Raw genomic sequence first — 115,343 nt, forward strand, 5'->3', positions numbered from 1 at the left:
GCGTGTTCGCCCCGCTGGTGTCGCTGCAGCCGCAGCAGCGGCGCGATCTGATGAAGATGGGCGACAAGTCCGAAGTCTTCTGCCGCCAGACCCTCACCGTGCTCACCGCCAATCCGCAGATCGTCCCGCCCAACCTGGGGCTGGCCGAGGCGCAGGCGGACCTGGCCGCACTGGACCAGCTGCGCCCGCGCCTGATCGTGCTGCGCCAGCTGCTGGAAAAAGCCGACGACACCGAGATGGCCCTGGGCAGCGACATCATCGGCGTGGCCCTGGAGGGCTACGGCCTGCTCAAGGTCTCCGGCAAGGACGAAGGCCTGAAGTCGGCCCGCCGCGAGCTGTCGGCCCGCTGGGCCAAGGCCGCCCGCAGCGCGGCGCAGGCCCCGGCCGACTGATCCGGGTCCACCGCCCCTCGCCCCGGCGCCAACGCCCGGGCGAGGTTCCGAGCCTGACGGGAGAGGTTCCCAGCCTCGCCCGTCAGGTTTTTTGCTTCGTGGACGAGGCAAAAAGCTTGACGCGTGAGGCTGATTGACCTCATGGATAAGGCAAAAAGCCTCATCGGTGAGGCAAAAAGCCTCACGCGCGAGGCATTTCGCTCCGGCGGCAAGGCTCCCGAGCCTCACGCGCAAGGCTCCGGGGCTTATGGATGAGGCGTTTTGGGCTGGCGTTGAGGCGCGGAGCCTGGTCGGAAAGGCGGCTTGCCTTAGCGCAAAGGCTCCGAGGCATATAGCTGGAGCAGCCCCTGCAACCGCGACCCGACGGCACGAGCCGCGAACCGTACACATGGTCGGAGAGCGGACCGCGAATTGCCTCGCTCCCCTGCCCTGGCTAACCTGGCTGCAGGGGAGGAGTCCGTGGCGCAAGAAGGTCTCGCAGTGTCCGTCGTCGGCCTACCGGGCACACCCCTGCCCTTCGAGGTCGGCGCGCTCTACAGCCGCAAAGCCCAGATCCATGCATTGCTGGGAGGCCAGCAGCAAGGCGGCATTTCCACGCCCAGAGACCAGCCGTTCGTGATCATCTTCACCGGCGAGGCCGGCAAGTCGCACGGCTACGCCGACTTCTGGGACGACGACGGCATCTTTCACTACTTCGGCGAAGGTCAGAGCGGTGACATGCAGATGAGCGGAGGGAACCTCGCCATTGACCGTCACCAGCAGGAAGGCAAGCGCCTGCTGCTGTTCAAATCCATGGGCAAAGGCAAGCCCTATCGATACGACGGCGAATTTCTCAAAGTGTCGGCGTACTCGCGCCCGGATACACCTGCCACGCGCGGGCCCAATCGCACCGCGTTCGTCTTTCGCCTGCAACCGCTAGACCAAAACGCCTTTCTCCCCGCGGCAAAGATCGCCGATGCATCCAAGGCAGAGCTAGGGCTTGGAAGTACGGCGGTCCTCAAACTCACCGAAGTTCGCACCAAGCAGGAGCTGTTCAAGCGACGACTCATCGGCATCGAGAAGCAATGCCGCCTCACGCAGGTCATGGACCTGCGCTTTCTCCGCGCCAGCCACATCAAGCCGTGGTCCGCTTGCACCAAGGGCGACGAGCGTGTCGATGGCAACAATGGCTTGTTACTGACTCCGCAAGCCGATCTGCTGTTTGATCGCGGCTGGATCACGTTTGAGGATCGCGGAAAGCTCTGCGTCGCCAACGAGCTTCCAGCAGACGTCAAAAAGCGCCTTGGGCTCAACCTAAAGCCAGGACGCAGCTGCGGCGAGTTCAACGCCCACCAGCGTGCCTATCTGGACTATCACCGCAATAAGGTCTTCGAGAAGCGCTTCCATGGCTTGACTAACCCCATCAGCGAGCTGATCTCGACCGTGGATTAGACAAGGAGCCGCAAATAGATGGCACGTCAACGCGCACCCAAGGAAGACATTGCAGCTCCGACTTCAAAGGCGCCGCGCGCTCGCCTAGTTCTCGATCTGCTTCCACTTATCGCGGGGCTGCTCGCCGCGGGTGGAGTTTGCCTACACGCCATAGGGGCCATCACTCATCGGACCTTCTTAAGGGAGATGGGAGTGCCGCCCGATCTCTTCCCAAAAGACGTTGCGTGGATGCTGATCAACGGCTTCTATACCTTGTTCGATCGCTGGTACCTACTCTTCAAGGTATATACCGACCGCCCTTGGGAGTTTGTTCTCTACTGTCTTACGCTCTCGATCATCCTAACGGCTTACCTATATCTCTACCGATGGAGCCCTAAGAAAGCTGAGTGGGTGGAGACCTTACCGCCATGGGGCAGGGCTCTTCTTCGCTTCTCCGTTGTCACCATCTCCATCGCAGGAACGCTGCCGGGGGCTGTGTGCATCGTAATGCTACTGATGATCGCCATTGGCGCCCCTGGCGAGTACGCAGGAAAAGCGTATGCGGAGAAGCTGCGCGAGCGCTACGCAAATGGTTGCTCGGTCAAAGCGCCGTGCACGGATGTTCTTAAAGACAAAAACGTCGTCATCTCTGGCGCGGACCTTGATACATCACCCAGCTATCTCGCCATTTATGACCCGAAGACCAGGCTCACTCACGTGGTCGAGCTAGAGGGCCTGGAATTGCGCCGCGTAGCGCGCAGTTCGAAGACAAATCCAGACCCTAAAAAATAGGTAAGGTCTGCTTACGACCTAAGGCGCTGTGTTTAACCTTCAACCCAGCTGATGGCTATACGGGCAGGCTTTCGTCAACGTTCGTTTCCGCAAAAAAGCACACCGACCCCTGTTCCGTCGTGATCGATCGGTGCTCGCAGCGCTATCCCGCGTGGGATGGCCTTGTTGCAAGCCGGTCTGTCGCTGCACGTCCCCAAGACGGTGGGCCAGAGTCCACCCTATGGCCCTCGGACAAGCATGTTGGACGGATCAGGAATAACCACCTCGATGGTCGGGAATTCCGCCCACTCTGCAAGCTGCTGGAAGTGCGCAAACAGATCCCCCTCCAGTCCATTGTCTTGCCACTGCATACTGAGCGTGACAACGGACTGAAGACCGCCAGGCGCGATGTAACGCACACGCTCAAGTGTGCGCGCCGAGAACAGCCAGGCCTTCCTGGGGGACATTTCTGACGAATAGACATCGACTCCGTTCACCGTGGCAAGGTACTGCCGTCCTTTTTCGCCGGCCGGCTTCTGTTCAATCGTCGGCTCCGACGAGTCCATCGTCCGCCCGGCAATCAGCTCGCGCAGTGTCTTGGTCTCATCATCCGATACGATCAGTATCGGGTCTGGACCGATGTAGTGCGCCAGATCTCCGATTTCCCACCAGAACAGAGCGTCATTCGGCAGTTTCGATACTGTATATGTAAAGCGCTTTCGTGCCGCAAAATCACGCCAGAGATATCCATCGGATTGCCTCTTTACGAATCTGCTTGTCACATCACCTAGATTCGACAACATCGAGGGGGACGGGTCGATGAGCCTCGCCTTCTCCAGACGGATGAGTTTCACGTCGCGACGAGGTCCGTGACCATCCGTCACGACATCCACGCTCACGCCACGAAACAACGTACCTTTGAAGGGAAGAGTCAGCAGCTTTTCCGTGATCGCGGCACGGATCGGATTCAATCGCTCGACGTCGATCTCTGCCGCTCGTAGGTGGTCGTCCCTGGCGGCCTGGACTGCCGCAATGGCCGCTTCGAGCTTGGCCCGCAGCCTATCCACAACCTTCTCGACGCGTTCGTCGGTAGCCACGATCCGGAGGGCGTTGTGCAATCGATTCGACGTACTGTCTAGACCACGGAGCAGATGGCCTAGCTCTTCAAGGATACCGACGAGGGATTCTTGTCCGTTCGGCAGCTCACTGTCGTCCCTTGCGAGCTCCGAGAAGCGCCGGCCAATTGCTTCATCGGCAGGGCGCACGTCCATGGCGAGCAAAGCCAGGAACGACACGACGAGTTCGTCCCGGCCATGCAAGGTCGAAGGCGTGAAGGACCGGCCGGGCACGACGGGACGCTCGGTCATGCCGTCCATCCTGCGCACAAAACTGTCCAGCTCCGTGCCATAGGATTCGTTATCGTACGCGCTGCCGGCCAGCTTCAGCCTGAGCAATGCTAGGCAGAGCGGAATGAACTCTAGATTGGCGGGCTCGCGTGAGATCTCCCCAGAATCCGTGTCGACCACGCCAAGCAACGACATCGCTGTCCGGGCAGCGATGTCGGTTTGTTGTCGGCCAGATACCGTCCAGTGCAGCAGCAGCGCGGCGGTGACAAGCCGCACGTCACCATAGACAGACTGAAGCGTATTTGCGAACAGCTCGCGAGGTGGCGGCGCACGATCGAACCCGTGTTGCAGCGATGCGACCGCTTTGCGCGCCGCGTCCCAGTCCAGCGCGATGATCGGCGGATACAGCATGCGCCGGTAGAACAAGCTCGTTCCATCTCCCAACTCGTACTCCAGTACGCCAGGCCATCTGACGAAGGCCTCACCGAACATGGCCGCCCCCTTTTCGTCCTCGTTCCAAGCCGCGATGGCGACCATACGGGCTGTGTTCTTGAGGTGGTGGAACAGGTACAACCACGTATCACGCAGTCGATCCCACTCCCGCGCGGCAGGCGTCATCGTGCCCCGGCGCCATCCGACCATCTCGGGCACGAACTGGTGCAGCGACTCCCATCCCCCTACGACGTCCGTCAGCGCGTCGGCGTAAGCGCGCTCATCGGAGCCAGCCAGCAACATCCGTTTGGCGCCACCCTCACCGTTGTCGGCGACCACCGTCCTGCGGGTGAACCATGCTTCAAGTCGATAGACCAGATTCGGACCAAGATCCAGAATGCCCGCCGACACGCCAGGCGAGAGGCGCGGATCCTGCTTGCGCGGCAGCAAGCCCAACGGGCTGTAGGCGAGCTTTCTGATGTAGTGGGTATTGTCGGGGATGCGCTCCGATGCCCGTTCGTATAGACGCGCGTACTGTTGCGCCCATTCCACGTGCGGGGACCACGGCCCGCCCACTTCCGCCAGGCTGAACGCGGAGCCGGATTTTGCATCCGGTGCGTTCAGCGCCAACAGGAAGCGATGATAGTCCGTCATTTCCTCCAGGGCGCGATCGAACGCAACCGCCGCATTTCGATCAATCGTGGCGGCTGCGCGATCCGCGAGCTCTTCCAGCATGTCTTCCGGCGTCGGCAGGTCAGTCTTCATCTTTCACCGCTCCGAAGCGGAATGCACAACGCAGCACGAAACGTTCGATAGGGCGCAACGGATCACCGCCAGATCGGACGCACCAATGGGCGGATCCCAGCAGGGGGCGATCAAGCTCGAGTGCGAACGTCAGCCGTGGATAGTGCCAACGTGTCGCCGGGGGCTCAGCACCTTGCGCCTGCTGCAGCCCTTCCCATCGCTTGGCCCAGCGCCGAGCGACCCAAAGCACCCACGCCATCCGGACATCGTGGAGTGCGGTTTTGCGGCGGAATCGGGAATTAATCTCGGTGACGCCGGATCCATCAAAAAATCCGATACCGAATGCGACGTAGTGTGGCGATTCCCCCTCGCGGGGTCGATGCATGCTCTCGGATAGGATCAATCCGCCGGCCTCGTAGACCTGCTGTCGGATCCGTTGATGCATCTCTCGCGGCGCACTCACGCTCGCCGTGTATTGCTTGCGCATCATTTGCCGGGAAGACTGCTGGACGAACCGCAGCGTTGTGCGCGCAAAATGCGCCAACGCAGCGAGGTTGAAGATCAGCCAGAAGGTATGGACCCCGAGCAGAATCAACTTGAACAGCAGGGCATCCCTACTGTCGACGAAGTAGTGCAAGAGGTACTGCAGCGGCCACAACAACTGCAAGCAAAAAACGACCAATAGCGCCAGGCAGCTTGCCACCACCTCGAAAGCCATCGATTCGTGGTAATAGACCTGCACGTCGGTTGAGAAACTGTCCCGCTGCGCGATGATGGTCACCAGCGCCAAGGCGATGGAGATCACGCCTAGTGCACCGACTTGGGCGGCGATCATGAATCCGGAGACGTTCAGAACGATGGACTTCGCGTCCGGGGGAAACCGGGACACGGGCACCCAGTCTGGAATTGCGCCAGCCGGAACGTGCGCGACGCCGTACTCGACTGTGATGAGCACCAGGGTCAGAACAAAATAGACACCTAGGAACCTCCAGAATGTCCTTGCGGTAAAGGCGCCTCTAAGCCAACGATGAAGCGCCGAGCGTTTGACGGCATTTGCCGCGGCATTGGCCCGTAAGTGGCCCCGCACGATGCCGTGCGCGCACCGGTTGAGGCTGCCGATCCAGCGTCCGAACTTCGGCTCGGTCATAGCGCGCCCCCTTCCTTCTGCGCAGACACCAGCTTCAACCATTCGATCGGCACGGCCTTATCGAACCCGGTTTCCAGTTCCCGGAGTCTCGGATGCCCGGGGTAGTTCTCCACCGCGAACCTGATCCACTCCGCTGCTCTGGCGTGGTCTTTTATGACTCTGAATCGCTCAGCCAGAACCAATGAAACACCCGCTTCCAAAGGCTTGGGCATCCGAAGTCCATCCTTCCAGTTTCGGGCTCGGAAGTACTCTCTGTGCACGTGCTCGTGCTCGGGCAGCGGCCATGCCGGCTCTGAGAACGAAAGCAGGTGGAAGAACATCGCTTCGACGGTCGGGCCTACAAGGTCCGTCGCGTACTTTGATCGAACGACATCGAATCCCGGCATCTTGAATGCCTCGGGCGCATAGCTGTTGAACAGGATGTGGAGTGCCACAAACGGACGACGCTGGGCAACACCCATGCCAGACAGCAGCGTTTCGACCTTAGCGAGCAACTCGCGCAGATCAGTCACGCTGGCGTTAGGCTCTCCGACCAGGTGGCTTGCGAGCTGTTCAGCAAAGCCTTCCAATCGACGGCGGCCGCAGTCGTACGTCAAACCATTCAACGCAGCGACCCAGTACTGCGGCGCCATCTGCACCCGGACTACACCCGTTTGCTCCAGCGAATAGTCGTATGGCTCTGCTTCCACCTTCGGCTGTTTGCGGACGAACTCGGTGATGACGCATCGGGCGAGGCGCGCCAATCCTTGAAAGGTAAGCATGGTCTTCCTCTCAAGCCGCACCGTTTCCCTGTAGGAATCTCCTAGCGTCATGATGCGCGGCAGCTCTTCCAGGTTATGGATGTACTTGGACCGCATCCGGTAGGCCTCCCGCAACGCAGCCGGCAACTCCGCCCGCCCGATCGGGCCGTCTTCGAAGTTCGCTTCATCGCGGAAGTACGCGTCGGTGACATGATCCAACGTGAAATCACGGAATCTGCGCGCCAATGACACGTGCTCGATCTCCAGCAAAGCCGATCTCACGTTGGCTGCGGTGGCCGCGTCTGCATCGGCGAGCGCCTTGTCGATCCGCGTACGCTTTTCGCTGTCGTAGTCCTCCCAGCTGCCTTGGTTGCCGTCGAACCCCTGCGCCAACGACTCGATCGAGGCGACGAGCAGCGTGTAGGCGAGTTCAAGATCGTCGGCCAGTCGATGAAGGCCCGTGACATAGGTTCTTATAGCCCGGATTGCCGCCCGGTAACTCCGTCGTTGCAACCCGATCAGGTCAGCGACCAATCCTTGGAGCCGCGCCTCGTCGCCACCCTGGCACCACACGTCGTCGTCGAAGAACCGTCGAACGGCCTTGCTTGGCCGGCCGCGGACACCCACCAGGCGTTGGTTGCTCAGCAGGCGCGCAGCCAGATTCGCGTTCGGCGTGCAAACGACATTCAAGGCAAAGGATGAGATGGCAGCAAACTCTTCGAGGTAGGGGTCCATTCCCCGGGATACCAAGGCACCAGGCCCGGTTGGCGTCTCTTCGATCAACTCCACGGCCTCATAGACGACCGCCCGCGAGTCATCCAGCGTGGTTGCGGGCAACAACCGGCCAGCGACCGTCTCAAGCGGATCGTCCCGGCCTAGGCGCAGGTTTGTGTAGAGGATGCCCCGGTGTTCGTTCCGGCGCCCTACTGGCCGGGAAAATAGCTTTCCGGAAGCAATCTGAAGCATGGTCGAGCCGTCAGCTGGCAGGGAAAGCAATGATGATGTTGAATGGCCTTGAGACTGTCCAGTTCGCAGCAAGGAGTGCAGCGTCCATCGCCTTCCTATGCACGTGCAGGTTTCAGAGGTTCACGTAGATACCTCGTAGTACGCGACGATGGCGGCTGGCAAAATTGCTTTGTCCTGGGCGTGCGTCCATCGCCGCACCTCCGGCCCACCGCCGCCTCGAACATCGTTCCAGCTCTGAGTAACCGCGTTCGCCAACTCCCCCTGCAGCCACTGGCTTACATCCTGCCAGGGAATGGCCAACTCCAACATGATTGGCCGACCGACGGCGCCTAGTTGCTGCAGGTAGTCCCGCCCATTCAAGTCACCTAGACGCTTCAGGATCAGGTATACGCGCTCGCTTCCATAACGGAAGAAATGCACGTGACCCTGCAACTCACGGCGATCGACACTGGCGTACACGTTCCCTTCGATAGAGAACGGCACTTCGGCTATGGCTCGATCGAGGTCGCTATCGAGCACCGTCGCATCAAACTCATGCGCGATATAACGCGCGGCCTCATTGAGTTCGGCAATCATCCTGGGACGAAGGCCTTCCAGCAAGTATGTGTTCACGTCAACCGTTCGACAGGCGTGAAACACCTTTAGGCCGGCATAGGACTCCAAAAGCACGGCGAGCGCAGTTTCGGGTGTCTGCAGCGCAGACTCTGGCTTATTCAACAGCGGCGCCCACGTTGCCTGATCGTTCCAACAAAACAAGATATCGCCCATCGTGCCACCCACTCTTTATCGATAGAGAACAACTCTCCTGACCTAACGAGCTCTCTGCAAGCCGGCTCTCTCCCTGGCAAGAAACTTCCCTGGACTCAAAGGGGACGGAGGCAATTAATCAGGACCGTACCCGGGATGGCTCCGTCAGCAATGTCTCTTGCAGATCCTCCGTGATACTGGATTAGGTGGAGCCAACCCAGTCTTTGATCGTGCGAGTATCAAGCGACCACGCGTGGTCGATCGCGGCAAACGACGCAATGACCACTTTCGACCCGAGGTGACGCCGCCCTGACCGGGAAACGGCCGTCTCGGCGTTGAACCGCATGGCTTCTCTCGCGAGGGTACGCATATGGCTTTCCGCATGACGATGCATCTGAGCCTGCTTGCAGCAGCGATGCTGTCCTCCATTGCCCATGCGCGGCCGGCCGGCAGCGAGGTTGCCGATGCGCGTCCGGCGCCGGCGGGTACGTACGCCAGGGTCGATTGCAGGTCCATCGACGTGCCGGACGCGGTGGGCGTGGAGTGCGGGCGCCTGCAGGTGCCCGAGCGTCATGGAGCCAACGGAGCGGTGACGCTGTCGCTGCCGGTGGTGGTGCTGCGCAGGAGCGGTGCCGAGCCGACCGGCGATCCGATCCTTTACCTGCACGGTGGGCCGGGTATCGCCACGCTGGAGGTGGTGCCTGGGTGGCTGGAGGCGCCGTCGGTCAAAGCCCTGCGCGCAGGACGCGACCTGGTGTTGTTCGACCAGCGCGGCTCCGGCAAGTCGACGCCGGCGATCTGTCCCGAGTTCGATGCGGCGCTCGACAAGCTGGCGGCGGAAGCGCCCGGCGCCGCGGTCGAGCTGCGCCGCAAGCGCGAAGCCGCCAGCGCGTGCCGCAAGAGCATGGTCGAGCGCGGCAGGGATCCGGCAGCCTACAGTTCCACCGCCATCGCGGACGACGCCGAGGCGCTGCGCCAGGCGCTGGGTTACCGGCAATGGAACGTGCTGGCCACGTCCTTCGGTTCGCTGCCGGCCTTCGAGCTGGCACGCCGGCATCCGGCGCAGGTGCGATCGATCATCTTCAACTCGGTCTTTGCGCCCAATTCGCCCAACCGCGCCGAGCAGGTCAGTGCGCTGGCCGAGGGGCTCGCGGCGCTGCAGGCCCGCTGCAATCTTGATGAGACCTGCCGCGCCCGCTATCCGGACATGCGCAAGGATGCGGCCAGCGCCATCGCCCGCTACGACCGCAGCCCGCTGAAAACCGCCGATGGCCAGGTGAGCGGATCGACCTTCCTGGGCACCGCCTGGAACCTGCTGGTGCGCGGCAGGACCGCTGCGGTAGTGCCGGAGCTGCTGAGGCGGGCGGCGGCGGGCGACGACGCGATGGTGCTGAAGGTGGCGGGGCCTTTTTCCGGCCCGCACACGTTTGGCACCACCTCGTATGCGCAGAAATGGCTGGTGGAGTGTCATGACATCTACCCGCGGCCGTCGGCCCCGGCGATCCGCAAGGCCGTGGTGGCGCATCCGGATCTGGCGCAGGACATGGAGCCGGACGAGCCGGACCAGGTCTGCGCAGCACTGCAGCCCCAGCAGGCGCCGGCCGCTTTCTTCGACGCCACGCCGGTTTCGGTTCCGGCGCTGGTCTATGCCGGCGAATACGACCCGGCCACCCCGACCAGCGATGCGACCGCGGCGATGCGGATGTTGGCCAAGGCCACGCTGGTCAGCGTGGCGGGTGCGAGCCATTCGGCCATGGGCACCGACGACTGCACCCGCGGCATCGCGCTGCGTTTTCTCGACGAGCCAACCGGCAAACCAGACATCTCCTGCGTCGCCAGCATGCCGGCGCCGGTCGTGCCAGGACCGGCCGTGTTCGACGAGTTCTTCAAGGCGCTGCCGTGAACTGAAGGCAAGCGTCCGCGCACTCGCGATTGGGCGCTAAACCCAATCCTCCACCGGCGCCGGCCTGCCGAGCAGATAGCCCTGCCCCAGGCGGCAGCCCATGGCGAGCAGGGCGTCGTGCTGGGCCTGGGTTTCGATGCCTTCGGCCAGGGCTTCCAGGCCGAGCGCCTGGGCCAGGGCCAGGATCGATGCGACCACCGCCTCGCTGTTGTCGCTGCCCGGTTCGCCCAGGCGCGCGACGAAGCTGCGGTCGATCTTGACGATGCGCAGCGGGAAGGTGTGCAGGTAGCTCAGCGAGGAGTAGCCGGTGCCGAAATCGTCCAGCGCCGCGGCCACGCCCTGGTCGCGTAGCCGGCCCAGCAGTTCGCGCACGCCTTCCGGGTCGTCGAGCAGCGAGCCCTCGGTGACCTCGATCACCAGCCGCGACGGCGCCAGGCCGGTGCGGGCGAGCATGCCGAGCAGGCGTTCGGAGAAGTCGCCATGGCGGAAATGCAATGGCGAGACGTTGAGGGTGAGATACCAGTCGCCGGGGCCGAGCCGGGTGGCGGCCAGCGCGCAGCTGTGCTCGAACATCCACCAATCGATCGCCTCGATGTTGCCGCTGTCCTCGGCGATGCGCAGGAACTCGCCCGGCCCGATCAGGCCGCGGCTGGGGTGGTTCCAGCGGATCAGCGCTTCGTAGCCCTGCACCCGGCCGCTTTCCAGGTCCAGGATCGGTTGGAAGTACGGCACGAACTGGTCGCGCAGCAGGGCCACCCGCAGTTCGCCCTCCATCGCCAGCACGTCGATCGCATGTTTCTGCAGCGACGCGTCGAACAGCGCGAAGCGCTTGCGGCCCAGCGCCTTGGCCCGGTACAGCGCGACGTCGGCATCGCGCAGCACTTCGTCGGCATGCCGGTAACGGCTGTCGGCGATGGCGATGCCGATGCTGGCCGAGGGTTCCAGCTCCTTGCCGGCCACCTGCAACGGCGCGCCGATGTCCTGCAGCACGCGCTGGGCCACGTGCACGGCGGCGCCCACGTCGGGCAGGTCCTCCAGCAGGATCGCGAACTCGTCGCCGGACAGCCGCGCCACCAGGTCGGGCTCGCGCACGCACGCGGCCATGCGCAGCGCGATCTGCTTGAGGAAGTCGTCGCCGGCCAGATGCCCCAGGCTGTCGTTGATCACCTTGAAGCGGTCCACGTCGAGGTATAGCAGCGCGAACTGTCGCTCCGGTTCGCGCCGCTGCAGCGCCAGCACGCGTTCCATGCGCTCGCGCAGGTAGCCGCGATTGGGCAGATCGGTCAGCGCGTCGTGCAGGACCTGGTGTTCGAGCTGATGCTGGACGCGTTCGCGCTCCAGGATCTCCCGGCGCAGCGCCTGGGTGCGCTCCTGCACGCGCTGTTCGAGCTGGGCGAAGGCCCGCTGCTGGATCTGCGCGGTGCGCCTGCGGTTGAGGCTGTTGGCGATCTGTGAGGCGACGAACTGCAGCAGTTCCTGGTCTGCCGGCCCGTAGGACACCGTGCGGTCGTAGCTCTGCACCGCCACCACCCCGATCACCTCGTCGCCAACCAGCAGCGGCACCCCGAGCCAGCACACCGACGGCGTGCCCGCATCCTCCAGGGCCACCTCGCCCTGGCGCGCCAGCTCCATGATGTCCTCGATGTTGCCCAGCATCGCCTGCCCGTGGCGCAGCACGTATTCGCTCAGGCCCCGACCCAGCGGGCGCGCGGTGCGGCCCGTCCGCATGTCGTCGACGTAGTAGGGGAATTCCAGCATGGTGCGCTCTTCGGAGAGCAGCGCGATAAAGAAATTGCGGGCATTGATCAGCCCGCCGACCACGCGGTGGATGCTGCGGTAGAACTGCTCCTCGTCGATGTCGGCGGTGGCCAGCTGCGCGATCTCGAACAACGCCGCCTGCAGGCGCTCGGCGCGTTCGCGCTCGACGATCTCGGCCTGCAGGCCGATGTTGGCCTCGGCCAGTTCGGCGGTGCGCTGGCGCACGCTGCTCTCGAGCACGTCCTGGTGCTGCTTGCGCTCCAGCGCGGTGAGGATGTGGCTGCCGACGAATTCCAGCAGCGCCTGGTCCTCGGCCGAGTAAACGATGCCAGGCTCGTAGCTCTGCAGCACGATCGCGCCCTGGACCACCCCATCGCGCAGCATCGGCACGCCGAGCCAGTCGTAGCTGTCGGTGCCCAGGTAGTGCAGCGGCCCGGACACCTGCTGGCGCAGCTGCTCGGTGGGGCCACGCAGCGGCCTGCCGTCGCGCAGCAGGTACCAGGTCAGGGTGCCTTCGCGCTCGCTCAGCGGCACGTCGTCCGGCGGCTGGGGATCTTCCAGATCCACGTAATAGAGGAAGCGGAAGCTCTGGCGCTCGTGGTCGAGGCGGACGATGTAGCAGTTCTCCGCGTACATGAGCGAGCCGACGATGGCGTGGATGCCGCGCAGCATCTCCGGCATGTCGTGGTCGGAGCCGGCCAGGTCGGCGATCGCGAACAGCGCGCGCTGCAGCTGCTCGGAGCGCGCGAGCCCGGCGACCGACGCGCGCAGGGCTTCGGTCGCCAGCGCGCGCTGCAGCAGCTGGTCGGCCAGGTGCAGCAGCGATGGCCAGTGATCGGGCAGGTGCTGCGCCGGCGGCGGCGGGGCGAAGTCGAGCAGCAGCACGGCCGGGTCGCTCTGCGCGGACAACGGCAGGGCGAGCTGGCTGCCGTCGGCCGACCATTGCGCCGTCTTGCGCGCGGCCGCCGCCCGGGCCCGTTGAACATCGGCGGCCGACGCGTCGGCAGGTTCGCTTTCGGGCTGTTCCAGGCCTAGCGCCCACAGCAGCCGGGCATGGGTGCAGTCGGGATGGGTGCGGGCGAACCGCAGGACCTGCGCGGCGAGCGCGTGCGGCGCCTCCGCTTCGGCGAACGCGCACGGCCAGTCCGGCTGCGCGAGCAGTTCGGTCAGGGTGGCGCCGGCGCTGGACGGGGTCATGCGCATGCGGTTTACCACATGGCGCGGCAGCAGGTCGTCAGACGGGCAAAATGACAGGCCAGCCGCGCGCCCGGTCACAGATTCGCCGCCTTCGATCAGTTCTCCGGAATGCCGGGCAGCACCTGCTCCATCAACAGCTTCGCCGTGAGCCGGTGCGGCTGCTGCACGTCGTAGTTGGTGGTGGTGACCACCACCACCACGCGCTCGGCGGGGAACACCTGCACCGAGTTGCCGCCCGCGCCGTTCATGGCGAACGACTTCCAGACCTTGTCGCCCACCGGGAACTGCATCAGCCACCACAGGTAGCCGTATTCCACGCCATCGTCGACGCGGGCGTGGGCGGCGGTCGACGCGCGCACCCAGGCTTCGGGGACCAGGGCTTTGCCGTCGTGCCTGCCGCCGTCGAGGTAGAGCTGGCCCAGGGCCAGCAGGTCGCGGCTGCGCAGGCCCAGGCCGCCGCCGGCCTGCGGCAGGCCCAGCGGGGAGAATTGCCATTGCGGCTGGTCGATGCCCAGTGGCGCGAACAGGCGGCGCTGCGCATAGGCATCCAGTCGTTCGCCGACGGCCCCCTGGATCGCCGCGCCCAACGCGGTCACGCCGGCGGTGCAGTAACGGAAGTTGCGCCCGTACGGCGACTGCGCCGGTGTCGGCATCCACGCCGGAAAGCCCTGGATCGGCAGGTCGAGATAGAACTTCACCCAGTCCTCGACCAGGTACATGCGTTCCTCGTTGCCGCGCGAGTACTGGTTCTCGTCATGGCATTCCAGCAGCGAGGACATGGTCATGACGTCCTCGAAGGTGATCTTGGCCTTGCGCGGATCGTCGTTCTCGATGGGCCTGGCGTAATCCAGGTACGGCAGCAACGGCGCCTGCGCATCCGGCAGCTTGCCGTCGGCGATGGCCAGGCCCACCAGCATCCCGGCCACGGTCTTGGTCGCCGAGCGGGTGTTGCGGCGGGCTTCGGCGCCGCCGTCGTCGAAGTAGTGCTCGTAGAGGAGCTTGCCGTCGCGGGCGACCAGCACGCTGGTGATCTGTTTGAAGTCGCCGGCTTCCACTGCGCGGGTCAGCCCGTCGAAGCCTGCGGCTGCCTCGGCGGCGTGGGCGATCGGGCTCAGTGCAAGGAGGCAGGCGGGCAGCAGGGTGCGGAGCAGTTGCATGGGCGGTCCATCGTGAAGGCGCGCGTACCCTAGCAGCCGCGGCGGTACCCGGCTTGTACGTTCTGAACCTGCCGCTCAGGCCAGCGCGCGGTACTGCGCCGGGGTGCAGCGGTAACGGCGGCGGAAGGCGTGGGTGAAGTGGCTCTGGTCGACGAAGCCGCAGGCGGCGGCGACTTCGGCCAGGCTCGTGTGCCGGTCGTGCAGCAGGCCGATCGCCCGCTCCATCCGGCAGTGGCGCAGGTACTCGCCGGGCGAGCACCCGTAGCGGCGGCGGAAAGCGCGCGCGAAGTAGACGGGATGCACATCCGCGGTGCGCGCCAGCGCGGATAGCCGCGGGGTGTGGATGCAATCGTCGTGCAGCTGTTCGCGCGCGCGTTCGAGCCAGGCCGGGCCGTCGCGATGCTGCACGCGCTGCGCCAGTGCGGCGGCGTCGAACAGCGCTTCGACCCCGGCTTCGATCACCAGCGGCGACGCGCTGTCCCAGCCGCGCAGTTCGCGCCACAGCCCGGTGGCCTGCACCAGGCCGGACAGTGACAGTTGCAGCGCATGTCCCGGCAACGCGCGCTGCTCGGTCGCCGATCGCCAGAGCGCGGCCGGAATGGACAGGGTGAAGAAACGGCCGTCGAGCCCGCGAAAGCAGTCGCGGTGGGTCGTGCCCGGCGGATTCAGCACCAGCGCGCGGGTATTGCAGACGGCGGGCATGCCTCGTGCGCTGCTGAGGTAGTTGCCGTCGAGCAGCAGCAGGAAGTGCGCGTCGTCGTGGGTGTGGGTTTCGACCTCGTGCTCCGGCACCGTCGGCCGCAGCTCGGCGAGCGCCAGGTCGCCGACCTGGCGCCGCTCGCGATAGTCGCCGTAGAAGCTGCCGTGTCCGAACTGGAGGCCGGCCGGTGCCATGCCCGCGCCGTCGATCAATTCGCCTTGCGGTACAGGTGCACGAAGCGGTCGGTCTTGCCGCGGATCGCCGGATCGAACACGTTCTTGCTGCGATCGTCGGCGGCATTGCGCAGCACCGGAAGTTCCGCTTCCAGGGCGAGCCCGTGCTGCTTGAAATCGGCGATCGCGAACTGCTCGTCGATGCGGTGCAGCGTCTGCGCGGCGCTGCTGCCGGTGCCTTGCTTGGCGCTGTGGTCGACCACCAGCAGCACGCCTCCTGGCTTGAGCGCGCGCGCGATCTGGTCGAGGAACTGGCCGGCATCGATCTTCGGCGGGTCCGGCTTCTTCTCGTCCACCCAGTACAGGTCGTGGTACGACATCACGATCACCGCACCGTCCAGCACGTTCTCGCCCATGCCCAGCGCCTCGCTCGGCCCGACCACGTGCCGCACGTTCGGCAGGCGTCCGTCCGCCAACCGCTTGGCGAGGCCTTCCTTGCCGAACGCGTCATAGCGCTCATCGTTCACCAGCAGCACCTGGCCCTGCGGGCCGACGATGCCCGACAGGATCTCGCTGTAGTAGCCGCTGCCGGCCAGGATGTCGGCCACGGTGTCGCCCGCCTCTAACTTCGCCAGCGCCAGCACTTCGGCCGGCTTGTCGCGCGCATCGCGCTCCCGGTCCTCGGCCGAACGCGAGGAGCTGGCCAGCACCGCGGCGATGTCGGGCGATGGCGACACCCCGCCGCCGCTGGCGCAACCGGACACGGTGGCAAGGGCGATGCAGGAGGCGAGCAGCAGCTGGCGCATGGCGGACTCCGGACGGCGGGGGTCCGCGGATCATGCGCCTCCGGTGGCGCTGGGCACGGGCCGGAGGTCATGGATCGGGTGCGATCACGGCATCGCCGGTGACCTCGGCGTGCGGGGCGGTGGCCCGCACGGCGCGCACCGCTCGACGTCATCCTCCGAGGACAGGGTCAAAGGCGTGGTGCAGCGGATCCCAGGCCGTCGTGCACCGGCCTGCCCTTGGGCAGCGGCAGGATCATCGGCACACGGCGCTGGTAGTCGCGGTAGGTGTCGCCGTATTGCGCGATGAGGTCGCGTTCCTCCAGGAACTTCACTGCCACCAGGATGTAGCCGGTAGTCATCAGCGCGAACAGCAGGTGGCCCAGGCTCATCGTCGGTGTGGCCCAGAATGCGATCAGGAAGCCGAGCATGATCGGATGGCGGACGATCCGGTACAGCGCGCGCACCACGAACGGCGCGTGCGGCGCCGGACCCTGCCCCCGCGCGTGGCGCCAGACCTGGCGCAGGCCGAACAGGTCGAAGTGGTTGATCAGGAAGGTGCTGGTGAGCACCAGCAGCCAGCCGATCGCGGACAGCGCCAGCAGCGCGATCCGCGCAGACGGCTCCTCGACCTGCCAGAGCGCCGGCGTCAACGGCCGCCACTGCCAGAACAGGAGCGCGAGCACCAGGCTGCTAGCCAGCACATAGGTGCTGCGCTCCACCGGCGCGGGCACGATGCGCGTCCACCAGCGCTTGAACGCGGGCCGCGCCATGCCGCTGTGCTGGACCGCGAACAGTCCCAGCAGGGCCAGGTCGATGGCCAGCGCCAGCGGCAGCGCGGTCGGCACGCCGTTGTCGATGTGCTTGGGCACGCCGATGCCGGCGACAAAGGGGATGGCATACAGGAAGGTGGCCAGGAACACCGCGTAGCACGCGGCGCCATACAGCAGGGCAAGCAGGCGGGACATGGGGGATCTCCGGGGACGCGACGGCGCGACAGATGCACCGTCGCCAGATGCCCGCAGTCTGTGCAGCCGGCGCGTTGCGGCCAATGGGAACCTTGTCCCGGTTGCTGACGCCTGCAGGCTGCACACCGGGACAAATGTCCCGGTTTCGGGGCTTCAACCGGACGATTCGGGTGGGTGCTGGCGATGGGCCAGCACGATGGCCTCGGCGCGGCTGCGCACGCCCAGCTTCCGGTACAGGCTGGAGACGTGGTTGCGCACGGTCTTCTCGGCGATGCCCAGCTGCCAGCCGATCTGCGCGTTGCTGCGGCCTTCGCACAGCAGGCGCAGGGCCATGCGTTCGCGTGCGGTCAACGCGGCGATCAGGCCGGCCTCCGCTGCGGCTTCCGCGTCGGCCAGGCCGGTGAACTCCAGCACCGCCTCGCGGAATTCGTTCCAGGCCGGCTCGTGTTCGAGCAGCACATGGTTGTGCGAATCCAGCTGCACGAAGCGGGCGCCCGGGATATGGCTGGCCAGCCAGCGGCCCTGCGACAGCGGCGCGATCTGGTCGTTGCACGAGTGCAGCACGAGGGTCGGCACGCGCACCTGGCCGAGCAGCTCGCGCACGTCCACGTTGCCGCGCGCCTGCAGCAGCGCCCGCGCATTGGCGGCCGAGGTGGTGTTGCGGCACAGATCGTTGAACCAGTCCAGCTGCGGCTGGGTGCCCTGCGGCACGAAGCGCGCGGTGAACAGCTGGCGAAAGGCCGGGTTGTTGCTGCCCCAGCCGATGCCGACCACTTCCATCACTGCCTGGTAGAGCGCGCGCCGCTGCGCATCGTCGGTCTTCAGGCCGCCCACCGCGTAGCCGCCGTACAGGATCAGGTGCGAAACGCGTTGCGGGTGGCGCACCGCGTAGCGGATCGCGGTGGCCGCGCCCTGGCTGATGCCCAGCAGCGCGGCAGGGCGGTCGATGGCGGCCGCGTCGATGACGGTTTCCAGGTCTTCCAGCCAGTGCTCCTGCGCCAGGTCGCCAGCATTGCGATCGGACATGCCGCAACCGCGCTCGTCGTAGCGGATATAGCGGAAGTGCTCGGCGAAGAAGCGGATCCAATGCGCCCAGACCGGGCTTTCCAGGTCGTACTGCAGATGGGTCAGCCAGGTGGCTGCCTTCACCAGCGGCGGCCCGCGCCCGGCCTCGGCCCAGGCCAGCTGGACCTGGTCGTCGGTAAGCACGTAGCGGATGCACTGCTTCATCGCGCGCCCGGGGCGGAGAAGGCGGTCGCAGGATAGCGCGGGTAGGCATGCGCCGACGGAGTTCGGCTATTTCAGCCCCATCGCCTACAGGTCGAGCCTCCGCGCGCCGTCCTTCGCGCTCCCTCCGGCGGTGTCAGGTTCGCCGTAGCCAACCGTTGGGGTTGTAGGTCACGTTGTGTCCGAACTGGTCGCACAACGCCGTGTCGATGGCGTAGGCCCCCTCGTGCCGGGCGAGGAAGTCGGCAACGCCCCGGTTGGGGCCATCCTGGTACTGGCGGTAATGCGCCCCCGATAGCTGCGACACGATGCCGTCCTCGACCACGATGTAGTCGCCTTGCTGCAGGTGCGCGTGGAAATATTCCAGGACCGCCATGGTCTCGGGGTAATGATGGCTGCTGTCCTCGATCACCAGAAGGGGTCGAGCACAGCGCTGCAACAGGTCCGGTGGCAATACCTTGTCGAGGCGCTTTGCGTCGCCTTGCAGGAACGTGATTCGTGGGTCGGTAAAGCGGGCCAATGGCTCGATGTCCACCGACAGGACGGCAGGGTCCGCCACGCCGTGCGCGGTCAGCATGTCGGCAAACCAGAGCGCGCTACCGCCGAACTTCGTGCCGATCTCGATCACCGTGCGCGGCATCAGCCGCGACAGCAACTGCAGGTACAGCGAGATGTCGAACGGGCTCTTGAAGAAGGGCACGTTGCGATACACCGTGCGCATGGTGCCGGCCTGGATGCGGTCGAGGGCATCGGCGCCGATCGCTGAAGCAAAGGCGCGCCCCATCGTGGCTTCTGGTGCGTGTTCGCTCATGCCTTCTTTCCTTGTGCATCGAGTTGCAGGTGGTGCTGCAGGGACACCTGGAGGCTGGGCATGACCGCCGGATGCAGGCGGCCGAACAGGAACGGTAGGCCAGTAGGCCGCGCGTACGCGACGCCGCGCACGCGAACATACTCGTCGTGAAACACGGACCACTTCGATTCTGCGGAGTTGGTCGCGATGCCGCCGTGTACCTGATGGAAGGTCGCCTCGCCCAGCAACAGCGTCACGCAAGCGGCCGGGTCGGCGCATGCGCGCGCCCAGGTATCGAGGTTGACCAAGCCGCCGCCGGGCGCAGCGAATGCCGGGTCGTAACCACCCAGGTCACGCCAGTGGTCGCGACCCAGGAACAGGGCGTTGGTTTCCGATGGGATCGTGAACCATCCATGCGCCGATGAACCGGCAAGAACCGAAATCAAGAACAGCTGGTAGCCATCGGCAATCCAGTCGATGGAATCCAGCAATGCGTCCTCGACCTGCTGGTTGTAGCCCTTGGCCACGCTGCGCATCTGCACGTCGGGACCGAGGTGGAAGGCGAGCGTGCCGATCACCGGGCGTGGGTGCAGCCTGGATGCCTCGAGCGCCGTCGCAACCAGCCGCGGCGATGCCATCCGTGCGCCGTCGATGAGCACGCCCACCAGATCGCCGCGGGCCAACGCCAGGCCATGGTTGATCGCGGACACCGGAGAAGGCGGTGCGTTCGTCATGGTGTGGATGGTTGCGTTCGGACACAGCGCCGTGAGCTGTGATGCGTCCAACGGCTCCGCCGAACCGTTGTCGACGACGATGACTTCGTAATCTTCGGCGCCGATATCCCGCTGGTATGCCGGAGACAGGCTCCGCAGCGTGCGCGGCAACTCGCGCGCCATGTTGTAGGCAATCACCACCAGCGACACGCGCGGCAAGCTCATTCGGCGGCCGTGCCTTTCGCAAGCGCTGCACGCAGCCGGGCTGCGACTGCAGCGCGCGTGGAGCCGTCGCTCCTGCATTGGCGCAATGTCGCCAGCACGGCCGCGACCCGGGCATCGGCTGGATCCATTGCGTCCGTCCGCTCCAGCACTTCGCGCGGCGGTGGCAGCTCCGCCCGGTACTCACGCACGATCGGGTTGTAACGATCCCACAGCACGCGGTTGGCCGGGTCGAGACCGGCGATGAGCAACAAGCCGGTGGGCGATGTATCCAGGGCGATCAGGGTCAGGTCGGGACGCAGTTCCGCCAGGCAGCGTTGCAGCTTCCAGATGTCGCCCGTCCACACGCGGCTGCGCCGGTTGCGCTCGGCCTGCGTCGGATGCGACGGAAGGATGTCGTCGATCACCACTAGCGTACCCGGCCTGGACATCCGCTCGACGTGCATGAAATCCCGAAGCGCGTACTCGAACAGGTGCATGCCATCGATGAACACCAGGTCCGGAGCGTCCGGCATCTCCGTCGCGGCGACATCGCGGAAGAAGTCGTCGCTTGCCAGGCTGATCAGGCGGGTCGTCGGCGGCAACAGTCCATCGGCGACCTCCGGGTCTGGATCCACGCCGATCGCAATGCCTTTTGCCAGCGCAAGGCTGCGACCGTGTCGCACGCCGATCTCCAGGTAGAGCGCCGGTTCCAGCACATCATGCAGACGCTCGAGCACCTGCAGGTAGGACGTACTGCCCTGCACCGCCTCTTCCTCTGGCGTGCCCGGGGGCACATCGACCGGCGCGGTTGCGCGAATCGGTGGCGTATAACCCACCGGTTGCGCCATCTGCTGCCAGGAGAACACGCCCACCAGATCGCGCCATGGCCCGCGTTCGTCGAGCCAGACCTCCAGCAAGTGGCAGCCGGCGTACTTGGACAGGGCCCGGTAGGCATCGGGATAAAAACGGTAGCAGTCGACCGGATAGCGATGGATCGGACCCGCGGACGGCGCGATCAGGAACAGGAAACCATCGGGCTTCAGCACCCGCATCATCTCGGCGAAGCTCAGCCAGAAGAACTCGCAGTGCTCGAGCATCTGCCCGGAAAGCACGATATCGACAGAATGGTCTTCGACCGGGAATCTGTACGGATCTTCCAGCACGATGTCGACGCCACGGCCTTCGGCCAGGTCCACGGTTTTGTAGTGGAACTGTGGATCTGCAAATACCTCGCGGTAGCCGCCATTGACATCCGCACCGCCGACGTCCAGCACTGTCATTTCGCCGCGCGCCCGGAGCACCTTGGGTGGCAGGTAGCGCGCATGGCACCGATACATATTTTCGAGTGAGGACGCGTGCATCAGCAGTTCCGTAGCCAAGGGTCGAGACGCCCATCGGGCGTCTGCAACAAGGAGATAGACCCAGACCTCCTCGATATCGCCGAAGGGCTACACCCCGATCGGGTTGGGCTTCTCCGCGTCGATCTTGTACTGCTTGATCGCGCGCGCGACATCCTTGGCCGTCATCTTGCCTTCGGTCGCAAGTGCGGCGATGGCGGCGTGCGCGATGTAGTAGCGGTCCACCTCGAAGTGGCGGCGCAGGTTGGCGCGGGTGTCGCTGCGGCCGAAACCGTCGGTGCCGAGAACCGTGTACGTCGACGACGGCACGAAGGCGCGGATCTGGTCGGCATAGGCGCGCACGTAGTCGGTGGCGGCGATGACCGGCCCTTGGCGGCCTTCCAGCAGTTCGGTGACGTAGGCCTTGCGCGGTTTCTTCGCCTCGGGGTTGAAGCGGTTGAAGCGTTCGGCGTCGTAACCATCGCGACGCAGCTCGGTGAAGCTGGGGCAGCTCCAGATGTCGGCGGTGACGCCGAAGTCCTTGTCCAGCAGTTCGGCCGCGGCGATGGCTTCGCGCAGGATGGTGCCGGAGCCGAGCAGCTGCACATGCGGCGTGGTGGGTTTCTTCTTCGTGTTACTGCCCTCGCCTGCCGCGGCGGCGGCGCTGCGCGCTTTGCCACCGTTCGCGGGGGAGGCGCTGCCGTTGGCGGAAGTCGAGCTGAGCAGGTACATGCCCTTGATGATCCCCTCGGCCGCGCCTTCGGGCATGTCGGGGTGGGCGTAGTTCTCGTTCATGAGGGTCAGGTAGTAGTACTCGTCCACCTGGTCCTTGAGCATGCGCTGCATGCCGTGCTGCACGATCACCGCGACCTCGAAACCGAAGGTGGGATCGTAGCTGCGGCAGTTGGGAATGGCGCCGGACAGCAGGTGGCTATGGCCGTCCTCGTGCTGCAACCCTTCCCCGTTCAGGGTGGTACGACCGGCGGTAGCGCCCAGCAGGAAGCCGCGCGCGCGCATGTCGGCAGCCTGCCACGCGGAATCGCCGATGCGCTGGAAGCCGAACATCGAGTAGTAGATGTAGAACGGCAGCAGCGGCAGGTCGTTGGTGCTGTAGCTGGTGGCCGCGGCCATCCAGCTTGAGAACGCACCGGCCTCGGTGATGCCCTCTTCGAGCACCTGCCCGGCGGCGTCCTCGCGGTAGAACATGAGCTGGTCGGCATCGACCGGCTTGTACTTCTGGCCCTGCGGCGCGTAGATGCCCAGCTGCCGGAACAGGCCTTCCATGCCGAAGGTACGCGCTTCGTCGGCCACGATCGGCACCACGCGCGGGCCCACCTGCTTGTCGCGCAGGATGATATTGAGCGCCTGCACGAAGGCCATGGTGGTGCTGATCTCGCGCTCGCCGGTGGACTTGAGCAAACGATCGAAGGTTTCGAGCTTCGGCGCCTCGAACACCTGCGTGCTCTTGGGCCGGCGTTTTGGCAGGAAGCCGCCGAGCGCATGCCGGCGTTCCATCAGGTACTCGACCTCCGGCGACTTTTCGCCCGGGTGGTAGAACGGGACCTGGTGGTCGTTGAGCTGGGCGTCGGCCACCGGGATCTTGAAGCGGTCGCGGAAGGCGCGCACCGCGTCGTCGTCGAGCTTCTTGGTCTGGTGGGTCGGGTTGAGCGCCTCGCCCGAGGCGCCCATGCCGTAACCCTTGACCGTCTTGGCCAGGATCACGGTCGGCTGGCCCTTGGTCTTCATGGCGTTGTCGTAGGCGGCGTAGACCTTGTGCGGATCGTGGCCGCCGCGGTTGAGGCGCCAGATGTCGTCGTCGGACATGTTGGCGACCATCGCCAGGGTTTCGGGCGTCTTGCCGAAGAAATGCTCGCGTGTGTACGCACCGCCGAAGGCCTTGCAGTTCTGGTATTCGCCGTCGACGGTTTCCATCATCACCCGCTTGAGCGCCCCGCTGGTGTCCTTGGCCAGCAGCGGATCCCAGTAGCTTCCCCAGACCGTCTTCACCACGTTCCAGCCGGCGCCGCGGAACGCGCCTTCCAGCTCCTGGATGATCTTGCCGTTGCCGCGCACCGGTCCGTCGAGCCGCTGCAGGTTGCAGTTGATGACGAACACCAGGTTGTCCAGGCCTTCGCGCCCGGCCACGGAAATCGCGCCGAGCGATTCGGGCTCGTCGCATTCGCCATCGCCCATGAAGCACCACACCTTGCGGTCGCTCTTGGGCATCAGGCCGCGCGCTTCCAGGTATTTCCAGTTGCGCGCCTGGTAGATGGCGGCGATGGGACCCAAGCCCATGGACACGGTCGGCGTCTGCCAGAACTCGGGCATCAACCACGGATGCGGATAGCTGGACACGCCGCGACCATCGACCTCCATGCGGAAGTGGTCGAGCTGGGATTCGCTGATGCGGCCTTCGAGGAAGGCGCGCGCGTAGATGCCCGGCGAGCTGTGACCCTGCACGTAGAGCAAATCACCCGGGTGATCGTCGGACGGCGCCCGCCAGAAGTGGTTGAAGCCCACGTCGTACAGCGTGGCCGAGCTGGCGAAGCTGGCGATATGGCCGCCCAGGTCGCCCGGCTTGCGGTTGGCGCGCACCACCATGGCCATGGCGTTCCAGCGGATGATCGAGCGGATCCGCCATTCCATGGTCGCGTCGCCCGGCATCTTCGGCTCGAGATGGGTCGGGATGGTGTTGATGTATTCAGTGGTGGGCGCGAAGGGCAGGTGCGCGCCGGCGCGGCGGGTCAGCTCGACCATGCCTTCGAGCAGCTGGTGCGCGCGCTCGGCCCCGTCGTGATCGATCACGGCCTTGATCGATTCGATCCACTCGCGCGACTCGACCGGGTCGGGGTCGTTCTGCAGCAGGTCGCTCAGCCAGTCGTTCATGCGCGCTCCGGGGCCGGGGTTCTACCGGGATCTGGGTCGATGGAGAGCGAGTCTAGCAGCGGCAGGCCGAGGTCCGAATGCTGCAGCGCGATTAATCCGGGTGAAATCCAAAACGTAGAGGCGGCGGCGCTTCCGAGCGCTGCCGGGCCTGGCCGACGCCTCGCCAGACGCTGGCCATCGGGCCAGCCGTGGCGGACGACGCGCGAGGGGAAACGGAGATGCGTCGGCGGCAAAGCGTGACGCCCTGCGTGAACCGGCGTACGCGCCGCCGGTTCGCTTGACACTGCCGGGGGTCGCTTCGATGCTCGGGACGGCGAATTGCATCGGGCGGGCCATGGCGCAGGCGACGGGCTTCGCGGCAACGGCGGTCGTGCCCGAGCGCGATGTCCGGGCCGTGCCCTGGTATCGCAGCCTGCGGTCACGGCTGCTGCTGGGGATGGCCCTGGGCAGCGTCGCGGTGCTGGTCGCGGCGACTCTGATCGTCCAGGCGAGCGCACGCGAACTGCTGCTGTCCCAGAGCCAACGCGAGATCCGTGCGCTGGCCGAACAGACCGCACTGGGCCTGGGCGCGAAGCTGGGCTCAGTGGAGGTGGGCGCGGCCACCCTGGCCGAAGCGGTGCACGGCGTCGGCCATGATCCACGCACGTTCGCCGCGCTGCTGCATGCGGCGGTGAAGGGCGACGTGGATGTCGCTGGAGCAATGCTGATCCTGGAACCGGCCGCGCTCGCGCCGGGCGATCCCGGCTACCACTGGTACGTGCGTCGCGACGGCGAGCGCTTTCATACCCAATCGATGCTCTCGCCCGGTTACGACTACCACGACCAGCCGTGGTGGCGGCGCACCGTCGGACGGGGCGAAGCCTGGTGGTCGGAACCGTATCGCAACGCCGCCACCGGTAACGAAATGTTCGTCACCTACAACCTGCCGCTGCGGCGCGACGATGCGCAGCCCGTTGGCATGGTCAGCCTGGACGTGCCGGTGCGAAGGTTGGCCGCACTGGTCGGCGCGCAGACGCTGCATTCGCCGGTACAACGCCTGGTACTGAGCCCGGAGCGCCTGTACGTCGTGCATCCTTCGCCGGCGCTGGAACTGCGCGTCAGCCTGGATGCGCGCGCCAGGGAAGTCGACAACGGCGCGCTGCGACCGCTGCTGGAAGCCGTGCGCGAACGCCGTCCCGCCAACGTGACTTACTCCGATCCGGTCACCCGCATGCGCCGTATCGCCATGGTCCAGCCGGTGCCGCACAGCGCCTGGACCGTATTGGTCACCGTGTCCGAGCGCTATGCGCTGGACGAACTCTCGCGCAGCACCCGCGCGGTCATCGGCGGCGGTCTGCTGGCCGTGCTGTTGCTCGTGCTGGTGCTGTCGCTGATCGCGCGCCCGATCACCGGGCCGCTGCTCGCGTTGAGCGATTCGGCAGGTCATTTCGTCAGGGGCGACTTCGACTGGCCGCTGCCGCATACCGAACGCAGCGATGAAGTCGGCCTGCTGGCGCGTGCGTTCGATCGCGCGCGCGCGTCGATCCGCGCCCAGCTGGGTGAGATCGAGCGGCTGGCGCGCAGCCGGCAGAAGCTGGAAAGCGAGCTGTCGATCGCACGCGACATCCAATTGGCGATGCTGCATCCCGCACCGGTGCTGCGGCAGGGCGGCCACGTCCTGCGCGCGCATGCGCTGCTGGAACCGGCCAAGGCGGTGGGTGGCGACTTCTACACGTTCTTCGCCCGCGACGGCCGGCAGTTGTGGTTCGCGATCGGCGATGTCTCCGACAAGGGTGTCCCGGCGGCGCTGTTCATGGCCCGCACGATCACCGTGATGGAAGTCGCGGCCGGGCTCGGCGGTACGCCCGAGCAGGCATTGCGCGCGGCCGCATCGCGGTTGGTCGAAGGCAACGACACCTGCATGTTCGCCACCGTGCTGTGCGGGCTTATGGACGTGGCCAGCGGCGAACTGCAGCTGGCGAGCGCCGGACACGAGTCTCCGGTCCGGGTGCATGCCGACGGCCGCCGCGAATTCCTGCCGGTGCAGGCGGGCCCGCCGCTGGGACTCGAGATCGCGGATCACTATCCGGTCTGGCGAGGCCGGCTACAGCCGGGCGACGCCCTGCTGGCCTACACCGACGGCATCAGCGAGGCCTTCGACACTCGCCAGCAGGCGTTCGGGGAGGAGCGCCTGCTGGACGCGTTGCTCCCGGACGCAAATCCGCAGCAACTCTGTACCGCGCTGGCCGGAGCGGTGCGCGGCTTCGTCGGCGGCGCTGGGCAATCCGACGACATCACCTTGCTCGCACTATGCTGGTCCATCGACGTCGAAGGGAGTCGGTGATGCGACTGAAGATCTCGGTGCCGAACCGGCGCGAGCACCTGGGCGAACTGCTCGATGCAATCGACCGCGCGCTGGCCGAGCACGCGATCGCCGCGAACGCCCGCGGCGATCTGCGCCTGATCGTAGAGGAAGTGGCGAGCAACGCGATGGACCACGGCCTGGACGCTGGCGAGCGCGGGCCACAGCAACAGATCCTGGTCGACATCGCACGCTCCGGTGCACGCCTGCTGGTCGAGTTCCGCGATACCGGCCGGCCCTTCGATCCGTTGTCGGCGCCAAAGCCGGACCTGGACGCCGGCACCCTCGACCGACGGATCGGCGGCCTGGGAGTGCACCTGGTCCGCAGCCTGGCGGAAAGCGTCAGTTACACCCGTGAAGAACCGTACAACATCCTGCGCGTGGTGTTGCCCGCGCACTGACTGGAAGGAGCGTCGCCATGAATCTCCGGATCCGCATCGAGCCTGCCCGCGCGGGCAGTTCGCGCGTCGCCCTGGATGGTCGCCTCGATACCCATACCTTCGGCGAGTTCGACCAGCGGTTGGCACCGCTGCTGGCTTCCGACATCCACTCGCTGGTGCTCGACCTTGCCGGCCTGGAATACATCAGCTCGGCCGGCATCCGCTCGATCTTCAAGGCGCGCAAGGCACTAGCGGCACGCGACGGCAAGGTATTGGTGGTCAACCCGCAGCCGCAGATCCAGAAGGTCTTCGACCTGGTCAAGGCGGTGCCGATGGGCGAGATCTTCGCTTCGACGGCAGAAGCGGACGCCTACCTCGACGCGATGCAACGCAAGGTCCTGCGTGGCGACGACGAGGACGGCAACGACAGCTATTAGCGCTGTCCTGCGAGCGTGCGCGGCGTCCGAGCCAACCCGCCTCCGCATGAAGTCCTCGGGGTCGAGCCTTCAATGCTTGCCATTTGTTGCAGGCGGTGTCACTGGCATGAGCAACCGCCCAGCATCTGCTACACGCTCGTGGAAAAAAACGACCGGAACAAACGACCGGGGCATTGCGCGCCACGCACATCGCGAACATCGATGGGTATCAATCATGCCGCGCAACCACCGCACGCGCAGTTCTAGATGAGCAAGCATGCGACGCGGTGTAACCGTTTCCAACTTGTAACGACTTGTGCTGCGACGCAACACAAAACACAGCAAAAATTAATAAAAATAATGACTTAGGCTTGTTCTGGCTCATGTTGACAACGCTGTCAATCGACGCTCCAATGCGACCACGACGCGACGGCCGTGCGCGTCGCGTTACGGCAACAACAAAAAAACTTTCGCGCGATTCGGGGAGAACGATCGATGAAGCCACGCCAGGTGATGCCCAGGCAGCGACTGCTCGTGTCTGCACTGCTGCTTGCATTAGGGCAGCCTGCTTACGCACAGGTCGCCGAAGAACCGCAGACGGATCCTTCCGCGACTGCGAGCGATAGCGCTTCGCCGCAAACCGCGACGGCGACCGACGATCCGACCGAGCTCGACGCGGTCGTGGTCACCGGCATCCGCGGAAGCCTGACCTCGTCGATGAACCTCAAGCGCAACTCGCAAGGCGTGGTCGACGGGATCGTCGCCGAGGACATCGGCAAGTTCCCCGACACCAACCTGGCCGAATCGCTGCAGCGCATCAGCGGCGTGTCGATCGACCGCTCGCTCGGCGAAGGTTCCAAGGTCACGGTGCGCGGCGTCGGCCCCGACTTCAACCTGGTGCTGTTGAACGGGCGGCAGATGCCGGCCTCCAGCCTGGGCGGTGGCGGCGCCGGCGTGTCCAACTCGCGCGCATTCGATTTCGCCAACCTGGCTTCGGAAGCGATCTCCGAAGTCGAGGTCTACAAGACCAGCCGCGCCAGCACCCCGACCGGCGGCATCGGCGCGACCATCAACATCAAGACCGCGCGCCCGCTGGACAACCCGGGCTTCGTCGGCAACGTGGGCCTGAAGGCGGTTCACGACACCTCCAACGAAAACCTGCCGGACACGCTGCAGGGCAACACGCTCACGCCGGAAATGTCGGCGATCTTCAGCAACACCTTCGCCGACGGCAAGTTCGGTATCGGCGTAAGCGCGAGCTACCAGGAACGCGACTTCGGCTTCAGCCAGGTCGCGGTCGGCAACGGCTGGCGCGGCCCGTTCCGTGGCGACGAGAACAACTGGGGCACGATCCCGCAACCGGGCGCGCCGGGTTCTGAGAACATCACCAACCGACCCGATCCCACCGACATCTACTCGGTGCCGCAGAACCTCAACTACAACGTCAACGGCGTGCAGCGTCAGCGCACCAACGGCCAGCTGGTCATGCAGTGGGCGCCGACCGACCGCATCACCACCACGCTGGACTACACCTACTCCGAGAACAAGATCCAGCAGCAGCGCAACGAGCTGTCGGTGTGGTTCAACTTCGGCCCGTCCGAGAGCGCTTGGACCGACGGTCCGGTGGCGGCTCCGGATTTCTACTCGGAAATCATCGATCCGAACGGCGCCCCGTCCGACCTGTCCATGGGCGGTGCGCGTTTCGCCACCCGAAACGAGAACGAGTCGGTGGGCTTCAATGTCGAATGGGAAGTGACCGATTCGCTGGATCTGAACTTCGACTATCACGATTCCACCGCCGAATCCCGCCCCGATAGCCCCTATGGTTCGGCCGGCGTACTCGGCGTGGCGGCCTTCGTGCGCGGCACCACGTCGGTCGATTTCAGTGGCGACTTCCCGGTGCTGAACGTGCAGCTGCCGACCGGCCTGACCGCGGTGCAGCCCTCGCAGGCGCTGGTGACCGGCTCGGTGTTCCACAACGCCTATACCAAGTCCGAGGTCGAACAGGGCCAGGTGCGCGGCAAATGGGAGTTCGGCGACTACTCCGCGCTGGACTTCGGCATCTCGAGCACCGAGGTCAACAACCGCACGGCCTACGGCTTCATGCAGCGCGACACCTGGGGCGGCGTAGGCACGCCTGCGGACTACGAGGACAACATCTGGTCGGTCGACACGATCGGCCAGTACTTCGACCAGTTCTCCGGCCACAACGATCCGGGCTTCACGGACACTTTCCTGCTGTTCGATTTCGAGCGCCTGCGCGATCGCGCCGCCGAGCTGACCGGACGAGAGGACTGGTACCGCGCGCCCGACGCGTACAGCCGCGACCTGCGCACCAACGAGAAGTCGCAGAGCGCCTATGTGCAGTGGTCGACCCGCTGGGAAACCGCGATGCCGATCAATGCCGCGGTCGGCGTGCGCTACGAGAAGACCGAGGTGGAATCCTCAGCGCTGGTGCCGATCGCGACCGCCATTTCCTGGGGCGCCGCGAACGAGCTCAACGTGATCTTCGGCGAACCCGGCTTCACCACGCTCAAGGGCGAATACGACTACGTGCTGCCCAGCGTGGACCTGAGCATGGAGCTCACCGACAGCATGGTGCTGCGCGGCAGCTACGGCGAGACCATCGGCAGGCCGGGCTGGGCCGACATCCAGGGCGGGCAGACCCTGGACCAGATCGTGCGCGTGGACGGAGGCACCGGCAACCAGGGCAATCCCGCGCTCGAGCCGCTGCTGTCGAAGAACTTCGACCTGTCGTTCGAATGGTATTACGCCGAATCGAGCTACCTGTCGGTCGGCTATTTCCGCAAGGACATCGACAACTACATCGGCGTCACCCAGGTCCAGGACACGCCGTTCGACCTCCACACCCCGGTGGGCGGCGCGTACTGGAACGAGGCGATCGCCAGCGGCTGCCCGACCTCCGATGTGGTCTGCATCCGCAACTTCATCTTCGAAAACCACGACGGCGACCCGGGCGTGGATGCGACCGGCGTGGACAGCACGGGCAACTTCACCGGCACCATCGTCGGCCAGCCGGGCGACCCGATCGCGAACTTCCGCATCACCTCGCCCGCCAACCAGCGTTCGGCCGAACTCGACGGCTGGGAATTCAACGTCCAGCACGTGTTCGGCGAAACCGGCTTCGGCTTGGCCGCCAACTACACCATCGTCGATTCCGACCTGACCTACGACAACTACGTGGTCGGAGAGCAGTTCGCGCTGGAGGGCCTGAGCGATTCGGCGAATCTGGTGGCGTTCTACGACAAGGGTCCGTGGCAGGTGCGTGCGGCCTACAACTGGCGCGACGAGTTCCTGTCGGGCCGTTTCGACGGCGCGGGTCCGAACCCGAACTACACCGAGGCCTACGGCCAACTCGACCTCAGCGTGGGCTATGCGGTAACCGACCAGTTCTCGATCCAGTTCGAGGGCATCAACCTGACCGATGAGACCCAGCGTATCCACGGACGTCACCAGAACCAGGTGCTGTTCGCCACCCAGACCGGCCCGCGCTACGCGTTGGGTTTCCGTTACAAATTCTGATGGTGGGCGCGGCACGCGCCGCGCAGCAGGAGAAGCCGCTGGAACCCAGCGGCTTCTTCGTTTGCGCCTATGCTTGCCGTGCGACCGTCCTGCGCTGGAGTTCCCCGGTTGGCTGATGCAGTGCGCCACATCGTGATCCTGGGCGGCGGCTCGGCCGGCTGGCTGACCGCCGCGATAATTGCGGCCGACCATGACACCGCCTCCGCAACGGGATTGCAGGTCACCCTGATCGAATCGCCGGACGTGCCTACCATCGGCGTGGGCGAGGGCACCTGGCCGACGATGCGCGACACCCTGCGCCGGATCGGCGTGTCCGAGACCGACTTCATCCGCGAATGCGACGCAGCATTCAAGCAGGGCTCGAAGTTCGTGCGCTGGACCACGGACCGCGACGACGACAGCTACTACCACCCGTTCGTGCTGCCGCAAGGCTATCTCGACACCAATCTGGTTGCCGGCTGGCTGGCGCACCGCGACGTGCCGTTCGGCGAGCTGGTGAGCGTGCAACCGCACCTGTGCGAGGCGGGCAAGGCGCCCAAGCAGTTCTCCACGCCCGAATTCGCCGCGGTCGCCAACTACGCCTACCACCTGGACGCGGGCAAGCTCGGCGTGTTCCTGCGTAACCACTGCACCCAGCGCCTGGGCGTGCGCCATGTCGCCGACCATGTCAGCGAGATCGACGTGCACGAGAGCGGCGACATCGCCGCGCTGCGCACCCGCGACCACGGCGCGATTGCCGGCGACCTGTTCGTCGACTGCAGCGGCATGCGCGCCCTGTTGCTGGACGGGCATTACGGCATCGGCCCGGTGGCGGTGCGCGATGTGCTGTTCAACGACCGCGCGCTGGCGCTGCAGGTGCCCTACCCCACGGCGGAGGCGCCGATCGCCTGCCAGACCGTGTCCACCGCGCAGCGCAACGGATGGATCTGGGACATCGGCCTGCAATCGCGGCGCGGCATCGGCCACGTGTATTCGAGCGCGCACAGCAGCGACGAGGACGCGGAAGCCGAGCTGCGCCGCTACGTGCGCGATGCCGGTTTAGCCGAGCAGGACCTGGTGCCGGTGCGGCTGGGCTTCGAACCGGGCTATCGCTCGCAGACCTGGCATCGCAATTGCGTGGCGGCGGGACTGGCGAGTGGATTCGTGGAGCCGCTGGAAGCCTCCTCGCTGGTGCTGGTGGAGCTGGCCGCGACCATGCTCAGCGAGCAGATGCCGGCCACCCGCGACACCATGGACAGCATTGCCCGGCGCTTCAACGACGCCTTCGCCTACCGCTTCGAACGCGTGGTCGATTTCCTCAAGCTGCACTACGTGCTCAGCCAGCGCGACGATAGCGACTACTGGCGCGACAACCGGCGCGCCGAGTCGGTTCCGGAGCGGCTGCAGGAGCTGCTGGCGCTGTGGCGGCATCAGCCGCCCTCGCGCTACGACCTGGACCGGGTCGACGAAGTGTTCCCTTCGGCCAGCTGGCAGTACATCCTGTATGGCATGGGTTTCGTTCCCGAGCAGCGCGCAACCACCCGGCGCAGCGACGAGGTGCAGCGCGCCGAGGGTCATTTCGGCGAGGTGGCAGGGCTGACCCGCAAGATGCTGGCGGCACTGCCCGGGCATCGCCAGATGCTCGACCACGTCCGCCAGCGCGGCATGCCCCGCATCTGATCGTCGTCCTACCGTTTCGGAAACCGCACATGGCGCAGCACGTCCCGCTCAACAATATCGACCACGCCCGATTGCGCGTCATCGCCGCGCGCGGCGCCGCTTACGGGGACGCGGTGATGTATGCGGTGACCTTTCCAGCCGAGCTGCGCAATGTGCAGGCCTGTTACCCGATCGTGTTCCAGAAGACCGCCGATGGCGGCTTCCAGCCGCTGGCGCTGTTCGGCTTCACCCCGGGACAGAACCTGTTCCTGGACGGCGAGCGCTGGGACGCGCCCTACATCCCGCTCGCGATCGAGCGCCAGCCGTTCCTGATCGGGCGCGAGGGCGAGGAGCTGGCGATGCACGTCGACCTGGAGAGCCCGCGGATCGGCACCGATTGCGGCGAAGCGCTGTTCCTGCCCCATGGGGGCACCAGCGCGTTCCTGGAGCGGATGAATTCCGTGCTGCGCGCGCTGCACGAGGGCCTGCAGGCCACGCCCGCCTTCATCGATGCCCTGCTGGCGCACGACCTGCTCGAGTCCTTCGTGCTCGACATCCAGCTCGACGACGGATCCGAGCACCGGCTCGCCGGCTTCTACACCATCAACGAGGAGCGCCTGCGCGCGCTGGACGGCGCGGCGCTGGAACGGCTGCACCGGCAAGGGCACCTGGAGCCGGTGTACATGGCGGTGGCGTCGCTGGCGCACCTGCGCGACCTGATCGACCGGGTCAACCGACGCCATGGCCGCGACGCCTAGTCCGGTCGCCGAACGCGCGGACATCGATCCGCGCGCCCTGCCCGACGCGTTGCTGCATTCGGGGCAGCCGGTGGTGCTGCGCGGGCTGGTGGCGGACTGGCCGGTGGTGCGCGCCGCGCGCGATTCGCCGCATGCGGCCTGCGCCTATCTCGCGCGCTTCGATCCGGCGCGGATGCCGGTGGTCGCCACGGTGGGTCCGCCCGAAATCGGCGGCCGCTTCTTCTACAACGCCGACATGAGCGGCTTCAATTTCAGGCAACAGCAGGTACCGCTGCGAGTGGCACTGGACACGTTGCTGAAATACCTCGAGCAGGACGCGCCGCCGGCGATTTACATCGCGTCCACCTCGCTGGAGAGTTTCCTGCCCGGCTTCCGCGCCGAGAACGACCTAGACCTGGGCGATCGCAATCCTCTGGCCAGCATCTGGATCGGCAACCGCACCCGGATCGCCGCGCATCAGGACGTGCCGGACAATCTGGCCTGCGTGGTGGCTGGCCGCCGCCGCATCACCCTGTTCCCGCCGCAGCAGCTGCGCAATCTCTACATCGGCCCGCTGGATCTCACTCCGGCCGGACAGCCGGTCAGCCTGGTCGATTTCGCGGCGCCGGATTTCAACCGTTTTCCCCGGTTCGCGCAGGCGCTGGAACACGCGCAGGTGGCGGAACTGGATGCGGGCGATGCGCTGCTGATTCCGAGCATGTGGTGGCACCACATCGAGGCGCTGGAAGGCTTCAACGCGCTCGTCAACTACTGGTGGCGGCAGACGCCGGAATGGATGGACACGCCGATGAATGCGCTGATGCTGGCGCTGATGACCGTGCGCGACCTGCCGGCGGACCAGCGCGCGGTGTGGCGCGACGTGTTCGAGCACTACGTGTTCGAGGCCGACGATGCCACCGCCAACCACATTCCGGAATCTGCGCGCGGCGCGCTCGCGCCGCTGGACGCCGACGCCGTGCGCCGCCTGCGCGCACGCCTGCTCAAACGCTTGAACCGCTGAAGGAATCCAACGTGAGTGAACCCGCAGTCGACGACACCGTGCACGCGCCGATCCGGCGGGTGGTCATCGCCGGCGGCGGCACGGCCGGATGGATGGTGGCCGCCGCGCTGTCGAAGACATTGGGCAAGGTGCTCGACATCACCCTGGTCGAATCCGACGAGATCGGCACCGTCGGCGTCGGCGAAGCCACAATCCCCACGTTGGTGACCTTCCACCGGATCCTGGAGATCAACGAACAGGAATTCATGGCCGCCACCCAGGCCACGTTCAAGCTCGGCATCAGCTTCGAGAACTGGCGCGACCTGGGCCGGCATTACATCCATTCCTTCGGCATCACCGGCAAGGACCACTGGACCGCAGGCTTCCAGCACTTCTGGCTCAAGGGTCGCGAGCGCGGCCTGGCGGGCGACTACGGCGACTACTGCCTGGAACTGAAGGCCGCGCTCGAGAACCGCTTCGCGCACCTGCCGCGCGGCGGCATGAACTACGCCTTCCACATGGATGCCGGGCTCTACGCCAAATTCCTGCGCAGGTTCAGCGAAGGCTATGGCGTGCGCCGGATCGAGGGCAGGATCGCGGAAGTCGTCGCCGATCGCGAGTCGCAGCGCATCCAGGCGCTGCGACTCGACTCGGGCGACACGATCGACGGCGACCTGTTCATCGACTGCACCGGCTTCCGCGGGCTGCTGATCGACAAGACCCTGGGCGCGCAGTGGGAAGATTGGTCGCAATGGCTGCATTGCGACAGCGCGATCGCACTGCAGACCTCGTCGGTGGGCGATGCGGTGCCGTATACCCGCTCGATCGCACGCGATGCCGGCTGGCAGTGGCGCATTCCGCTGCAACACCGCGTCGGCAACGGCATCGTCTACGGCAGCCGCTTCATCGACGACGAGCATGCCCGGCAGACCCTGCTCGGCAATGTGCAGGGCGAGCTACTGACCGAACCGCGCGTGATCCGCTTCCGTCCTGGTCAGCGCCGCCGCACATGGACCGGCAACTGCGTGGCGATCGGCCTGGCCAGCGGCTTCCTCGAGCCGATCGAATCCACCAGCATCCACCTGATCCAGCGCGGCGTGCTGCGGCTGCTGCAGCTGTTTCCGTCCGCAGGCATCAGCCAAGCCGACGTGGACGAGTACAACAGGCAGACCACCTGGGAAATCGAACACATCCGCGATTTCATCATCCTGCATTACCACGTCACCGATCGCCAGGACACGCCGTTCTGGCGTACCTGCCGCGAAATGGATGTTCCGTCGTCGCTGCGCCATCGGATCGAGCTGTTCCGCGACAGCGGGCGCGTGTTCCGCATCCCCGATGAGTTGTTCGCGGAGAACTCGTGGATCCAGGTGATGCTCGGCCAAGGCATCGTGCCGCGCACGCGGCATCCGGTGACCGAACTGATGGGGGATGCCGAACTGTCGAAGTTCCTCGGCGACATCCGCGCGCATGTCGACCGCACGGTGCGGCAGCTGCCCTCTCACCAGGCGTATGTCGGGACCTATTGCCCGGCCGCCGCAACGCCCTAGGCCACCGCGCCCGGGGCCGGTGTTCACGCTACTCGTCGCGCATCAGCCTGCCGGTGGCGTCGAGCCGCTGCGCCTTGCGGATCTGCGCCTCGACCGCGGCGATCGCGGTCATGTTGATCACCCGGCGCACGGTGCTGGCCGGCGTGAGGATGTGCGCCGGCTGGTCCAGGCCCATCAGGATCGGGCCCAAGGCGACGCCATCGGTCATGACCCGGACCATGTTGTAGGCGATGTTGGCCGCATCCAGGTTGGGCATCACGAACAGGTTGGCGCGGCCGGTGAGCGTGGTGTGCGGGAACATGCGCGTGCGCAGGCCCTCGTCCCAGGCGGTGTCGGCCATCATCTCGCCATCCACTTCCAGCCGTGGCACACGCTTGCGCAGGATCTTGTAGACCTGGGCCATCTTCTGCGCGCTGGCATCGGTATGGCTGCCGAAGTTGGAGTGCGACAGCAGCGCGACCTTCGGCTCGATCCCGAACAGCTTGAGCCGGTAGGTCGCCTGCAGGGTGGCCTCGGCGATCTGTTCGGCGCTGGGATCGAGCTGCACATGGGTGTCGAGGAAGAACCAGATGCCGCGATCGTTGATCACCCCGGTCATCGCCGCGGTGCCGGTGATGCCCTTGTCGAAGTCGAACACGCTGCGCAGGTAGCCGAGCTTCTTGTGGTAGCGGCCGACGATGCCGGTGATCAGCGCATCGGCTTCGCCGCGTTCGACCATCAGCGCCGCGATCAGGGTGGGCCGGGAGCGCAGCAGGTTCTTGGCCGCCGCCGGGGTCACGCCGCGGCGTTCGGTGAGGGCGTGGTATTGCTGCCAGTATTCGTCGAAGCGCGGGTCCGAGTTGATATTGGTCAGCTCGAAGTCCACGCCCGGACGCATGCGCAGGCCAAGGCGCTCGATGCGCTGCTCGATCACGTCCGGCCGCCCGATCAGGATCGGCGAGGCCAGCTGCTCGTCGATGATCGTCTGCACCGCGCGCAGCACCACTTCCTCCTCGCCTTCGGCATACACGATGCGCTGGCGTTCGGCGCGCGCGCGCTCGTACACCGGCTTCATCACCAGGCCGCTGCGATGGATGAACTGGCCCAGCTTCTCGCGGTAGGCAGCCACGCTGTCCAGCGGCCGCAGGGCGATGCCCGAATCCATCGCTGCCTCCGCCACCGCCGGCGCGAGGATGGTCAGCAAGCGCGGATCGAACGGGCGCGGGATCAGGTATTCCGGGCCGAAGCACGGCACGTCGCCGCCGTAGGCGCTGCCCAGGTCGGACGATTCCATCCGCGCCAGCTGCGCGATCGCGCGCACGCAGGCCAGCTTCATCGCTTCGTTGATCTCGGTGGCGCCCACGTCCAGCGCGCCACGGAAGATGTAGGGAAAGCACAGCGCGTTATTGACCTGGTTCGGGTAGTCCGAACGGCCGGTGGCGATGATGCAGTCCGGGCGGACGCGCTTCGCGTCCTCGGGCAGGATTTCCGGATAAGGATTGGCGAGCGCGAGGATGATCGGTCGCTCGGCCATCGTCGCGACCATCTCCGGCTTGAGCACGCCGCCGGCGGCCAGGCCCAGGAAGATGTCGGCGCCCTCCACGATCTCGGCCAACGTGCGCTTGTCGGTGTCGCGCGCGTAGCGCGCCTTGTCCGGGTCCAGGTGCGGGCGACCGGTGTAGAGCACACCCTCGCGGTCCACCGCCAGGATGTGCTCGGGCTTCATTCCCAGCGCCACCAGCATGTCCAGGCAGGCGATGCCCGCCGCGCCGGCGCCAGCGGTGGCCAGGGTCACTTCTTCGATCTTCTTGCCGACCACTTCCAGCGCGTTGAGCACCGCGGCGCCGACGATGATCGCGGTGCCGTGCTGGTCGTCGTGGAACACCGGGATCTTCATCCGCTCGCGCAGTTTGCGCTCGACGATGAAGCATTCCGGCGCCTTGATGTCCTCCAGGTTGATGCCGCCGAAGGTCGGTTCCAGGCTGGCGATGATGTCGACCAGCTTGTCCGGATCGTGCTCGTCGATCTCGATGTCGAACACGTCGATCCCAGCGAACTTCTGGAACAGCACGCCCTTGCCTTCCATCACCGGCTTGCCGGCCAGCGGGCCGATATTGCCCAGGCCGAGCACCGCGGTGCCGTTGGATACCACCGCTACCAGGTTGCCGCGTGCGGTGTATTCGCTGGCACAGTTGGGATCGGCGACGATCGCCTCGCAGGCGTAGGCCACACCCGGGGAATAGGCCAGCGCCAGGTCGCGCTGGGTCAGCATCGGTTTGGTCGCCGTGACCCGGATCTTGCCCTTGGGCGCGGTGCGGTGGTACTCGAGCGCCGCCTGCTTCAGGTCGTCCTGCCTGGATGGGTCTTGCGGGGGCTGGTCGGACATCGGGCCGGATCGCGATGAAGGGCCGTTGATTCTAGCGGCTCGGCCGTTTACGCCTGCCGCGATGCGGTAATCCTGCAGGAGCGCCACTTTGGCGCGAGGCATCCGCCTTGTGGCGGGGCGTGTCTGTCCCAGCCCGCTGCGGCGGCTCGGGAGCAGCCGCAGCGGGCGGCTGATCGCGGCGCCCTACACGTCGAAGTCGGGCGCCTCGGCCGAGACCTGGTCCAGCCGGATCCGGTTGGCGAACAGCGAGAACGCCAGCATCCCGGCCAGTCCGTTCGCACGCGCGACCCATTCGGGCAGCCAGCGCGGCGGCGCGATCACGCCCGCGTCGGCCAGCGGCTGCAGGCGACGTACGTCGCCGAGGGTCATCTTGCCGGCGAACAGCTGCCGGCACAGCTTGAGCTTCTGCTCGCGCAACGCCCAGCGGAAGAAGGTATGGACGCCGATCAGCCCGCGCAGGTAAACGGTGTCCTTGGTGAAAGCGGACCCTCCAGTGAGCGGGACGCCGCGAAACACCCGCTGGGCCGACGAGAAGCTTTCGGTCTCGTTCTGTCCGGCGTCGAGGAAATAGCGGAACACCTGGATGAAATCGGCGCCGTCCAGCGCCATCGCGATCGCCTCGATGCGCAGGCTCACGCGCTTCATGCGCTCGATGTCGATGCTGCCGGTGATCTGCTCGGCAAACGTGGCCAGACCTTCCTGGGTCGCGGTCGTGCGCGGCGAGGCCAGCGACATGCTCGCCAGCACCGGCTGCTCGCGGCCGTTGAGCGCGGTGAGCGAATGCACGAAGGCCTCGTGGTGCAATAGCTGGTGGCGGTCGTAGTCGGAGAACGCGGCGCCCGCGCGCAGGCGGATGCGGGTGGCGCCCGCGGCGGCCTTGGCGATCATGCCCGGGTCGATCACCACTTCGATCAGGCGCGCGTTGAAGAAGCTGTCCAGCGCGGCCTGCAGCTGCAACTGCAGCGACGTGGCCGAGACCGCCACCTGCTCCGACGGCGCCAGCAGCTCGCGATCCAGTTCGTTGGCCAGGGCGATGAAGTGGCGTGCGGCTTCGCGGGTGCTCGGGCCGTTGCCGGGCAAGGCTTCGTCGGGGCGCCCGAACAGGGCCTCGGAATGGCTGCGTACCTGCGTGGTGCCCAGCACTTCCAGCAGCGCGGCGGCGGTGGACCAGCTGCGCGCCGATTCGATCAGGTAGATCCCGAGCGGGTGCTGCGGATCGGCCGCGGCGCTGACCGCGTCCAGTTCGCGCCGGGCCTCGGTGAAATCCAGCTTCGGATAGTCCACCACCGGCAGCCGCGGCCGGCCGGCATTCCAGCTGTCCAGGAATGGCGCCTGCAGCGAGACCGGCCAGCTCGCCAATTCCAGCAGGCGGATGCTGCGCGCGACCTTGACCATGCGCGCGTCCAGCGCGGCGTGGTGGGCGATCTCGGGTGCGAGCTCGGCCATCAACCCCGCTCCTTCCCCCGCTCATGGGGAAGGGAGTCAATCTCAGTGCCGTCCATACTTGTCGTCGAGGCGCTTGTTGAGCGCCTTGCCCTGCACCCGCGCGTCGGCCTTCTGCGCCAGCCGCGTCGCCAGCTGGTTGGCGGCGCCGGCGACCTCGTCGCGCAGCTTGAGGTAGTTGGCGAAGCGATCCGGGTCGAGCGTGCCGGCCTGGATCGCCGCGCGCACCGCGCAACCGGGTTCGCCGGCGTGCCGGCAATCGCGGAACCTGCACTGCTCCGCCAGTGCTTCGACGTCGGCGAAGCTCTCCGCCACGTTCTCCTCGCCGGTCGGCTTGAGCTCGCGCATGCCGGGCGTGTCGATCAGGCAGGCGCCGGACGGCAACGGGATCAGCGCGCGATAGGTGGTGGTGTGGCGCCCGCGCGCGTCGCTTTCACGCACCGTGCTGGTCTTCATCTTCTCGATGCCGAGCAGGGTGTTGGTCAGCGTGGATTTGCCCGCGCCTGAAGAGCCGACCAGCACCACGGTGCGGCCCGGCTGCAGCCATGGCGCCAGCGCATCCACGCTCGCCAGATCCTTGGCGTTGAGCGCGATGACCGCCACGCCCTGGGCCGCGATGTCGGCCAACGCTTCGCGCGCGGCCTCCGCATCGCTGCCCTCGCGATCGGCCTTGGTCAGCACTACGACCGGAGTGGTGCCGCTCCCGGCGATCAGCAGCAGATAGCGCTCGATCCGGCGCGGGTTGAAGTCCGCATCCAGGCCACACACGACGAACACGGTGTCGATGTTGGCCGCGATCAGCTGCTGCTTGTAATGCTCGCCCGCCGCGCCGCGCTTGATCGCGCTGTGCCGCGGCAGCAGCGCCACGATCCGTGGTTTTCCCGACGGTTCGCCTTCCACCAGCACCCAGTCCCCGACGGCAGGGCGCTGGTCCGGTGGCGTCTTTGGACGCTGCCACTCGGGCAGTGATTCGGCCGGATAGCCCGCATCGGGCGCCTCGGTGACGATGTAACCCGAGCGATGCTGTTCCATCACCCGCGCGACGCGCGCGGTGGGATGCGCCGCAATCATCGCCCGCCACTGCGCATCCTCGGCCTGGTCGGCGTAGGGCCAACCGATGGCGCGCAGCGATGTCACGGGATGTTGCGCATATGGACGTTCCCAGGGCGGGCGTGGCGGCCAACGCCGCTCGCAGGCGCGTTCGTTTCGATGGCCTGGCCACATCTTAGCCCTTGTGGCGGGCCGTCCCCGTCATCGCAGCCAATCGGATCGGAACACGTCCACCCATCCCATGTTCGCGGACCCCGGCAACAACCCGAACCGGCGATCGCCTTCGCGATGCCGGTCGGGATGCCTGCGGGCCATCATGGCCCGCAGGGTTTCAGCCGCTACGCGTGGATCACTTCGCCGTCAGGATCTGCACGCCCGCCGCCTGGGTGGTGGCGAACAGGCTGCCGTCGGGCGCGTTGCGCATCTGGACCGGCTCGTAGCCCGCGATCGAGGTGCGCTTGAGCAGGCGCGGCGCGGAGGGCACGCTCACATCGTATTCCTCGATGCCGTTGCCGCTGCCGTACCAGGCCCGATTGCCGCGCACCGCCACCGCGGAAAAGGTGGTGGCGTCAGGATCGGCCGGGGTGGCGGCGACCAGCCGCGGGGCCTTGGCATTGGACACGTCGAGGATGCGCAGGCCGCGGCGGCAGGCGACGTAAAGCAGCGAGCGCGCCGCGTCCAGGGACAGCCCGGTCGCCGAATCGCAATCGGCGTCCCAGCGCGCCAGTTCCACCAGGTTATGCGGATCCGAGGCATCGATGATGCGCACACCGCCGTAGATGATCTCCGAACTTCCCGCTTCGGCCGAGTACAGGATGCCGCCCTGCGCGGCCATCGCCCAGGGTGCGTCGGGCATCCACCAGTTGGACACCAGCACGGGGTTGGATGGGTCGGTGATGTCGACCACGCCCATGCTCGGGCCATTGGTGTTCTTGCCCACGTACAGGCGGTTGCCGATGACCGCGACGCTCGATGCATACGGGTATTCCAGGCGCGCGATTTCCCTCGGCTTGAGCGGCGCGGACAGGTCGACCACGATCAGGCCATAGCCCCATACCGCCAGGTAAGCAGTCTTGCCGTGCACGGTCATCGCGGTGTAGCCGCGCGCTTCCATGTCGTCGGGCAGCGGCGGTTCCAGGCGTGCCAGCGGCACGAGCGTGTTCGGATTGGCCACGGTGATGCCGTAGTCGTACTGCAACAGCACGGCATAGCCATCGACGAAGCCCACATCCATCGGATTGACGCCACCGGGCTGGACGCGTTCGCTGGCGAACTGCGGCTTGTCCGGGTTGCGTCCGTCGATCGCCAGCAGGCGGTCGTCGCTGCCCAGCATCAGGCCCAGGTCGTCGCGCAGCGGCAGCGCATGGCGCGCGGCGAAGGTGCGCAGATCATGGTTGGCCATGAACATCGGCTGCGCCGGATCGGCCACCGACCACACGTCCAGGCCGTGGAAGCCGCCGGTGTAGACGTGCTGGCCGAGCCGCATCCCGGTCAGTGCGCCGTAGGGCATCTCGGTGCTGCCGACCAGCTGGACCTGGGCGGGATCGGACATGTCCAGCACGCTGAGCGAGTGGCCGAAGCCGTACGCGTACGGCGCCTGGAAGCCCACGTTGACGATCTCGGTGCCTGGCGAAGAGTAGAACGCCGCTTCCCTGGGCGCATCCGGCACGGAAATGTCGATGGTGCGCAGCAGGTAGCCGAACAGGAAGCTCTTGCCGCCGGCATACAGCAGATTGCCGCTGGCCGCGACCAGGGTTCCGGCCCCCGGGCCGATGCCCGCGGCGCGCAGCCGCGGCCGGCGCGGATCGGCCAGGCTGCCGACGTAGAGATCGTTTTCGGTATCGAACAGGTACAAACGGTTGTGTGCAACCGCGATGCCCGCGGCGCAGGTCCGCTCGGCATCGCCGGCATACCCGGCCACTTCGCCAACCCGGCGCGGCCGCTGCGGATTGGCGAGCGAATACACCACCACGCCGCCGCGACGACAGCTGCCTTCGCGCCAGCTCGCGTACAGATATTTACCGTGCCGGGCCAGTCCCTGGATCACGCCCGGGGCCATGTCCGCGCTACCGGCCAGCACCGGCATGGCCGGGTTGGCGTAATTCCAGACGGACACCCTGCGGCCGGTCGGCACGTAGACCAGATCGCCGTAGGCGAGCGGTTGGCTGAGGTCTCCGCCCACCGAGGTTTTCAGGCTGAGCGGTTTGCGCGCGGTCTGCTGGCCGGCTGCGGCGGCGGCGCCGGTGCGATCGCCTTCGGCAAGCAGGGGCTTTGCCGTGCCGGTGCGCGCGGCCTGCGGCGCGCTGCCTTGCAGGGCGATGTTACCGGCGGCGAATGCCGTCGCCATCAACGCAGCCCAGGCGGCGGCAATGGCGAGGTGTCTACGGATCTTCATGGAACAACTCCGATGGGGGATGTGGGAACGGCCGTGCGATCCGTCGCGGGGGGTCCTGGGTCAACAGGGTCGATGCGGCCGGCGTAGCCGCACCACGATGAAGCTTGTTCGATGTGCGTTGGCGGCCTCGCGATCAGTAACGCGGCTGCAGGACCTGTGCGTACGCCTTGCGCCAAGCAGGGCATCGGATTCCGCCCACGCTACCGCCGGGCCCGGCCGTGTCATTCCAACGGCATGATCGTTTGCCTACAACCACATGATCCGCGCGCCGGAAGCCCGCACGAGTGTCGCTACAGGGCCGGCGGCGACTCCGTCATCCCATTTGGCAGCGGCCGCTCACCCGCGAGCGCGCGGGCGTGCACCAGTGCCCGGCCGGCCAAGGCGTCCTGGTCCAGGGCCTGATAGAGCTGCCACTGCAGCACGGCGGCGTCGAAGTCCTGCTCGGCCCAGGGCGCCACCCGACCTACAAGCGCGCTGGCTTCGGCCAGGCGACCCCGCTCGATCAGCCAGGGCGCGTAGTCGGCGACCGTTTCCAGCACGTCTTCCGGCACCCCCGCCGACTCCACCACTCGCAACGCCTCCTGGTAGGCGGCGTCGGCGGCGGCTTCGCGCCCTGCCTGCCGCTCCGCAACCGCTCGGGCCAGCGTGGCCATCCATGCCGGTGCCCGCAGGTCCGGCGGCCAGGGCAAGGGCGGCGCATCCGCGCGCAGGCCGATCTGGCGCTGGCGCAGCCGCAGCCATGCCTGTAGCCGCGGACCGGCGCCCGGCGCGGAGGTCTGCAGAATTCCGTTCACCATGTGCAATGCCGTCGGCGTCTCGCCCCCGCGCCAGGCCGCTTCCATCAACAGGAAACCGCGACGCTGGATGTCGCCCGGCGGCACGTTGCGGGCCGAAGGGGCATCCAGCAACGCGCGCGCGGCGCCCAGTTTGCCGAGCCGCAGCAGGACCTCGGCGCGATCCAGGGTCAGCGTGCCGAGCTGTGCCGGGTCGCGGATCCGTTCGCGCAGGGCCCATGCCCGCTCGCTCTGCTCCCAGGCCGCCTGTGGTCGGAGCAGGCGCAGGTTGACACCGACCAGGGACGAGCGCGCCGTCACCAGTTCGTTGACGGCCCCGTAGCGTTCGAAGTCCCTGGCCGCCTGCGCGAGGTATTGCAGAGCCTGGGCCGGGCGGTCGCGGTCCATCTCCAGCTGGCCGAGATTAGCGTCGATGCGCGAGGCCGCCAGCGGGTCGCCGGCGCGCAGGGCCTGCACCCGGGCCTGCCCCAGATCGGCCAGCGCAGCGTCGAAGCGGCCCTGCATCGCCCGGGCAACGCCGCGGCCGGTCAGCGCCTGCGCCAGCTCGGCGTGGTGGCGGGCAGGATCGACCACGGCGATGGCCGCGGCGAAATCGCGTTCGGCGTCGGTGCTTTTCTCCAGGCGCACGTGCATCGCGCCGCGTGCATTCAACAGCCGCGCGCGAAACAGCGGCTCGTGGCCGGCAGGCGTGGCCAGGGCGCGGTTCAGCCCCGCCAGTCCCTGTTCGAAACGGCCTTCGCGAAATTCGATCCGCGCCAGTTGATACAGCAGTTCGGGCGTGTTGCGCTGCAGTTCCGGGGCGGCGGCGAGAATCCTGCGGGCCGTCTCGAGCTCGTTGCTCAGCATGGCGGCGCGTGCGCGCTGCAGACGCTCCTGCAGGCCGAGATCCTGCTGGCCCGCCTGCGCCGGCCGACCCAGCGCGGAGAGCAACCGATCGCTGGCATGCCTGGCGGCAGTCAGCAGATCCGCATCCTCGCCGACGGCGCTGTTGCGGGTGCCGTCGTCGTTGCTGCCCTGCAGGCTCACGCGCCAGATGCCGTTGCGGTGCTCGGCCGTGCTGCGCACGGTGCGCCGACCGCTGGTGACTGCCCCGGCCCCACCCGACCCATCCCCGATCATCACCAGCGTGTTCTCGCTCGGCGGCACCGCAAGGCCCGCCCTGCGCATGCGGTCGGCGATGAAATCCATCAGGCCGAGGCGGATCCAGGCCGCATCGCGCGCACCGCGCACTTCGGTCGGCAGCACCAGGGTCACGGACGGCGCGCCGGTTTGTACATCCTGGACCTTCGCCCCGCGCCACCACCACGCCGCGCCCACAGCCGCGGTCAACAGAAGCGCCAGGCCAGCAGTCGTCCACCACGCGCGCCGTCCGCGCGAGCGGGCAGCATTTGCGATTGGGGGCGTCTGCGCCGCTGCCAGATCGGGTGCGGAGCCTTCGATGCCTGCGTGCGTCTGGATGCCCAGGGGGTCTGCCTGTTCCGGGACGACCGCCGCCTGCGACAGGCGCGCCGCTTCTCCGGAGTCGACCTGGGTTTCGGCGACCCAGCGAAAGCCGAACCGCGGCACGGTGCGGATTGCGTTCTGGGCATGCCCGTCGTCGCTGACCGCCCTACGCGCACGCAGCACGATCTGGCCGATCTGCGCATCGGACACGTTGCTGCGGCCGAACACCGCAAGAGCAAGTTCGTCCCTGCCGACGGCGCGATCGCGATGTTCGATCAGGTAACGCAGACAATGGAATGCACGCACGGGAAGCGCGATCGGCGCCCCATCGCGGGTGAGCTCACGGACGGCCGGATCAAGGACGAACGCGCCGAATTTGAACCGCGCCGGTGTCATGCGCCGATATTCTGGCACGCGGAACGTGGCCCCTCCCGACTCCCCGGCGCCTGACCGCCGGATCCCCGAGCGGGCCGTGCCTGGATCCCATTCACGCCGATTCGACAGCAGCCTGCATGGCGCTGGCAGCTACATGCTGCTGACCCATCGGCCGCACGCCAGCGCCTTCCCCGACCGCACCTCAGGTCAGGGCATGCGATCCCATTCCCGGTTTCAAGGCGGGCTTGCTACGCCATCACCCGTGGCGAAGTTGACTCAGGTCAAGGCTCGCAGCGAGGGATCTGCGATGTTGCGCTCGAAGCGCACAAGCCACCTCGAGGAGGATCGGACATGTTCAAGCACATCCTGCTACCTACCGACGGCTCGGAGCTGTCGCTGCTCGCGATCGAGCATGGTGTCGCACTGGCCAAGGCCATGGGCGCCCGGGTCACCGGTTTCCACGCCGCGCCCCCGTTCCATACCTTCACGCACGAATGGATGCAGCTGGAATTCACGCGCGAGGAATACCTGCGGGTAAGCGCGGAACAGACGGCGAACATGCTCGGGGTGATCGAGAGCGCGGCCCGGACTGCCGGCGTGGCGTGCGACACGGTGTCGACGACCAGCGACCACCCTTACGCGGACATCCTCAAGACCGCTACCGAGCGTGACTGCGACCTGATCGTGATGGCCTCGCACGGACGTCGCGGCGTCAAGGGCCTGCTGCTGGGCAGCGAGACGCAGAAGGTGCTCACCCACGGCAACGTGCCGGTGCTGGTCTATCGCTAATGCCGGGCGGCAATTGCGTGCGAAGCCGCGACGGAGCGGCTGCGGAGTGCAGGCAAGCCCCACGGTGCGGGGAATGCAGGCGGCCTACGGGTTTGCGCAGTGGTGGGCCCACCAGGACTCGAACCTGGAACCAAAGGATTATGAGTCCTCTGCTCTAACCATTGAGCTATAGGCCCGCACAGCGCAGAAATTCTAGGCCATCGGCGATCGCCGTGTTCCCGGCGGGGAACTCACCGCATCGACATGGAATACGGATGCTCGGCGCCCGCCCCGGGCCAGTCGCGGTTCGGCTCGGCCTGCATGGTGAAGCGCAGTTCGCCGCCGGCCATCAGTTCCTCGTGGCGCAGGAAGGCGCGCGCGAGTGGCTTGCCGTTGAGGCTGACGCTGCCGACATAGGTGTGCGCATCGTCGAGCCTGTCGGCGATCACCGTGAAGCGCTTGCCGTTGGGCAGGCGCAGGGTGGCGCTTGGCAGGAACGGGCGGCCCAGGATGTATTCGTTGCTGCCCGGCGCCACCGGATAGAAGCCGAGCGCGGTGAACACGTACCAGGCCGACATCTGGCCCAGGTCGTCGTTGCCGGCCAGGCCCTCTGGCGTGGGCTTGTACTGGGTGTCCATGATCTGCTTCAGCCGCGCCTGGGTGCGCCACGGCTGTCCGGCATGCGCATACAGATAGGCCACGTGATGGCTGGGTTCGTTGCCGTGCGCGTACCAGCCGATCAGCCCGGTGATGTCCTCCATGTGCTCGAACACCTTCGGGTCGACCTTCGCGTCGAAGACCTCATCGAGCCTGGCCAGCAGCGGGTCGGCGCCGCCGTGCGCCTGCGCCAGCCCGGCCACATCCTGCGGCACGTACCACGAGTACTGCCAGGCGTTGCCCTCGGTGTAATCGGTGCCGTAGCCGCTGGCATCCGGATCGAACGGCGTGCGGAACGCGCCATCGCGCTTGCGCGCGCGCATGAAGCCGGTCTCGGGGTCGAAGGCGTGCTTCCAGTTGGCAGCGCGCTTGGCGAACGCAGAAGCGACATCATCGCGGCCCATCGCCTCGGCCATGCGGTGGATGGTCCAGTCATCGAAGGCGTATTCGAGCGTCTTGGAGGCCGCTTCGCCTTCCTCGTCGATCGGCACGTACCCCAGCTCCATGTACTGGCGGATGCCGTCGTAGGGACCGTAGCTGGCGCTGGCGACCATGGCCGCGAGCGCCGCGTCGGCATCAAATCCGCGGATACCCTTCAGGTATGCGTCCGCAATCACCGGTACCGCGTGATAGCCGATCATGCACCACGTCTCCAGGCCGTGGAACGACCAGATCGGCAACACGCCATAGGGGCTGTGGCGCTGCGCGGCGAGCAGCGAGTTGACGAAGTCGGCATTGCGCCGCTCCGGCTGCACGATGGTCAGCAGCGGATGCAGGGCACGGTACGTGTCCCACAGCGAAAAGGTCGAGTAGTGGGTGAATCCTTTGGCTTCATGCACGGCGTTGTCCGGGCCGCGGTAGCGGCCGTCGACGTCCATGAACAGGCTCGGCCCCATGAACGCGTGATAGAGGGCCGTATAGAAACTCCTGCGCTGGTCCTCGCTGCCCTGCGCATCGACCACGCCGAGCGCCTCGGCCCAGGCCTGTTTCGCGGCAAGGCGTACGCCGTCGAAATCCCACTCCGGCACTTCGGCATCGAGGTTGGCGATCGCGCCGGCTTCGCTCACCGGGGAGATCGCGAGCTTGGCCAGCAGCGGCTTGCCGCGCAGGTCGCCGAAGTCGAAGCGCGCGACCAGCTGGCGTCCTTCGATCTGCGCGCGCTGGCTGGGATCCTTGTCGCCCGGCGGCGGAAAGCCCTTGTACGGAACGTCCTGCTCGGTGTCGTGCAGCGCATGAGCGTTGAGCGGCTGCGAAAAGCGCAGGGCGAAGTGCAGCTGCCGCCCCGGCGCCCAGCCGCGGGTTTCGCGAAAACCCGTGATGGTGCCATCGGCATGCACGCGCAGGCGCGACCACAGGACCTTGCCCGGGTAGTCGTACATCGAGGTGCGCAGATCCACGATCACGTGTGCGGGTTCGCCCTGCGGGAACGCGTAGCGATGCACGCCGACGCGCGCGGTCGCGGTGAGCTCGGCGCGCACTGCGTGATCGGCCAGGGTGACCGCGTAGTACCCGGGTTCGGCCTGCTCGGTGTCGTGCGCGTAGCGCGAGGTGTAACCACTACCCGGCTGGGCCGGGTCACCGCGCTCGAGCTTGGACTCGCCCGACACCGGCATCAGCAGGATGTCGCCCAGGTCGGAATGCCCGGTGCCGGAGAAATGCGTATGCGAGAAGCCAACGATGGTGTCGTCGCTGTGGCGGTAGCCCGCGGCCCAGCCGTAGGCGTCCTTGCGCGGCTGGATGCGGGTATCGGGGCTCAGCTGCACCATGCCGAACGGCACCACTGCGCCGGGAAAGGTGTGGCCTTCGCCCCCGGTGCCGATGAACGGATCGACCGCGGCGTAGGCGCGTTCCCCCGCTGCGGTCGTCACATCGGCCGCATCGGCGGTTGCCATGCCAACCATCATCGCCAGCATGCCCAGCGCGACCGTGCCGCCGTTTGCCTTGCGCATTCCATTCTCCGTTCCCGTCAGCTGCGGTCCGCGGGAAACTACCATGCGACACGCGCTCCGGGCAGTACGCCGCCGTGCGCCAGTCGGGCATGCGCAACGATCGCGGGCTGCTGACACCAGGATGTCAGCAGCGCGGACGCATGCTGCGCCTCCCACCGAGGAGCATGCGCATGAGCACACGACAGATCGCCGACCGCCTGGTCGAACTTTGCCGTGAAGGCAAGTACGAACAGGTCTACGACGAGTTGTTCGCCGCCGACGCCGAGAACATCGAGATGCCGGCGATGGCCGAAGGCCCGCTCGGCAACGTGAGGGGCCTGGACGCGATCAGGGCGAAGAGCCAAGCCTGGTCGGAAGGGCTCGAACAGGTGCACGATGGCAGCGTCGGCGAGCCGATCGTGGCCGGTAACTGGTTCGCGTTGCCGCTGACGATGGATGCGACCTTCAAGGGGCGCGGCCGGATGCAGATGGAGGAAATCTGCGTCTACCAAGTGCGCGACGGCAAGATCGTGCGCGAGCAGTTCTTCTACGACGCCTGACGCGTTCGGATCGCAGCTCAGCTCCCGGTGCCGGCCCGCAGCGTGGAGGCGCGGGCCAGCACCTGCGGCGGCGTCACTTCCTCGGGAATCTGGAACAGGCCCAGGCGGCGGAGTACGCGGCCCGGCCCACGCGCCGAGGTCAGCGCCACGATCGGTATCGACAGCGCTAGACCGGCGATCACCGGTGCCATCCAGGCCGCGAGCGCCGGCGAAACCGCATACGCGATCGCAGCCATCAGCACGCCCAGCAGGGTCGTGCCGCCGTAGCTGCGCAGCAATCCCGACAGCGGCAGGCTGCCGTCGTCGCGGCGCTGCGGTTCCCAGCCCGAATCGCGTCCGGCCAGCACTTCGGCCACGCCGCGCGCCTGCACGTACATCGTGATCGGGGCCATCAGTGCGGCGATCAGCGTCTCCAGCAGCATGCTCAGCAGCGCCCTGATCGTGCCGCCGCATCCGCGCCGCAGCTCGCGATCGAACAGCATGGCCACATAGCCGAGCAGCTTGGGCGCCATCAGGATGGTCATGGTGAACACGAACACCCACACGAAACGCTGCGGATCCTGCTCGCGCCAGAACGCGACCGGCGAGAATCCGGCGGTGGCGGACGCCGGTTCCGACAGCATGGCGTGATGCAACGGGATGGCGATGCCGATCAGCATCAGCAGCGCCCACATCGGCGCGGTGAAATACTGGCCGATTCCGATCAGCAGGTGCCAGCGGTTGACCCAGTGCAATCCGCGCGCCGGCAACACCGCGCCGTGCTGCAGATTGCCCTGGCACCAGCGGCGATCGCGCACCAGCATGTCGGTGAGCGAAGGCGGCCCTTCCTCGTAGCTGCCACCCAGGCCGGGCACCATGTACAGCGCCCAGCCGCCGCGCCGCAACAGCGCGGCCTCGACGAAGTCGTGGCTGAGCACGGTGCCGCGGAACGGCCTGACCCCGCGCAGTTCCGGCAGGCCGGCGTGCGCGGCGAAGGCAGCAGTGCGGATGATCGCGTTGTGTCCCCAGTAGTTGCTCTCGGCGCCATGCCACCAGGCGATGCCATGCGCAACGATCGGTCCGTACACGCGTCCGGAGAACTGCTGCATGCGCGCGAACAGGGTGTTGCCGTTGACCACGACGGGGAAGGTCTGGATCAGCGCCACGTCGGGATGCCGCTCCATCGCCGCCGCCAGGCGCACGATCGTGTCGCCGGTCATCAGGCTGTCCGCATCCAGGATCAGCATGTGCGGATACGCCGCACCGAAGCGGCGCACCCATTCGGCGATATTGCCGGCCTTGCGCTCGGCATTGTCGGCACGGCGCCGGTAGAACAGCCGCGCACCGTCGCCGAGCCGCTGGCGCAGGACGGCGAACGCGGCTTCCTCCTCGGCCTGGATCTCGGGCCGGGTGGTATCGCTGAGCACGAAGAAATCGAACTGCCCGCCATGGCCGGTCGCTGCGACCGACTCGTACATCGCCTGCAGTCCCGCCAGCAGCCGATCGGGAGCCTCGTTGTAGGTGGGCATCAGTAACGCCGTGCGCGAGGCGGGCACCGGCAGCGGATCGTGCGGCGACAGGCCCAGGCGCACATGCGGATGCGCCAGCACGTTGACGAATCCGGCCAGCGCGCTGACGAAGGACTGCGCGATCCACGCGAACAGCGCCACGAACAGCAGCAGCAATAGCCCTTCCAGCACATCGGTGCCCTGTCCGCGCAGCAGCCACCAGATCTGGTAGGCGGCGGTCAGGGTCAGCGCCGCGGTCACCCCGATCACGCATACCCGGCGCAGCCACATGCCGGCGGGCATCGACGGCAGCGACGTGCGCGCGAGCCTTCCCTCGCGCAGCGACTGGATCGGCATCGGCAGCGGGGTCTCCGCGGGCAGCCAGTCGCCCGGGGCTGCCGGCGAGGGTGGGGCCGTCGCTGCGACTACGGATTCCATCGATACAGCCAGGTTTCCGACAACCGTCCCTGCGCGTCGCGCAGATGCGCCTGCAGTTCGATCTCGGTGTGCTTGCCCGGCACCAGTTCGAAGCTCAGGCGCCAGTGCCCGACCGCATCGTTGCGGTAGACCACCGCGTTGCGCACCTGGCCCTTGGACGCGGTCACCACCGGCTCGATGCCCTTGGCGTCGGCCGGCAGCTTCGCCATTCGGCCGCCGGCCAGCTCCAGCACGATCAGGCGCGCATCGGGCCGGTCGGGCTGCTCGAACTTGGGCACCGCGCCGATGCGAGTGGCCGCGACCAGCGCAAGGTCCGGCTGCCAGCTGTGGTCGTCGCACCAGTGCAGACGATAGCGAAAGCGGTATTCGCGCCCGGCCGCGAACGGCTGCGCGGGGCGCCAGAACGCAACGATGTTGTCGTGGTATTCGTCGGCAGTCGGGATTTCGACCAGCACCACCGCGCCGGCTCCCCAGTCGCCGACCGGTTCCACCCACAGGCTCGGGCGCTTCTGGTAATTGGCCTCTGCGTCCATGTAGTCGGTGAAGGCGCGCTTGCGCTGCATCAGCCCGAAGCCGCGCACGGCGCTGTCCTGGAAGGTACTCATCTGCAGCGCCGCCGGATTGGACAGCGGCCGCCACAGCTGCTCGTTGTTGCCGTTGAGCATGGCCAGTCCATCGGAGTCGTGCACCGCCGGCCGGTAGTCGTCGATGCCCAGGCGATCGCCGGCGTCGAACTGGAACATGCTGGTCAGCGGCGCGATGCCGGCGCGCGCCAGTTCCACCCGCGGATACAAGCGCATGTCGACATCGAACACGGTTTGCGTGCCGGGGCGGATCCGGAAGCGCAACGCGGCCGCTGCGCTGGGGCCGTCCAGCAGCGCGTGCACCACGACCGCGTCGGCGCCCGGTGCGGGACGTTCGAGCCAGAACGTCGTGAACGCGGGGAATTCCTCCGGCTCCGGATCGCCGGTCCTCAGCGCCAGTCCGCGTGCCGACAGGCCATAGGCCTGGCCCCTGGCCACGGCGCGGAAGTAGCTCGCGCCCTGAAACACCGCGAATTCGTCCAGGTAGTCGGCGCGGTTGACCGGGCCGTGCAGGCGGAACCCGGCGAAGCCGAGGTCGCGCGATTTCGGCACCGGCGACTTGCCGTAGGTGAACATGTCGGGCGAATACGGGATGGGCGATGCGCGTCCATCGACCACTTCGTACAGATCGACCCGGGCCTTGGCGGTCCATCCGCGGTGGAAGAACTGCGCCTGGAACGGCGAGGCGGTCCCGCGCCACAGCGCATGGTCGGCGCGGAACCGGTAGTCGCGGTACTGGTCGTAGTCCAGGCCGGCCAGTTCCGGGGGCAACTGCAGGTTCGGCGGCCGGTACGGCTGCGCCGCCAGCGACCGCGCCAGCCGCGCCACCGTATCGGCGTCGAAGGCCTCGGCGGCGGCCGGCTGCGCGGCCGCGCCCTGGGCTGCGAACGCTCTTCCACGACCGAACGCCGCCATCAGCGGCAGCGACAGACCGGACAGGATCACATCACGACGACGCACGCGCTTACCCCGGGGGATGGGTTCGCCGCGCACTATACGGATCGTGCGCGCGCACGGTGTAAGAAACGCATTCACGCCGGTATCGGCCGCACGCGCGATGCGGACGCCTGCGCGCCCGACACAAAGAAGCCCCGCGATGCGGGGCTTTTTATCTGGCGCCGCCAGTGCGGCGCGTTATTCGATATCGAGGAAGCTGCGCAGCGTCTCGGAACGGCTCGGATGGCGCAGCTTGCGCAGCGCCTTGGCCTCGATCTGGCGGATGCGCTCGCGGGTGACGTCGAACTGCTTGCCGACCTCTTCCAGGGTGTGGTCGGTGTTCATGTCGATGCCGAAGCGCATGCGCAGCACCTTGGCCTCGCGCGGAGTCAGTCCCGCCAGCACGTCACGCACCGTTTCCATCAGGTTGGTGTTGGTGGTGGCGTCGATCGGCGATTCGACATTGGTGTCCTCGATGAAGTCGCCCAGGTGCGAGTCCTCGTCGTCGCCGATCGGGGTCTCCATCGAGATCGGCTCCTTCGCGATCTTCATCACCTTGCGGATCTTGTCCTCGGGCATGTCCATTTCCTTGGCCAGCTCCTCGGGCGTGGCCTCGCGGCCGTACTGCTGGAGCATCTGCCGGGAAATGCGGTTGAGCTTGTTGATCGTCTCGATCATGTGCACCGGGATGCGGATGGTGCGCGCCTGGTCGGCGATCGAACGGGTGATCGCCTGGCGGATCCACCAGGTCGCATAGGTCGAGAACTTGTAGCCGCGGCGGTATTCGAACTTGTCGACCGCCTTCATCAGGCCGATGTTGCCTTCCTGGATCAGGTCGAGGAACTGCAGGCCGCGGTTGGTGTACTTCTTGGCGATGGAGATCACCAGGCGCAGGTTGGCCTCGACCATCTCCTTCTTGGCCTTGCGCGCCTTGGCTTCGCCGTAGGCCATCTGCCGGCTGATGTCCTTGATGTCGCCCAAGGTCACGCGCATCGCGCTTTCGATCGCGATGGTGGCTTCCTGTTCGGCGACGATCTGGTCCTTGACCTCGCGCAGGCCAGACGACCACTTCTGCTTGCGCTTGAGGACGTCGTCGACCCAGTGCAGATTGGTCTGGTTGCCTTCCCAGGCGCGGATGAAGTCCTTGCGCGGCATCTTGGCGACCTTGGTCGACAGATCCAGGATGCGGCGTTCGTGTTCCTTGATCTGCGCCAGCACGTCGCGCAACTTGCGGACCAGGGTATCGGTCAGCGGCAGCGGCAGCTTGAGGGTCATGAACAGCTCTGCCATCTCCTCGCGCAGCTTGGTGACCGGCTTGGCGCTGGGGCCGTTCTTGGCGTAGGACTTCTGGAACTTGGCGTAGAGCGCGCCGAGTTCGTCGAAGCGGCGCGCGACCTCGACCGGATCCGGGCCGGTGGGACCGGCTTCCTCGGCCTCGGCATCGTCGGCGTCGTCCGCGTCGTCGAGCGCGTCGGCGTCCACTTCTTCCTTCGCAGCCGGCGGTGGCAGCGGCTCGTCGTCGATGCCGTCGTTGAAGCCGACCACGATTTCGGCCAGGCGCTTCTTGCCGGCCTTGTGCAGTTCGTAGTCCTCGAGCAGCAATTCGACCGACCAGGGGAAGCTGGCCAGCGAGGAAAGCATCTGGTTGAGGCCTTCCTCGATGCGCTTGGCGATGGCGATCTCGCCCTCGCGGGTGAGCAGTTCCACCGTGCCCATCTCGCGCATGTACATACGCACCGGATCGGTGGTGCGGCCACCTTCGGCATCGAGCGCGGACAGAGTGGCGGCGGCTTCCTCGGCGGCGGTGTCGTCGACCTCGCGGCCGCTGCCGGAGGTGCCGGCCAGCAGCAGGGTCTCGGCGTCGGGCGCGATCTCGTGCACCTCGATGCCCATGCCGTTGATCATGCCGATGATGTCTTCGATCTGCTCCGGATCGACCATGTCGTCGGGCAGGTGGTCGTTGACCTCGGCATAGGTCAGATACCCCTGCTCGAGGCCTTTGCTGATCAGCAGCTTGATGTCGGACTGCGGGGCAGTCTGCCGTTCTTGGGCGTTGGCCATGGAATCAGGTACCGGAAGAATCGTGCGAAGTGAACTAACCATTATACCCGCGCGGACGGGGCATCCGGCCGGAACCGGACATCGCGTGACGGGCGCTGGGGGTGACGTGGAAGGCGATCAAGCTCGGAGGCCACGTGCCGGGAAGGCCATATGGGCGCCCGGATGCAGTTTTTCCAGCCCCGCCGAGCCTCAGGCCCGAAGCAGGAAGGTCACCGGGCCATCGTTGACCAGGCTGACCACCATATGCGCGCCGAAACGCCCGGTTTCAACGCCTGATAGGTGATGTTGACGGCATTCCGCAAGCAGTTCGCCGAAGATCCGCTCGGCCACGGGAGGTGGCGCCGCGGTGCTGAAACCCGGCCGCATGCCGCTGCGGGTATCCGCGGCCAGGGTGAACTGGCTGACCAGCAGCAGCCCGCCGCCGGTGTCGGCGAGCGAGAGGTTCATGCGCCCGGCCTCGTCCGCGAACACGCGATAGCCCAGCAGGCGCTCGCGCATCCGGGCCACCTGCGCGGCGCCGTCATCCGGCTCCACGCCCACCAGGGCCAGCAGGCCCGGGCCGATCCTGCCGACGATCTCGCCATCCACTTCGACCTGGGCCCGGCTGACGCGCTGAATTAGGGAGAGCATGGGCACAGAGGGCGACTGCGGGCCCGCGATTGTGCGGCGTTGCCCATGGCGTCGCACCCACCCGATGGCGGCGACGTGCGCCACCGCGACCGCCGAACCGCGCCGTCCCGACCGATACACTCGCCCGATGACCAAGCTCGCTGCCCGCCTGCTGTACTGGCTCGCAGCCGCCTTCGCGCGGTTGCCATGGGCCTGGCTGCGCGCGCTGGCCGACGCGCTGGCCGCGCTCTGGCTGCGGCTGGACGCGCGCGAGGCGCGGGTCGCCAGGCGCAACCTGGAACTGATCGGCCCGCAGTGGCCACCGGCGCAGCGCGCGGCGCTGCTGCGCGAGGTGCTGCGCTCGACCGCCCGCCAGCTGCTGGAAACCCTGCGCCTGTGGACCCGACCGCACCCCGAAAACCTGGCGCTGATCCGGGAGGAACATGGCGTCGCCGGATTCGATGCCGCGATCGCCGCAGGCCGGGGCGTGATCGTGGCCGCCCCGCATCATGGCAACTGGGAGCTGCTCAACCAATGGCTGGCTGCGCACACGCCACTCGCGATCCTGTACCGGCCGCCGGATTCAGCTGTGGGTGAGGCGTTCCTGCGGATCGTGCGTGCCGACCGGTCCGGTCATCCCGAGTGTGGCGAGCCGAAGGACCGGGTCACCCAGGTCCGCGCGGACGGCCGCGGCGTGCGCGAGCTGTTCCGCATCCTGAGGGCCGGGGGCGTGGTCGGGATCCTGCCCGATCAGCAGCCCAAGGCCGGCGATGGCGTGCTCGCGCCGTTCTTCGGCCTGCCGACCTACACCATGACCCTGCTCGGACGCCTGGCCGAACGCAGCGGGGCCGCGGTGCTGTTCGCATGGTGCGAGCGGATCGACGATGCGCTGGGATTCGCGCTGCATATCGAGCCGGCGCCGGCGGGGATCGGCGCAGCCGACGCCGCGCTGTCGACCGCCGCGCTGAACGCTGCGGTCGAAGCCATCGCGCGCCGCGACCTGGCCCAGTACCAGTGGACCTACAAGCGCTTCCGGCTCAAGCCTTCGCGCGATCACGCCGAGAACCCCTACCGCGACACGCGCCGATGAGCCAACCCGATCCCCTTTCCCCACCCATCGATCCGGGGCACCGTGCCGACGCCTCCGCCGGCTGGCGCAGCCTGCCGCCGCAGGCGCGCAGCCTGTTCGTCCTGTCCGGGCTCATGCTGGCCCTCCCGGCAGGGTTCGCAGCGCGGGTGCTGACCCGTGTGTTCGACCTGCCTTATCCGTGGAGCACAAGCCTTGCGATCGCACTGCTCGGCGCCGCGTTCGGCGCCTGGCTGGGGCTGCGACGCTACCGGCACACCCGCTGGCTGCTGGATGCGGACGGGTTCTCGCTGCGCAAGGGCCGCGTGTGGCAGTCCGACACGCGCGTGCCGGTGAACCGGGTCCAGCATCTGGACCTGCGACGTGGCCCGCTGGAGCGGCGCTACGGCCTGGCGACGCTGGTCATCCACACGGCCGGCACCCGCGACAGCGCGGTGAACGTGGGCGGTCTGGACGCTGGCGACGCCGAAGCGCTGCGCGACCTGCTCGCGCGGCAGGTGGAACATGACCAACGCTGAGGCGGACACGCCGGAGCTCGCGCCGCCCGAACGCAGGCTGCACCCGTGGTCCTGGCTGTTCGTGCTGGTGCAGCAGCTCAAGCAGTTCCTGCTGCCGCTGATCGTGCTGCTGGTGTTCGGCCGCGGCGACCGCAACGAGCTGTGGGGTCTGATCGCGGTGGGCGTACTGGCGCTCATCTCGGTCTGGCAGTACTTCACCTACCGCTACCGGATCGAAGCCGACAGCCTGGTGGTGCGCAGCGGGCTGTTCGAACGCAGCCTGCGCCAGATCCCGTTCGCGCGCATCCACAACGTGGCCCTGCACCAGACCCTGCTGCACCGGCTGTTCGACGTGGCCGAGGTGCGGCTGGAATCGGCCGGCGGGCGCAAGCCCGAGGCGGAAATGCGGGTGCTGCGGCTGTCGGAGGCCACCGCGCTGGAAGCCCTGGTCCGCCGGCATGCGCGTGCGGCGTCCGTTGCCGGCGCAGCCACTCCAGACGCGGACGCGGAGCTTGCGCACGAGGTCGAACAAGCACACGAGCTCCTGCATCTGCCCGTGGCTGAAGTGATCCGCCTGGGCATGATCTCCAACCGCGGCATGCTGGTGGTGGGTGCCGCCTTCGCCACCATCAGCCAGCTCAATCCCGATCTGCTGGGCGAACCGGTGGAAGCGTTCGCGCGCGCGCTGGTGCGTTGGCTGGATCTGCACCAGCTGGGGCTGATCCAGTACGTGCTGGCCACGGCGGGCTTCGTGCTGGCCGCGGTATTGCTGCTGCAACTGCTCTCGGTCGCGCTGGCGCTGTTGCAATACAGCGGCTTCCGCCTGACCGAAACCGGGCCGCGCCTGACCATCGCACGCGGGCTGCTGACGCGTGTGCGGACCAGCGCCTCGCGCCGGCGCATCCAGGCATGGACGCTCAGGGAAGGCCTGTTGCACCGGCTGTTCCGCCGCCGTGCGCTGCTGGTCGATACGGCCGCCGCGCAGGCGCAATCCGAACAGCGCGCATTCCGCGAACTGGCGCCGGTGATCACGCCCGATCGCGCCGACGCGCTGGTCAGGCATCTGCTCGAACATGCGCACTGGCCGCTGCAGGGCTGGCAGCCATTGCACCCGCGCGCATGGTGGCGGCTCGCGATTCCGGGCGTGGCCGTCGGCCTGGCGGCGACGGCGGTGCTCGGCTTCCACTTCGGCACCTGGGGCCTGCTGGGTCTGCTGTGGCTGCCGTGGTCGCTGCTGGCGGCGCACCGCCATGCGCAGCGCGCAGGCTTCGCCTTCGAGGGCGAACTGATCGCGGTGCGCGAAGGCTGGTGGTCGCGCCATTGGCGCTTCGCCGAACTCGACAAGCTGCAGACCCTGCGCCTGCGTCGCGGTCCGCTGGACCGGCGCCTGGGCATGGCCTCGCTATGGCTCGACACCGCCGGCGCCGGCGCGTTCGCACCGCCGCTGCGGATCCGGTTCCTGCCCGTTGCGCAGGCCGAAGCGCTGCACGCACGGCTGGCCGCCGAGATCGCGCATCGGCCGCTGCGCTGGTAGCGGCCGCGGCCCTACGCGGATTGCGCTTGCGCCGCCAGCACGGTGTCGAGGTTCCCTGCGCGCCGCTCGAGCCAGGCCAGGATCTCCTCGCGCAGTTCGTCCGGCGCCAGTTCCAGGCTCTGCACGCAGGCGAATGCGGCGTTCGCGTCGCGATCGGCGCCCGTCATCTTGTGGCGCACCCGCATGGGCGACTGCTGGCGTGGCTTGAGCTGCACCGTGTGCAGGCTGTTGTCCAGCAGCGCGCAGTCCTGGGCAATCTCCAGGTGCGCGGCCAGCACTTCGGCCTTGAACTGCTCGGAGGACCGCAGCCGGTAACTCACGTTGCGTTCCAGCAGATCGGGATGCGCATCGAAGAACGCTTGCAGGCGCGAGCGCCGGAACGGGTACGGGTTGTGGTACATGCGGTAATAACGGCGCGGAAAGCCGGCAAGGCGCGCGCTCAGTTCCTGCGCATCGTGGTTAGTGGCCCGATCGGCCTGCACGCCGCGCCAGCGTTTCCACAGCGACGCCAGCCGGCGATTGATCCGGTAGCGCGACTGCGGCAGCCACTTGCCGCGCAGCACCATCTTCCCGTCGCGGAAAAAATCGGTTTCGGCAACCGGGCGCAGCAGGCTGAAGTCGTCGTTGAAATACACGAAGCGTTCGGCCAGGCCTTCGATCCGCCACAGCAGGCTGATGATCGCGCGGCTGTTGAAGGTCGGAAGGTGCTGTTCGAAGCCGGCGAAGATCTCGCGATGGTCGACCACCCGCACCCGGTCGGCGAACCGCGTCCCGGCCAGCTTCGCCACCAGCGCCGGCACCTGTCCGTCGGTCACGATGTGGATGGTGCGAAACCACGGCGCGTGGCGCAGAATCGAGGCGATGCAGTACTCGATCTCGCCGGCGTCATGAAAGCGCGTCGCCCGGGCGACCGGCGGCGCCTCGCCGCCGATCGAGGCCAGGTAGGCCGAAAGCCTGGCGCGATGCGCGGGGTCGTTTCCGTCGACCCAGGTGACGACCGCATCGATGCCGCTCACGCTGCGTCTCCGCCCTGCCCGCGTGCGGCGTTCAGCACCGCGCCGGGCCCCAGTACCCGATCCGCCTGCGCAGCTTGAGCTTGCGCCACAGGTTCGCCGGCTTGGGGCGGCGGTTGCGGCCGCCGCCGGCGATGAACGCGTCGATGGCATCGAGCACACGCTCGCTCGAGCGTCCGTCGCGATCCGGATGGATCGCCAGGCCGAACTCTGCGATCGCCTGCATCAGCTCCGGCGGCCGCGACAGCGCGCGCGCGATCGCCGGTTCGAACTGGTCGACCTGGTCGATGTCGATCAGTTGCGGCCCCGGGCGGCGGTTGCGGAAGGTCACGACCGGCTTGCCGGTGAGCAGGAACTCGCTCAGCGCGGACGAGGTGTCCGAGCACATCATGTCGACCTGGGGGAACAGGTCGAGGATGTTGTCGTCCTCGGCGAAGCGCAGATGCTCGTTCTGCAGCGCCTTGTACCTGGCCACCGTCTCGGCCGGCATCTTTGGGTGAAAGGTGACGATCCATCTCCAGCGGCCGTCGCGCGAGAGCCGCCGGACTTCCCCGTACAGCGTCTCCGCCGCGCTCCACGACGGCGAGAAGGTCGAGTGGTAGAGGATCACCGGCGGATCGCGTACCGGCGGCAGCGGCCCGGCGATCTCGCGCAGGGCATCCCTTTTAAACATGGGATCGAGCTTGGGCCAGCCGGTCTGGGCCACGCTGAAATGGCCGAGCTTGTCGGCCAGCGCCTGGAACTGCGCGGTGTCGCGCGGCCCGGTCGTGCAGTACAGGTCGAAGAATCCGCGGATGTAGATATGTCGCGGCTTACCGGCATCGAAGCCATGGAACACCTCGACCTTCACTCCAGGAAAGAAATGCGGCAGGTGGTTGCCCGGCGTGAGCACCGCGTCCGGCTTCCAATCACGCACGCCCCGCACGTCGAGCAGGCGTTCGCCCTCGACCAGGTCGGCGGCGCCGGGGCCGTCGAAAAACCACGCGGCTTCGCCGCCGCGCCGCCGGATGGCGTCCTGTAGCGGCCTGAGGATGGCCAGCGCGTAACGTTCCGACCCGTAGAGCAGGTATTTCTTCATCCGCGCATGATCGCATCTGCACGGCGGCGGCCGTCAGTCCTGGTCCTCTTCCTGCGTCGCTGCGCCATGCGGCCTGGTGCAGGGACCGGTCACCGCCGCGTGCGGCACCAGCCACCAGTCGCGCCGATTGGAACGACCAATCTCGATGCTGCGCGCACGATCGATGCAGGCGCCCAGTGCACGGCCTTCGACCAACAACCAGCGCCGCTGTGGCGCGCCGGCCAGCCATACCGTGCCGCGCCGCAGCTGCTCGTCCCACGGCTGTCGGAACCCGAAGTCGACCGCCTTGCGATCTGCCATCAGCAGGTTTTGCTCCTTCCACGCCACCAGCCCCAGCTCCGCATCGGGCCCGATCTGCCGGCCGGCTGCAGTCATCAACGCACGCGCCGAACTCGCATCGTTGAGCACCGGATAACCCACCAGCCCGAACAGCAGCCACAGGCCCGCCAGGCCCGAAAGCATCGCCGCCACCGGTCGTCGCACGCCGAACCAGAGCAGTCCGGCGCAGCCCCACACGCCCACGGCGGTGAGTAGCCATGCCAGCCCCTGCGCATCGGGCGCGAGTCCGCGCGCTTCGAGCAGACGGCGTTCGAAGCCCGGATTGCCGAGCAGCATCGCAAGCCCCGCGCCGAGCATGGCCAGCGCGAACGCCACCGCCCAGCCCAGGGCGATCCGGCGCGGCCAGGCACGTCGAAGAATGCCGGGCAGCAGCGGGGCGAGCGCCAGGCAAGCCATCGGCAGTGCGGGCAGGATGTAGACATCGCGCTTGCCGCTGGCAATGCTGAAGAACAGCAGCACCAGCGCCCACCACGCCAGCGGCAGCAGGTAGCGTGCATCGCGCCTGCGCAACCGTCGGCGCCATGCAGGAATCGCCCAGGGCAGCGCCAGGATCGCCGGCGCCCAGGTCAACATGACGCCGAGGAAATACCAGGGCGGCTGCGGATGCGACCAGGTACCACCGTAGCGTCCGGCGGTCTGGTGGAACAGGATGTTGTCCATGTAGGCGCGGTACGCAGGATCGGCGTGGCCGGTCGCCACGATCACCATCGGCACCAGCCACAGCGACACCGCCGCGAGGAAGGCCACCGGTCCCCACCACGCCCGGGCGCCACGCCTCGGCGCCGAAGCACGCGGAGACCAGCCGCGCAGCACCGCATACAGGCCCGGCAGCGCCATCAGCAGCGCGATCGCGCCCACGCCCTTGCTGATCGTGCCCAGCCCGGCCGCAAACCAGCTCAGCGCCCACATCCGCCAGTCGGGCCCGCGCAGGAAATGCCGCAGCAGGCCGTAATTGGCCAGGGTGATCCAGAACGTGACCAGCGGATCGATCTGGGCCTTCTTCGCCTGGTAGGTGAACTGGATCGCGAACAGCAACGCCCAGCCGGCATACAGCCCGACCCGTCGCGTCCACAGCCGCCGGCCGAGATCCACCACGCACCACAGCGTGCCGAGCGAGGCCAGCAGCGATGGCAGCAGGAAGGCGACGCGCCAGTCGCGCAGCACGGTGTACGCCGCCGCCTGCAACCACATGAACAGCGGCGGCTTGTCCGGATACAGCTCGCTGCCGCGATGCGGGAACAGCCACTCACCGCTTTCCACCATCTGCCTGGCGACCAGGGCGAAGCGCGGTTCGTCCGATGGCCACGGATCGCGCAGCCCGAGCCCTGCCCCGATCACCAGCAGCGCGGTGAGCCAGAACAACCAGGAATCGCGGGAAGCGCGGGTCTCGAGCATCGCTAAATGATAGCCAGCACGGGTCGGAAAACCGTTGCCCTTGTAGGCGCGATGTAAGGCGCGAGCCTTCCACTCGAGGCCACGTTGGCGTGGCTAAAGCTCGCGACTTGGGTCGCTCCTACGGCGAGGGGGCTTTGCGCAGCCGCGCGTAGTAGAAGCCGTCCATGCCGTCTTCGCCGGGCAGGCGTTGCCGGCCATCGCCCGCGACGCGCCCGAAACGCGCATCCAGCGCATCGACAGTCGCATCGGGCGTGCGCGCGAGGAAAGCGGCCACCTGCCGTTCGTTCTCCGCGCGCAGGATCGAACAGGTCGCGTACAGCAGCGCGCCACCGGGAGCCAGCAGCGGCCACAAGGCCTCGAGCAGACGCGCCTGGGTGGCAGTCAGCGCGCCCAGGTCCGAGGCCCGACGATGCAGCAGGATGTCCGGCTGGCGGCGCACGATCCCGGTGGCCGAACACGGCGCATCGATCACGACGGCATCGAAAGTCTGTCCGTCCCACCACGACGACGGATCGGTGGCGTCGCCCGTCCGCGCGTCGGCGTTCACGCCGATCCGGGCAAAGGTCTCGGCCATGCGCCGCACACGCCGCGGATCGATGTCGAGCGCGGTCAGGCGCAGCGAGGGATCGCGCTCCAGCATGTGCGCCGCCTTGCCGCCCGGCGCGGCGCAGGCATCGAGTACGCGCGCGCCCCCCGCGAGCTGCAGTGCGTCGGCCACCAGCTGCGCGCTCGCGTCCTGGACCGAGACTACGCCTTCGGAGAAGCCGGGAAGTTCCGCCACGGACACCGGCACGTCGATGCGCAATGCATCGTCTGCATCGGGGTGCGGCACCGCCACGATCCCTGCTTCCGTCAGTTGCTGCAGGTAGGCCGCACGCGTCCGCCGCTGCCGGTTCACGCGCACCCAGAGCGGAGCCGCTTGCGCACTGGCATTGAAGATCCCGGCGGCCTGTTCCGGCCAATCCGCCTCGACCCGCGCGCGCAGCCAGTCCGGCCACGCGGCAGCTGCATCGGTCGCTGCAATGCCATCGCGCTGCGCGCGCCGCAGCAGTGCATTGACCAACCCCGCCTGGTGCGCGCGCCCGAGAGCGCGAGTCGCCTCCACCGTGGCATCGACCGCCGCGTGCGCCGGCAATGCCAGCACGTCGAGCTGGGCGAAGCCGGCATGCAGCAGCGCGCGCAGTTCGCCATCGCGGCGTCCGAGCGGCCGCGGCATCCACGCGGCAAGCGCGGCGTCGTAACGCGTACGCTGGCGCAGCGCGGCGAAGACGATCGCCTCGACCAGGGCGCGATCGCGCGGGTCGGGCAGCGCCGGCAGCGCGGCTGCGAATTCGGCTTTCAGCGAGCGGCCGCGATGCAGCACCGCATCGAGGATGCGCGCGGCGATGATGCGGGTCTGGACGCCGGGGTTCGAAGACATTTGCGAATGCTAGTCCGTAGGAGCGGCGCAAGTCGCCAGCTGTGGCGACGACGTTCGGGGCGCCTGACCTGGACGCTGTGGAGGTCAGACAACGACTCGCGACTTTCGTCGCTTCTACGGCGTGCGTGCGACCAGATCGCGGCGGGCGTTGAGATAATCGGCCGCGGTGATCGCCTTGCCGCCCTCGCGCTGCAGGGTGCGGATGCGCAGCGCGCCCTCGCCGCAGGCCACGTCGATCCCATCGCGCCCGGCGAACAGCACCGTGCCCGGGGCGGCACTATGGGCCAACGGTAGCGCCACCGCGGCATGGATGCGCACGCGCTCGCCGGCCAGCTGCGCCTCGGTCATCGGGAATGGATTGAAGGCGCGCACCTTGTTCGCAAGCGTTTGCGCCGGCTGCGACCAGTCCAGCTTCGCGTCCGCCTTCTCGAGCTTGCGCGCGTAGGTCACCCCTTCGGTCGCCTGCGGCACCGCCACCGGGCGCACGCCCAGGCGCTGCAGCTTCAAGCCGTCGGCCAGCACCTGTGCGCCAAGGATCGACAGCGCGTCGTGCAGCTGGCCGCCGGTCATGGTCGGTTCGATCGGAATCGCGCGATGCAGCAGCACCGGGCCGGTGTCCAGGCCCTTCTCCATCTGCATCAGGCAGACCCCGGTTTCGGTGTCGCCGGCCTCGATCGCGCGCTGGATCGGCGCCGCGCCGCGCCAGCGCGGCAGCAGGCTCGCGTGCACGTTCCAGCAGCCGTACTGCGGGATGTCCAGGATCGACTGCGGCAGCAGCATGCCGTAGGCCACCACCACCATCAGGTCCGGCTGCAAGGCGCGCAGTGCGTCGCGCGACAGCTTGTTTTTCAGCGTCTCCGGCTGCAGCACGGGGATGCCGCGCTTGAGCGCTTCGAGTTTCACCGGCGAGGCAGTGAGCACCCGGCCACGGCCGGCGGGGCGATCGGGCTGGGTGTAGACCGCCACCACATCCGTCGCGTTGGCGGCCGCGCGCAGTGCGGGCACGGCGAATTCCGGCGTGCCGGCGAAGACGATCCTCATGCGGCCCCGGGATTAGGGATTGGGGATTGGGGATTCGAAACGGCACAAGGGCGGCCTACTCGCATTTGCGAATCCCCAATCCCGAATGCCGAATCCCGCGTGTGGCCCTCAGGCCGCACGCCTCGCCTTGGCCAGCTTCTTGCGCACCATCTCGCGCTTGAGTGGGCTCAGGTAGTCGACGAACAGCTTGCCGTCCAGGTGGTCCATCTCGTGCTGGACGCAGACCGACAGCAGGCCGTCGGTGGTCAGCTCGAACGGCTGGCCGGTGCGGTCGAGCGCGCGCACGCTGATGTCGTTGGAGCGGGTCACGTCGGCGAAAATCCCCGGCACCGAGAGACAGCCTTCCTGGTAGACCTGCTCGCCGGAACGGGCAGTGATCTCCGGATTGATGAACACCAGCGGTGCGCTACGGTCCTCGCTCACGTCGATCACCATGAAGCGCTGGTGCACATCGACCTGGCTGGCGGCCAGGCCGATGCCCGGCTCCTCGTACATGGTCTGGAACATGTCGTCGAGCAGCTGCTGGAAGCCGGGTTCGGAAATCCGGGCAGGGTCGACCGGCGTGGCCTTCGTGCGCAGGCGCGGATCGGGGAACTCGAGAATCGTCAGCAGGGCCATGCGGGAGGAACGCGCGGTGAAGTACGTGAGGTGAATTTTGGGTCGTCAGTCACATCCGCAAGGCGTGGGCGTCGCGGGGCCTTGAATTGTACTCCCGCCGGCTTGCAACCGTCCGCAGATTGTGGGCTATAGTGCCGCTGTTGTTGGGGAAAACTTCAAGGGGAGCGGACACATGGCCGCCAAGCTTAAGCAGCTTTCTCGGGGGCTGCGGATGTCTACGAGACTGCGCGTCGTACTGGGCGCCGCCCTGCTGACGGTCGCGACCTATGCGATCGCCCAGGAATTCCGCGGCGGTCATCCCGATACCTACGTGGTCAAGCGCGGCGACACGTTGTGGGACATCGCCGGCCGCTTCCTCAAGCGCCCCTGGCTGTGGCCGGAGATCTGGCAGGCCAACCCGCAGATCGCCAATCCGCACCTGATCTACCCGGGCGACGTGATCAGCCTGGCCTATCTCAACCGCCTGGCGGCGGAGCCCGGCCCGCGTACCGAGGCGCCGATCAACGCCATCCCGCTGTCGCAGGTGGAAAGCTTCCTCAAGGACCTGCGCGTGGTCGACGACTTCGACGACATGCCCTACGTCGTCGGCCTCGAAGACGACCGCCTGCGTAGCGCCCAGGGCCAGCTGGCCTATGTGCGCGGCCTGGGGGCTTCGCGCCCCGGCGACCGCTACATGGTGCTGCGTCCGCTCCAGCGCTACAGCCGGCTGGATCGCGAACAGGCCTGCTGCGACCGCTTCCACAAGACCGACCTGGACTTCCGCGGCGAGCGCACCCTGCTGTCCAATTCCTACTGGACCGATCCGGCCGGGGTCTATTGGGACACGCGCAAGGGCAAGGACTTCCTCGGCTACGAATTGCAGCGGGTCAACGCGGGAACCGTCACCCGCGGCGAGGTGGACGGGATCGAGGCAAGCACCCTGCTGCTCGATGAGTCCAATGCCGAAGTTCGGATCGGCGACCGCGTGGTCCCGGTCGAGCCCCAGACCTACGACCTGCAGTTCTTCCCGCACCCGCCCAAGCAGACCCTCGACTACGGCCGCGCACGCGTGCTTGCGGTGGCGGACATGCTTACCGCCGGCGGCCCGCGCGACGTGGTGGCCCTCTCGGTGGGCGCGCGCGAGGGCGTGGACAACGGCACGGTGTTCTCGGTCTGGCGGGTGGGCAGCAACGCCGTGGACCGGGTGCAGTACGGCGAAGAGCGGACCGAAGACTCGGTCAGCTTCCGCAAGAAGGTCCGGCTGCCCGACGAGTACGCCTCGCACGTCATGGTCTTCCGCACCTTCGACAAGATCAGCTATGGCCTGGTGATGGAAGGGGTCAAGCCCACCCGCATGGGCTACGAGCTCAAGCACCCGGACGCGGCCTACTGATCGGTTTCGGATTTTTCCGACCGCACGATGCGACGGCGCCCGAGGGCGCCGTCGCTGTTTATGCGCCAGTCTGGCGACCATGCCCGACGCCGCATTGCATCGCCTACCCGTCTCCGAGCCCGAAGCCCTGCTGCGACTGATCGCCGCCGGCGGCCCTGCGGCGCCGCGACGGCGCCTGCTGGAACACCACGGCGATCCAGGCGAGGCCCTGCGGGCGGGCGCCAAAGCCTGGCGCGAGGCCGGTCTGGACGGCCGCCAGATCGATGCACTCCAGGCACCCGATGCCGCCCTCATCGCCCACGCCTGCCGCTGGCTCGAGCACCCGGAGCATGCCGTGATTGGCTGGCATGACCCGGACTACCCGCCTCTGCTGCGATCCATCGCCAGTCCGCCCCTCGCTCTGTGCATGGCGGGTAACCCCGCCCTGTCGTGGCGACCCGTGGTGGCCATCGTCGGCAGCCGCGCCGCCACCGCCGCCGGATGCGAGCATGCCGTCGAATTCGCCACCCGGCTGGCCCGGGCCGGTTTCGTCGTGGCCAGCGGTCTGGCCTCGGGGATCGACGCGGCGGCGCACCGGGCCGCGCTCGCTGTGGGCGACACCACCACCGTGGCGGTGCTCGGCTGCGGGCCGGATATCGCCTACCCGCGGGTCCACCGGCAGCTGCTGACCGAAGTCCAGGCACGCGGCTGCGTGATCAGCGAGCATCTGCCCGGCACCCAGGCGCGGCGTGAGTTCTTCCCCAGCCGCAACCGGATCATCGCCGGCCTCAGCCTGGGCACGCTGGTGGTGGAAGCCGGCGAGCGCTCGGGTGCGCTGATCACGGCGCGGCAGGCGGCCGAGGCGGGCCGCGAGGTCTTCGCCGTGCCCGGCTCGATCCGCAATCCGCTGGCGCGCGGCTGCCATCGCCTGATCCGCGACGGCGCCACCCTGGTGGAAACCGCACAGGAGGTGATCGAGCAGCTCGCACCCATGGCGGCCGACCATGCAGTGGCCTTGCGGGCAATGCTGAATGCCCCCATTCCAGCGGGCTCCGACCCATCCGTGCCGCGGGTGGCCGACCAGGACCGCGACTACAAGCGCTTGTGGCTGGCCCTTGGCCACGACCCAAGCCCTATGGATGCGCTGGTGGAACGCAGCGGATTGACGGCTGCGGAACTGTCCTCCATGCTGCTGGTCATGGAGCTGGAAGGCCGGGTTGTCGTCGAACACGGTCGTTACTCACGCAGGTGAGTTCACAACGGTGAGCTCACGCAAGTGATTTCCCGCAGCGCTCCGGGCCGCCTCGGCCGGCACGCACCGCGATCCAGGACGGATCGCAACCGCCACCGCGGGGGGAAGCATGCCGGTTACGGTGTGCGGTGGCGGCGGCCGGATCCATCGGCCACGACGCTGGCGGGCACGGAGCCCGACGGCGAACCCGGCGAGCTGCCTGCTTCTGGCAGGTCAGCACTTCGACGCGCCGCGTGCGGCGCAGGCCGAGGGAAATGAAAGAGAGCATCCTGGACGTCCTGCTGTACCTGTTCGAACACTATTTCGCCGAAGACGCCGCCCCACCACTGGGCGATCGTGATGCCCTCAACAATGGTGCGCTGTTCAACGAGCTCACCGATGCCGGGTTCAGCACGGCCGAGATCCACAAGGCTTTCGACTGGCTCGGCGCCCTGGACGAGCAGCGGCCGGTCGCCGGCACGCCGCGCGCCAAGGGCCCGACCCGGGTCTATTTCGGCCCGGAGCTGGACAAGCTCGACACCGAATCCCGCGGCTTCCTGCTGTTCCTGGAGCAGCACGGCATCCTCGATTCCGACCAGCGCGAGCTGGTGCTGGACCGGGCGATGGCCCTGGACCAGGACGAGCTGGACCTGGAGGACCTGAAGTGGGTCGTGCTGCTGGTGCTGTTCAACCAGCCCGGTTCCGAAGCGGCCTACGCGTGGATGGAAACCCAGATGTTCCTGGACGAGCCCGAGCCGGTGCATTGAGGCCCGGCCAGGGCGGGTGAAGGGCGCGGCCGGGCCCTTCACGGAGGGCTTCGTGCCCTCGGGGCACGCCCACGACGCTTGACACGGCCGCCAGCGCCGTGACACCACTATAAAAAGAACGTACCTGAACGCCCGTGGCCGCCGGCCCCGGGCGTTGCCATCTCTGCCGGCTCTTTTGCGTCGCCGCGTGCGCGCCCGGATCGCTTCCCCCATGGCCAAGAACCTGCTCATCGTCGAATCGCCCGCCAAGGCCAAGACGATCAACAAATACCTCGGCAAGGATTTCCAGGTCCTGGCTTCCTACGGCCATGTCCGCGATCTGGTGCCCAAGGAAGGGGCGGTGGATCCCGAGCGCGGCTTCGCCATGGACTACACGCTGATCGAGAAGAACCAGAAGCACGTGGAGGCGATCGCCAAGGCGGCCAAGGCGGCCACTGGCATCTTCCTGGCGACCGACCCGGATCGCGAAGGCGAGGCGATCAGTTGGCATATCGCCGAGATCCTGAAGGAGCGCGGTCTGCTCAAGGACAAGACCCTGCAGCGGGTCGTGTTCACCGAGATCACTCCGCGCGCGATCAAGGAGGCCATGGCCAAGCCGCGCGCGATCGCCGCCGACCTGGTCGACGCGCAGCAGGCACGGCGCGCGCTCGATTACCTGGTCGGCTTCAACCTCTCGCCGGTGCTGTGGCGCAAGGTCCAGCGCGGCCTGTCCGCGGGCCGCGTGCAGTCCCCCGCCCTGCGCATGATCGTGGAGCGCGAGGAGGAGATCGAGGCCTTCATCGCGCGCGAGTACTGGAGCATCGAAGCCGAACTCGCGCACGCTTCGCAGCCGTTTACGGCCAAGCTCACCAAGCTCGACGGCAAGAAGTTCGAGCAGTTCACCGTCACCGATGGCGACACCGCGGAAGACGCGCGCCGACGCATCGTCGATGCCGCCAAGGGCGCGCTGCACGTCACCGACGTCGCCAGCAAGGAACGCAAGCGCCGTCCGTCGCCGCCGTTCACCACCTCCACCCTGCAGCAGGAAGCCTCGCGCAAGCTCGGCTTCACCACCAAGCGCACCATGCAGGTGGCGCAGAAGCTGTACGAGGGCGTCAACATCGGCGAGGAAGGTACGGTCGGCCTGATCAGCTACATGCGTACCGATTCGGTCAGCCTGTCGTCGGAAGCGCTGGGCGAAATCCGCGACGTGATCGCGCGCGACTTCGGCACCCAGTCGCTGCCGGACAAGCCCAACTTCTACCAGACCAAGTCGAAGAACGCGCAGGAAGCGCACGAAGCGGTGCGCCCCACCTCCGCGCTGCGCACGCCGGCGCAGGTCGCGCGCCATCTCACCGACGACGAGCGCAAGCTCTACGACCTGATCTGGAAGCGCGCGGTCGCCAGCCAGATGGTTCCGGCCACGCTCAACACCGTGACCGTGGACCTGGCCGCCGGCAGCGAACACAGCTTCCGCGCCAGCGGCACCACGATCATCGCGCCCGGGTTCCTGGCCGTGTACGAGGAAGGCAAGGACACCAAGACCGCGGACGACGAGGACGAGGGTCGCAAGCTGCCGCTGATGAAGCCGGGCGAGCGCGTGCCGCTCGATCGCATCCACGCAGACCAGCATTTCACCCAGCCGCCGCCGCGCTTCACCGAAGCGGCGCTGGTCAAGGCGCTGGAGGAGTACGGGATCGGCCGTCCGTCGACTTACGCCTCGATCATCCAGACCCTGCTGTTCCGCAAGTACGTGGAGATGGAAGGCCGCAGCTTCCGGCCCAGCGACGTGGGCCGCGCGGTGTCGAAGTTCCTCACTGGACACTTCACCCGCTACGTCGACTACGACTTCACGGCCAAGCTCGAGGACGATCTCGACGCGGTCAGCCGCGGCGAGGAAGACTGGGTGCCGCTGATGGAAAAGTTCTGGGGGCCGTTCAAGGAGCTCGTCGATGAGAAGACCGAGAGCGTCGACCGTTCCGAGGCCACCGGCGCGCGCGAACTCGGCACCGATCCCAAGTCCGGCAAGCCGGTCAGCGTGCGCCTGGGACGTTACGGTCCGTACGCGCAGATCGGCACCGCCGAAGACGAGGACAAGCCGACCTTCGCCAGCCTGCATCCGGGCCAGTCGATGCACACGATCTCGCTGGAAGACGCACTGGGGCTGTTCCGGCTGCCGCGCAAGCTGGGCGAGTCCGGCGGCGAGGAAGTCAGCGTCGGCATCGGCCGCTTCGGCCCGTTCGCCAAGCGCGGCAGCAGCTATGCCTCGCTGAAGAAGGAAGACGATCCCTACACGATCGATCTGGCGCGGGCGATCTTTCTGGTCGACGAGAAGGAAGAGATCGCGCGCAACCGGATCATCAAGGAATGGGACGGCAGCGACATCCAGGTGCTCAACGGCCGTTACGGCCCCTACATCAGCGACGGCAAGCTCAACGGCAAGATCCCCAAGGATCGCGAGCCCGCATCGCTGACCCTGGAGGAAGTCACCCGCCTGCTGCAGGAAACCGGCAAGCCGGCGCGACGCGGCTTCGGTGCGAAGAAGGCGGCTGCGAAGAAGGCGGCGCCCGCAAAGAAAGCCGCGAAGGCGCCGGCGAAGAAAGCCGCCGGCAAGACGACTGCGAAAAAGGCCACGACCAAGCGCACGGCGAAAAAGGCCTATGTCAGTCCGCATCCGGAACCGGCCAAGCCACTGGTCACGCCGGCCAAGGTGATCGAACCGGGCAAGAAGCGCGTGGTGAAGCAGGCCAAGGACGATGCGCCGTTCTAGGCGGGCGACGGCCACGTCGATCCGGCTTGGCCGGCGCGCGCCCTAGGATCGCGCCATGCCGGGTCATTTCAATGTGGCCCCAGCCGCCGCGCTCCTGCGGCGCGGCGGGGTGATCGCCTATCCCACCGAAGCGGTCTGGGGGCTGGGCTGCGACCCGCGCAATGAGGCGGCCGTGCTGCGCCTGCTGCAGATCAAGCAGCGCGACATCGGCAAGGGCCTGATCCTGATCGCCGCGCATGTGGAGGACCTGAAGCCCTATGTCGACTTTGGCGCCCTGCCCGAAGCCGCGCTTGCCGAGGTCCTCGCCTCCTGGCCCGGCCCCCACACCTGGATCGTGCCCGCCGACGCAGCCACACCGCGCTGGCTGACCGGCGACCACGACTCCATCGCCGTGCGCGTGAGCGCGCATTCCACCGTCATCGCGCTGTGCAGGGCGTTCGGGGGCGCACTAGTCTCGACCAGCGCCAACCCCGCCGGTGCGCCGCCACCGGTCGCCCTGGCGGACTTCGATCCCGCCTTGCTGCAGGCAATCGACGGCGTGGTCGAAGGCGACACCGGCGGCCTCGAACGCCCGACCGCGATCCGCGACGCGCGCACCGGCCAGGTGCTGCGTTCCTGAGCGCGACGCGCTGATCTCCTGCTCGCGACCTGCATCCTGAATCCGGACGAACGTCGCTCGCCTGCCGCCCGCGTTTTCGCTTTGCCTGCGACGGGTGCTGGCGCAAGATGCGCGCATGGCCGCGTTTCGCTTCCTGATCGCCCTGTGCTGCGCCTGCTGGGTGGTTCCGGCGGGCGCCGCCGAGGGCGTCACCATCTATCGCTGCACCGATGCGCGCGGCAAGGTGGAACTGCGCGATTCGCCCTGCCCTTCAGGCGTCCAGCAGACGACGCGGGAGATGGTGCGTCCGGTCGACCCGCCCCGGCCACAGCGGCTCGAACCGGTGCGTGTCGAAGCTCCCGCTTCCTACGATCCGCAACCCACCCGCGTGATCTACGTGAACACGCCGCGGCCGATGTACGAATGCGTGACCCCGGACGGCAGCCGCTACACCAGCGAATCGCCCGAGGGCAATCCGCGCTGGATGCCGCTCTGGGCGCTGGACTATCCGGTGCTCGCCGAGCGCGACATGTACACCCCAGGTGGCGGCAGCATTCGCTATCGCGACGGCCGCTGGGCGGCCGACTATCGCAGCGGTGGCGTAACCCGCCGCGTGGTGCCGACCATCGCCGCGTACGGCGCCGGCACCTGGGTGCGCGATGCCTGCCATGCGCTGCCGCAGCAGGAAGTCTGCGAACGCCTGATCGACCGGCGCGACGAAGTGCGCCGCCTGTTCTTCAACGGACAACCGTCCGAACGCGCGGTGCTGGAACGTGAGGAACGCGCGATCAATGCGCGCCTGGCTACCGATTGCGGAGGACGCTGATGCGGATGTGGTGGCTGCTGTTCCTTGTGCTGTCGACCAGCACCGACGCGATGGCCCAGCAGGCCGTGGTCCTGTATCGCTGCACCGACGCGCGCGGCGTGGTCACCCTGCAGAACGACACGCCCTGCCCCAAGGGCCAGCGGCAGGAAAAGCGCGTCGTGGAAGCGGCCGCCACGGCCGCGCCATTCCCGGTTCCGCTGCCGTCGCCGCCAGCGGAGATCGTGCAGATGCCCGCCGCCCCGAGCCGGCCGCAAGCGGATCAAGCCATTCCATCGAACGCAGTCGACACGTTGGCGCCTGTCAGTCCGGTGCTGCCGCTGCCAGCAGCGCAGACACGCCCCGGCGAACGGCTGCCACCCCCACCCTTGTACCAATGCAACACGGTCGAAAACGACAGCTATCTCAGCGACACGCCGGACCCCAAACCGCGCTGCGTGCGCGTGGAAACGGTCGGCATCGACGGCTCGCAACAGCTGGGCGCTGGCCAGGCCTGCACGATGGTCTACGACCAGTGCCAGCGCATTCCCGACGGCGCCGCCTGCCCCGCATGGCGCAAGCGGGTCAACGAAGCCCAGGCCGCCTGGACCTTCGCCCGCGCCGACAGCGCGGACGCGCTGAAGGCCGAGTACGAACGCATCGCCCGCGTGGTCGCGGAAACCACCTGCAATCAGTAGCGATGTGTCGCTTGACAACGACTCCGGGCGCAGTCCTCGCGCACGATGTCAGAACCCGTACCGCAAGAAGCCGCCGTCCACCGCCAGGCATTCGCCGGTGATGTAGCTGGCGGCGGGCAGGCACAGGAAGGCGACGGCGGCGGCGACTTCTTCTGGTTCGCCGATGCGACCCATCGGGGTGCGCAGCAGCACCTCGTCTAGATAGTCGGGGTCGGCTAGCTTGGTCGATGTGCGGCGGGTGCGGATGTACCAGGGCGCGACGCAGTTCACACGCACGCCGTCCTCGGCCCATTCCACCGCCAGGTTGCGGGTCATCTGGTGCAGTGCAGCCTTGGTCATGCCGTAGGGTGTACCGGAACGCACGTGGATCTCGCCCGACACGCTGCCGATGTTGACGATGCTCGAGGCCGCATGTTTGGTCAGCAGCGGGTAGGCGTAACGGCACAGCTCGAAGGCGCTGAACAGGTTGACCTCGAAGATCTCGCGCCACTCGTCCTCGCCGTAGTCGGTGGTCGGCTTGGTGAGGTTGCCGCCGGCGTTGTTGACCAGGATGTTGAGGCCTTCGCCGCGGGTTTCGCAGATGTCCTCGACCCAGTCGAGGACTTCGCGGCGCTGCTCGTCGTCGGCGACGTCGGCGACGAAACCGCGCACATCCGCGTCGGGAAGTTCATCGGCCAGCTCGTCGCGCGCGTTCTCGAGACCGGTCGCATCCCGCGCCACGATCAGTACGGCGGCGCCGAAGCCCAGCAGTTCGCGTGCGATCGCACGGCCGATGCCCGCACTGCCGCCGGTGACCAGGGCGAGTTGGCCGTCGAGGCGCCAGCGCTGCGGATCCATGGCCAGGTCATCCCGTGCAGGTCGATCGGCGTAGCATAGCGCCGCGGGTGGCCGCGCCCGCAGGGAGGACGCCGCCATGCATCACCACCGCAAGTCGATCGCGCTGGCCTGCGCCTTGCTCATCGCACTGGGCGCATGCGGCAAGCCGCAACCGCCGGACAAAGAACAACCTCCCGAACCGCAGGCGCAACGTTCGGAGCTGCGCGACGCGGTCCAGCAACCGATCGAACGGGCCAGGCAGGCGGATGCCGACGTGCAGAAGGCCGCCGAGGCGCAGCGCGCGGCGATCGACGCCGCCACCGGCGGCTAGCGGAGTCCTGCTCGCGTAGGGAGTAAGCGAGCGTAGGGCGGGCCTTGACCCGCCATCGGAATAATCGACAAGCGAACAAAGGCGGGTCGAGACCCGCCCTGCATCAGAATCCGCAGAAGCAATAGGCCAGCGCCTTGACCGGCCTGCCGGGCGTTGTCTCGAGCGCGGACTGCAGGAATTTCAGGTCGCGTGCGGTGTGCGGCGAGGCCTTGGCGGCCAATATCTGCAGCCAGGACGCATCGCGCAGCCAGTGCGCGCCCATGCGGCTGGAGGCGAAGCGGCTGAAGAACCGCTCGAACGGCGTGGCGGCCTTCTCGACGTAGCGCACGCGATACGCATCGGGCTTGCCCAGCTTGGCGCGTTGCGCGGCGTCCACGATGGCATCGTCCAGCCCGCCGAAGGCGTCGACCAGACCGCGCTCGCGCGCCTGCGCGCCGCTCCACACGCGTCCGCGTGCGATCGCGTCGATCTGCTGCACGCTGCGCTTGCGCGCCTGGGCGACGCGGCCGGTGAAGTCGCGATAGCCCTTGTCGATCACCGCCTGGATCACCTGGCCAACTTCCGGCGCCAGCGGCCGGGTGATGTCGAATGCACCGGCCAGGCGCGTGGTGCCGACACCATCGGTATGCACGCCGATCTTGTCGAGCGCACGCGGCGCGGTGGGGAACACGCCGAAGATGCCGATCGAACCGGTGATCGTCGACGGATCGGCATAGATGCGATCGGCATTCATGCTGATCCAGTAGCCACCCGACGCAGCCAGGTCGCCCATCGACACCACGACCGGCTTTCCCGCCTGCTTCAGGGCGACAACTTCGCGCCGGATCTGCTCGGACGCGAACACTTCCCCGCCCGGCGAATCGACCCGCAGCACCACCGATTTCACCTTCTCGTCGTCGCGCGCATCGCGCAGCAGGGCGGCGGTGGATTCGCCACCGATCGTGCCGGGCGGCTGCTCGCCGCCGGTGATCTCGCCCTCGGCCACCACGATGGCCACCTGCGGACGCTCGTCGACCGCCTGCAGCGCGCCATCGACGTGCTTGAGGTAGCCGCCCAGGTCCACGGCCCGGAATCCGGTCTCCGAATCCTCGTCGGCGACGCCCCGCTGCGCGAGCAGGGTTTCGACCTCCTCCTGGGTCTTGAGTCCGTCCACCAGTCGCTTGGACTGGGCGTAGCGCGCAAGATCGCCGTTGGCGGCGATGAGTTCGGCGGGAAGCGCATCGATGTCGGCCGCAAGCGACTGCGGGGTGGATTTGCGCAACCTGGCGACATCGCCCAGATAACGCTGCCACACGTCGTTCATCCAGAACAGGTCGGCTTCCTTGGCTTCAGGCGAGGCCGCGTCGAGCACATAAGGCTCGGCCGCGGACTTGTATTCGCCCACCTTGAACAGGTGAATGTCGACGCCAAGCTTGTCCTGCAATCCCTCGCGATAGTACTGGCGGTAGCGGCCCAGGCCTTCGAGCAGGATCCCGCCCATCGGATCGAGGTAGACCTCGTTGGCCTGCGCCGCCAGCAGGTACTGGGCCTGGTCGAAGCTTTCGCCAAAGGCCACCACCTGCTTGCCGGACGCGCGGACCCTGGCGATGGCATCGGCAACCTCACGCAGCGATGCGTAGCCGGAGAACCGCATCCGGTCGGTGCGCAACAGCACGCGTTCGATGCGCTTGTCGGTGCGCGCGGCATCGAGCCCGCGCAGCAGATCGCGCAGCTGCACTTCCTTGCAGTCCTCGCCGCCGGTCGCCTGGGACAGCCCGCGACTGATCGCGTCGCAGGAATACTGTTCCACCAGCGCGCCTTCGGGCGCGATCACCAGGGTGGTACGGCCAAGCAACGGCCTGGCGCGATCGCCGGCCCCGATCACGGCCAGCAGCAGCAGGACGAACCCGAAGAACAGCAGGTTGAATGCCAGCCGGCGGGTGAAGTTCATCGCGTCCCACAGCCCCTGGAAGAAGCGGGCGATCGGACCGCGGCGGCGGGGTTCGTTCATCTGTGCTCCGTGGCGCAAGCGCCGGGGGTTGTCCGCAGCTTAGCCGGGCGGACGTAAGGGTTTCATGCGTCGTTGGTCACCATGACCTGCGCCGCTCCCGCCACCATGGGGACGCGCCGGCTGCTGCGCAAGAAGCGGCCCGCCATCAGCACGGCGGCGACCAGCAGGCCGGCGATCAGGCCGGTCCACATCCCCTGCGGACCATAGCCCAGGGCCAGCCCCAGGCCCGCGCCCACCGGCATGCCGATGCCCCAGTAGGCCAGCGCCGCGAGCAGCATCGGCACGCGGGTGTCCTTGATCCCGCGCAGCGCGCCTGCCGACATCACCTGGACGCCATCGGGAAACTGGAACGCAGCGGCGAACAGCAGCAGCGACGCCGCCAGCGCCGCCACTGCCGCGTCATGTGTGTACAGCGCGACGATGGCGTCATTGCCCAGCAGCATCACCCCGGCCGCGATCGACTGCGTTACCAGCAGCAGGGCATAACCGGCGAACGCGGCGCGCCGCAGGCCGTCGCGATCGGCGCGCCCCAGCGCATGGCCGACGCGTACCGTGGTGGCTTCGGCCAGCCCGAACGGAATCATGAAGCTCAGGCTGGCGACATTGATCGCAATCTGATGCGCCGCCGAAGGCACCGGACCCAGGCGCCCGATCAGCAGGGCCGTGGCGATGAACAGCCCGCCTTCCATCGCCACGGTGACGCCGATCGGCAGGCCGGTCTTCAGCAGCTCGCGGATGGTCGCCCAGCGCGGGGCTTCGGCATGCGCGAATAGGCGCAGGTCGGCGAAGCGCCTGGCCTTCCACAGGTACAGCGCGAAGCACAGCGCCTGTGCCCACATCATCATGGCCGACGCCGCGCCCAGCCCCAGCGCACCGAGCTCGGGAAGGCCGAACATGCCGAAGGTCAGCACGTATCCGGTGGGCGCCAGCACCAGCAGGCCACCGAAGCCAAGCACCATGCTCGGCAGGGTCCAGTGCAGTCCATCGCTGAGATAGCGCATGCACAGATACAGGGTGAATGCAGGGATGCCCCAGCGGATTCCGCGCAGGAACTCGGTCGCCGCCGGCCGGATCTCCGGCGCGATCCCGAGCCAGGCCAGCCCGTACGGCGCCACGCTGAGGAAGGCGAACATGGCCACGCCCAGCATCGCCGCCAACCACAGTGCCTGGCGGAACTGCTGGCCGATTTCGGCACGGCGGCCGGCACCGTCGAGCCGCGAGACCAGCGGCGGCAGCGCCATCAACGTGCCCATCGGGATCATCATCGGCAGCCAGAACAATGCGGTGCCGACCGATACGCCGGCGAGCGTAGCGGTGCCGTGGCGACCGGCGATCACGCTGTCGACGAAGCCGATCAGGCCGCTGGACACGTGCGCGGCGGCCAGCGGCGCGGCCAGCACGGCGGTGGTGCGCACTTCATCGCGGAAGCGCCGGGGCTGCGGAGAGGCGGAGGACATAATGAAGGCCATCACGACTGCGGCGGCGCATCGGAGCGTGCGCGCTGGCGCCGGGTCGCGGCAGGCGCGTATCTTACCCGCTGCCTCGCGCAGCTTTCGATCCACACGATGAGCGAATCCACCCTTCCGGTCGAAGCTGGCGACGATCCTGCAGCGCATGTCGCGCGCTGCGAGAATTGCGCAACCGTGCTGCAGGGCGATTACTGCCACCAGTGCGGGCAGTCCGCGCACAATCCGCTCGAACACGTCGGCCACGCGATCGAGGAGGTGTTCGAGTCGTTCTGGCACCTGGACGGCCGCATCTTCCGCACCCTGCGCCAGCTGTTCGTACCCGGGCGCGTGGCCATCAACTATCTGGCCGGACATCGGGTGCGCTACATCCCGCCGCTGCGCCTGTTCGTGATCCTCAGTCTGCTCACCTTCTTCATCGGCAAGCTGGTCCTGAACGTCGGCGAAGGCGTGCGCATGGAAGGCGTGGAGGCCGAGATCGGGCGCGCGCAGACCATCGCCGAAGTCGAGCAGATCCGCGACCGTCTGCTAGCCCCGATCGAAAAAGCCGAACAGGCGGCCGCGAAGACTCCGGGCGCGAACCCGGCCCTGATCGCCGCGCGCGTGCGTATCCAGGGCGAGGCCGCGTCCCGCATCGCCGAGCTGCGCGAACAGGCCGCGAAAGCGCAAGCGCCTGCCGACGCGACCGACCGGGGCACGACACCGGCTGACAACGTGGCTCCCGCGAAGGTGACCGTATCGCCGCTGGCGCAGGAGGACGACGATTCATCGTGGGTATGCCGGTTCAATGAGCGGCCGTTCGACGCCAAGACCAATCCGGTGAAAGCGGCCTGGATGCCCGGCTTCGCCAACCGCTGGCTCAACGCACGCATCGGCAGGGGCTGCGAGAACATCAAGGACGCCGATCGCAACGGCGAGCGCCTGTTCCAGCAATTCCTGGGCGCCATCCCCACCGCGCTGTTCCTGCTGATGCCGCTGTTCGCGCTGCTGTTGAAGGTGCTTTATCTGGGCTCCGGCCGCACCTATCTGGAACATCTGGTGGTGGCGTTGTACAGCCACGGCTTCCTGCTGCTGATGCTGCTGGCCCTGTTCATGCTCTCGGCTGCCAGCAATGCCGGTGCTCCGGCCTGGTTCACAGGCCTGGGTTATGCCGCGATCTGGATCTGGATGCCGATCTACCTGCTGCTCATGCAAAAACGCGTGTATCGCGGCGGCTGGTTCACCACCGTGTTGCGCTACGTGGTGATCGGCACCGTCTACATGTTGCTGGTGAGCTTCGCCACGCTGTACGCCGCCCTGATCGGGATCTCGTCGTGAGCGCAACGGCGCAGGGCGTCATCTACGAGGTCAGCGTGGATCTCGAGAGCGCCATCGCCGATGAATACCACGCATGGCTGCACCAACACATCGCGGAGATGCTGGCGCTTCCCGGATTCCTCTCGGCCCAGGTGTTCGATGTGCTCGAGCCGGTGGCAGCGGGACGCGTCACGTACTGCGTGCATTACCGCCTGCGCGATGCCACGGCGCTCGCGGATTACCTGCGCGATCACGCAGCGCGGATGCGTAACGAAGGCGCGGCACGCTTCGGCGACCGTTTCCGCGCGAGCCGTCGGGTCCTGCGCGAAAGCAATTGACTCAGGGGGCGGCGATTTCCGGACGCCCACTTACCGGAATGTTTCCATTCGGGCCAATGTCTCTTTGCTCATAGCGCGCAACCGCAAGCGGTGCGGTGCGGTGCGGTGCCGATGATCAGCGGTCCAGCTGCTCCATCAGCCAGGATCCGCGGTTGGCGGCCGGTACCGCCAGCAGTTCGCTGCGCAGGCGATTGCGCGTCTGCGGCGGTGTGCGCTGGGCCAGCACGCCCAGCGCCTCGCGTTGCTGGGGCGTCATCGCGCGCAGTGCGGACAGCAGCGGCAGGCGCTGCTCGGCCGGCACCTGCATCAGCAGCGGCTGCAGCCGTTGCCAGTGCACTCCGATCCCCGGGCCGAGCAGCCAACCATGCCGCTGGCTCTCGTCCAGCCGCGCGTAACGCGCGCGCAGATCGAGCTGGGCCTGCACCGGTAGTGCGGCGAATGCCCTCGCGGCCGCCTGCAGCTGCGCGCGTTCGCTGACCGGGAGTGCCTGCCAGGCCTGCCACCGCTCGCGGCGCTCGCGGCGCTCGGCTTCACCCAGGGTGTTCCATTCGGCCAGGCGCCGTTCGAACTGCTGCCGCTGCTGCGCCGTCATCGCCTGCAGACTCGCCGCGCGCCGGTACAGCAGGTCGCGCTGCGCGGACGGCAGCGACGCCACCTGTTCCTGCAGCGCGCCGGGCAGCGCCTGCGCGATCACGCCGCCGGTGCAGAGCGAGAGCACAACGACGGCCCAGCCGAGCAGAGTGCGGCTACGGCGCATCGATGCTCTCCGGCGGCTGTGGTGCCGTCGATGGCGCGCTTGTCTCTGCTTCGCCCATCTCCGCCTCCGGATCCGGCGCGCCGATCTCGCCGCCCTGGCTGGCGGCATACCAGGCATAGAAGGCGGGATCGTCCAACGGCGGCGCGAGCGGCCCGGCGGCGAGCACTTCGAAATCTCGCTCGGTGAGCAGTGCCGTCGCCGCGTCGAATCGCGCCGCGGGCGACTGGACCGGCCCGAGCGGCCGTATCCGGATGCCCGGATCGCCGCCTTCACCGCTCCAGCCGGGCGGCCACAGGAAGGTCACGGTCAGGCCGACCCCGCACGCGGCCACGCCCGCCCAAAGCAGTGCGCGCAGGCGCCGGTGCCGTGGCGGCGCGTGTTCCGGTTCGGCTTCCGGAGCCGGCACGTGCAGCGGGCCGATCAGTTCCGGCCGGCGACCCTGCACCGCGGCCTGGCGCAGCCGCGCAAGATGCGCGAGGCGTTCGGCGGGAAGCGCCCGGATCGCCTGCTGTACCGCCTCGGCCAACGCCCGCCAGGCTTCCGGATCGGCGCTACCGTCCTCCCGGTGCGGCAGGGCCTGCCGCAGGGCCAACCGGTAGGTGGGTGGCGCGATGCCCAGGGCCGCGGCGGCGTCGGCGTCGGTAAGACCGGCCACCAGGCGCAGCAATAGCGCCGCGCGCTGGCCCCCACCGATGGGCGCCAGCGCAGCGAACGGCCCCTCCCAGCGTGACGCCGGCGCAGGTGCACGCAGTTTCGGCGAGGCGAGCAGGGTGCGCCAGAACAGCCGCGACCAGTGCGCGAATGGCTGCGCGAGGGCGTGGTCGCGGAACTGGCGCAGGGCGACGGCGAAGGCCTGTTCGGCGCGCAGCGCATCGCCCACCAGCAGCTCGGCGAAGACCGCCCCTCGGCGTTCGATGCCGCGCAGGAAAGCAGTCAGGGCGGCCGGCGCGTCGGCGTCGGACAGGGGGAAATCGGTCATCGGCAGGGCATTCTCACCGCCGCATGATAGCCAGCGCGGCCAGTGCATCGCGCCAAGACCCGGCTAGCGGGAATGGCGCCAGCGAAACCGTTGTACACAGCCGTCACTCCGCTGTCACGGAGCCGCCCGGCTTGTCAAGATGGTGCGCGAACCCGCCGATGTTCCACAGGTAAATGACTGATTGAAAAGGATTATCCGGATTTGGCTGTTTTTTCGCCAATTCGCGTCCGCAGCCAATTTCTAGGCATTTTCGAATCGCGACCGGGATTGCATGCACAGAGTTATCCACATTCGGTGTGGATAAGGCCAAAACTCCTTCACGGCTAACGACTTGCGGCCGTTTCATCGGCGCGCGCACAACAAGCGCGCGCAACTGCGGGTGCGGCGGCGGCGGCGTGACGGCTCGCTAGACTGCGGCGATGTCTGCGTCTGCTCTCGTGCTCAAGGTCGCGTTGCCGCTGCCGCTGCCCTGGCTGTTCGACTACGCGCCGCCGCCCGGCGTCGAGGCCGCGCGCGTATTGCCCGGACAGCGCGTACGGGTGCCGTTGGGGACGCGCGAACTGATTGGCGTGGTCGACAGCCTCGGCGCGGCGGATCCGCATGCGGCCGAGCTCCGGCAGGCGCAGGCGCTCTGCGACGATGTGCCCTTGCTCGATGGTGAGCTGCTGGCTTCGCTACGGTGGCTCGCGCGATACACCCACGCACCCGCGGGCGAGGTGTATGCCACGGCGCTGCCAGCGGCGCTGCGACGCGGCGAGCCGCTGCCCGATACCCGCACCTGGGCGTGGCGTCTGACCGAAGCCGGTGCCACCGCGCTTGCCGGGCTGCGCAAGGGCACGCGTCCGCGCCGGCTGGCCGAGCTGCTGCATTCCGGCGATCGCGACGAGGACGCACTGGACCAGGCCATCGACGACTGGCGCATCGGCGCCCGTGCATTGGCGAAGCGCGGGCTGGTCGAGCGGGTGGCTAGTGTCGTCCAGATGCGTGGGGTGGGCGACTCGCTCGCGTCCGGCTTCGCCCCGAACGCGGAACAGCGCGCCGCCGTCGACGGCATCGATAAGGCGAGCGGTTTCGCCCCGTTCCTGCTCGATGGGGTTACCGGCAGCGGCAAGACCGAGGTCTATCTGCAGGCGATCGCCGCTTGCCTGGCGCGCGGAAGGCAGGCATTGGTCCTGGTGCCCGAGATCGGCCTGACGCCGCAGCTGCTGGCGCGGTTCCGCGCGCGCCTGGGCGTGGCGGTGCACGCCAGCCATTCCGGGCTGAGCGATGGCGAACGCGCACGCGTCTGGACCGCCGCGTGGCGTGGCGAGGCGCGCGTGGTCGTGGGCACGCGTTCGGCGGTGTTCACGCCGCTGCCCGAGGCGGGCCTGATCGTGGTCGACGAGGAGCACGACACCAGCTACAAGCAGCAGGACGGTATCCGTTATCACGCCCGCGATTTCGCCCTGGTGCGCGGCAAGGCGCTGGACGTCGCGGTGGTGCTGGGCAGCGCCACGCCGTCGCTGGAATCCCTGCACAACGCCAATGAGGGCCGGTACCGCCATCTGCGTCTCACCCGCCGCGCGGGCGCGGCCCGACCGCCGCAGGTGCGCGTGGTCGACGTGCGCAAGCGACCGCTGCAGGCGGGGCTGTCGCCGCAGGCGCTGGACGCGATGCGCGCCGCGCTCGACGCCGGCGGCCAAGTGCTGGTGTTCAAGAACCGCCGCGGCTACGCGCCGGTGCTGCTATGCCACGACTGCGGCTGGAGCGCGCAGTGCAGGCGCTGCAGCACGCCCGAGCACGGCCGGCCGATGACCGTGCATGCGGCCGGCCGCCGGCTGCAGTGTCATCACTGCGGCGCGCGTCAGATCCGGCCCGATGCCTGCCCCGACTGCGCCAGCCTGGCGTTGCAGCCGCAGGGCGTGGGCACCGAGCGGCTGGAAGAATTGTTGGCGGAACGGTTCGCGCAGGTCCCCGTGCTGCGGATCGACAGCGCCAGCACCCGACGCAAGGACGCACTGGAGCAGGCGCTGGCCAAGCTCGGCGATACGCCGGGGATCCTCGTCGGCACCCAGATGCTGGCCAAGGGTCACGACCTGGCGAATCTGACCCTGGTCTGCGTGGTCGGGGTGGACGAGGGCCTGTTTTCCGCCGACTTCCGCGCGCGCGAGAAACTCGCGCAGCTGCTGATCCAGGTGGCCGGTCGCGCCGGGCGCGCGGCGCGTGCGGGCGAGGTCCTGCTGCAGACCCACCACCCCGAACACCCGATGCTGCAGACCCTGATCGCCGGCGGCTACCACGCCTTCGCCGATGCCGAGCTGGCCGAACGCGCCGCGGCGGACCTGCCGCCGTTCGCGCACTTGGCCTTGCTGCGCGCGGAGGCCAGACACGCCGACGCGCCGATGGCGTTTCTGCATGCGGCGCGGCAGGCCCTTGCCGGCGAAGACAGCGTGTCGGTCGACGGCCCCTTCCCCGCGCCGATGCCCCGACGCGCCGGCCTGCATCGTGCCCAGCTGCTGCTGTCTTCCGCATCGCGCAGGGCTTTGCAGACGCGACTGGGCCTGGCCATGCCTGCACTGCATGCGCTGCCGGAAGCACGCAGGACCCGCTGGTCGCTGGATGTGGATCCGGTCGACCTGTACTGAACAGGATGACTAGGCAGGGTGCGTGCGAGTCGCCGCCGCGGGTGCACGCCATACCCATGCGGCGAAGGCGTAGAGCGAGATCGCGCACAGCAGGCTCGCGCGCAGACCGATCGCCATGCCCAGCAGCACTGCCGCGAGCGCAGCCACCACCGAGGCGAAGCCATTGAGCGCCCACGCCCACGGCACCCAGTCCGGCGCGGCGCGCGCGACCCGCGAAAGGCCGAGCGGAAACGGCAGGCCCATCGCGAACGCCAGCGGCGCGATGCCGGCCAGGCCCAGCAGCGCGCGCACGGCGACCGGCCAGCCCGCACCGAATGCGAAGCTGGCTTCGAAGGCGAGCAGCTGCCAGGCCAGACCCAGCGCGATCGCGGCGACCGCCCAGCCGGTCGCGCGTGCGATGGCGGCGTCGCTGTCCAGACGCGATAGCCAACGCTGCGCATACAGGCTGCCGAGTCCGGCGCAAAACAGGAATCCAGCCAGGCCGGTTGTTGCGGCGACCAGCGGATGTCCGACCAGCAACACCAGGCGCGACAGGCTCGCGATCTCCACGATCAGGAACGCCAGCCCCAGGCCGATGAAATAGGCGGCGAGCCGCCCTGGGCGCAGCTCCGGCGAAGCCGGGCGGACAGCGCTGCGCCTGAGCGCGAACAACGGCAAGACGATCAACAGCAACGCCAGCGGCACGGCCTGCGCCAGCGCCGCCAGGACCAGCACATACCCGGTATCCAGCAACACCGCACCGCCCTGTGCGCGCAGCCGCCACAGTTCCGGCAGGCTGCGCCAGCGGAAGAAGTCGCCGAAGTACGGGCGGTCATCGGTGGCCGGTGCGATCGCAAACTTGTAATCGCGCAGGTAGGCGGACGCGCGTGGCGATACCAGGGCGTGTGCACCTTCGGACAGGTGATCGCGATCGAGCGCGTTGTAACGGTTGGCTTCGTCCGGCCGCATGCCAGGGAGATACGCCAGGTCGAAACCGTGCGTATCGGCGAAGTTACGCAAGGCCTGCAGCTCCACGGCTTCGAACGCACCGCGCTTGATCAGCAACGTGCTCGCATCCCAGCCACGGATCATGGCCAGTTGAGCGCCCGGCGTACGCACGCCTTGAGCGCGCAACGCGGCCACCGCGGTGGCGAACAGCTTGAGTTCGTCGCGCGGCGGCTGCTTGGCGTAGCGCGTGAGTGCAAGCAGGCCGCCGGGGCCGAGCCGCGCGTACATGTCGCCCCACGCCTGCACCGTCAGCACGTACTGCTCGGCGGCCGCCTGCGCGCCGGCGCCGCCGCCGGTCAGCGAATCCGTATTGCCCAGCACGATCAGGTCATGGCGCGTGCGCGTGGCTCGTGCCCAGGCGCGCGGTTCGGCCACGTGGGTGCGCACGCGAGAGTCGTGGTAAGGGCGTCCGGCCCATGCATCGAACGTGTCGCGCAACAGCGCCAGACGCTGCGGATCGACTTCGACCACATCGACCCGGTGCGCGCCGAGCGACAGCGCTTGCAGCAGGTCCTGGCCGCCGCCCGCGCCGAGGATCAGGACGGCAGCCCGCGGTCGCATGCGGTACGGCAGGGCCGAGGTCATGCGCTCCAGGTAGGCGAGCGCACCCGGATCGCGGCCGACGCGGACGATCGGGCTGAGCGCATCGCCGTCGGTGAACACGCCCAGCTGCGGCGGCGGCTCCTGCACATTCGACAGACTCAGGCCAGGCGCCTGCCGCAGCGGCACCTGTGGGCTCGCCACCACGGCAAGCCAGCCGTACGGCCCATGCCGCTGCGCGATCACGTGTGCACCCGGCAGCAGCAGCGCCTTCGCCAGGCCTTTGAACTCGTTGACCGGCGGGGCGACGGTGCTGCTTGGCAGTACCAGCAGCAGCCCCAGGATCGCGATGGCCGCCGCTGTCGTCGCGGTCCGGACCCGCGGCGCGGACACCACCGCGGCGAGCGCGCCGCCCAGCGCTGCCAGCACCAGGCCGCGCTCCACTGGCCACCATGCCAGCCCGGCCGCCGCTACCGCGCCCATCCCGGCACCGATCAGGTCTGCGCCGTATAGCGCGGGAATCCGCGAGCCGTGACGCGCGAATGCCAGGCCGAAGCAGCTGGCCGCGAACCCGAACGGCAGCGCCAGCACCAGATACAGCGCCGCCAGCCAGCCGAGCTGCTGCGGATTCCAGACCAGTTCCAGGCCATTGAACGGAATCGCGCGCGCCACTGCCAGCGCGGCCACGGACGTCAGCGCGAACAGCAGCGCGCAAACCGGAAACAGCCAGTCGAATCGTTCGCGCGCGGCCGGCCACAGGCTCAGCCAGGTGCCGCTGGCGCCGTGGCCGAGCAGCGCGAGCGAAATGATCATGGCCGCGAACGGCGACCAGTGCGCCACCGCCAGCCAGCGCATCAGCAGCAGCTGATAAGCCAGGGCCGCGGCGGAGACCAGCGCGATCGCGAATGCGAGCCGCCACGTGGCCCGATGCGCGACGCTGGCGATATTGCCGGGCATGCGCGCTGCCGCGAAAGCCAGAGGCTAGTCCGTCGCCCGCGTCAGCGGCACGAACCGCACCGGCATCAGCTGCCGCGAACGCACGCGGCCATCGGCCTGTTTCTCGATCAGCATCAGCGTCTGGGTGAAGAAACTGCCGCCCACCGGGATCACCATGCGCCCACCCGGGCGCAAGTGGGCGATGAGCGGCGGCGGCACCGACGAGGCCGCTGCGGTGACCACGATCGCATCGAACGGCGCGTGTTCCTGCCATCCGTAATAGCCGTCGCCGATTCGCGTGTGCACGTTGCGGTAGCCCTGCGCCTGCAGGCGGCGCGCCGCGGCGCGTCCCAACGGCTCGATGATCTCGACCGAATACACCTGCGCGCCGGCTTCGGCCAGCACCGCCGCCTGGTAGCCCGAGCCGGTCCCGATCTCGAGGATCTTCTGATCACGTTGCGGCTTCGCCAGCGACGTCATCAACGCGACGATATAGGGCTGCGAAATGGTCTGGCCGTAACCGATCGCCAGCGGCCGGTTTTCGTAGGCGGCCGCGCGCTGCGCGGCGGGCACGAACGCGTGCCGCGGCACCTTCGCCAGCAGATCCAGCGCAGCCGGATCCAGCCGCGGATCGTGCTCCGCGCGCAATTCCGCCACCAGCGCGCGTCGCGCGGCGGCGTAGTGATCGGGTGCGCTCTGCGCCCGCGCTGGCGCCACCAGCGCCAACGCAGCGACGCAGCCCCACGCCGCCAACACACTCCGCACGATGCCCGCGCCTCGCATGCCGGCGAGCCTAGTCGCCGGGATGTGACCGTTGCGCAAACGGCCTGCCACGCGCCGCCTTGCAGGAACGGCCGGCATGAGCTGTCCGGTCCCGGAGCGCGACACGACACACGCGATGCTCCAGCGTGGCGGCGACTTGCGCGACAATCGCGTTCCCGCCTCCCACACCCGCACGCCATGCCCAACCAGCTCGAACAACTGCGGCGCCTGTCTTCGGTCGTCGCCGATACCGGCGATATCGAAGCCATTGCCCGTTTCCAGCCGCTAGATGCCACCACCAATCCTTCGCTGCTGCTCAAGGCGGCGGCGCTGCCGGCCTACGCGTCGCTGGTCGACGCGGCCACCGCGCAGGCGCAAGGCACGGGCGACGCGCGACTGGCCGATGCGTCGGACCGGCTGGCGGTCGCCGTCGGTGGCGAGATCCTCAAGCTGATCCCTGGCCGCGTCTCCACCGAAGTCGATGCGCGCCTGAGCTTCGATACCCAAGCCACCATCGCCAAGGCGCAGCGGCTGGTCGAGCTGTACCAGGAGGCGGGGATCGGCACCGAGCGCCTGCTGATCAAGGTGGCCGCGACCTGGGAAGGGATTCGCGCCGCGGAGCGGCTCGAGCGCGACGGTATCCACTGCAACCTGACCCTGCTGTTCTCGTTCGCGCAGGCCGTGGCCTGCGCCGAGGCCGGCGTGTTCCTGATCTCGCCCTTCGTCGGCCGGATCCTCGACTGGCACCTGGCCAACGGCATGGCCAGGCCGGCCACGCCCCAGGACGATCCGGGCGTGCAGTCGGTGCTGCGCATCTGGCGCTACTACAAGCAGCACGGCTACGACACGGTGGTCATGGGCGCCAGCTTCCGCAACACCGGCCAGATCCTGGCGCTGGCCGGCTGCGACCGGTTGACCATTTCGCCCGATCTGCTCGGCGAACTGGCGCAGGCCGAAGGCCAGGTGACGCGCGCCCTGGTGGATGCAGGCGCGCGCGCCACGCCTCCCGCCGCGCTCGCGGAAGCCGGCTTTCGCTGGCAGCACAACGAGGACGCCATGGCCACCGACAAGCTCGCCGATGGCATCCGCAAGTTCGCCGCTGACCAGGTCAAGCTGGAAGAACTGCTGCGCGAACGGATCGGCTGATGCCGGCAGCGGCGATCCGCGGCAAGCGCCAGCACCTGCTGATCGTCGGCGGCGGATTCGGCGGCTTGTGGGCGGCGCGCGCCCTGGCCGACGCGCCTGTGCGCATCACCCTGCTCGATCGCGGCAACCACCATCTGTTCCAGCCACTGCTGTACCAGGTCGCCACGGCCGGACTGTCGGCGCCGGACATCGCCGCGCCCCTTCGTCACATCCTGCGCGGGCAGGAGAACGTCACCGTGCTGATGGGTGAAGCCGAACGGGTAGACACCGTCGGCCAATGCGTCCGGCTCGCGAACGGCACATCGATCGGCTACGACTACCTGCTGCTGGCCACCGGCGCCAACCATGCCTACTTCGGACACGACGAATGGGCGGTGCACGCGCCGGGACTGAAAACGCTCGACGACGCGCTGCTGATCCGGCGCCGGCTGCTGTCCGCCTTCGAACGTGCCGAAGCCGAAACCGATACCGCGGCGCAACGCGCGCTGCTCAGTTTCGCCATCGTCGGCGGCGGCCCAACCGGCGTGGAGCTGGCCGGCACGCTCGCCGAGATCGCGCGCCATACCCTGCGCCGCGAGTTCCGCAACATCGATCCGCGGCGGGCGCGCGTGCTGTTGATCGAAGCCGGGCCACGGATCCTGTCGACATTCCCCGAATCGCTTTCGCAGCGCGCGCAGCGCCAGCTCGAACGGCTGGGCGTGAGCGTGCATACCGGCCAGCCGGTCACCGCGATCGATGCCGAAGGCGTGACCGTCGGCGAAACGAGCATCGCCGCGCGCACCGTGCTGTGGGCGGCGGGCGTGGCAGCCTCGCCCCTGGCGCAATCGCTGGGGGTGCCGCTGGATCGTGCAGGGCGGGTCGCGGTGGATCCCGATCTGAGCGTGCCCGGGCACCCGCGCATCTTCGTCGCCGGCGATCTGGCCAGCGTGCACAGCGACGGCAAACCGGTGCCCGGCGTCGCGCCAGCGGCCAAGCAGATGGGCAAGCATGTCGCGCGCGCCATCCGTGCGCGCCTGTCCGACCGAGCCGCAACGCCGTTCCGCTACCGCGACTTCGGCAACCTGGCCACCATCGGCCGCCGCGCGGCGATCGTGGATCTGCACGGCCTGCGCTTCTCCGGTTTTCCCGCCTGGGCCTTCTGGCTGGCGGCGCACATCTTCTTCCTGATCGGATTCCGCAATCGCGCGGTAGTGCTGCTGGACTGGGCGGTGGCGTACTGGACCTATCAGCGCAACGCGCGAATCATCGTCGGGCGCTAACCCACCGCGCTAGGTCTTGCGCTTGTCGCGGACCTTGACCACCTGGCCTTCGCGCCGGGTCTCGAACAGTCCGATCGCCTCGACCAGTTGCACCAGTTTGGCGTAACCGTAGTTGCGCGAGTCGAACGACGCCTGGTTGCGCACCTGCTTGCCGACCGCACCGAGGTTGGCCCAGCCGTCGTCGTCGGATTCGGATTCGATCGCGCTGCGCAGCATGTTCACCAGCCGGGTGTCGCTGCGCAACTTCTTCACATCCACCGGCGCGACCTCGGTCGCCTGCGCATTCTCGGCGGCCGGGGGTACGCCCAGCGCCTCGACGTAGGTGAACTGCGAGCAGGCGTTGACGAACGGTTCGGGCGTCTTGGATTCGCCGAAGCCGTAAACCTTGCGCCCGGCGCTGCGCAGCCGCATCACCAGGGGCGTGAAGTCGGCATCGCTGGACACGATGGCGAAGGCCTGCATGCGCTCGGAGGCGAGCAGGTCCATCGCGTCGATCACCATCGCGATGTCCGAGGCGTTCTTGCCCTTGCTGTAGTCGTAAAGCTGGATCGGCTGGATCGCATAGGGATGCAGCATCGCCTCCCATTTCTTCAGGTTAGGCTTAGTCCAGTTGCCGTAGGCGCGCCGCACGTGCGCGGTGCCGTGGCGCGCCACCTCGGCCAGGATCACCTCGATCTTGTCCGCGGGTGCGTTATCCGCGTCGATCAGCAGCGCGATGCTGTGTTCGAGTTCAGCCATGGCTTGTTCTCGTTTGCGATCGGACCCACTACACGCTCGCACGCCCGTGCCGGATCGTCCAGTCGGGACGCGTCGATCAATGCAACCGCACCGGTGGTCTGCCGTCGGCATGGACGCGCCAGAGCCGCCCGTCCTCGTACAGCGCGGCCTGCGGCACCTGGGTCTTGTGGTGCACGTCCAGGCGCAGCAGCAGGCCGCGATGTTGCAGGACGATGTCCGGGGCAATCGTGTGGCCGATCGCCAGGCGCTGCACGCCATAGCGACGCGCGACCTGGCGCAGATGTGCGACCGGATCGTCCTCGAGCTGCGCGTCGGCCTTGGCGAGGCCGCGGTAGCGGGTGACGCCAGCGCGACCCAGTACCGCCTGAACCTGCGCCGGCATCAACACCCGTCGCCTTTCCAGATGCGGACGCGCGAGCGCGTTGGCCGCATCCACCGACAGGTCGGCGCGCAGGAAATCCGCACTGACGCCGCCGTGCGCGAGCAGGTGATCGCCGACGCGCGCGATCACCGGCTTGCTGCGCAGCCATTGGCCGAGCACGGATTCGCCGGAAAACATCCGCTTGCTGCCGCCATCGAGTGCCTGCGCGGTGGCGCGCATGCGTTCCGGCCAGGACTCCATATTGCCGGCCAGGCCCATCAGCTCGTGGTTGCCCAGGACATAGTGCACGCGGCCGCCGGCGCGCTCGGCTTCGCCTTCCAGCCGATAGACCAGCCATAGCAGCGGCACGACCTGTTCGCCGCGGTCGACCAGATCGCCAACCAGGGCGATGTGGTTGCGTCCGTACGCCCAGTGCAGCCCCGCGTCGATCGCTCCCTGTGCGCGCAGCAGCGCGACGAAGCAGTCGAACTGGCCTTCCATGTCCGAGAGCATCAGCAGCTTGGGCGGATTGCCCGGTTCGTCGGCGCGTTGCGCGCGGGCGGGTGGGCGCAAGGGCACATCGAAGCGGGTGTCCGCCGCATTGTCCACGCGCACCGTGATCACCGGCAGCGGATGTGCGGGCAAGCGCCGCATCTGCAAACGCCAGTCGGTGCCAGACGGGACGGTTTCGACCACGGCATAGCCGTGCGCGTCGCGGAACACGTACGGCCCATCCTGCGCCATGCTCGGCCGCTGCATCCACTCCAGCGCGCGTCGCTCCGGATCCCAGCGCAGCAGCACCGTGCCGTTCCAGCCCGGATCGCGGCCACCGAACACCACCGCGGCGAGCACCAGCGCGATCGCCACGAGCGTCAACGATGCCAGCCATCTCAGCGTTCGCAGCATGGCGCTCCACGCCCGGCAGCTGGGTTCAAGCCAGCATAACGACTTGGGTGTCAATGCGCCGCCGTGGCCGCCGCGCGCTCAGGCGCGTTCGATCCGGCACGCGTAGCAGCCACGCCGCGCGTTGTGGACGTGCAGATAGTCGATGCGCGCGTCGGCGAAGAAGCGCTCGATGGCCGCTTCCAGTTCAGTGCCCTGCAGAACGTCGGCGTCATGCATCCAGCCCTGCGCGTCGTACGCGCGCACCGACAGCAGGCGTTCGAGCTGCTGTTGCGGCACGGCGTTGCGCAGTTCGCGCGCTTGCGTCGCCGTCTCGCGCACGAAGATCGGCCCGTCGGCACGATATGGCGTGTCCGCGTCCTGATGCCGCCAGTTGAGCAGCAACAACGATTCTCCCGGTTCCGCGTCTTCCAGCGTGATGCGGCATGGATAGCCGGGTTTGCTGTCGGCGACCATGCGCACGATCCCTCGAGCGGCGAGTTCGGTTTCGTCCAGGCCGAACAGCGGCTGGAAGGGCGCCAGCGGCAGGCCCTTGATGCGGTAGTCCATGTGGGTGCTCCGAATGGGAATGCCCGCAAGTTAGCCAGGCCCACCGGGTGGCGATATCCGATTCCTGCGCTGTCGCGCAGGGAACAGCGGCGCAAAGAAAACGGCCCGGTTGCCCGGGCCGTTTCGTCTTCTGCGTTGCGCGCGATCAGGCCGCGAACAGCGCCTTCATCTTCTTCAGCGCATTGGCCTCGACCTGGCGGATGCGCTCGGCCGACACGCCGTATTCGTCGGCCAGTTCCTGCAGCGTGATCTTGCTGTCGGCGTCCAGCCAGCGGCGCTTGATGATGTCGCGCGAGCGGGCATCGAGCTGCGACAGGCCTTCGCGCAGCAGTTCGAGCTGATGATCTTCGCTGTCGGTACGCTCGTAGGCCTGCGACGGATCTTCCGCGGGCGCGACCAGGTACGCGGCCGGCGACGGCGGGGCATGATCGTCGTCCTCGTCGGCGGGCGCATCGAAGCCGATGTCACGACCGGACAGGCGCGATTCCATTTCCAGCACTTCGCGTTCGGACACGTTGAGGTCCGCGGCGACCGCGCGCACTTCCTCGGCGTTCAGCCAGCCCAGCCGGGTCTTGCTCTTGCGCAGGTTGAAGAACAGCTTGCGCTGCGCCTTGGTGGTGGCGACCTTGACGATGCGCCAGTTCTTGAGGATGAACTCGTGCATCTCGGCACGGATCCAGTGCACCGCGAAGCTGACCAGGCGTACGCCGACCGACGGGTCGAAGCGCTTGACCGCCTTCATCAGGCCAATATTGCCCTCCTGGATCAGATCGCCCAGCTGCAATCCGTAGCCGCTGTAGCCGCGCGCTACATGCACCACGAAGCGCAGATGCGACAGGACCAGTTCGCGCGCCGCATCGAGGTCTTCCCCGTCGCGGTAACGGCGGGCCAGCGCCTGTTCGTCCTCGACCGACAGCACCGGGATCTGGTGCACGGCGCCGATATAGGCCTCGAGCGAACCCAGGGCACTGGGAACGGGCAGGTTGTTGGCAACCAGGGCGTAGCTTTCGGGCATGGTGGTTTTGCTCATGGACATGATTTTAGCAGGCCATCTGTGACTACGGGCCCTGCCAAAAGTTCCCCTGCGTTCTGTTCATGGAACGCTGGTCGTTCCTTCCCCGGCCTGTGTCGCGGCCTTGAACCTCAGGTGGGGCCGGAGGCCGGCGCGGTCAAGGCCGCGGCCGGGGGCAGAGCCCAGTCGATCGGGGTCTGGCCGTTGCGGACCAGGTATTCGTTCGCGGCCGAGAAATGGCCGCAGCCGATAAAACCCCGGTGGGCCGAGAGCGGAGACGGGTGCGGCGCCCGCAGCACCCGGTGCCGGCTGGTGTCGATCACCGCCCCCTTTTTCTGTGCGTAGCTGCCCCAGAGCATGAACACCAGGTGTTCCCGCTCGCGGTTGAGGGCCTCGACGATCGCATCGGTGAAACCCTCCCAGCCCTTGCCCTGATGGGCGCCGGCGCGCCCTTCCTCGACCGTCAGCACCGCGTTGAGCAGCAGCACCCCCTGTTCGGCCCAATGGGTCAGGCAGCCATGGCCGGGCGGCCGGATCCCGAGGTCGCGCTGCAGCTCCTTGTAGACGTTCTCCAGGGACGGCGGCACCGCCGTGCCCGGCTGCACCGAGAAGCACAGCCCGTGCGCCTGGCCGAAGCCGTGATACGGGTCCTGGCCGAGGATCACTACCTTGACCCGGTCGAAGGGCGTTGCGTCGAGCGCGGCGAAGATCTGCGGGCCGGGCGGGAAGATGCGTGCGCCCGCCGCCTTGCGCTCGTGCAGGAAGGCCGACAGCGCCTGCATGTCCTCACGCAGCAGGTAGTCGCCGACGCGCGCCTTCCATGAAGGTTCGAGTTTGATCCGGTCCGCGCCGGTCATGGGGCGGCGAAGCGGCGATCCGCCCGCGGCTGCGCGCCACGGCCGGCCTCGCGGCTCATGCGCCCATCTCCTTCTGTTCCGGCATCGCCGCCACGCGCAGCTGGAACAGGAGCTTGGTCACCAGCAGGCGCTCCTCGATCGGCTTGAGCACCAGGTCGTTGGCGCCCTCGCGCAGCAACGCACCCTGTTTCTCGCGGTTGTCGTCGCCGGTCATCACCAAAACCGGCAACCGGCGCTTGCCGTAGCCGAAAGCGCTGCGGATCTGCGAGAGCAGTTCGCGCCCGCTGAGCACGCCTTTCAGGTATACGTCGCTGAGCACGATGTCGACGCCGACGTCGCTCCCGAGCTCAGCGCCGGTTTCGCGATCGCGCTTGGGGCGGTGCTCGTGCAGGTATTCAAGCGCATCTTCGGCGCTGAGCACGTGCACCACTTCCAGGCCCTGCGCGGCCAGGATCCGCTTGGTTGCTGCCGCCACCGTGCGGCTGTCCTCCACATACAGGACGCGTGCGCCGGCAATCGGCTGCGGGCGGACATAACCGCGCACGAACGCGGCCAGCGCCTGGTGACCGAGCGCCTTGTCGAAATAGTCGGTCACGTCTTCGCCCAGGCTGCGGGCTTCCAACCGCGACTGGGCCTCGCCCGAGACCACGATCACCGGCACGTAGGCCTGGCCGGAAGCGGTCCGGACGGCGCGCGCGACGGCTTCGCCATCGCCGTCGGGCAACGACAGGGCAGTCGTCACGAGGTCCACCGGCGCCGCGGCCAGCGCGGCCTGCGCCTCGATCAGGCCTGCGCAGGCAATGATTTCGGCTTCCGGCAGTTCCTTGCGCAGGACATCACCGATCAGCTTGCGGACCAGCTTCGAACCGTCGACCACCATGACCCGCGGATTGCCGCTGACGAGATGGTTGATGTCGTGGGGCGCGGCCATGCGGGCAGTTTAACGGCGGGTGATGCACAACGCGCTTTCCATGAGCGCACGCCGTGCGGATCCGTCTACCCGTTGCATGCGCCACGGACATGACCCAGCCAGCCCAGTTCGCGGTCTGCGGCGGATCAGGTTTCCGTCGGTCGCGTCTGCCGCAGGAAATGACCGGTCACCAGTCCCGCGCCGAACCAGCCCAGCAGCGCTGCGCCGATGACCACGCCTGCCGCGTGTGCCGGCGTGAAGCCCTGCAGGCTGAACCGGCTGCCGTAGGCGGCGGCCAGTTCGACGATTGGCGGCTGCAGCGCCAGCGCCGCCAGCGTGAGCAGACCCACGGCGAGGGCCCCGGCCGCCAGCCCATACCAGGCGCCCAGGTACAGGAAGGGTCGGCGGATGAAGCCGTCGCTGGCACCGAGCAGCTGCAGCACGCCGATTTCCTCGCGTCGCGACTGGATGTCCAGGCGCACGGTGTTGCCGACCACCAGCAGCGCTCCGAGCCCCAGCAGCGCCGCCAGCACCCAGGCCACGCGATTGCCGAACCGGAGCCAGCCATCCAGCCGCTGCCGCCACTGGGCGTCGTGCTGCACCAGATCGGCTTCGGGCAGGGTACGCAATGAGTCGGCGAGTAAGGTTTCGTCGCCTTTCGGCACTACCACCAGCACGCTGGGCAGCGGATTGTCGCCGGCGGCATCGATCGCCTCGGCCAGGCCGCTGCGCTCGCGCAGTTCCTGCAGGCCCTCCTGCGGGGTCTTCACCGTGACCTGGGCGATGTCACCGCGCGCGCGCAGGCGTTGCGCGAGTGCGCGGGCCTGTGCCAGCCCGATCTCCGGCTTCAGGAACACGCTGATCTCGCGCGAAGCCTGCACGCTCCCGGAAAACCGTTCGATGTTGCCGAGCACCTGCCAAAGCCCCACCGGCAGCGCCAGCGCCAGCGCCATCACCGAGATCGTCAAGAGCGCGGCCAGCGGTTTGCGCGCGATCCGGCCGAGGCTGGCGAGGAAACTGAAGGCGTGATGGTCGAGCCAGGCGCCCATTGGCGACGCATGGATCCGGCGCGCATCCTCGCGTTGTTCGCGTGCGGCCCGGACGGGATCACTCATCGGCCAGATCCTCCGGTGCGTCCTTCGACTCCGCGGGCTCCGCCCACTACGCTCAGGACAAACGGATGGCTACTCATCAGCCAGATCCTCCGGCGAGATGTCGTCGACCAGATGGCCATGATCGAGCACCAGTACCCGCTTCTTCATGCGCTTCACCAGACCCAGATCGTGGCTCGCGACCAGCACGCTGGTGCCGCGCTCGGGCAAGGAGGAGAACAACGCCATGATCTCGGCCGACAAGGTCGGGTCGAGATTGCCGGTCGGTTCGTCGGCCACAAGCAGACGCGGTTCGCCCACCACCGCGCGGGCGATGCCGACGCGCTGCTGCTCGCCGGCCGAAAGCTGGGTCGGCAGGGCACGCTCGCGCGCGCCCAGGCCGAGGCGTTCGAGCGCGCTGCGCACGCGCTTGCCGATCTCCGCGCGCCTCATGCCGCGCAGTACCAGCGGCAGTGCGATGTTCTCGAACACGCTGCGGTCGGTCAGCAGGCGGTGATCCTGGAACACCACGCCCACCTCGCGTCGGTGCAGAGGAATCCGGCCACCGCGCACCTTGAGCAGGTTGCGTTCGCCAAACAGGACCGCGCCACGGCTCGGCCGTTCTGACAGATGGATGAGCTTGAGCAGCGTGCTTTTGCCGGCGCCCGAATGCCCGGTGATGAACAGCATTTCGCCCTGTGCGATCTCGAAGCTGACGTCGGCCAGCGCGACATGCCCGCCGGGGTACTGCTTGCTGACGTTGTCGAAGCGCAGAACGCTCATCGGCCGGGATTCGAGTGCGTGGGAGATCGCGATCGCGCAATCTTACCTGCCGCCCTCGCCTGGGACGCCAATACCTGCCCTATCCGGCCCGAACCAATCCAGGCCAGGCGTGTGCGCTGCGAACACGCTTGCGTTCGATGAGCCAACGCGCGCACTTCACATGGGGCGGAGCCGAACCCGCCTTCAGTGCTGGTTGCTCGGGGAGCGGGTGACCAGTGACTTCAGTCCACGTCCCAGGCGCGAAAGCAGGGACGGCTTGCCTTCGGGCGACGCCGTGGGCGGCGACGTGGACGCCTGTCGCAACGCGGGTACGCGCGAAGCGGGCGTCGGCAGCTCGCGCGCGGGCGCGGAACCGCCTGCCGCCTCGCCTTCGATGCGCATGCCTCCGCGCCGGCGGCGGCGCTTGCGCGGTGCGCGCTCGCCTTCCGCCGCTGCAGCTGCGGTCGCGGCGGGCGCGTCGTCGCGCACCGGTGCGGCGGCATCCCGCGGCTTGCGCGGCGGTCGTGAGGCGGCCGCTTCGGCGCCTGAGGCGACGCTTTCGCCCGTGCGTGGACGCTCGCGCCGCGGCGCGCCGTCGCGGCGGCTCTCGCTGCGGCCTCCGCGACCCGGACCTGCGCCCGTTCCCCGGCTGCGCGGGCCACCGCGCTTGGCCTCGTCTGCGGCGCGCTGTTCGCGCGCCTCACGGAAGATCGTGCTGACGCTCTCCTCACCTTCTTCGCCGGGCTCTGCGGCTACTGGAGCGCGCGGCGTGCGCGGCAGCGCGGTCATGAGTTCGCGCGTGACCGGTTCGGACGGGATCTTCTGCTCGATGAAGCGCTCGATGTCGGGCAGCGACATGGCGTAGCGCTCGCAGGCGAAGCTGATCGCATCGCCCTCCGCGCCCAGGCGCGCGGTGCGGCCGATGCGGTGCACGTAGTCTTCGGCATCGAACGGCAGGTCGTAGTTGTAGACATGGCTCACGCCATCGATATGCAGGCCGCGCGCGGCTACGTCGGTGGCGACGAGGATCTCGAGCTGGCCGGCCTGGAATTTCTTGAGCAGCGTCTCGCGCTTTTTCTGCGGGACGTCCCCGGAGAGCACCGCGACACGATAGCCAGCCTTCTCCAGCGCGCGCGCCACGCGTTCGACGAAGGCCTTGGTGTTGACGAACACCATGGTGCGCGCACCCTCGCTGCGCGAGAGCAGCCCGAGCAGCAACGGCAGCTTTTCCTCGTCGGCCGGGTAGTAGATCTTCTGCCGCACCCGCGCCGCGGTGACGGTTTCAGTCTCCACCACCAGCTTTTCCGGCTCGTTCATGTGCTCGTAGGCGAGCTCGAGCACCCGATGCGACAAGGTCGCCGAGAACAGCAGGGTCTGCCGCTCGGTGCGGATCGGCATGCGCCGCAGCAGGAAGCGGATGTCCTTGATGAAGCCGAGGTCGAACATCCGGTCGGCCTCGTCCAGCACGCAGATCTCGCAGGCGTGCAGGGACACGACCTTGTGCTGCTTGACGTAGTCGATCAGCCGCCCGGGGGTGGCGATGATCACATCCGCGCCGGCCTGCAGCAGGGCGCGCTGCTTGTCGTAGTCGACGCCGCCGTAGACCAAGGCGAATTTCAGTCCCAGATCGGACGCGAACTTCACCGCATCCTTGTGGATCTGGATCGCCAGCTCGCGGGTCGGTGCGAGGATCAGCGCGCGCGGATCCTCGGGCTTGCGTTCGGCCAGTGCCGGGCGCTGCAGCAGGCGGTTGATCACCGTGATCAGGAAGGCGAGGGTCTTGCCGGTACCGGTCTGCGCCTGGCCGGCGACGTCGCGTCCGGACAGGGCCAGCGGCAGGGTCAGCGCCTGGATCGGCGTGCAGCGCAGGAAGCCGGCGGCTTCGAGACCGGCGAGCAGCGCCGGATGCAGGTCGAATTCGGAAAACGGAATGTCGGTAAGTGGTTTGTCGGTCATTCTTGGTTCGCGGCGCGCAGGAGTGCGGTTGCGCGCGATGCGGCGGTCGTGAGGACCGCCGAAGGGGGTAAGATGGCTACGAGGATCCGCGGACCGGCGCTTGAAAGCCGCCGCTCGAGCCCCAGATTCAGCGCCAAGTCTACCAGTCTCCCCGCCAGCCCCGCCGCCCGCCCGCCTGTTCACGGCTTTTCGCGGGCCGCCATCCCAACAGGAGCCCTTCCGTGAGCGACAAGGTCATCCACGCCACCGATGCCGATTTCGATGCCGCCGTGCTGCAGTCCGACGAGCCGGTGCTGGTCGATTTCTGGGCGCAGTGGTGCGGACCCTGCAAGATGATCGCCCCGGCCCTGGATGAGCTGGCGGACACCTATGCCGGCCGGGCCAAGGTGGTGAAGATCGATATCGACCAGAACCGTGCGACGGCGATGAAGTACCACGTGCGTTCGATCCCGATGCTGCTGCTGTTCAAGGACGGCCAGGTGCAGGCGACCCAGATCGGCGCGGTGGGCAAGGCGCAGCTCAGCCAGATGATCGATAAGGCGCTCTGATCCCCCGTGATCGGCTTGATGGTCCGCGGTCCCTGGGTCTCCCCGCCTGCTGCGCGGGTCGACATGCGGCCCCAGGCAAGATGAACGCTTCGCCCGCAACGCTTGCCCCCGCTTCCCGGCAGTGCTAGCTTTCCACTGACCCGGCGCTGACCTCCGCGCCGCACCCCTTCTCAAGATTCCCTTTCCTACATCGCTCGCATCCCGCGAGTGCTCGCCTCAGCGAGGATTTCCCGCTTGTCAGACAACATCCAAGATGCCGGCGAACCGGCTGCCAAGCGCGTGCGCAAGGCACGCGTGGCCAAGTCCGCCACTCCCACCGAATCGCTTTCTCCCGCGGCACCCGCGCCCGAGGCGCCTGCCGCGATGCCGCCGAGCGCGCCGCCCCCACCTCCGATCCCGAATGAATCTGCGCCTTCCGCCGACGCCAGCGGCCAGGGCGGCGATGCCGGTAACGATCGCGACCAGCAGGGCGGGCGCTTCAACAACAACCGTCGCGACCGCTTCCGCAACCGCCGCGACCGCCAGCGCGACCGCTTCCAGGACGGCCTGCCCCGCGACGACACCGGACAGGAACAGTTCGTGCCGCGATCGCCGCCGGCCAATATTCCCGAGGGGTTTCCGCAGTATTCGCTGAGCGACCTCAAGCGCATGCCGGCGCACAAGCTGCTCGACATCGCCGAGCAGCTGCAGATCCACGAGGGCGTGGCCCGCGCGCGCAAGCAGGACGTGATCTTCGCCCTGCTCAAGGTGCTCACCCGTCACGGCGAGGGCGTGGCCGCTGATGGCGTGCTGGAGATCCTGCCAGACGGTTTCGGCTTCCTGCGCGGCGCCGAAGCCAGCTATCTGGCCGGTCCCGACGATGTCTACATCTCGCCCTCCCAGATCCGTCGCTTCAACCTGCGCACCGGCGACCACCTGGCCGGCCGCATCCGCTGGCCGAAGGACGGCGAGCGCTACTTCGCGCTGGCCGTGGTCGACACGATCAACGGCGAACCGATCGAAGCCAGCAAGGGCAAGGTGCTGTTCGAGAACCTGACGCCGCTGTTCCCGCGCAAGAAGTTCAAGCTCGAGCGCGGCGACGGCAGCAGCGAGGACATCACCGGCCGCATCCTCGATCTCATGGCGCCGCAGGGCAAGGGCCAGCGCGCACTGATCGTCTCGCCGCCCAAGGCGGGCAAGACGATGATGATGCAGCAGATCGCCACTGCCATCACCACCAACCATCCCGACGTGCACCTGATCGTGCTGCTGGTGGACGAACGGCCCGAGGAAGTCACCGAGATGCAGCGCACGGTGCGCGGCGAAGTGGTGTCCTCCACCTTCGACGAACCCGCCGCACGCCACGTGCAGGTGGCCGAGATGGTAATCGAGCGCGCCAAGCGCCTGGTCGAGCACAAGAAGGATGTGGTGATCCTGCTCGACTCGATCACCCGCCTGGCGCGTGCGTACAACAACGTGGTGCCGTCGTCGGGCAAGGTCCTGACCGGTGGCGTGGACGCCAACGCGCTGCACCGACCCAAGCGCTTCTTCGGCGCCGCCCGCAACGTCGAGGAAGGCGGCTCGCTCACCATCATCGCGACCGCGCTGGTCGATACCGGCAGCGCCATGGACAAGGTGATCTACGAGGAATTCAAGGGCACCGGCAACTCCGAAGTGCACCTGGACCGCCGCATCAGCGAGAAGCGCGTTTACCCTGCGATCAACGTCAACGCTTCGGGTACCCGCCGCGAGGACCTGCTGATCGACCCCGACCTGCTGCAGAAGATCTGGATCCTGCGCAAGCTGCTGCATCCGATGGACGAGCTGGCGGCGATGGAATTCCTGCTCGACAAGATGAAGAGCACCAAGTCGAACGACGAGTTCTTTGCTTCGATGAAGCGCTGAGTTCGAGCGCACGACAGCAGAACGCCCCGCAATGCGGGGCGTTCTACGTTGGATGATGGCAATCCGCGAATGCTGCCGCCGTTTCACATGCCGCGCTGGATGGCATCGTGGCGTGCCTGCGCAGCGTCGGCCTGCGTCAGCACCACCACCGGATTGGCAGCCGCCATCCTGCTGCTTGCCTCGATGCTCTGCTTGAGCGCGGCGTCCAGTTCGATCGACACGATCTGCCGGGATTCCGATTGCGGATTGCTGACGGCGAGCAGGTGAGTGCCGGCCTTGTTCATCACCAGCGCGTCGACAGGAAGCTGGCCCGTCGCCGCGACCACAGCCGCCGCCACCCGCTTGTGCTGCTCCTCGTCCAATGCGCGGCCGTCGACCTGCAAACCCCCGACACCCTTCACTTTGCCCAGCATGTCATTGAACCGGGCGTGCAACTGGTTGCCGGTACTGGTCAGGATGCCGCCCACCCGCAGCACCTCATCGACAGTGCCGCCGAGCTGGTTGGTGTTGCGCTCGGCGCCGGCGCGCGCCGCGCCCTCGAGCAGGTAGCTGCCGCGGGTGCGATCGCCGTCGCGGTCGCGCACATAACGTTTGGTGTCGTCGATTTCGTGCTGCAGGAAGTCGCGCGCGCTGCCCTTGGCGGCGCGGGCCAGTTCGGCTGCATGCTCCTTGCCAAGACCGTCGAGCCTCCCGGTCGCCAACGCATCGACCATCGAATCGGGTTCCACCTTGCCCTTGAGGAAGGCGAGGAAGCGCTGCCGCGTTTCGGGACTACCGCCGAGCAGCTCCAGGACGCGACTGGACGTGGACGCCGCATTGCCGGGATCGGTTGGCATGCCCGCGATCTGTCGCATCGTGGCGCTGACGAACTGTTTGGGTTCGATGCCTTCGGCGCCCGGAAACCGCGCGCGGAATTCGTCCCACTGTGGCTGCAGCAGCGCCTCGCGTGCCTTCTTGATCAGCTCGTACGCGCCCGCGGCGAAGGCGACGATGGCCATGCCCGCGGGCGCGACTCCGATCAGCCCCGCGACCAGGCCGGAGTTGCGGGCACCAAACATCAGGGCGAGGTTGCCGATTTCCCCCGCCACCTGGAAGCCGGCGGAGAGCAGGTTGAAGGCGGCGTCGACGCGCTGGTCGGTGTTGAGCGGTTTTCCGGTCAGCGGATCGCGGCCGTTGAAGACGCGTTCCGCCTCCCGGCCGATGGTCTTGGCATCGCTGGCAACGCCCTTGATCGCGGTGTAGCGCTCGAGGATCTTCGCCGCCTCGCGCTCCTTGCCCATGCGCGTGGCGAATTCGAGCACCGTGCGCAGCGCGACCGCATCGACCGGCTGGCCTGCGGCACTCGCCGCCTGGCCAGCCCTGATCGCGGCATCGATCGCCTCGAGGGTGCGCGCGACATCGCTCTGGCCCTGGGTCGTCGCCAGAGACCTGAGTTGCGCGATGCTGGCATCGAGTGGCGGCGGCGGCGACGCGTCGCGCCTGCTGCTCCAGTCGCCCGCATACGCCAGCAGCGAACGTTGCAGCTGCGCCGGCATCGCCGCGGCGTAGCCATGAAACGGTGGCGCAACGCGACCGTCGTCGCGCGATTCCCCCTGCTGCAGCTTCCAGACCAGGGCGTCGTTGCCAAGCGGACCGGTATCGGCGGCGACCGATGCGACGGTCGCATCGAGCGTGTCCTCGTCGACCACCTTGCCGTTGCGTTGCAGGGCATCGGCTACGACCGCGCGCAGCACGGTCCGACGGGGCCATGCTTCGTCGGACGGCAACAGCACCGTGTAGTCCGACGGCACAGCGACCGGCGCATCCTGGCCTGCATACCTGCGCAGGATCTGGCTGTCGGAAGAGGAAGGATCGCCGGCGATGCCGGCCCGATCGACGACTGCGTCCATTTCGGTGTTCCCTGTCGTTGTGCGTGCCCGCCGACCCGGGTTGCCCGAGCCAGCCGTCCGATGGCGATGCTCCGTTCCGTGGAACATCCCGCTACGCCCGGGCATCCTGCCGGGGTATCGCTATATTTACTCCAAAAATGCCGCGCTGACCATGCCGGCGCGCCATCGACTGCAAACCCTGCGGACTTCGCGAGCAGTTGCATCCTCTGCGCAACTGCAGCCGCGCCATGCGACCTGAAAATCAGCCCTGAGAGGGCGTCACCAGCCTCGGGCCCTTGCCGACTTGATACAGGCCGCCAGCGATCATCGCATCGGGATTCTGCATGGCCTCGTCTGCGTCGATCCAGGCAGGACGCGCCTGCGGGCCGGGAATGTAAGCGTCCCATTGTCCATAAGCGGGTTCCTTCTGACTCCTGAGAAGGAAGGCGACCGGCACGCGTAGGCTCCAAAACGAATCGTCGGCCGATTCGCCGCGCGTGGGAATGCGGAACTTCCATTTGCGCGCGGCATCCATGCTGGCTTCGGCCAGCCACTTGCGGGATTGCTCCATCTGCCGTTCGTTGCCGAGGACGGTGAGGTTGATCTGCTCGACGACCAAGTCCTCGACCGTACCCTGCCGGCCGATCTTCAGCACCAGGTAGACCGTGCCGCTGACGTTGCGCATGGCAGCGTCCATGGGATATTCGGGTGGCCGCATCTTCTCTTTCGTGACGCTTTCTGCGTCATCACCGCCTTGTTCGCCGAAGCTCGTGCTCGCGATGCGCAGCTGGTAATTCCCGTTCTCCAGTTTCCGCGCAGCCACGCGCACGCCCATCTTGGCCCGCGCCTTCACCGGCTTGCCGCCCAGCAGCACCGGCTCGAAGCGCATCTCCGTCGCAGCTTTCGTTACGAGATCGCGCACGAACCCCGGCAGTTTTTCCGGTTGATCCAGCCGGTGGCCGATGGCTGCACCGTCGATGCCGATATCGATGGTGCCCGTGACCAGCATGCTGTTCTCGATGGTCTTGCGCACGTCGGCCTTGGTGCCGGCGGCATCCGCGACGAAGGTACCTGCCAGCAGTGTCAGCAGCAGCACGAGCCTGAGTTTCATGTTTCGTCCCCGTCGGCCTTTCCGCTTGACCGGCGGCAGGATAACGCCGTCCACGGTCGGATGCATGGGGACTCCTGATCCGGCAGGCATAATCCGACACGGAGGTGCCCATGCACGGCGGTGGACTCGAACTGGCCCTGGTATTCCTGCTGGCCGCGGTGATCGCGGTGCCGGTGTTCAAGCGTTTCGGGCTGGGCGCGGTGCTGGGCTATCTGGCGGCCGGTGCGGCGCTTGGGCCCAACGGAATCGGCGTGATCCGCGATGCCGAACGGGTGCTCACCGCCAGCGAGATCGGGGTGGTGATGATGCTGTTCGTCATCGGCCTGGAACTGTCGCTGCCGCGGCTGAAGGTGATGCGCAAGCCGGTGTTCGGAGTCGGCGGGTTGCAGGTGGCCCTGAGCGGACTGGCGCTATGCGCGCTGGGCATGATGCAGGGCCTGGGCTGGAAGGCCGCGCTGGTGATCGGCCTGGGCCTTGCACTTTCCTCCACCGCGGTCGGCCTGCAGCTGCTGGCCGAGCGCAAGGAACTGGGCACCGATCACGGGCGCCTGGCCTTCGCCATCCTGCTGTTCCAGGACCTCGCGGCGATTCCGCTGCTGGCCGCGATCCCGCTGCTGGGCAACGTGGCCAACCCCGATGCCGGCGAAACGCCCTGGCTGGCCATCGCCAAGGCGGTGGGCGCGATCGCCCTGCTGGTGTTTGGTGGGCGGGTGCTGCTGCGCCAGGTGTTCCGGATCGTGGCGCGCACCGGCATGCCCGAGGTGTTCACCGCGACCGCGCTGCTGATCGTGCTCGGCAGCGCCTGGCTGATGCAGATCGCGGGGCTGTCCGCGGGACTGGGCGCGTTCCTGGCCGGCGTTTTGCTTGCGGATTCCGAATTCAGGCACGAACTCGAATCGCAGATCCAGCCCTTCGAAGGCCTGCTGCTCGGTCTGTTCTTCATGGCCGTGGGCATGAGCATCGACCTGCGCCAGGTCGCCGCCGAACCTGCCGCGATCGCCGTCGGCGTGGCGGTGCTGATGACGGTCAAGTTCGCACTCCTGTTCGCACTGGGGCTCAAGCCCGGCGGCCTGGACGCGCGCGGCGCCCTGATGCTCGGCAGCGTGCTGGCGCTGGGCGGCGAATTCGCCTTCGTCGTGTTCGCCGAAGCGGACAAAGCCGGCCTGCTCGACGCCGGCGCGCGCGCCCGGCTGGTGGCCATGGTGGGTGTTTCCATGGCGCTCACGCCCCTACTGCTCATCGGCATGACCCGCCTGGTCAAGCGCAAGGGCGAAAAGAAGAAATCCGCGCGCGCCTACGACGAGATTCCCGACGACCATCCTCAGGTGCTGATCGCCGGCTTCGGCCGCTTCGGCCAGATCGTCGCGCGGCTGCTGCAGTCGCAGCGGATCAAGTTCGTCGCGATCGAACACGATGCCGAGCAGGTGGACTTCTTCCGGCGCTTCGGCAACCCGGTCTATTACGGCGATCCGGCCAAGCCGGACCTGCTGCGCGCGGCGGGTGCGGCCAACATCAAGGTCTTCGTGATCGCGGTGGATACGATCGAAGCGAGCCTGCGCACCACGCGCCTGATCCGGCGCAGCTATCCCGAGGCGAAAGTCTACGCGCGCGCGCGCGATCGCCGCCACGCCTGGCAGCTGATGGACCTGGGCGCGATCGCGGTGCGCGAAACCTTCGCCTCAAGCCTGGAACTGGGGCGCGAGGTGATGATCGCGCTGGGCATGGATTCGCAGCTGGCCGAAGAACGCGCCAACCGCTTCCGCGAACACGACGAGCGGGTCTTGGCCGCGCAGCACCTGGTCTACGACGACGAGGACGCGCTGCGCCAGACCGCAAAGGATGCGCGTGCCGAGCTGGAGCAGTTGTTCGAGGCCGACCGCGGCGAAGGCGTCCTGGGTCAGGTCGGCGGCAAGGGCGTGCAATAGCCCAACCGGTCTGCCGGAGTTGCACCGCCGGTTCGATACGCGCTGCAACCTTGGCCCGGTAAGACGGGCGGGCGCCGCAGTCATCGCGGCTCGCGCAGGAACCTGGCCATCGACACGCCCGGCTGGCCTGGCTCGAACTCGGCGGCGACATCGACGAAACCGCGCATCACCGCGATCTCGCGGGGAATCCGGTTGAGCGCGTCGCGCTGGTCGGGATCGGCACCTGCGCGCAGTAGCAGCTGGGTCACGCGCAGCAGTCCGTGCAGGGCGGACAGATGCAGTGGACCGAATCCGCGCGGGTCGCGGGCATCGAGCGACACCTCTTCGTCCAGCAGGCGCTCCAGGCCGGCGAGGACCACTTCCTCGTCGCAGGCGGTGCCCGGTTCGGCGCGCGCGCCGAGCAGCAGCAGCAGCGGGGTGACGTTGCCGGCGGCGGGCGCATCGGGTTCGCCGCCGGCAAGCAGCAGGGTGTCGAGCAGCGCCAGCAGGCGCGTCCGGTCCCGCGCGGTGAATCCGTACAGCGCCGCGCAATGCAACGGCGTGAGTCCCTGCGCGTCGCCCGCCTGCACGTTGGCGCCGGCGCCGAGCAGGCGCGCGCATACATCCGGCAGGCCGAGCGCCGCGGCCAGCATCAGCACGGTCACCTCGCCCGGCAGGCGATGCTCCAGGCCGGCGCCCGCGTCGAGCAGGCGCTCGACGATCTCGCCCTGGCGCATGCTCACCGCGGCCGACAGCGGCGTCGCGCCGGTGTTGGCGGCGCGCTGCGGATCGGCGCCGCGCGCCAGCAGCAGGTCCACGGTGGCGCGATGGCCGCCGCCGGCTGCACGCAGCAGGGCGCTGCAGCCCTGCGCATCGGGCGTGTCGATCGGGAAACCGAGGTCGAGCAGGCGCCGCACCGCATCGGCATCGCCGACGATCGCAGCGGCCGGCAGATCGGTGGCCTGCAGCGCGCGCCTGGGCAACGGCCAGCCGCGCCAGTCGAGCCAGTCGGCCAGGTCGCGGCGGCCGGCCGACAGCGCCACGCCCAGCGGCGTCTGCCCGTCGGCCGCGCGCACGTCGGGGTTGGCGCCATGCGCCACCAGTGACTTCAGCGCCGATTCGCGCCCCAGCGCCGCAGCCAGATGCAGCGCGCTCATGCCGCGGCTGTCGCGCGCATCCAGCGACACGCCGCTTGCGAGCAGGCGTTGGGCGAGCCGGGTCCAGCCCAGTCGCACCGCAAGCGCGAGCGGCGGATCGCCGCCTGGCGAGGGCGCAAACGGATCCGCGCCGCGCTCGAGCAGTTCGATCGCGACGCGCTCGAAGCCGCGGGCGGCGTGGTCGCCGCCGGCGCAGGCGCCAAGGAAGCGCGCCAGTCCTCCGACGCCCGCGGGCGACACGCCTCGTCGCAGCAAGGCCTGCAGCGAGGCCAGCAAGGCCGGCCGCGCCAGCAGCTGGAAGATGGCCGTGTCGCCTCCGGCCGCGCGCACATCGGGGTTGGCGCCCTGTCCCAGCAGCCACTCCAGGCCGGCCGGCCATGTGAGTGCGACTTCGTCGCCCAGCAGCGCGCCCAGTTCGTCCGGAGTCAACAGCCGCGCCAGCGCGGGATCGAGCACGCCGGGATCCTGGCGTTCCAGCGCCTCGCCGAGCAGGGCGGCCGGCGGGCGGTCCGGCAGATAGAGATGTCCTTCGGCTTCCCCGATGTCGGCCGCCTCGTCGCCGGCGACGCTGGCCGGCAGTGCATAACCGGGGTCGAGGGCAGACACCAACGACCAGCGCCCCGCCTCCGCCGCCAGATCGACCGCGCGCTTGCCCGACTTGTCGACATGTCCCGGATCCGCGCCCACTTCGAGCAGCCGGCGCACCACCGCCACCGATGGCGTGTCGCCCGCGCAGGCCAGCGCCAGAGCGCCGCGGCCTGCCTCGTCTTCAGCAGTGGCGTCTGCCTTGGCGGCAAGCAGCGCATCGACCGCACCAAGCCGGCCACCGTATGCGGCATCGAGCAATGGTGTGCGACCGGCGGCATCGCGGGCGTGCACATCCGCGCCTGCCGCCAGCAGTGCGGCCATGATCTCGACATGGCCGGCGTGCGCGGCATCGTGCAGGGCGCTGCGTCCGCGCGCATCCCGCGCATCGATCCGCGCCTTGTGCTTGAGCAGCAACAACACGCCGGCGGCATCGTCCTCCTCGCTGCCCGCGGCGGAGAGCAGCGCAGGCGATGCGCCGTCGATCTCGGCCTTGGCGCCGCGCTCCAGCAGGAACCGCGCCAGGCGCCAGTTGCCGGCGGCGCAGGCGATGCCCAGCGGGGTCACCCCGTCGCGATTGCGCACGTCGAGTTCGGCCGCCGCATCGCGCAACAGCGCAGCGACGCCGGGATCTGAACTGCGCGCGGCGTGATGCAGAGGCGTGTTGCCCTCACCGTCGGCCGCGCGCGGGTCGGCGCCGTTGGTTAACAGGGTCATCACGGCTTCCGGACGCCCATGCCAGCTGTCGCGCGTCGCGGCCAGCAGCGGGGTCATCCCGGCATGGGCGGCATTGAGGTCGACGCCGCGTGCGATCAGCGCGCGCAGCAGCCGCAGGTCGGGCAGCACCGCGGCGAGCACCGCCAGGCTGCGCTGGTCGCGATCCTCCGGCGGCGGTAGCGCCTGCGGATCGGCGCCGGCGTCGAGCAGCTGCAGCGCGCGGTCGACCCGGCCGCCACGGGCGGCGGCGAACAGCGCGGCTTGCAGATCGCCCTCTTCCAGCGCGCTCGTTGCGGATTCATCCTCGTCGAAAGCATCAGCGTCGAAATCCTCGATCGCGAGCATGGCCAGCGACGCGGCGCGCGTGCGCTGGACCAGCCAGTGAAGCAACGGCCAGCCGGGTACGGCGGCAGCGGCCAGCCACCAGCGGCTCGTGGCGTCCAGCCCGCCCGGCCAGGCGAGCGCGCCGATCCACGCCAGGAGGGCCAGCACCGCAGCGGCCACGCCCAGACCGCGCCATGCACCGATTTCGCTCTCGCCCAGCGCGCGCCAGCGTTGCGCCAACCCGCCGCCATCGCGTTCGAGCGACTGCCACAGCGGCCAGGTGCGCCACAACCCGATCAATGCGATGCCGACTGCGGCGCTCAGCGCCAGCGCCGCGCCCGCGCCACCGCCTTCGCGTACCGCCGACAGCGGCCACCACAGCAGCAGGGCCAGCCCCGCCAGCGCCATGCCCCAGGCCATCAGCAGCGCAAACGCATCCTCGCGCGGATGGGTGGCGGTGGGCGCACGCCAGTAACGCAGCGCCAGCGCGATCGCCGGCTGCGCCAGCAATCCTCCCGCGGCGGCGATCACGCCGCCCAATCCGCCTGCGATCGCGCCCAACCCGCCGATCAGCGCGGCGACCGCGAAGGGACCACGGGCGCGCCATGTGGATTCAGGCATCGGTGCCCCAATCCTCGCCCAGCGGATCGGCCGCGGCGCTGGGCGGGAACTGCAGGTGGAAGCCGCGCGCGACCAGGTTCTCACGGACCGCCGCGGGATCCTCACGCGCCAGCGTGCGCTCGGGCGTCAGCTCCACGTCCAACACGAATGCCAACGGCCCCAGCTGCGTGCGCAGCGGCTCGGGCAGCCGGGAAAATCCATCGCGTTCAGCCAGGTACACGTAGGTGTCGGCCCTGCGCTGGCTCTTGTAGACGTAGGCGTGCATGCACCGGGGGCTGCGCGGATCAGTGCTGGATTGTGCGGGAAACCACGCAAGCGTGAAACCCGCCACATAGCGGATGAGCCGGAACACCAGGCGCTAGTGATAACCCGAATCCGCCGCGACCTTGCCCGCGAACACGCGATACGACCACCACGTGTAGCCCAGGATCACCGGCAACAGCAGCACCAGCCCAACCAGCACGAAACCCTGCGAGGACGGCGGCGACGACGCCTGCCAGATGGTCAGCGCCGGCGGCACCAGGTAAGGCCAGATCCCGAACACCAGGCCCGCGAAACCCAGCACGAAAAAGCACAGGGTCAGGACGAAGGGTTTGGCATCCCGACCGTCCTGCATCACCGCCAGCCACAGCGCGAAGGCGTTGACCAGCACCAGCACCGGTACCGGCGCAAGCCACCAGAAATTCCCGCCTTCGAACCAGCGCGCCATGATCCGGCTGTCGAGAAACGGCAGCCACGCGCTCACCAGGCCCATGAACACCACGACCACCAGCATCAGGGGACGTGCCAGCGTGCGTGCGGTGCGCTGCAGCGGCCCTTCGGTCTTCAGGATCAGCCAGCAGGCGCCGAGCAGCGCGTAGCCGAACACCACCGCAGCGCCGGTCAGCATCGAGAACGGGCTGAAGAATCCGAACATGCCGCCGGCGTACCTGCCTTCCTGCAACGGCATGCCTTCCACCACCGCGCCCAGGATCACGCCCTGCCAGAACGCCGCGCACAGCGAGCCGAGCGCGAACGCCCATCCCCACAGCGGCCTGGAAGCATGGGCCTTGAACCGGAACTCGAACGCCACCCCGCGGAACACCAGGGCGATCAGCATCAGCAGCACCGGCAGGTACAACGCGGAGAGGATCAGCGCGTAGGCCTTCGGAAACGCGGCCAGCAGGCCCGCACCGCCCAGCACCAGCCAGGTCTCGTTGCCGTCCCAGATCGGCGCGGCGGTATTCATCATGTGGTCGAGCTCGTGCTCGTCCTTGGCGAACGGGGCAAGGATGCCCAGCCCGAGCACGAAACCATCGAGCAACACGTACATCAGCACGCCGAAGCCGATCACGCCGAACCAGATCACGGGCAGCCAGTACTCCATCAGCCTCGCCCCTCCACCGGCTCATCGGGCAGCGACAGCGGCCGTGCCGGCGTTTTCTCGCCGCCTTCGGTGTCCTTGGGCGGCTGCGGCACCGGGCCGATCTTGAGCAGCTTGCGCAGGTACCAGACGCCTGCCCCGAAAATGAAGGCATAGGCCACGGCGTACACGATCAGCGAGGACAGCACGGCCGCCGCGGCAACGTTCGGACTCACCGCATCGCTGGTACGCAACAATCCGTACACCACGTACGGCTGGCGTCCGATCTCGACCACGTACCAGCCGGCCAGCAGCGCGATGAACCCGGCCGGGCTGAGCCAGCGCCATCCGTCGAGCAGCCAGCGCCCGCTTCGGGTATGTGTGTCGAACAGGCGTCCGCGCCGCCACGCCCATAGCGAGGCCAGGGTGAGCAGCAGCATCGCCACGCCCAGGCCGACCATGATCCGGAACCCGTAGAACACCGGCGCGACCGGCGGTCGTTCTTCGCGCGAGACCGCGGTCAGGGGCTGGATTTCCCCATCCAGGGTGTGGGTGAGGATCAGGCTGCCCAGTTTTGGAATCGCCAGTTCGTAATCGTTGCGCTCTTGCGCTTCGTTCGGCACCGCGAACAGCACCAGCGGCACGCCCTGGCCGCCCCCTTCGTTATGCCAGTGGGCTTCCATCGCCGCGACCTTGGTCGGCTGGTGCTCGCCCACGTTGAGCCCGTGCAGATCGCCGGCGACGATCTGCAGCGGCACCGCGATCGCCGCGAATGCCACCGCATGCCGCAGCATGCGCTTGCCGGCTTCCACGTGCACGCCGCGCCGCAGGTACCACGCGCTCACTCCGCCGATCACGAAGCAGGTGGTGATGAACGCGGCCAGCACCATGTGCACCAGCCGGTACGGGAACGAGGGATTGAACACGATCGCCCACCAGTCGGCGGGGTGGAACACGCCATGCGCATCCAGGGTGTAGCCCTGCGGCGTCTGCATCCAGCTGTTGGCGGAGATGATCCAGAACGTGGAGATCAGCGTACCCAGCGCCACCATGCAGGTGGCCAGGAAATGCAGGCGATCGGACACGCGCTTCCATCCGAACAGCATCACGCCGAGGAAGCTGGCTTCCAGGAAGAATGCGGTCAGCACCTCGTAACTGAGCAGCGGACCGAGGATGTTGCCGGCCTTCTCGCTCAGCACCGCCCAGTTGGTGCCGAACTGGAAGCTCATCACGATGCCCGAGACCACGCCCATGCCGAAGGACACGGCGAAGATCTTCAGCCAGAAGAAATACAGGTCACGCCAGAGGGCGTCCTTGGTCCGCAGCCAGCGCCATTCGATGAAGGCCAGCCAGCTCGCCAGGCCGATGGTGAAGGCCGGGAACAGGATGTGGAACGAAATGACGAACCCGAACTGGATCCGTGAGAGCAACAGCGCATCCACGAAGCTACTCCGCGGCGGAGGGAACGCCGCGGGAGGATTATCTCATGCGAACCCGGACGGGTACCGATCTGGTACGGCCGATGGGGCTGACGCGCGGCCTGCCCTTCGAGTCTTTGCTTGTCGAGGATCGGAGATCTTCCGACTCGTCACTCCCGCGCAGGCGGGGATCTATGGACGTTGCTGCTGGGGTGCTTAGGTCCGGGGTAATGTCTCTAGGAGCGGAGCTTTCGCCTGCCGGCGAGTTACTTTTCTTTGCTGGTGCAAAGAAAAGTAACCAAAAGAAAGCACCTTCCTCGACAAGTCGCTCAAGGGGTGTGGGTGGCGAAGGAATTTTCGGACTCGGCCTCCTGCCTCGGTCCGAAAACGGCGGCCATCCATGGCCGCCGCCCCTCCGGGGTTTCCGGGTGCTGGTAGCTGCTGCGGGACTGCGAAAGTCAAAGGCGCCGGCAAGCCCAGTTTCCAGACGACCTGCTGCCGACGGCCCGACCTCCGTCTTTGACCTTCTCGACACTGCACATGCAATCCGCATCCGGACACCCGGAGGGCGGCCGGCATGGATGCCGGCCGTTTTCGGATCGAGCCATGGATGGCGAGTCCGAAAATGGCGACAGCACCGCATCTCCCCTGAGCGGTGTTGACTTCACGAGTAGGTGCTTTCTTTGGTTACTTTCTTTGCATCAGCAAAGAAAGTAACTCGCCTTCAGGCAAAAGCTCTGCTTCGATAGCCGCGACGAAGGGAGAAGGGTTCCTCCGCACATCGAGAGAGTAACCCCATGTCCTTCGGCATTAGCGCCAACCTACGCCCCTGCTAACCTGCGCCGGTTTCCACACACCTCCATCCGATGCGCTCATTTCTCCTGCTCGCCGCCCTGCTGCTGGCCGGCCACGTTTTCGCCCAACCCGCCCAGCCGCTGACACTGGAGCGGATCATGGCCGACCCGGACTGGATCGGACCCGCGGTCGAAGATGTGTGGTGGCGCTGGGACGGAAAGGCAGCGCAATACACCGCCAAGCGCGATGGGGCGACGATTCGCGATACCTTCCAGGTCGCGATCGACGGCGGCACCCCGGTCAGGATGGACGGCAGCGCGCGAGCTGATCTGGACGCACCCGGCGCCGTCTACGATCCGCAGGGCGCCCGCAGCGCGTTCATCCGCAATGGCGACGTGTTCGTTCGCAGTCTGCGCAACGGCGCGCTCACCCAGCTCACCCGCAGCAATGACGATGAAGCCCTGCCGCAGTGGAGCAGCGACGGCGCCCTGGTCTGGCGCGTCGGCAACACCTGGTACCGCTGGGACGGCCGCGGCGTCACCCAGGCGGCGACGATCAGGGCCGAAGACGACCCGGCGCAGTCGCCCAAGGCCGACGACCTGCGCGATCGCCAGCTGCGCCTGATCGACACCCTGAAGAACGATCGCGCGCGCCGCGACGCCGCGAGGGTGCAGGGCGAGGCCTGGCGTCGTGCCGACGCCACCCGCGCGGCGCCGCCGGTCTACCTGGGCAAGGACGTTGAGATCGCCGACAGCGCGCTGTCGCCGGACGGCCGCTGGCTGCTGGTGGTCACCAGCGTCAAGGGCGCCGACGCCGGCACCGCCGGCAAGATGCCCAAGTACGTGACCGAATCCGGCTACGAGGAGTTCGAGGAAGTCCGGGTCAGGGTCGGCCGCAATGCACCCCTGCCGCATCGGCTGTGGCTGGTGGACGTGGCCAACGCCAAGACAAGCGAACTGAAGTTCGATCCGTTGCCCGGCATCACCGTCGATACGCTGGCCGCCGTGCGCAAGGCGGCCGGCAAGCAGCCGCTCAAGGGCAACCGCGACGTGCGCATCGAGACCGACAACGGCGGCGGCGGCCAGTCGATCCGCTGGAGCGCGGATTCGCGCAATGTCGCGGTGCTGGTCCGCGCGGTCGACAACAAGGACCGCTGGATCGCGACGGTCGACATGGCCGCATCGGCGCTGCGACCGCGCCACCACCTGCACGACGACGCCTGGATCAACTGGGGCTTCAACGAGTTCGGCTGGCTTCGCGACGGCCGCACCTTGTGGCTGCTGTCGGAAGAGAGCGGCTACTCGCAGCTGTACACGCTCGATGCCGAACGCGGCAAGGCGCAGGCGCTGACCTCGGGCAAGTGGGAGGTTTCGCAACCGGCCCTGTCGGTCGATGGTCGCCGGCTCTATTTCCTGTGCAACCGCCGCTGGCCCGGGCACTACGAGGTGTGCGCGGCCAAGGCCAACGGCGATGGGGACGTGGCGGAAGTCACCAACA

85 protein-coding genes, 1 tRNA gene and 1 pseudogene (2 of these 87 running past the window's edge) are annotated in these 115,343 nt (G+C 67.8%); 34 read left to right on the forward strand and 53 right to left on the reverse strand.

Annotation, left to right across the window (positions count from 1 at the left end):
* The 3 genes from MC380_RS12960 to MC380_RS12970 form a co-directional block, all read left to right on the forward strand.
* Nucleotides 1-392, forward strand: partial view of a hypothetical protein gene (locus MC380_RS12960; protein ID WP_242165226.1) — the 3' portion only. It extends 76 nt beyond the left edge of the window; the window shows 392 of its 468 coding nt (coding positions 77-468); its start codon lies off the left edge, out of view; the stop codon is at nt 390-392.
* Nucleotides 393-872: 480 nt separating this feature from the next.
* On the forward strand, nt 873-1,823 hold the full coding sequence (locus tag MC380_RS12965) for an HNH endonuclease (protein WP_242165227.1): 951 nt from the start codon (nt 873-875) through the stop codon (nt 1,821-1,823).
* Nucleotides 1,824-1,841: 18 nt separating this feature from the next.
* Entirely contained in the window at nt 1,842-2,594 is a 753-nt protein-coding gene (locus tag MC380_RS12970; protein ID WP_242165228.1) for a hypothetical protein, read from the forward strand.
* A 218-nt stretch (nt 2,595-2,812) separates the two neighbouring features.
* On the opposite strand, the gene MC380_RS12975 is transcribed toward MC380_RS12970, so the two are convergent.
* From MC380_RS12975 to MC380_RS12990, 4 genes are all read right to left on the reverse strand, one after another.
* Nucleotides 2,813-5,116, reverse strand: a complete 2,304-nt coding sequence (locus tag MC380_RS12975; RefSeq protein ID WP_242165229.1) for a hypothetical protein — start codon at nt 5,114-5,116, stop codon at nt 2,813-2,815.
* Nucleotides 5,106-6,242, reverse strand: coding sequence for a hypothetical protein (locus MC380_RS12980; RefSeq protein WP_242165231.1), 1,137 nt, complete (start codon nt 6,240-6,242; stop codon nt 5,106-5,108). The genes MC380_RS12975 and MC380_RS12980 overlap by 11 nt, the downstream gene beginning before the upstream one ends.
* A complete protein-coding gene (locus tag MC380_RS12985; RefSeq protein ID WP_242165232.1) occupies nt 6,239-7,948 on the reverse strand; it encodes a hypothetical protein in 1,710 nt (569 codons plus the stop codon). Before MC380_RS12985 ends, MC380_RS12980 begins: the two co-directional genes overlap by 4 nt.
* A gap of 120 nt (nt 7,949-8,068) precedes the next feature.
* Nucleotides 8,069-8,716 carry a hypothetical protein gene (locus MC380_RS12990; protein WP_242165234.1) on the reverse strand — a complete coding sequence of 216 codons (648 nt, stop codon included), beginning with the start codon at nt 8,714-8,716 and terminating at the stop codon, nt 8,069-8,071.
* Nucleotides 8,717-9,077: 361 nt separating this feature from the next.
* Between MC380_RS12990 and MC380_RS12995 the strand changes: the two genes are divergently transcribed.
* Nucleotides 9,078-10,598: an alpha/beta fold hydrolase gene (locus MC380_RS12995; protein ID WP_242165236.1), complete on the forward strand. Its 1,521-nt coding sequence runs from the start codon at nt 9,078-9,080 to the stop codon at nt 10,596-10,598.
* Between the two features lie 36 nt (nt 10,599-10,634).
* Here MC380_RS12995 and MC380_RS13000 read toward each other — a convergent pair whose 3' ends face one another.
* From MC380_RS13000 to aceE, 10 genes are all read right to left on the reverse strand, one after another.
* Entirely contained in the window at nt 10,635-13,553 is a 2,919-nt protein-coding gene (locus MC380_RS13000) for an EAL domain-containing protein (RefSeq protein ID WP_242165238.1), read from the reverse strand.
* Between the two features lie 95 nt (nt 13,554-13,648).
* Nucleotides 13,649-14,710 carry a serine hydrolase gene (locus MC380_RS13005; RefSeq protein WP_242165240.1) on the reverse strand — a complete coding sequence of 354 codons (1,062 nt, stop codon included), beginning with the start codon at nt 14,708-14,710 and terminating at the stop codon, nt 13,649-13,651.
* A gap of 75 nt (nt 14,711-14,785) precedes the next feature.
* The gene (locus MC380_RS13010) at nt 14,786-15,604 is read right to left on the reverse strand and encodes an AraC family transcriptional regulator (protein WP_242165241.1); all 819 of its coding nucleotides are present in this window, start codon (nt 15,602-15,604) and stop codon (nt 14,786-14,788) included.
* Between the two features lie 14 nt (nt 15,605-15,618).
* On the reverse strand, nt 15,619-16,389 hold the full coding sequence (locus tag MC380_RS13015; RefSeq protein WP_242101774.1) for a hypothetical protein: 771 nt from the start codon (nt 16,387-16,389) through the stop codon (nt 15,619-15,621).
* A gap of 167 nt (nt 16,390-16,556) precedes the next feature.
* Nucleotides 16,557-17,333 (reverse strand): methanethiol S-methyltransferase, encoded by a 777-nt coding sequence (gene mddA, locus MC380_RS13020; protein WP_242165243.1) that lies wholly within the window; start codon nt 17,331-17,333, stop codon nt 16,557-16,559.
* A 153-nt stretch (nt 17,334-17,486) separates the two neighbouring features.
* On the reverse strand, nt 17,487-18,563 hold the full coding sequence (locus MC380_RS13025) for an alpha/beta fold hydrolase (RefSeq protein WP_242165245.1): 1,077 nt from the start codon (nt 18,561-18,563) through the stop codon (nt 17,487-17,489).
* A gap of 133 nt (nt 18,564-18,696) precedes the next feature.
* Nucleotides 18,697-19,371, reverse strand: a complete 675-nt coding sequence (locus MC380_RS13030) for a CmcI family methyltransferase (protein ID WP_242165247.1) — start codon at nt 19,369-19,371, stop codon at nt 18,697-18,699.
* Nucleotides 19,368-20,273 (reverse strand): glycosyltransferase family A protein, encoded by a 906-nt coding sequence (locus MC380_RS13035; RefSeq protein WP_242165249.1) that lies wholly within the window; start codon nt 20,271-20,273, stop codon nt 19,368-19,370. The genes MC380_RS13030 and MC380_RS13035 overlap by 4 nt, the downstream gene beginning before the upstream one ends.
* Before the next feature lie 11 nt (nt 20,274-20,284).
* On the reverse strand, nt 20,285-21,628 hold the full coding sequence (locus MC380_RS13040) for a methyltransferase domain-containing protein (protein WP_242165251.1): 1,344 nt from the start codon (nt 21,626-21,628) through the stop codon (nt 20,285-20,287).
* 87 nt (nt 21,629-21,715) lie between these two features.
* Entirely contained in the window at nt 21,716-24,490 is a 2,775-nt protein-coding gene (gene aceE / locus MC380_RS13045) for a pyruvate dehydrogenase (acetyl-transferring), homodimeric type (RefSeq protein WP_242165253.1), read from the reverse strand.
* A gap of 334 nt (nt 24,491-24,824) precedes the next feature.
* Between aceE and MC380_RS13050 the strand changes: the two genes are divergently transcribed.
* The 8 genes from MC380_RS13050 to MC380_RS13085 all read left to right on the forward strand — a co-directional run bounded on the left by MC380_RS13050 (nt 24,825) and on the right by MC380_RS13085 (nt 36,095).
* Nucleotides 24,825-26,813 (forward strand): SpoIIE family protein phosphatase, encoded by a 1,989-nt coding sequence (locus MC380_RS13050; protein WP_242165255.1) that lies wholly within the window; start codon nt 24,825-24,827, stop codon nt 26,811-26,813.
* Entirely contained in the window at nt 26,813-27,232 is a 420-nt protein-coding gene (locus MC380_RS13055; protein ID WP_242101779.1) for an ATP-binding protein, read from the forward strand. Before MC380_RS13050 ends, MC380_RS13055 begins: the two co-directional genes overlap by 1 nt.
* Nucleotides 27,233-27,249: 17 nt before the next feature.
* On the forward strand, nt 27,250-27,648 hold the full coding sequence (locus MC380_RS13060) for an STAS domain-containing protein (RefSeq protein ID WP_242101780.1): 399 nt from the start codon (nt 27,250-27,252) through the stop codon (nt 27,646-27,648).
* Nucleotides 27,649-28,122: 474 nt separating this feature from the next.
* Entirely contained in the window at nt 28,123-31,170 is a 3,048-nt protein-coding gene (locus tag MC380_RS13065; RefSeq protein ID WP_242101781.1) for a TonB-dependent receptor, read from the forward strand.
* 108 nt (nt 31,171-31,278) lie between these two features.
* Nucleotides 31,279-32,829: a tryptophan halogenase family protein gene (locus tag MC380_RS13070; protein WP_242165257.1), complete on the forward strand. Its 1,551-nt coding sequence runs from the start codon at nt 31,279-31,281 to the stop codon at nt 32,827-32,829.
* A 29-nt stretch (nt 32,830-32,858) separates the two neighbouring features.
* Nucleotides 32,859-33,566 (forward strand): SapC family protein, encoded by a 708-nt coding sequence (locus MC380_RS13075; protein WP_242101783.1) that lies wholly within the window; start codon nt 32,859-32,861, stop codon nt 33,564-33,566.
* A complete protein-coding gene (locus MC380_RS13080; protein WP_242165259.1) occupies nt 33,550-34,566 on the forward strand; it encodes a cupin-like domain-containing protein in 1,017 nt (338 codons plus the stop codon). Before MC380_RS13075 ends, MC380_RS13080 begins: the two co-directional genes overlap by 17 nt.
* Nucleotides 34,567-34,577: 11 nt before the next feature.
* Nucleotides 34,578-36,095 carry a tryptophan halogenase family protein gene (locus tag MC380_RS13085; RefSeq protein ID WP_242165262.1) on the forward strand — a complete coding sequence of 506 codons (1,518 nt, stop codon included), beginning with the start codon at nt 34,578-34,580 and terminating at the stop codon, nt 36,093-36,095.
* Nucleotides 36,096-36,123: 28 nt separating this feature from the next.
* Here the strand turns inward: MC380_RS13085 and MC380_RS13090 are convergent, their stop codons facing one another.
* The 5 genes from MC380_RS13090 to MC380_RS13110 all read right to left on the reverse strand — a co-directional run bounded on the left by MC380_RS13090 (nt 36,124) and on the right by MC380_RS13110 (nt 45,981).
* Complete coding sequence (locus tag MC380_RS13090) at nt 36,124-38,460, reverse strand: NADP-dependent malic enzyme (RefSeq protein WP_242101786.1); 2,337 nt, start codon at nt 38,458-38,460, stop codon at nt 36,124-36,126.
* A 183-nt stretch (nt 38,461-38,643) separates the two neighbouring features.
* Nucleotides 38,644-39,906 carry a flavohemoglobin expression-modulating QEGLA motif protein gene (locus tag MC380_RS13095; protein ID WP_242101787.1) on the reverse strand — a complete coding sequence of 421 codons (1,263 nt, stop codon included), beginning with the start codon at nt 39,904-39,906 and terminating at the stop codon, nt 38,644-38,646.
* A 42-nt stretch (nt 39,907-39,948) separates the two neighbouring features.
* The gene (gene rsgA / locus MC380_RS13100) at nt 39,949-41,040 is read right to left on the reverse strand and encodes a ribosome small subunit-dependent GTPase A (protein WP_242101788.1); all 1,092 of its coding nucleotides are present in this window, start codon (nt 41,038-41,040) and stop codon (nt 39,949-39,951) included.
* Between the two features lie 262 nt (nt 41,041-41,302).
* On the reverse strand, nt 41,303-43,348 hold the full coding sequence (locus MC380_RS13105; RefSeq protein ID WP_242165264.1) for a hypothetical protein: 2,046 nt from the start codon (nt 43,346-43,348) through the stop codon (nt 41,303-41,305).
* Between the two features lie 290 nt (nt 43,349-43,638).
* Entirely contained in the window at nt 43,639-45,981 is a 2,343-nt protein-coding gene (locus MC380_RS13110) for a winged helix-turn-helix domain-containing protein (RefSeq protein WP_242101790.1), read from the reverse strand.
* Nucleotides 45,982-46,311: 330 nt separating this feature from the next.
* Between MC380_RS13110 and MC380_RS13115 the strand changes: the two genes are divergently transcribed.
* Nucleotides 46,312-46,749 carry a universal stress protein gene (locus tag MC380_RS13115; RefSeq protein ID WP_242101791.1) on the forward strand — a complete coding sequence of 146 codons (438 nt, stop codon included), beginning with the start codon at nt 46,312-46,314 and terminating at the stop codon, nt 46,747-46,749.
* 100 nt (nt 46,750-46,849) lie between these two features.
* Here the strand turns inward: MC380_RS13115 and MC380_RS13120 are convergent.
* A tRNA-Ile gene (locus MC380_RS13120) sits at nt 46,850-46,925 on the reverse strand.
* A gap of 54 nt (nt 46,926-46,979) precedes the next feature.
* On the reverse strand, nt 46,980-49,289 hold the full coding sequence (locus tag MC380_RS13125) for a GH92 family glycosyl hydrolase (protein WP_242102939.1): 2,310 nt from the start codon (nt 49,287-49,289) through the stop codon (nt 46,980-46,982).
* Nucleotides 49,290-49,504: 215 nt separating this feature from the next.
* Here MC380_RS13125 and MC380_RS13130 point away from each other — a divergent pair, with 215 nt between their 5' ends.
* The gene (locus tag MC380_RS13130) at nt 49,505-49,873 is read left to right on the forward strand and encodes a nuclear transport factor 2 family protein (protein ID WP_242101792.1); all 369 of its coding nucleotides are present in this window, start codon (nt 49,505-49,507) and stop codon (nt 49,871-49,873) included.
* Nucleotides 49,874-49,890: 17 nt separating this feature from the next.
* On the opposite strand, the gene mdoH is transcribed toward MC380_RS13130, so the two are convergent.
* The 4 genes from mdoH to dtd all read right to left on the reverse strand — a co-directional run bounded on the left by mdoH (nt 49,891) and on the right by dtd (nt 56,009).
* A complete protein-coding gene (mdoH, locus tag MC380_RS13135) occupies nt 49,891-51,798 on the reverse strand; it encodes a glucans biosynthesis glucosyltransferase MdoH (RefSeq protein ID WP_242165266.1) in 1,908 nt (635 codons plus the stop codon).
* Nucleotides 51,786-53,342, reverse strand: coding sequence for a glucan biosynthesis protein (locus MC380_RS13140; protein WP_242165267.1), 1,557 nt, complete (start codon nt 53,340-53,342; stop codon nt 51,786-51,788). The genes mdoH and MC380_RS13140 overlap by 13 nt, the downstream gene beginning before the upstream one ends.
* A 174-nt stretch (nt 53,343-53,516) precedes the next feature.
* Complete coding sequence (gene rpoD, locus MC380_RS13145; protein ID WP_242101795.1) at nt 53,517-55,379, reverse strand: RNA polymerase sigma factor RpoD; 1,863 nt, start codon at nt 55,377-55,379, stop codon at nt 53,517-53,519.
* 189 nt (nt 55,380-55,568) lie between these two features.
* The gene (gene dtd, locus MC380_RS13150; RefSeq protein WP_242165269.1) at nt 55,569-56,009 is read right to left on the reverse strand and encodes a D-aminoacyl-tRNA deacylase; all 441 of its coding nucleotides are present in this window, start codon (nt 56,007-56,009) and stop codon (nt 55,569-55,571) included.
* A gap of 127 nt (nt 56,010-56,136) precedes the next feature.
* On the opposite strand from dtd, the gene MC380_RS13155 reads away from it, so the two are divergent.
* From MC380_RS13155 to MC380_RS13165, 3 genes are read left to right on the forward strand one after another with little or no spacing between them, the layout of a single operon-like run.
* On the forward strand, nt 56,137-57,078 hold the full coding sequence (locus tag MC380_RS13155; protein WP_242165271.1) for a lauroyl acyltransferase: 942 nt from the start codon (nt 56,137-56,139) through the stop codon (nt 57,076-57,078).
* Complete coding sequence (locus tag MC380_RS13160) at nt 57,075-57,593, forward strand: PH domain-containing protein (RefSeq protein WP_242165272.1); 519 nt, start codon at nt 57,075-57,077, stop codon at nt 57,591-57,593. The genes MC380_RS13155 and MC380_RS13160 overlap by 4 nt, the downstream gene beginning before the upstream one ends.
* On the forward strand, nt 57,580-59,106 hold the full coding sequence (locus tag MC380_RS13165; protein WP_242165274.1) for a PH domain-containing protein: 1,527 nt from the start codon (nt 57,580-57,582) through the stop codon (nt 59,104-59,106). Before MC380_RS13160 ends, MC380_RS13165 begins: the two co-directional genes overlap by 14 nt.
* An 11-nt stretch (nt 59,107-59,117) precedes the next feature.
* Here the strand turns inward: MC380_RS13165 and MC380_RS13170 are convergent, their stop codons facing one another.
* From MC380_RS13170 to def, 6 genes are all read right to left on the reverse strand, one after another.
* On the reverse strand, nt 59,118-60,122 hold the full coding sequence (locus MC380_RS13170; RefSeq protein ID WP_242165276.1) for a stealth family protein: 1,005 nt from the start codon (nt 60,120-60,122) through the stop codon (nt 59,118-59,120).
* Between the two features lie 31 nt (nt 60,123-60,153).
* Entirely contained in the window at nt 60,154-61,197 is a 1,044-nt protein-coding gene (locus tag MC380_RS13175; protein ID WP_242165278.1) for a CDP-glycerol glycerophosphotransferase family protein, read from the reverse strand.
* A 33-nt stretch (nt 61,198-61,230) separates the two neighbouring features.
* Nucleotides 61,231-62,931 (reverse strand): glycosyltransferase family 39 protein, encoded by a 1,701-nt coding sequence (locus MC380_RS13180; protein WP_242165279.1) that lies wholly within the window; start codon nt 62,929-62,931, stop codon nt 61,231-61,233.
* Between the two features lie 118 nt (nt 62,932-63,049).
* Entirely contained in the window at nt 63,050-64,351 is a 1,302-nt protein-coding gene (gene rsmB, locus MC380_RS13185) for a 16S rRNA (cytosine(967)-C(5))-methyltransferase RsmB (RefSeq protein WP_242165281.1), read from the reverse strand.
* A gap of 114 nt (nt 64,352-64,465) precedes the next feature.
* On the reverse strand, nt 64,466-65,392 hold the full coding sequence (gene fmt, locus MC380_RS13190) for a methionyl-tRNA formyltransferase (RefSeq protein WP_242165283.1): 927 nt from the start codon (nt 65,390-65,392) through the stop codon (nt 64,466-64,468).
* Between the two features lie 108 nt (nt 65,393-65,500).
* Nucleotides 65,501-66,010, reverse strand: a complete 510-nt coding sequence (def, locus tag MC380_RS13195) for a peptide deformylase (protein ID WP_242101805.1) — start codon at nt 66,008-66,010, stop codon at nt 65,501-65,503.
* A gap of 211 nt (nt 66,011-66,221) precedes the next feature.
* Between def and MC380_RS13200 the strand changes: the two genes are divergently transcribed.
* From MC380_RS13200 to MC380_RS13230, 7 genes are all read left to right on the forward strand, one after another.
* Nucleotides 66,222-67,382, forward strand: a complete 1,161-nt coding sequence (locus tag MC380_RS13200) for a LysM peptidoglycan-binding domain-containing protein (RefSeq protein ID WP_242165285.1) — start codon at nt 66,222-66,224, stop codon at nt 67,380-67,382.
* Nucleotides 67,383-67,461: 79 nt separating this feature from the next.
* Nucleotides 67,462-68,613: a DNA-processing protein DprA gene (gene dprA, locus MC380_RS13205; protein WP_242165287.1), complete on the forward strand. Its 1,152-nt coding sequence runs from the start codon at nt 67,462-67,464 to the stop codon at nt 68,611-68,613.
* 254 nt (nt 68,614-68,867) lie between these two features.
* Entirely contained in the window at nt 68,868-69,359 is a 492-nt protein-coding gene (locus tag MC380_RS13210; RefSeq protein ID WP_242101809.1) for a DUF494 family protein, read from the forward strand.
* 211 nt (nt 69,360-69,570) lie between these two features.
* On the forward strand, nt 69,571-72,108 hold the full coding sequence (locus MC380_RS13215) for a DNA topoisomerase I (protein WP_242165289.1): 2,538 nt from the start codon (nt 69,571-69,573) through the stop codon (nt 72,106-72,108).
* A gap of 55 nt (nt 72,109-72,163) precedes the next feature.
* The gene (locus tag MC380_RS13220) at nt 72,164-72,727 is read left to right on the forward strand and encodes a Sua5/YciO/YrdC/YwlC family protein (protein WP_242101811.1); all 564 of its coding nucleotides are present in this window, start codon (nt 72,164-72,166) and stop codon (nt 72,725-72,727) included.
* A 115-nt stretch (nt 72,728-72,842) separates the two neighbouring features.
* Nucleotides 72,843-73,532 (forward strand): DUF4124 domain-containing protein, encoded by a 690-nt coding sequence (locus tag MC380_RS13225; RefSeq protein ID WP_242101812.1) that lies wholly within the window; start codon nt 72,843-72,845, stop codon nt 73,530-73,532.
* Nucleotides 73,532-74,206, forward strand: a complete 675-nt coding sequence (locus tag MC380_RS13230; protein ID WP_242101813.1) for a DUF4124 domain-containing protein — start codon at nt 73,532-73,534, stop codon at nt 74,204-74,206. Before MC380_RS13225 ends, MC380_RS13230 begins: the two co-directional genes overlap by 1 nt.
* 48 nt (nt 74,207-74,254) lie before the next feature.
* On the opposite strand, the gene MC380_RS13235 is transcribed toward MC380_RS13230, so the two are convergent.
* The gene (locus tag MC380_RS13235; protein ID WP_242101814.1) at nt 74,255-75,043 is read right to left on the reverse strand and encodes an SDR family oxidoreductase; all 789 of its coding nucleotides are present in this window, start codon (nt 75,041-75,043) and stop codon (nt 74,255-74,257) included.
* A gap of 76 nt (nt 75,044-75,119) precedes the next feature.
* Here MC380_RS13235 and MC380_RS13240 point away from each other — a divergent pair, with 76 nt between their 5' ends.
* Nucleotides 75,120-75,353: a hypothetical protein gene (locus MC380_RS13240; RefSeq protein ID WP_242101815.1), complete on the forward strand. Its 234-nt coding sequence runs from the start codon at nt 75,120-75,122 to the stop codon at nt 75,351-75,353.
* 103 nt (nt 75,354-75,456) lie between these two features.
* Here MC380_RS13240 and sppA read toward each other — a convergent pair whose 3' ends face one another.
* On the reverse strand, nt 75,457-77,343 hold the full coding sequence (gene sppA / locus MC380_RS13245; RefSeq protein WP_242165292.1) for a signal peptide peptidase SppA: 1,887 nt from the start codon (nt 77,341-77,343) through the stop codon (nt 75,457-75,459).
* Nucleotides 77,344-77,405: 62 nt separating this feature from the next.
* A complete protein-coding gene (locus MC380_RS13250; protein WP_242101817.1) occupies nt 77,406-78,812 on the reverse strand; it encodes an MATE family efflux transporter in 1,407 nt (468 codons plus the stop codon).
* Nucleotides 78,813-78,908: 96 nt separating this feature from the next.
* On the opposite strand from MC380_RS13250, the gene MC380_RS13255 reads away from it, so the two are divergent.
* Both MC380_RS13255 and MC380_RS13260 read left to right on the forward strand, forming a co-directional pair.
* The gene (locus MC380_RS13255; RefSeq protein ID WP_242165294.1) at nt 78,909-80,126 is read left to right on the forward strand and encodes a DUF3667 domain-containing protein; all 1,218 of its coding nucleotides are present in this window, start codon (nt 78,909-78,911) and stop codon (nt 80,124-80,126) included.
* Entirely contained in the window at nt 80,123-80,443 is a 321-nt protein-coding gene (locus MC380_RS13260) for a DUF4286 family protein (protein WP_242165296.1), read from the forward strand. Before MC380_RS13255 ends, MC380_RS13260 begins: the two co-directional genes overlap by 4 nt.
* 115 nt (nt 80,444-80,558) lie before the next feature.
* On the opposite strand, the gene MC380_RS13265 is transcribed toward MC380_RS13260, so the two are convergent.
* Together MC380_RS13265 and MC380_RS13270 are read right to left on the reverse strand one after the other, a co-directional pair.
* Entirely contained in the window at nt 80,559-81,200 is a 642-nt protein-coding gene (locus MC380_RS13265; protein WP_242101821.1) for a DUF3106 domain-containing protein, read from the reverse strand.
* The gene (locus MC380_RS13270) at nt 81,190-82,179 is read right to left on the reverse strand and encodes a hypothetical protein (protein ID WP_242101822.1); all 990 of its coding nucleotides are present in this window, start codon (nt 82,177-82,179) and stop codon (nt 81,190-81,192) included. The genes MC380_RS13265 and MC380_RS13270 overlap by 11 nt, the downstream gene beginning before the upstream one ends.
* 419 nt (nt 82,180-82,598) lie before the next feature.
* Between MC380_RS13270 and MC380_RS13275 the strand changes: the two genes are divergently transcribed.
* Nucleotides 82,599-84,803, forward strand: coding sequence for a primosomal protein N' (locus MC380_RS13275; RefSeq protein ID WP_242165298.1), 2,205 nt, complete (start codon nt 82,599-82,601; stop codon nt 84,801-84,803).
* Between the two features lie 9 nt (nt 84,804-84,812).
* Here the strand turns inward: MC380_RS13275 and MC380_RS13280 are convergent, their stop codons facing one another.
* A complete protein-coding gene (locus tag MC380_RS13280; RefSeq protein ID WP_242165300.1) occupies nt 84,813-87,287 on the reverse strand; it encodes a hypothetical protein in 2,475 nt (824 codons plus the stop codon).
* Nucleotides 87,288-87,311: 24 nt separating this feature from the next.
* The gene (locus MC380_RS13285; RefSeq protein ID WP_242165302.1) at nt 87,312-88,049 is read right to left on the reverse strand and encodes a protein-L-isoaspartate(D-aspartate) O-methyltransferase; all 738 of its coding nucleotides are present in this window, start codon (nt 88,047-88,049) and stop codon (nt 87,312-87,314) included.
* A gap of 177 nt (nt 88,050-88,226) precedes the next feature.
* Between MC380_RS13285 and tal the strand changes: the two genes are divergently transcribed.
* Nucleotides 88,227-89,174, forward strand: a complete 948-nt coding sequence (tal, locus tag MC380_RS13290; RefSeq protein ID WP_242165304.1) for a transaldolase — start codon at nt 88,227-88,229, stop codon at nt 89,172-89,174.
* Between the two features lie 16 nt (nt 89,175-89,190).
* Nucleotides 89,191-90,433, forward strand: a pseudogene (locus tag MC380_RS13295) (NAD(P)/FAD-dependent oxidoreductase); the annotation flags it as partial.
* 9 nt (nt 90,434-90,442) lie between these two features.
* Here MC380_RS13295 and MC380_RS13300 read toward each other — a convergent pair.
* From MC380_RS13300 to rhlB, 9 genes are all read right to left on the reverse strand, one after another.
* A complete protein-coding gene (locus MC380_RS13300) occupies nt 90,443-91,171 on the reverse strand; it encodes an NYN domain-containing protein (protein ID WP_242101829.1) in 729 nt (242 codons plus the stop codon).
* A gap of 76 nt (nt 91,172-91,247) precedes the next feature.
* The gene (locus MC380_RS13305) at nt 91,248-92,438 is read right to left on the reverse strand and encodes a metallophosphoesterase (RefSeq protein WP_242165308.1); all 1,191 of its coding nucleotides are present in this window, start codon (nt 92,436-92,438) and stop codon (nt 91,248-91,250) included.
* Nucleotides 92,439-92,516: 78 nt separating this feature from the next.
* Nucleotides 92,517-92,984 (reverse strand): DUF1203 domain-containing protein, encoded by a 468-nt coding sequence (locus MC380_RS13310; protein ID WP_242165310.1) that lies wholly within the window; start codon nt 92,982-92,984, stop codon nt 92,517-92,519.
* 145 nt (nt 92,985-93,129) lie between these two features.
* Nucleotides 93,130-94,014 carry an RNA polymerase sigma factor RpoH gene (gene rpoH, locus MC380_RS13315; protein ID WP_242165312.1) on the reverse strand — a complete coding sequence of 295 codons (885 nt, stop codon included), beginning with the start codon at nt 94,012-94,014 and terminating at the stop codon, nt 93,130-93,132.
* A gap of 113 nt (nt 94,015-94,127) precedes the next feature.
* Complete coding sequence (gene ung / locus MC380_RS13320; RefSeq protein WP_242165315.1) at nt 94,128-94,853, reverse strand: uracil-DNA glycosylase; 726 nt, start codon at nt 94,851-94,853, stop codon at nt 94,128-94,130.
* Nucleotides 94,854-94,908: 55 nt separating this feature from the next.
* On the reverse strand, nt 94,909-95,784 hold the full coding sequence (locus MC380_RS13325; RefSeq protein ID WP_242165316.1) for a response regulator: 876 nt from the start codon (nt 95,782-95,784) through the stop codon (nt 94,909-94,911).
* 125 nt (nt 95,785-95,909) lie between these two features.
* The gene (ftsX, locus tag MC380_RS13330) at nt 95,910-96,812 is read right to left on the reverse strand and encodes a permease-like cell division protein FtsX (RefSeq protein WP_242165363.1); all 903 of its coding nucleotides are present in this window, start codon (nt 96,810-96,812) and stop codon (nt 95,910-95,912) included.
* Between the two features lie 135 nt (nt 96,813-96,947).
* Nucleotides 96,948-97,637 carry a cell division ATP-binding protein FtsE gene (gene ftsE, locus MC380_RS13335; RefSeq protein WP_242101838.1) on the reverse strand — a complete coding sequence of 230 codons (690 nt, stop codon included), beginning with the start codon at nt 97,635-97,637 and terminating at the stop codon, nt 96,948-96,950.
* Between the two features lie 183 nt (nt 97,638-97,820).
* On the reverse strand, nt 97,821-99,572 hold the full coding sequence (gene rhlB / locus MC380_RS13340) for an ATP-dependent RNA helicase RhlB (protein WP_242165319.1): 1,752 nt from the start codon (nt 99,570-99,572) through the stop codon (nt 97,821-97,823).
* 221 nt (nt 99,573-99,793) lie between these two features.
* Here rhlB and trxA point away from each other — a divergent pair, with 221 nt between their 5' ends.
* The gene (gene trxA / locus MC380_RS13345) at nt 99,794-100,120 is read left to right on the forward strand and encodes a thioredoxin TrxA (RefSeq protein WP_242101840.1); all 327 of its coding nucleotides are present in this window, start codon (nt 99,794-99,796) and stop codon (nt 100,118-100,120) included.
* Between the two features lie 234 nt (nt 100,121-100,354).
* Complete coding sequence (rho, locus tag MC380_RS13350; RefSeq protein ID WP_242165320.1) at nt 100,355-102,004, forward strand: transcription termination factor Rho; 1,650 nt, start codon at nt 100,355-100,357, stop codon at nt 102,002-102,004.
* Nucleotides 102,005-102,087: 83 nt separating this feature from the next.
* Here rho and MC380_RS13355 read toward each other — a convergent pair whose 3' ends face one another.
* Both MC380_RS13355 and MC380_RS13360 read right to left on the reverse strand, forming a co-directional pair.
* Nucleotides 102,088-103,893: an XVIPCD domain-containing protein gene (locus MC380_RS13355; RefSeq protein ID WP_242165322.1), complete on the reverse strand. Its 1,806-nt coding sequence runs from the start codon at nt 103,891-103,893 to the stop codon at nt 102,088-102,090.
* 241 nt (nt 103,894-104,134) lie between these two features.
* A complete protein-coding gene (locus MC380_RS13360; RefSeq protein ID WP_242165325.1) occupies nt 104,135-105,049 on the reverse strand; it encodes an energy transducer TonB in 915 nt (304 codons plus the stop codon).
* A gap of 44 nt (nt 105,050-105,093) precedes the next feature.
* On the opposite strand from MC380_RS13360, the gene MC380_RS13365 reads away from it, so the two are divergent.
* Nucleotides 105,094-106,908: a monovalent cation:proton antiporter-2 (CPA2) family protein gene (locus tag MC380_RS13365; RefSeq protein ID WP_242165327.1), complete on the forward strand. Its 1,815-nt coding sequence runs from the start codon at nt 105,094-105,096 to the stop codon at nt 106,906-106,908.
* A gap of 80 nt (nt 106,909-106,988) precedes the next feature.
* On the opposite strand, the gene MC380_RS13370 is transcribed toward MC380_RS13365, so the two are convergent.
* The 4 genes from MC380_RS13370 to MC380_RS13385 all read right to left on the reverse strand — a co-directional run bounded on the left by MC380_RS13370 (nt 106,989) and on the right by MC380_RS13385 (nt 113,075).
* A complete protein-coding gene (locus MC380_RS13370) occupies nt 106,989-110,291 on the reverse strand; it encodes an ankyrin repeat domain-containing protein (protein WP_242165328.1) in 3,303 nt (1,100 codons plus the stop codon).
* The gene (locus MC380_RS13375) at nt 110,284-110,556 is read right to left on the reverse strand and encodes a YcgL domain-containing protein (protein WP_242165330.1); all 273 of its coding nucleotides are present in this window, start codon (nt 110,554-110,556) and stop codon (nt 110,284-110,286) included. Before MC380_RS13375 ends, MC380_RS13370 begins: the two co-directional genes overlap by 8 nt.
* A 93-nt stretch (nt 110,557-110,649) precedes the next feature.
* Nucleotides 110,650-111,657 (reverse strand): cytochrome d ubiquinol oxidase subunit II, encoded by a 1,008-nt coding sequence (gene cydB, locus MC380_RS13380; protein ID WP_242101850.1) that lies wholly within the window; start codon nt 111,655-111,657, stop codon nt 110,650-110,652.
* On the reverse strand, nt 111,657-113,075 hold the full coding sequence (locus MC380_RS13385) for a cytochrome ubiquinol oxidase subunit I (protein ID WP_242165332.1): 1,419 nt from the start codon (nt 113,073-113,075) through the stop codon (nt 111,657-111,659). Before MC380_RS13385 ends, cydB begins: the two co-directional genes overlap by 1 nt.
* 842 nt (nt 113,076-113,917) lie before the next feature.
* Here MC380_RS13385 and MC380_RS13390 point away from each other — a divergent pair.
* Nucleotides 113,918-115,343 carry the 5' portion of a S9 family peptidase gene (locus MC380_RS13390; RefSeq protein ID WP_242165334.1) on the forward strand. The gene runs 944 nt beyond the window's last position, so the window shows 1,426 of its 2,370 coding nt (coding positions 1-1,426); its start codon is at nt 113,918-113,920; the stop codon falls past the right edge of the window.

The sequence above is a fragment of the Lysobacter sp. M15 genome (genome assembly GCF_022662515.1).
Classification (GTDB): Bacteria; Pseudomonadota; Gammaproteobacteria; order Xanthomonadales; family Xanthomonadaceae; genus JAKPBU01.

What these genes read in the sequence shown, in the direction of transcription:
- MC380_RS12970 (WP_242165228.1), top strand. Translation starts at nt 1,842, where the DNA reads ATGGCACGTCAACGCGCACCCAAGGAAGACATTGCAGCTCCGACTTCA.
- MC380_RS12975 (WP_242165229.1), bottom strand. Translation starts at nt 5,116, where the DNA reads ATGAAGACTGACCTGCCGACGCCGGAAGACATGCTGGAAGAGCTCGCG.
- MC380_RS12980 (WP_242165231.1), bottom strand. Translation starts at nt 6,242, where the DNA reads ATGACCGAGCCGAAGTTCGGACGCTGGATCGGCAGCCTCAACCGGTGC.
- MC380_RS12985 (WP_242165232.1), bottom strand. Translation starts at nt 7,948, where the DNA reads ATGCTTCAGATTGCTTCCGGAAAGCTATTTTCCCGGCCAGTAGGGCGC.
- MC380_RS12990 (WP_242165234.1), bottom strand. Translation starts at nt 8,716, where the DNA reads ATGGGCGATATCTTGTTTTGTTGGAACGATCAGGCAACGTGGGCGCCG.
- MC380_RS12995 (WP_242165236.1), top strand. Translation starts at nt 9,078, where the DNA reads ATGACGATGCATCTGAGCCTGCTTGCAGCAGCGATGCTGTCCTCCATT.
- MC380_RS13000 (WP_242165238.1), bottom strand. Translation starts at nt 13,553, where the DNA reads ATGACCCCGTCCAGCGCCGGCGCCACCCTGACCGAACTGCTCGCGCAG.
- MC380_RS13005 (WP_242165240.1), bottom strand. Translation starts at nt 14,710, where the DNA reads ATGCAACTGCTCCGCACCCTGCTGCCCGCCTGCCTCCTTGCACTGAGC.
- MC380_RS13010 (WP_242165241.1), bottom strand. Translation starts at nt 15,604, where the DNA reads ATGGCACCGGCCGGCCTCCAGTTCGGACACGGCAGCTTCTACGGCGAC.
- MC380_RS13015 (WP_242101774.1), bottom strand. Translation starts at nt 16,389, where the DNA reads ATGCGCCAGCTGCTGCTCGCCTCCTGCATCGCCCTTGCCACCGTGTCC.
- mddA (WP_242165243.1), bottom strand. Translation starts at nt 17,333, where the DNA reads ATGTCCCGCCTGCTTGCCCTGCTGTATGGCGCCGCGTGCTACGCGGTG.
- MC380_RS13025 (WP_242165245.1), bottom strand. Translation starts at nt 18,563, where the DNA reads ATGAAGCAGTGCATCCGCTACGTGCTTACCGACGACCAGGTCCAGCTG.
- MC380_RS13030 (WP_242165247.1), bottom strand. Translation starts at nt 19,371, where the DNA reads ATGAGCGAACACGCACCAGAAGCCACGATGGGGCGCGCCTTTGCTTCA.
- MC380_RS13040 (WP_242165251.1), bottom strand. Translation starts at nt 21,628, where the DNA reads ATGCACGCGTCCTCACTCGAAAATATGTATCGGTGCCATGCGCGCTAC.
- aceE (WP_242165253.1), bottom strand. Translation starts at nt 24,490, where the DNA reads ATGAACGACTGGCTGAGCGACCTGCTGCAGAACGACCCCGACCCGGTC.
- MC380_RS13050 (WP_242165255.1), top strand. Translation starts at nt 24,825, where the DNA reads ATGGCGCAGGCGACGGGCTTCGCGGCAACGGCGGTCGTGCCCGAGCGC.
- MC380_RS13055 (WP_242101779.1), top strand. Translation starts at nt 26,813, where the DNA reads ATGCGACTGAAGATCTCGGTGCCGAACCGGCGCGAGCACCTGGGCGAA.
- MC380_RS13060 (WP_242101780.1), top strand. Translation starts at nt 27,250, where the DNA reads ATGAATCTCCGGATCCGCATCGAGCCTGCCCGCGCGGGCAGTTCGCGC.
- MC380_RS13065 (WP_242101781.1), top strand. Translation starts at nt 28,123, where the DNA reads ATGAAGCCACGCCAGGTGATGCCCAGGCAGCGACTGCTCGTGTCTGCA.
- MC380_RS13075 (WP_242101783.1), top strand. Translation starts at nt 32,859, where the DNA reads ATGGCGCAGCACGTCCCGCTCAACAATATCGACCACGCCCGATTGCGC.
- MC380_RS13080 (WP_242165259.1), top strand. Translation starts at nt 33,550, where the DNA reads ATGGCCGCGACGCCTAGTCCGGTCGCCGAACGCGCGGACATCGATCCG.
- MC380_RS13090 (WP_242101786.1), bottom strand. Translation starts at nt 38,460, where the DNA reads ATGTCCGACCAGCCCCCGCAAGACCCATCCAGGCAGGACGACCTGAAG.
- MC380_RS13095 (WP_242101787.1), bottom strand. Translation starts at nt 39,906, where the DNA reads ATGGCCGAGCTCGCACCCGAGATCGCCCACCACGCCGCGCTGGACGCG.
- MC380_RS13105 (WP_242165264.1), bottom strand. Translation starts at nt 43,348, where the DNA reads ATGAAGATCCGTAGACACCTCGCCATTGCCGCCGCCTGGGCTGCGTTG.
- MC380_RS13110 (WP_242101790.1), bottom strand. Translation starts at nt 45,981, where the DNA reads ATGACACCGGCGCGGTTCAAATTCGGCGCGTTCGTCCTTGATCCGGCC.
- MC380_RS13115 (WP_242101791.1), top strand. Translation starts at nt 46,312, where the DNA reads ATGTTCAAGCACATCCTGCTACCTACCGACGGCTCGGAGCTGTCGCTG.
- MC380_RS13125 (WP_242102939.1), bottom strand. Translation starts at nt 49,289, where the DNA reads ATGATGGTTGGCATGGCAACCGCCGATGCGGCCGATGTGACGACCGCA.
- MC380_RS13130 (WP_242101792.1), top strand. Translation starts at nt 49,505, where the DNA reads ATGAGCACACGACAGATCGCCGACCGCCTGGTCGAACTTTGCCGTGAA.
- mdoH (WP_242165266.1), bottom strand. Translation starts at nt 51,798, where the DNA reads ATGGAATCCGTAGTCGCAGCGACGGCCCCACCCTCGCCGGCAGCCCCG.
- rpoD (WP_242101795.1), bottom strand. Translation starts at nt 55,379, where the DNA reads ATGGCCAACGCCCAAGAACGGCAGACTGCCCCGCAGTCCGACATCAAG.
- dtd (WP_242165269.1), bottom strand. Translation starts at nt 56,009, where the DNA reads ATGCTCTCCCTAATTCAGCGCGTCAGCCGGGCCCAGGTCGAAGTGGAT.
- MC380_RS13155 (WP_242165271.1), top strand. Translation starts at nt 56,137, where the DNA reads ATGACCAAGCTCGCTGCCCGCCTGCTGTACTGGCTCGCAGCCGCCTTC.
- MC380_RS13160 (WP_242165272.1), top strand. Translation starts at nt 57,075, where the DNA reads ATGAGCCAACCCGATCCCCTTTCCCCACCCATCGATCCGGGGCACCGT.
- MC380_RS13165 (WP_242165274.1), top strand. Translation starts at nt 57,580, where the DNA reads ATGACCAACGCTGAGGCGGACACGCCGGAGCTCGCGCCGCCCGAACGC.
- MC380_RS13175 (WP_242165278.1), bottom strand. Translation starts at nt 61,197, where the DNA reads ATGAAGAAATACCTGCTCTACGGGTCGGAACGTTACGCGCTGGCCATC.
- MC380_RS13180 (WP_242165279.1), bottom strand. Translation starts at nt 62,931, where the DNA reads ATGCTCGAGACCCGCGCTTCCCGCGATTCCTGGTTGTTCTGGCTCACC.
- rsmB (WP_242165281.1), bottom strand. Translation starts at nt 64,351, where the DNA reads ATGTCTTCGAACCCCGGCGTCCAGACCCGCATCATCGCCGCGCGCATC.
- fmt (WP_242165283.1), bottom strand. Translation starts at nt 65,392, where the DNA reads ATGAGGATCGTCTTCGCCGGCACGCCGGAATTCGCCGTGCCCGCACTG.
- def (WP_242101805.1), bottom strand. Translation starts at nt 66,010, where the DNA reads ATGGCCCTGCTGACGATTCTCGAGTTCCCCGATCCGCGCCTGCGCACG.
- MC380_RS13200 (WP_242165285.1), top strand. Translation starts at nt 66,222, where the DNA reads ATGTCTACGAGACTGCGCGTCGTACTGGGCGCCGCCCTGCTGACGGTC.
- dprA (WP_242165287.1), top strand. Translation starts at nt 67,462, where the DNA reads ATGCCCGACGCCGCATTGCATCGCCTACCCGTCTCCGAGCCCGAAGCC.
- MC380_RS13210 (WP_242101809.1), top strand. Translation starts at nt 68,868, where the DNA reads ATGAAAGAGAGCATCCTGGACGTCCTGCTGTACCTGTTCGAACACTAT.
- MC380_RS13215 (WP_242165289.1), top strand. Translation starts at nt 69,571, where the DNA reads ATGGCCAAGAACCTGCTCATCGTCGAATCGCCCGCCAAGGCCAAGACG.
- MC380_RS13220 (WP_242101811.1), top strand. Translation starts at nt 72,164, where the DNA reads ATGCCGGGTCATTTCAATGTGGCCCCAGCCGCCGCGCTCCTGCGGCGC.
- MC380_RS13225 (WP_242101812.1), top strand. Translation starts at nt 72,843, where the DNA reads ATGGCCGCGTTTCGCTTCCTGATCGCCCTGTGCTGCGCCTGCTGGGTG.
- MC380_RS13230 (WP_242101813.1), top strand. Translation starts at nt 73,532, where the DNA reads ATGCGGATGTGGTGGCTGCTGTTCCTTGTGCTGTCGACCAGCACCGAC.
- MC380_RS13235 (WP_242101814.1), bottom strand. Translation starts at nt 75,043, where the DNA reads ATGGATCCGCAGCGCTGGCGCCTCGACGGCCAACTCGCCCTGGTCACC.
- MC380_RS13240 (WP_242101815.1), top strand. Translation starts at nt 75,120, where the DNA reads ATGCATCACCACCGCAAGTCGATCGCGCTGGCCTGCGCCTTGCTCATC.
- sppA (WP_242165292.1), bottom strand. Translation starts at nt 77,343, where the DNA reads ATGAACGAACCCCGCCGCCGCGGTCCGATCGCCCGCTTCTTCCAGGGG.
- MC380_RS13250 (WP_242101817.1), bottom strand. Translation starts at nt 78,812, where the DNA reads ATGGCCTTCATTATGTCCTCCGCCTCTCCGCAGCCCCGGCGCTTCCGC.
- MC380_RS13255 (WP_242165294.1), top strand. Translation starts at nt 78,909, where the DNA reads ATGAGCGAATCCACCCTTCCGGTCGAAGCTGGCGACGATCCTGCAGCG.
- MC380_RS13265 (WP_242101821.1), bottom strand. Translation starts at nt 81,200, where the DNA reads ATGCGCCGTAGCCGCACTCTGCTCGGCTGGGCCGTCGTTGTGCTCTCG.
- MC380_RS13270 (WP_242101822.1), bottom strand. Translation starts at nt 82,179, where the DNA reads ATGACCGATTTCCCCCTGTCCGACGCCGACGCGCCGGCCGCCCTGACT.
- MC380_RS13275 (WP_242165298.1), top strand. Translation starts at nt 82,599, where the DNA reads ATGTCTGCGTCTGCTCTCGTGCTCAAGGTCGCGTTGCCGCTGCCGCTG.
- MC380_RS13280 (WP_242165300.1), bottom strand. Translation starts at nt 87,287, where the DNA reads ATGCCCGGCAATATCGCCAGCGTCGCGCATCGGGCCACGTGGCGGCTC.
- MC380_RS13285 (WP_242165302.1), bottom strand. Translation starts at nt 88,049, where the DNA reads ATGCGAGGCGCGGGCATCGTGCGGAGTGTGTTGGCGGCGTGGGGCTGC.
- tal (WP_242165304.1), top strand. Translation starts at nt 88,227, where the DNA reads ATGCCCAACCAGCTCGAACAACTGCGGCGCCTGTCTTCGGTCGTCGCC.
- MC380_RS13300 (WP_242101829.1), bottom strand. Translation starts at nt 91,171, where the DNA reads ATGGCTGAACTCGAACACAGCATCGCGCTGCTGATCGACGCGGATAAC.
- MC380_RS13305 (WP_242165308.1), bottom strand. Translation starts at nt 92,438, where the DNA reads ATGCTGCGAACGCTGAGATGGCTGGCATCGTTGACGCTCGTGGCGATC.
- MC380_RS13310 (WP_242165310.1), bottom strand. Translation starts at nt 92,984, where the DNA reads ATGGACTACCGCATCAAGGGCCTGCCGCTGGCGCCCTTCCAGCCGCTG.
- rpoH (WP_242165312.1), bottom strand. Translation starts at nt 94,014, where the DNA reads ATGAGCAAAACCACCATGCCCGAAAGCTACGCCCTGGTTGCCAACAAC.
- ung (WP_242165315.1), bottom strand. Translation starts at nt 94,853, where the DNA reads ATGACCGGCGCGGACCGGATCAAACTCGAACCTTCATGGAAGGCGCGC.
- MC380_RS13325 (WP_242165316.1), bottom strand. Translation starts at nt 95,784, where the DNA reads ATGGCCGCGCCCCACGACATCAACCATCTCGTCAGCGGCAATCCGCGG.
- ftsX (WP_242165363.1), bottom strand. Translation starts at nt 96,812, where the DNA reads ATGGGCGCCTGGCTCGACCATCACGCCTTCAGTTTCCTCGCCAGCCTC.
- ftsE (WP_242101838.1), bottom strand. Translation starts at nt 97,637, where the DNA reads ATGAGCGTTCTGCGCTTCGACAACGTCAGCAAGCAGTACCCCGGCGGG.
- rhlB (WP_242165319.1), bottom strand. Translation starts at nt 99,572, where the DNA reads ATGACCGACAAACCACTTACCGACATTCCGTTTTCCGAATTCGACCTG.
- MC380_RS13355 (WP_242165322.1), bottom strand. Translation starts at nt 103,893, where the DNA reads ATGGACGCAGTCGTCGATCGGGCCGGCATCGCCGGCGATCCTTCCTCT.
- MC380_RS13360 (WP_242165325.1), bottom strand. Translation starts at nt 105,049, where the DNA reads ATGCATCCGACCGTGGACGGCGTTATCCTGCCGCCGGTCAAGCGGAAA.
- MC380_RS13365 (WP_242165327.1), top strand. Translation starts at nt 105,094, where the DNA reads ATGCACGGCGGTGGACTCGAACTGGCCCTGGTATTCCTGCTGGCCGCG.
- MC380_RS13370 (WP_242165328.1), bottom strand. Translation starts at nt 110,291, where the DNA reads ATGCCTGAATCCACATGGCGCGCCCGTGGTCCCTTCGCGGTCGCCGCG.
- MC380_RS13375 (WP_242165330.1), bottom strand. Translation starts at nt 110,556, where the DNA reads ATGCACGCCTACGTCTACAAGAGCCAGCGCAGGGCCGACACCTACGTG.
- cydB (WP_242101850.1), bottom strand. Translation starts at nt 111,657, where the DNA reads ATGGAGTACTGGCTGCCCGTGATCTGGTTCGGCGTGATCGGCTTCGGC.